Annotated in this window: 108 protein-coding genes and 1 tRNA gene (1 of these 109 running past the window's edge); 68 read left to right on the top strand and 41 right to left on the bottom strand. The window is 71.1% G+C overall.

All coding sequences use genetic code 11. From position 1 onward, the window contains the following. Both HNO83_RS13915 and HNO83_RS13910 read right to left on the bottom strand, forming a co-directional pair. Positions 1-422, bottom strand: the 5' portion of a protein-coding gene (locus HNO83_RS13915; RefSeq protein ID WP_175338106.1) for a MarR family winged helix-turn-helix transcriptional regulator. Its footprint begins 43 nt before the window's first position; 422 of the gene's 465 nt are visible here — the first part of the coding sequence; the start codon lies at positions 420-422; its stop codon lies off the left edge, out of view. After that, positions 415-855: an SRPBCC family protein gene (locus tag HNO83_RS13910; protein ID WP_175338105.1), complete on the bottom strand. Its 441-nt coding sequence runs from the start codon at positions 853-855 to the stop codon at positions 415-417. Before HNO83_RS13910 ends, HNO83_RS13915 begins: the two co-directional genes overlap by 8 nt. A 225-nt stretch (positions 856-1,080) precedes the next feature. Here HNO83_RS13910 and HNO83_RS13905 point away from each other — a divergent pair, with 225 nt between their 5' ends. Together HNO83_RS13905 and pth are read left to right on the top strand one after the other, a co-directional pair. Beyond that, a complete protein-coding gene (locus tag HNO83_RS13905; protein ID WP_175338104.1) occupies positions 1,081-1,704 on the top strand; it encodes a 50S ribosomal protein L25/general stress protein Ctc in 624 nt (207 codons plus the stop codon). Positions 1,705-1,712: 8 nt separating this feature from the next. Beyond that, entirely contained in the window at positions 1,713-2,309 is a 597-nt protein-coding gene (gene pth / locus HNO83_RS13900) for an aminoacyl-tRNA hydrolase (protein WP_175338103.1), read from the top strand. 31 nt (positions 2,310-2,340) lie between these two features. On the opposite strand, the gene HNO83_RS13895 is transcribed toward pth, so the two are convergent. Next, on the bottom strand, positions 2,341-2,775 hold the full coding sequence (locus HNO83_RS13895; protein WP_175338102.1) for a hypothetical protein: 435 nt from the start codon (positions 2,773-2,775) through the stop codon (positions 2,341-2,343). Between the two features lie 342 nt (positions 2,776-3,117). Between HNO83_RS13895 and HNO83_RS13890 the strand changes: the two genes are divergently transcribed. The 4 genes from HNO83_RS13890 to mfd all read left to right on the top strand — a co-directional run bounded on the left by HNO83_RS13890 (position 3,118) and on the right by mfd (position 16,238). Continuing rightward, on the top strand, positions 3,118-10,980 hold the full coding sequence (locus HNO83_RS13890) for a DUF7927 domain-containing protein (protein ID WP_175338101.1): 7,863 nt from the start codon (positions 3,118-3,120) through the stop codon (positions 10,978-10,980). A 32-nt stretch (positions 10,981-11,012) separates the two neighbouring features. Continuing rightward, a complete protein-coding gene (locus tag HNO83_RS13885; RefSeq protein WP_175338100.1) occupies positions 11,013-11,762 on the top strand; it encodes a hypothetical protein in 750 nt (249 codons plus the stop codon). Positions 11,763-11,864: 102 nt separating this feature from the next. Then, a complete protein-coding gene (locus HNO83_RS13880) occupies positions 11,865-12,569 on the top strand; it encodes an alpha/beta fold hydrolase (protein WP_175338099.1) in 705 nt (234 codons plus the stop codon). A gap of 48 nt (positions 12,570-12,617) precedes the next feature. Next, positions 12,618-16,238, top strand: coding sequence for a transcription-repair coupling factor (mfd, locus tag HNO83_RS13875; RefSeq protein ID WP_175338098.1), 3,621 nt, complete (start codon positions 12,618-12,620; stop codon positions 16,236-16,238). A 126-nt stretch (positions 16,239-16,364) separates the two neighbouring features. On the opposite strand, the gene nhaA is transcribed toward mfd, so the two are convergent. After that, positions 16,365-17,534: a Na+/H+ antiporter NhaA gene (gene nhaA, locus HNO83_RS13870; protein WP_175338097.1), complete on the bottom strand. Its 1,170-nt coding sequence runs from the start codon at positions 17,532-17,534 to the stop codon at positions 16,365-16,367. Between the two features lie 113 nt (positions 17,535-17,647). Between nhaA and HNO83_RS13865 the strand changes: the two genes are divergently transcribed. From HNO83_RS13865 to HNO83_RS13795, 15 genes are all read left to right on the top strand, one after another. Further along, positions 17,648-18,361 carry a nucleoside triphosphate pyrophosphohydrolase gene (locus HNO83_RS13865; RefSeq protein ID WP_175338096.1) on the top strand — a complete coding sequence of 238 codons (714 nt, stop codon included), beginning with the start codon at positions 17,648-17,650 and terminating at the stop codon, positions 18,359-18,361. Positions 18,362-18,464: 103 nt separating this feature from the next. After that, positions 18,465-19,517 (top strand): iron-siderophore ABC transporter substrate-binding protein, encoded by a 1,053-nt coding sequence (locus tag HNO83_RS13860; RefSeq protein WP_175338095.1) that lies wholly within the window; start codon positions 18,465-18,467, stop codon positions 19,515-19,517. 7 nt (positions 19,518-19,524) lie between these two features. Continuing rightward, positions 19,525-20,592: a FecCD family ABC transporter permease gene (locus HNO83_RS13855; protein ID WP_175338094.1), complete on the top strand. Its 1,068-nt coding sequence runs from the start codon at positions 19,525-19,527 to the stop codon at positions 20,590-20,592. Beyond that, positions 20,589-21,641, top strand: a complete 1,053-nt coding sequence (locus tag HNO83_RS13850) for a FecCD family ABC transporter permease (protein WP_349627212.1) — start codon at positions 20,589-20,591, stop codon at positions 21,639-21,641. The genes HNO83_RS13855 and HNO83_RS13850 overlap by 4 nt, the downstream gene beginning before the upstream one ends. A gap of 1 nt (position 21,642) precedes the next feature. After that, positions 21,643-22,452 (top strand): ABC transporter ATP-binding protein, encoded by an 810-nt coding sequence (locus tag HNO83_RS13845; RefSeq protein WP_175338093.1) that lies wholly within the window; start codon positions 21,643-21,645, stop codon positions 22,450-22,452. Between the two features lie 344 nt (positions 22,453-22,796). Continuing rightward, the gene (gene hisS / locus HNO83_RS13840; RefSeq protein WP_175338092.1) at positions 22,797-24,089 is read left to right on the top strand and encodes a histidine--tRNA ligase; all 1,293 of its coding nucleotides are present in this window, start codon (positions 22,797-22,799) and stop codon (positions 24,087-24,089) included. Continuing rightward, positions 24,086-24,703 carry a DUF1349 domain-containing protein gene (locus HNO83_RS13835; protein WP_249776732.1) on the top strand — a complete coding sequence of 206 codons (618 nt, stop codon included), beginning with the start codon at positions 24,086-24,088 and terminating at the stop codon, positions 24,701-24,703. The genes hisS and HNO83_RS13835 overlap by 4 nt, the downstream gene beginning before the upstream one ends. Positions 24,704-24,816: 113 nt before the next feature. Next, positions 24,817-26,097, top strand: coding sequence for a phosphopyruvate hydratase (gene eno / locus HNO83_RS13830; protein WP_175338091.1), 1,281 nt, complete (start codon positions 24,817-24,819; stop codon positions 26,095-26,097). 96 nt (positions 26,098-26,193) lie between these two features. Next, on the top strand, positions 26,194-26,439 hold the full coding sequence (locus HNO83_RS13825; protein ID WP_175338090.1) for a hypothetical protein: 246 nt from the start codon (positions 26,194-26,196) through the stop codon (positions 26,437-26,439). Between the two features lie 99 nt (positions 26,440-26,538). Continuing rightward, the gene (locus HNO83_RS13820) at positions 26,539-27,060 is read left to right on the top strand and encodes an FtsB family cell division protein (protein WP_175338089.1); all 522 of its coding nucleotides are present in this window, start codon (positions 26,539-26,541) and stop codon (positions 27,058-27,060) included. 5 nt (positions 27,061-27,065) lie between these two features. After that, positions 27,066-27,581: a DUF501 domain-containing protein gene (locus tag HNO83_RS13815; RefSeq protein ID WP_175338088.1), complete on the top strand. Its 516-nt coding sequence runs from the start codon at positions 27,066-27,068 to the stop codon at positions 27,579-27,581. A gap of 22 nt (positions 27,582-27,603) precedes the next feature. Then, positions 27,604-28,863 (top strand): S8 family peptidase, encoded by a 1,260-nt coding sequence (locus tag HNO83_RS13810; protein WP_175338168.1) that lies wholly within the window; start codon positions 27,604-27,606, stop codon positions 28,861-28,863. A gap of 39 nt (positions 28,864-28,902) precedes the next feature. Continuing rightward, positions 28,903-30,318, top strand: coding sequence for an NAD(P)/FAD-dependent oxidoreductase (locus tag HNO83_RS13805; protein WP_175338087.1), 1,416 nt, complete (start codon positions 28,903-28,905; stop codon positions 30,316-30,318). A gap of 230 nt (positions 30,319-30,548) precedes the next feature. Continuing rightward, a complete protein-coding gene (locus HNO83_RS13800) occupies positions 30,549-30,887 on the top strand; it encodes a DUF3467 domain-containing protein (protein WP_175338086.1) in 339 nt (112 codons plus the stop codon). Between the two features lie 137 nt (positions 30,888-31,024). Continuing rightward, positions 31,025-31,261, top strand: a complete 237-nt coding sequence (locus HNO83_RS13795; protein ID WP_175338085.1) for a PLD nuclease N-terminal domain-containing protein — start codon at positions 31,025-31,027, stop codon at positions 31,259-31,261. A gap of 16 nt (positions 31,262-31,277) precedes the next feature. Here the strand turns inward: HNO83_RS13795 and HNO83_RS13790 are convergent. Then, positions 31,278-31,351: transfer RNA gene (locus HNO83_RS13790), tRNA-Leu, on the bottom strand. A gap of 181 nt (positions 31,352-31,532) precedes the next feature. Here HNO83_RS13790 and HNO83_RS13785 point away from each other — a divergent pair. Next, the gene (locus tag HNO83_RS13785) at positions 31,533-31,901 is read left to right on the top strand and encodes a VOC family protein (protein ID WP_175338084.1); all 369 of its coding nucleotides are present in this window, start codon (positions 31,533-31,535) and stop codon (positions 31,899-31,901) included. 164 nt (positions 31,902-32,065) lie between these two features. Continuing rightward, positions 32,066-32,443: a YchJ family protein gene (locus HNO83_RS13780; protein ID WP_175338083.1), complete on the top strand. Its 378-nt coding sequence runs from the start codon at positions 32,066-32,068 to the stop codon at positions 32,441-32,443. 13 nt (positions 32,444-32,456) lie between these two features. Here the strand turns inward: HNO83_RS13780 and HNO83_RS13775 are convergent, their stop codons facing one another. Further along, positions 32,457-34,652 (bottom strand): Ig-like domain-containing protein, encoded by a 2,196-nt coding sequence (locus HNO83_RS13775; RefSeq protein ID WP_175338082.1) that lies wholly within the window; start codon positions 34,650-34,652, stop codon positions 32,457-32,459. 191 nt (positions 34,653-34,843) lie between these two features. Between HNO83_RS13775 and HNO83_RS13770 the strand changes: the two genes are divergently transcribed. Genes HNO83_RS13770 through HNO83_RS13755 form a run of 4 tightly spaced genes read left to right on the top strand, consistent with a single transcriptional unit; the run spans position 34,844 to position 39,358 of the window. Next, entirely contained in the window at positions 34,844-35,503 is a 660-nt protein-coding gene (locus HNO83_RS13770) for a TetR/AcrR family transcriptional regulator (RefSeq protein WP_175338081.1), read from the top strand. Then, entirely contained in the window at positions 35,500-36,756 is a 1,257-nt protein-coding gene (locus tag HNO83_RS13765) for an MFS transporter (protein ID WP_175338080.1), read from the top strand. The genes HNO83_RS13770 and HNO83_RS13765 overlap by 4 nt, the downstream gene beginning before the upstream one ends. Beyond that, positions 36,756-38,048 carry an amino acid deaminase/aldolase gene (locus HNO83_RS13760; protein ID WP_175338079.1) on the top strand — a complete coding sequence of 431 codons (1,293 nt, stop codon included), beginning with the start codon at positions 36,756-36,758 and terminating at the stop codon, positions 38,046-38,048. Before HNO83_RS13765 ends, HNO83_RS13760 begins: the two co-directional genes overlap by 1 nt. Next, complete coding sequence (locus tag HNO83_RS13755) at positions 38,045-39,358, top strand: D-arabinono-1,4-lactone oxidase (protein WP_175338078.1); 1,314 nt, start codon at positions 38,045-38,047, stop codon at positions 39,356-39,358. Before HNO83_RS13760 ends, HNO83_RS13755 begins: the two co-directional genes overlap by 4 nt. 93 nt (positions 39,359-39,451) lie before the next feature. Here HNO83_RS13755 and HNO83_RS13750 read toward each other — a convergent pair whose 3' ends face one another. Together HNO83_RS13750 and HNO83_RS13745 are read right to left on the bottom strand one after the other, a co-directional pair. Next, complete coding sequence (locus tag HNO83_RS13750; protein ID WP_175338077.1) at positions 39,452-40,333, bottom strand: M48 family metalloprotease; 882 nt, start codon at positions 40,331-40,333, stop codon at positions 39,452-39,454. Between the two features lie 7 nt (positions 40,334-40,340). Beyond that, positions 40,341-40,907, bottom strand: coding sequence for a LemA family protein (locus tag HNO83_RS13745; protein ID WP_115695507.1), 567 nt, complete (start codon positions 40,905-40,907; stop codon positions 40,341-40,343). Between the two features lie 162 nt (positions 40,908-41,069). Here HNO83_RS13745 and HNO83_RS13740 point away from each other — a divergent pair, with 162 nt between their 5' ends. From HNO83_RS13740 to HNO83_RS13730, 3 genes are read left to right on the top strand one after another with little or no spacing between them, the layout of a single operon-like run. Then, entirely contained in the window at positions 41,070-41,717 is a 648-nt protein-coding gene (locus HNO83_RS13740) for a TetR/AcrR family transcriptional regulator (protein ID WP_349627211.1), read from the top strand. A gap of 11 nt (positions 41,718-41,728) precedes the next feature. Then, positions 41,729-42,532: an ABC transporter ATP-binding protein gene (locus HNO83_RS13735; protein ID WP_502708437.1), complete on the top strand. Its 804-nt coding sequence runs from the start codon at positions 41,729-41,731 to the stop codon at positions 42,530-42,532. Beyond that, positions 42,529-43,263 (top strand): ABC transporter permease, encoded by a 735-nt coding sequence (locus HNO83_RS13730; RefSeq protein ID WP_175338075.1) that lies wholly within the window; start codon positions 42,529-42,531, stop codon positions 43,261-43,263. The genes HNO83_RS13735 and HNO83_RS13730 overlap by 4 nt, the downstream gene beginning before the upstream one ends. 100 nt (positions 43,264-43,363) lie before the next feature. On the opposite strand, the gene HNO83_RS13725 is transcribed toward HNO83_RS13730, so the two are convergent. Both HNO83_RS13725 and HNO83_RS13720 read right to left on the bottom strand, forming a co-directional pair. After that, positions 43,364-43,816 carry a hypothetical protein gene (locus tag HNO83_RS13725; RefSeq protein ID WP_175338074.1) on the bottom strand — a complete coding sequence of 151 codons (453 nt, stop codon included), beginning with the start codon at positions 43,814-43,816 and terminating at the stop codon, positions 43,364-43,366. Then, a complete protein-coding gene (locus HNO83_RS13720; RefSeq protein WP_175338073.1) occupies positions 43,813-45,042 on the bottom strand; it encodes a winged helix-turn-helix domain-containing protein in 1,230 nt (409 codons plus the stop codon). Before HNO83_RS13720 ends, HNO83_RS13725 begins: the two co-directional genes overlap by 4 nt. 141 nt (positions 45,043-45,183) lie before the next feature. Between HNO83_RS13720 and HNO83_RS13715 the strand changes: the two genes are divergently transcribed. From HNO83_RS13715 to ilvA, 7 genes are all read left to right on the top strand, one after another. After that, on the top strand, positions 45,184-46,320 hold the full coding sequence (locus HNO83_RS13715; RefSeq protein ID WP_175338072.1) for an ABC transporter substrate-binding protein: 1,137 nt from the start codon (positions 45,184-45,186) through the stop codon (positions 46,318-46,320). Next, entirely contained in the window at positions 46,299-47,297 is a 999-nt protein-coding gene (locus HNO83_RS13710; protein WP_175338166.1) for an ABC transporter permease, read from the top strand. Before HNO83_RS13715 ends, HNO83_RS13710 begins: the two co-directional genes overlap by 22 nt. Then, positions 47,285-48,151, top strand: coding sequence for an ABC transporter permease (locus tag HNO83_RS13705; RefSeq protein ID WP_175338071.1), 867 nt, complete (start codon positions 47,285-47,287; stop codon positions 48,149-48,151). Before HNO83_RS13710 ends, HNO83_RS13705 begins: the two co-directional genes overlap by 13 nt. 1 nt (position 48,152) lies before the next feature. Next, entirely contained in the window at positions 48,153-49,220 is a 1,068-nt protein-coding gene (locus HNO83_RS13700; RefSeq protein ID WP_175338070.1) for an ABC transporter ATP-binding protein, read from the top strand. A gap of 140 nt (positions 49,221-49,360) precedes the next feature. Then, a complete protein-coding gene (locus HNO83_RS13695) occupies positions 49,361-49,960 on the top strand; it encodes a hypothetical protein (RefSeq protein ID WP_217499037.1) in 600 nt (199 codons plus the stop codon). 63 nt (positions 49,961-50,023) lie between these two features. Then, a complete protein-coding gene (locus tag HNO83_RS13690) occupies positions 50,024-51,289 on the top strand; it encodes an AI-2E family transporter (protein ID WP_175338069.1) in 1,266 nt (421 codons plus the stop codon). 53 nt (positions 51,290-51,342) lie between these two features. After that, positions 51,343-52,602: a threonine ammonia-lyase gene (ilvA, locus tag HNO83_RS13685; protein WP_175338068.1), complete on the top strand. Its 1,260-nt coding sequence runs from the start codon at positions 51,343-51,345 to the stop codon at positions 52,600-52,602. A 113-nt stretch (positions 52,603-52,715) separates the two neighbouring features. Here the strand turns inward: ilvA and greA are convergent, their stop codons facing one another. Then, positions 52,716-53,207, bottom strand: a complete 492-nt coding sequence (greA, locus tag HNO83_RS13680) for a transcription elongation factor GreA (protein ID WP_175338067.1) — start codon at positions 53,205-53,207, stop codon at positions 52,716-52,718. A 110-nt stretch (positions 53,208-53,317) separates the two neighbouring features. Beyond that, entirely contained in the window at positions 53,318-53,719 is a 402-nt protein-coding gene (locus tag HNO83_RS13675; protein ID WP_175338066.1) for a DUF4307 domain-containing protein, read from the bottom strand. A gap of 186 nt (positions 53,720-53,905) precedes the next feature. Here HNO83_RS13675 and HNO83_RS13670 point away from each other — a divergent pair, with 186 nt between their 5' ends. Next, positions 53,906-54,190 carry a hypothetical protein gene (locus HNO83_RS13670; protein ID WP_175338065.1) on the top strand — a complete coding sequence of 95 codons (285 nt, stop codon included), beginning with the start codon at positions 53,906-53,908 and terminating at the stop codon, positions 54,188-54,190. A 9-nt stretch (positions 54,191-54,199) separates the two neighbouring features. Here HNO83_RS13670 and HNO83_RS13665 read toward each other — a convergent pair whose 3' ends face one another. Then, positions 54,200-54,838: a LysE family translocator gene (locus HNO83_RS13665; protein WP_175338064.1), complete on the bottom strand. Its 639-nt coding sequence runs from the start codon at positions 54,836-54,838 to the stop codon at positions 54,200-54,202. Between the two features lie 114 nt (positions 54,839-54,952). Here HNO83_RS13665 and HNO83_RS13660 point away from each other — a divergent pair, with 114 nt between their 5' ends. Next, the gene (locus HNO83_RS13660) at positions 54,953-55,405 is read left to right on the top strand and encodes an Lrp/AsnC family transcriptional regulator (protein WP_175338063.1); all 453 of its coding nucleotides are present in this window, start codon (positions 54,953-54,955) and stop codon (positions 55,403-55,405) included. Between the two features lie 6 nt (positions 55,406-55,411). On the opposite strand, the gene trhA is transcribed toward HNO83_RS13660, so the two are convergent. Beyond that, positions 55,412-56,257: a PAQR family membrane homeostasis protein TrhA gene (gene trhA, locus HNO83_RS13655; protein WP_175338062.1), complete on the bottom strand. Its 846-nt coding sequence runs from the start codon at positions 56,255-56,257 to the stop codon at positions 55,412-55,414. Between the two features lie 72 nt (positions 56,258-56,329). On the opposite strand from trhA, the gene HNO83_RS13650 reads away from it, so the two are divergent. The 3 genes from HNO83_RS13650 to phoH2 all read left to right on the top strand — a co-directional run bounded on the left by HNO83_RS13650 (position 56,330) and on the right by phoH2 (position 59,935). Then, positions 56,330-57,127 (top strand): isoprenyl transferase, encoded by a 798-nt coding sequence (locus HNO83_RS13650; protein WP_349627210.1) that lies wholly within the window; start codon positions 56,330-56,332, stop codon positions 57,125-57,127. 110 nt (positions 57,128-57,237) lie between these two features. Next, the gene (locus HNO83_RS13645) at positions 57,238-58,356 is read left to right on the top strand and encodes an aminotransferase class V-fold PLP-dependent enzyme (RefSeq protein ID WP_175338061.1); all 1,119 of its coding nucleotides are present in this window, start codon (positions 57,238-57,240) and stop codon (positions 58,354-58,356) included. Between the two features lie 268 nt (positions 58,357-58,624). Further along, complete coding sequence (phoH2, locus tag HNO83_RS13640; protein WP_175338163.1) at positions 58,625-59,935, top strand: RNA 5'-3' helicase PhoH2; 1,311 nt, start codon at positions 58,625-58,627, stop codon at positions 59,933-59,935. Between the two features lie 86 nt (positions 59,936-60,021). On the opposite strand, the gene HNO83_RS13635 is transcribed toward phoH2, so the two are convergent. From HNO83_RS13635 to xseA, 5 genes are read right to left on the bottom strand one after another with little or no spacing between them, the layout of a single operon-like run. Beyond that, positions 60,022-61,428, bottom strand: coding sequence for a class II fumarate hydratase (locus tag HNO83_RS13635; RefSeq protein WP_175338060.1), 1,407 nt, complete (start codon positions 61,426-61,428; stop codon positions 60,022-60,024). Between the two features lie 34 nt (positions 61,429-61,462). Beyond that, complete coding sequence (locus tag HNO83_RS13630; RefSeq protein WP_175338162.1) at positions 61,463-62,059, bottom strand: carbonic anhydrase; 597 nt, start codon at positions 62,057-62,059, stop codon at positions 61,463-61,465. Positions 62,060-62,097: 38 nt separating this feature from the next. Next, complete coding sequence (locus tag HNO83_RS13625) at positions 62,098-62,757, bottom strand: DUF4245 domain-containing protein (RefSeq protein WP_175338059.1); 660 nt, start codon at positions 62,755-62,757, stop codon at positions 62,098-62,100. Further along, the gene (locus HNO83_RS13620) at positions 62,754-63,014 is read right to left on the bottom strand and encodes an exodeoxyribonuclease VII small subunit (RefSeq protein ID WP_502708435.1); all 261 of its coding nucleotides are present in this window, start codon (positions 63,012-63,014) and stop codon (positions 62,754-62,756) included. Before HNO83_RS13620 ends, HNO83_RS13625 begins: the two co-directional genes overlap by 4 nt. A 1-nt stretch (position 63,015) precedes the next feature. Then, positions 63,016-64,278: an exodeoxyribonuclease VII large subunit gene (gene xseA / locus HNO83_RS13615; RefSeq protein WP_175338160.1), complete on the bottom strand. Its 1,263-nt coding sequence runs from the start codon at positions 64,276-64,278 to the stop codon at positions 63,016-63,018. Between the two features lie 109 nt (positions 64,279-64,387). Between xseA and HNO83_RS13610 the strand changes: the two genes are divergently transcribed. Beyond that, positions 64,388-65,419, top strand: coding sequence for a 4-hydroxy-3-methylbut-2-enyl diphosphate reductase (locus tag HNO83_RS13610; RefSeq protein ID WP_175338161.1), 1,032 nt, complete (start codon positions 64,388-64,390; stop codon positions 65,417-65,419). A gap of 4 nt (positions 65,420-65,423) precedes the next feature. Here the strand turns inward: HNO83_RS13610 and HNO83_RS13605 are convergent, their stop codons facing one another. After that, a complete protein-coding gene (locus HNO83_RS13605; protein ID WP_175338057.1) occupies positions 65,424-65,795 on the bottom strand; it encodes a winged helix-turn-helix transcriptional regulator in 372 nt (123 codons plus the stop codon). 95 nt (positions 65,796-65,890) lie between these two features. Between HNO83_RS13605 and HNO83_RS13600 the strand changes: the two genes are divergently transcribed. Beyond that, a complete protein-coding gene (locus HNO83_RS13600) occupies positions 65,891-66,760 on the top strand; it encodes an SDR family oxidoreductase (RefSeq protein WP_175338056.1) in 870 nt (289 codons plus the stop codon). 142 nt (positions 66,761-66,902) lie between these two features. Here HNO83_RS13600 and HNO83_RS13595 read toward each other — a convergent pair whose 3' ends face one another. Both HNO83_RS13595 and fbaA read right to left on the bottom strand, forming a co-directional pair. Continuing rightward, positions 66,903-67,529, bottom strand: coding sequence for a DUF6264 family protein (locus HNO83_RS13595; RefSeq protein ID WP_175338055.1), 627 nt, complete (start codon positions 67,527-67,529; stop codon positions 66,903-66,905). Positions 67,530-67,595: 66 nt separating this feature from the next. After that, positions 67,596-68,624, bottom strand: a complete 1,029-nt coding sequence (gene fbaA, locus HNO83_RS13590; protein WP_175338054.1) for a class II fructose-bisphosphate aldolase — start codon at positions 68,622-68,624, stop codon at positions 67,596-67,598. Between the two features lie 253 nt (positions 68,625-68,877). On the opposite strand from fbaA, the gene glpX reads away from it, so the two are divergent. After that, positions 68,878-69,879 (top strand): class II fructose-bisphosphatase, encoded by a 1,002-nt coding sequence (glpX, locus tag HNO83_RS13585; protein ID WP_175338053.1) that lies wholly within the window; start codon positions 68,878-68,880, stop codon positions 69,877-69,879. A gap of 63 nt (positions 69,880-69,942) precedes the next feature. Here glpX and HNO83_RS13580 read toward each other — a convergent pair whose 3' ends face one another. Beyond that, positions 69,943-71,346 (bottom strand): DNA recombination protein RmuC, encoded by a 1,404-nt coding sequence (locus tag HNO83_RS13580; RefSeq protein ID WP_175338052.1) that lies wholly within the window; start codon positions 71,344-71,346, stop codon positions 69,943-69,945. A 124-nt stretch (positions 71,347-71,470) separates the two neighbouring features. Next, the gene (locus HNO83_RS13575) at positions 71,471-72,052 is read right to left on the bottom strand and encodes an exonuclease domain-containing protein (RefSeq protein WP_349627209.1); all 582 of its coding nucleotides are present in this window, start codon (positions 72,050-72,052) and stop codon (positions 71,471-71,473) included. Between the two features lie 178 nt (positions 72,053-72,230). On the opposite strand from HNO83_RS13575, the gene HNO83_RS13570 reads away from it, so the two are divergent. The 4 genes from HNO83_RS13570 to HNO83_RS13560 all read left to right on the top strand — a co-directional run bounded on the left by HNO83_RS13570 (position 72,231) and on the right by HNO83_RS13560 (position 75,375). Next, the gene (locus HNO83_RS13570; RefSeq protein WP_175338050.1) at positions 72,231-72,977 is read left to right on the top strand and encodes a class I SAM-dependent methyltransferase; all 747 of its coding nucleotides are present in this window, start codon (positions 72,231-72,233) and stop codon (positions 72,975-72,977) included. Between the two features lie 31 nt (positions 72,978-73,008). Then, complete coding sequence (gene ychF, locus HNO83_RS13565) at positions 73,009-74,082, top strand: redox-regulated ATPase YchF (RefSeq protein WP_175338049.1); 1,074 nt, start codon at positions 73,009-73,011, stop codon at positions 74,080-74,082. Further along, positions 74,083-74,334: an immunity protein CdiI family protein gene (locus HNO83_RS20890; protein WP_502708436.1), complete on the top strand. Its 252-nt coding sequence runs from the start codon at positions 74,083-74,085 to the stop codon at positions 74,332-74,334. A gap of 132 nt (positions 74,335-74,466) precedes the next feature. Further along, on the top strand, positions 74,467-75,375 hold the full coding sequence (locus HNO83_RS13560) for an Abi family protein (RefSeq protein WP_349627207.1): 909 nt from the start codon (positions 74,467-74,469) through the stop codon (positions 75,373-75,375). A gap of 121 nt (positions 75,376-75,496) precedes the next feature. On the opposite strand, the gene HNO83_RS13555 is transcribed toward HNO83_RS13560, so the two are convergent. Beyond that, on the bottom strand, positions 75,497-75,994 hold the full coding sequence (locus HNO83_RS13555; RefSeq protein ID WP_175338048.1) for a DUF427 domain-containing protein: 498 nt from the start codon (positions 75,992-75,994) through the stop codon (positions 75,497-75,499). Positions 75,995-76,029: 35 nt separating this feature from the next. On the opposite strand from HNO83_RS13555, the gene HNO83_RS13550 reads away from it, so the two are divergent. Further along, positions 76,030-76,632 (top strand): LON peptidase substrate-binding domain-containing protein, encoded by a 603-nt coding sequence (locus HNO83_RS13550; RefSeq protein WP_249776731.1) that lies wholly within the window; start codon positions 76,030-76,032, stop codon positions 76,630-76,632. Positions 76,633-76,678: 46 nt separating this feature from the next. Here HNO83_RS13550 and HNO83_RS13545 read toward each other — a convergent pair whose 3' ends face one another. Genes HNO83_RS13545 through HNO83_RS13530 form a run of 4 tightly spaced genes read right to left on the bottom strand, consistent with a single transcriptional unit; the run spans position 76,679 to position 79,393 of the window. After that, the gene (locus tag HNO83_RS13545) at positions 76,679-77,086 is read right to left on the bottom strand and encodes a rhodanese-like domain-containing protein (RefSeq protein ID WP_349627206.1); all 408 of its coding nucleotides are present in this window, start codon (positions 77,084-77,086) and stop codon (positions 76,679-76,681) included. Then, positions 77,083-77,739 (bottom strand): bifunctional 4-hydroxy-2-oxoglutarate aldolase/2-dehydro-3-deoxy-phosphogluconate aldolase, encoded by a 657-nt coding sequence (locus tag HNO83_RS13540; RefSeq protein ID WP_175338047.1) that lies wholly within the window; start codon positions 77,737-77,739, stop codon positions 77,083-77,085. The genes HNO83_RS13545 and HNO83_RS13540 overlap by 4 nt, the downstream gene beginning before the upstream one ends. Beyond that, the gene (locus HNO83_RS13535; RefSeq protein WP_175338046.1) at positions 77,736-78,659 is read right to left on the bottom strand and encodes a sugar kinase; all 924 of its coding nucleotides are present in this window, start codon (positions 78,657-78,659) and stop codon (positions 77,736-77,738) included. The genes HNO83_RS13540 and HNO83_RS13535 overlap by 4 nt, the downstream gene beginning before the upstream one ends. After that, positions 78,656-79,393, bottom strand: a complete 738-nt coding sequence (locus tag HNO83_RS13530; RefSeq protein ID WP_175338045.1) for a helix-turn-helix transcriptional regulator — start codon at positions 79,391-79,393, stop codon at positions 78,656-78,658. The genes HNO83_RS13535 and HNO83_RS13530 overlap by 4 nt, the downstream gene beginning before the upstream one ends. Before the next feature lie 155 nt (positions 79,394-79,548). Between HNO83_RS13530 and HNO83_RS13525 the strand changes: the two genes are divergently transcribed. From HNO83_RS13525 to HNO83_RS13500, 6 genes are all read left to right on the top strand, one after another. Next, complete coding sequence (locus HNO83_RS13525) at positions 79,549-80,922, top strand: MFS transporter (protein ID WP_175338044.1); 1,374 nt, start codon at positions 79,549-79,551, stop codon at positions 80,920-80,922. Next, entirely contained in the window at positions 80,919-82,193 is a 1,275-nt protein-coding gene (locus HNO83_RS13520) for an alanine racemase (protein ID WP_175338043.1), read from the top strand. Before HNO83_RS13525 ends, HNO83_RS13520 begins: the two co-directional genes overlap by 4 nt. A 10-nt stretch (positions 82,194-82,203) precedes the next feature. Continuing rightward, positions 82,204-83,796 (top strand): N-acyl-D-amino-acid deacylase family protein, encoded by a 1,593-nt coding sequence (locus HNO83_RS13515; RefSeq protein WP_175338042.1) that lies wholly within the window; start codon positions 82,204-82,206, stop codon positions 83,794-83,796. Between the two features lie 50 nt (positions 83,797-83,846). Further along, positions 83,847-84,230 (top strand): RidA family protein, encoded by a 384-nt coding sequence (locus HNO83_RS13510; RefSeq protein WP_175338041.1) that lies wholly within the window; start codon positions 83,847-83,849, stop codon positions 84,228-84,230. Between the two features lie 186 nt (positions 84,231-84,416). Beyond that, positions 84,417-85,301, top strand: coding sequence for an AraC family transcriptional regulator (locus HNO83_RS13505; RefSeq protein WP_175338156.1), 885 nt, complete (start codon positions 84,417-84,419; stop codon positions 85,299-85,301). 117 nt (positions 85,302-85,418) lie between these two features. Then, the gene (locus tag HNO83_RS13500) at positions 85,419-86,621 is read left to right on the top strand and encodes a toxic anion resistance protein (RefSeq protein ID WP_349627205.1); all 1,203 of its coding nucleotides are present in this window, start codon (positions 85,419-85,421) and stop codon (positions 86,619-86,621) included. Between the two features lie 14 nt (positions 86,622-86,635). Here HNO83_RS13500 and HNO83_RS13495 read toward each other — a convergent pair whose 3' ends face one another. Both HNO83_RS13495 and HNO83_RS13490 read right to left on the bottom strand, forming a co-directional pair. Then, complete coding sequence (locus HNO83_RS13495; protein WP_175338040.1) at positions 86,636-87,478, bottom strand: hypothetical protein; 843 nt, start codon at positions 87,476-87,478, stop codon at positions 86,636-86,638. A 272-nt stretch (positions 87,479-87,750) separates the two neighbouring features. Next, positions 87,751-88,296 (bottom strand): DapH/DapD/GlmU-related protein, encoded by a 546-nt coding sequence (locus tag HNO83_RS13490; RefSeq protein ID WP_349627204.1) that lies wholly within the window; start codon positions 88,294-88,296, stop codon positions 87,751-87,753. Positions 88,297-88,362: 66 nt separating this feature from the next. Between HNO83_RS13490 and HNO83_RS13485 the strand changes: the two genes are divergently transcribed. Continuing rightward, positions 88,363-88,824, top strand: a complete 462-nt coding sequence (locus HNO83_RS13485) for a DUF8821 family protein (RefSeq protein WP_175338039.1) — start codon at positions 88,363-88,365, stop codon at positions 88,822-88,824. Here HNO83_RS13485 and HNO83_RS13480 read toward each other — a convergent pair. From HNO83_RS13480 to HNO83_RS13465, 4 genes are all read right to left on the bottom strand, one after another. Then, positions 88,768-89,457, bottom strand: coding sequence for an alpha/beta hydrolase family protein (locus HNO83_RS13480; RefSeq protein WP_175338038.1), 690 nt, complete (start codon positions 89,455-89,457; stop codon positions 88,768-88,770). The two genes, HNO83_RS13485 and HNO83_RS13480, sit on opposite strands and share 57 nt — an antisense overlap. Before the next feature lie 387 nt (positions 89,458-89,844). After that, entirely contained in the window at positions 89,845-90,543 is a 699-nt protein-coding gene (locus HNO83_RS13475) for an MgtC/SapB family protein (RefSeq protein ID WP_175338037.1), read from the bottom strand. 43 nt (positions 90,544-90,586) lie between these two features. Beyond that, complete coding sequence (locus HNO83_RS13470) at positions 90,587-91,987, bottom strand: MFS transporter (RefSeq protein ID WP_349627202.1); 1,401 nt, start codon at positions 91,985-91,987, stop codon at positions 90,587-90,589. Between the two features lie 27 nt (positions 91,988-92,014). Then, entirely contained in the window at positions 92,015-92,260 is a 246-nt protein-coding gene (locus tag HNO83_RS13465) for a hypothetical protein (protein WP_175338036.1), read from the bottom strand. A gap of 82 nt (positions 92,261-92,342) precedes the next feature. Here HNO83_RS13465 and HNO83_RS13460 point away from each other — a divergent pair, with 82 nt between their 5' ends. The 3 genes from HNO83_RS13460 to HNO83_RS13450 all read left to right on the top strand — a co-directional run bounded on the left by HNO83_RS13460 (position 92,343) and on the right by HNO83_RS13450 (position 93,408). Then, positions 92,343-92,735, top strand: a complete 393-nt coding sequence (locus tag HNO83_RS13460; RefSeq protein ID WP_175338035.1) for a DUF7882 family protein — start codon at positions 92,343-92,345, stop codon at positions 92,733-92,735. After that, positions 92,723-93,040, top strand: coding sequence for a DUF7882 family protein (locus HNO83_RS13455; RefSeq protein WP_175338034.1), 318 nt, complete (start codon positions 92,723-92,725; stop codon positions 93,038-93,040). The genes HNO83_RS13460 and HNO83_RS13455 overlap by 13 nt, the downstream gene beginning before the upstream one ends. A gap of 77 nt (positions 93,041-93,117) precedes the next feature. Next, positions 93,118-93,408, top strand: a complete 291-nt coding sequence (locus HNO83_RS13450) for a DUF4287 domain-containing protein (protein ID WP_175338033.1) — start codon at positions 93,118-93,120, stop codon at positions 93,406-93,408. Positions 93,409-93,495: 87 nt separating this feature from the next. On the opposite strand, the gene HNO83_RS13445 is transcribed toward HNO83_RS13450, so the two are convergent. From HNO83_RS13445 to HNO83_RS13430, 4 genes are all read right to left on the bottom strand, one after another. Then, positions 93,496-94,431: an NADP-dependent oxidoreductase gene (locus tag HNO83_RS13445; RefSeq protein ID WP_175338032.1), complete on the bottom strand. Its 936-nt coding sequence runs from the start codon at positions 94,429-94,431 to the stop codon at positions 93,496-93,498. Between the two features lie 31 nt (positions 94,432-94,462). Next, on the bottom strand, positions 94,463-95,605 hold the full coding sequence (locus HNO83_RS13440; protein WP_175338031.1) for an NYN domain-containing protein: 1,143 nt from the start codon (positions 95,603-95,605) through the stop codon (positions 94,463-94,465). A 91-nt stretch (positions 95,606-95,696) separates the two neighbouring features. Beyond that, complete coding sequence (locus HNO83_RS13435; RefSeq protein ID WP_175338030.1) at positions 95,697-97,118, bottom strand: aspartate aminotransferase family protein; 1,422 nt, start codon at positions 97,116-97,118, stop codon at positions 95,697-95,699. 19 nt (positions 97,119-97,137) lie between these two features. Next, positions 97,138-98,634 (bottom strand): CoA-acylating methylmalonate-semialdehyde dehydrogenase, encoded by a 1,497-nt coding sequence (locus HNO83_RS13430; protein ID WP_349627201.1) that lies wholly within the window; start codon positions 98,632-98,634, stop codon positions 97,138-97,140. 162 nt (positions 98,635-98,796) lie between these two features. Between HNO83_RS13430 and HNO83_RS13425 the strand changes: the two genes are divergently transcribed. Continuing rightward, complete coding sequence (locus HNO83_RS13425) at positions 98,797-100,398, top strand: PucR family transcriptional regulator (RefSeq protein ID WP_349627200.1); 1,602 nt, start codon at positions 98,797-98,799, stop codon at positions 100,396-100,398. A gap of 441 nt (positions 100,399-100,839) precedes the next feature. Here the strand turns inward: HNO83_RS13425 and HNO83_RS13420 are convergent, their stop codons facing one another. Next, positions 100,840-102,255: an NAD(P)/FAD-dependent oxidoreductase gene (locus HNO83_RS13420; protein WP_175338028.1), complete on the bottom strand. Its 1,416-nt coding sequence runs from the start codon at positions 102,253-102,255 to the stop codon at positions 100,840-100,842. Positions 102,256-102,414: 159 nt separating this feature from the next. On the opposite strand from HNO83_RS13420, the gene HNO83_RS13415 reads away from it, so the two are divergent. The 5 genes from HNO83_RS13415 to HNO83_RS13395 all read left to right on the top strand — a co-directional run bounded on the left by HNO83_RS13415 (position 102,415) and on the right by HNO83_RS13395 (position 108,984). Continuing rightward, positions 102,415-103,443 (top strand): LacI family DNA-binding transcriptional regulator, encoded by a 1,029-nt coding sequence (locus HNO83_RS13415; protein ID WP_175338027.1) that lies wholly within the window; start codon positions 102,415-102,417, stop codon positions 103,441-103,443. A gap of 383 nt (positions 103,444-103,826) precedes the next feature. Continuing rightward, positions 103,827-105,131: an ABC transporter substrate-binding protein gene (locus tag HNO83_RS13410; protein ID WP_175338026.1), complete on the top strand. Its 1,305-nt coding sequence runs from the start codon at positions 103,827-103,829 to the stop codon at positions 105,129-105,131. A 76-nt stretch (positions 105,132-105,207) separates the two neighbouring features. After that, positions 105,208-106,191 (top strand): carbohydrate ABC transporter permease, encoded by a 984-nt coding sequence (locus HNO83_RS13405; protein WP_175338025.1) that lies wholly within the window; start codon positions 105,208-105,210, stop codon positions 106,189-106,191. Then, positions 106,184-107,023: a carbohydrate ABC transporter permease gene (locus HNO83_RS13400; protein ID WP_175338024.1), complete on the top strand. Its 840-nt coding sequence runs from the start codon at positions 106,184-106,186 to the stop codon at positions 107,021-107,023. The genes HNO83_RS13405 and HNO83_RS13400 overlap by 8 nt, the downstream gene beginning before the upstream one ends. 29 nt (positions 107,024-107,052) lie before the next feature. Then, entirely contained in the window at positions 107,053-108,984 is a 1,932-nt protein-coding gene (locus tag HNO83_RS13395; protein WP_175338023.1) for a cellulase family glycosylhydrolase, read from the top strand. A 98-nt stretch (positions 108,985-109,082) separates the two neighbouring features. Here HNO83_RS13395 and HNO83_RS13390 read toward each other — a convergent pair whose 3' ends face one another. After that, positions 109,083-110,561, bottom strand: coding sequence for a helix-turn-helix transcriptional regulator (locus tag HNO83_RS13390; protein WP_175338022.1), 1,479 nt, complete (start codon positions 110,559-110,561; stop codon positions 109,083-109,085). Between the two features lie 123 nt (positions 110,562-110,684). Between HNO83_RS13390 and aceA the strand changes: the two genes are divergently transcribed. Together aceA and aceB are read left to right on the top strand one after the other, a co-directional pair. Next, positions 110,685-112,004, top strand: a complete 1,320-nt coding sequence (gene aceA, locus HNO83_RS13385) for an isocitrate lyase (protein WP_249776730.1) — start codon at positions 110,685-110,687, stop codon at positions 112,002-112,004. A 93-nt stretch (positions 112,005-112,097) separates the two neighbouring features. Further along, entirely contained in the window at positions 112,098-113,729 is a 1,632-nt protein-coding gene (aceB, locus tag HNO83_RS13380; protein WP_175338021.1) for a malate synthase A, read from the top strand. Positions 113,730-113,822 lie beyond the last annotated feature (93 nt).

The following is a 113,822-nucleotide window of genomic DNA, read 5'->3' as shown; positions in this document are numbered from 1 at the left end:
GCGAAGGCGGCGGCATCCACCCCGTCGAAGAACGCCGCGTCGGCCGCCTCGACGTCCGCGGTGGCGCGCCGGGCCGCTGCTGCGCCGTCCGGGGTGGCGCGCAGCACCCGGGCCCGGCCGTCGGTGGGATGCGGCAGCCGCTCGACCAGCCCGGCGCGCTCCAGTGTCCGGAGTACCTGCGAGGTCATCATGGGATCGGTCGCGGCGAACGCGGCGAGGTCGACCTGCGTGACGAGGCGCTCCGGCTCCTTGTCGCCCAGCCAGGTGAGGGAGGCGAGCAGCACGTACTGCACGTGCGTGAGCTCGTGCGGCGCGAGAGCGGCGCGCATCGCCGCCTGCCAGCGGTTGGTCACGCGCCAGAGCAGCAGGCCGGGGCTCTGCGATGCGGCCGGGAACCGGCTGCCGAGGCCGGCCTCAGGCACGCGCCGTCGCCGCCGCCCGCTCTTCCGCCGCCCGCAGCAGCTCGGCCATGGCGACGGGGAAGTCGCCGGCGATCTGCGGGCCGAGCTCCGGGCCGGCCGCCTCCGCTCCCGCTCCCTCGATCTCGAGCGTGTGAGTGACGCTCGTGCCGCCGTCGGGCGTCGCCGTGAGGGTGTGGCGGAACGTCAGGGCCAGCTCGCCGAAGACCGTGCGGTCGGCGCACACGTGCTCGGGCTCCAGCTCGACGATGGTGGACGTCATGGCCTCCTGACCCTGCGGCGTCACGGTGACCTCGGTGCCGACCGCGAACGGTCCGTGCAGCTCGAACGCGTCGCTCGAGGGCCCGAGCGGGATGCCGCTGTGCAGATCCCGGAGCGCCGACCAGACGGCGGCGGCGGGGGCGGTGGTGGTGGCGGTGTGCTCGGTGGTCCACATGGCTGATCCTCTCGGCAGATTTACTAAGCGCGCTTAGTGTATCCGGATCGGGTAGACTCGGCAAGAACTTCGGCGAGGGATGCTCCACAGCATCCGTGATCGACGCGGTGGAGCAGGCTACGCAGTCTTTCCTCGCGCACTTCGATGCGTTCGAGTCGAACAACACCAACACTGCGGGCCTCGCGGCTCGCCCGACAGCCGGCCTCGCGCCGGCGAGGAGACACCATGGCTACGGAAGAGTCCAACAAGGTCAGCGCCGAGAAGCGCGACAGCTTCGGCAAGGGCGCGGCCCGCAAGATCCGCGCCGTCGGCAAGATCCCGGCCGTCATCTACGGCCACGGCACCGACCCGGTCCACGTGACCCTCCCGGGCCACCAGGTCTCGCTGCTGCTGCGCAAGGCCAACGCGGTTCTGGACCTCGACATCGAGGGCGCCTCGCAGCTCACGCTGGTGAAGGACGTGCAGAAGGACCCGGTGTCGCAGATCATCGAGCACCTCGACCTGGTCGTCATCAAGCGTGGCGAGAAGGTCACCGTCGAGGTCCCGGTCCACGTCGAGGGCGAGCCGTTCTCCGGCACCATCGCCGTGCTCGACATCCCGACGCTGAAGCTCGACGTCGAGGCCACCCACATCCCGGAGCGCATCGTCATCGACGTGACGGACGCCGAGGAGGGCACCCAGTACCACGCGAAGGACTTCGCCCTTCCGGCCGGCGCCACCCTCGCCGAGGACGAGGACCTCCTCATCCTCAACATCGTCGTCCCGGCCGCCGCGCGCGCCGAGGACGAGGAGACCGAGGCTGCCGAAGAGGCCGCCGAGGCCGAGGCCGCCGAGAGCGCCGCGGAGTAACTCCCCCGATGGCCGCTCCTCTCCAGCAGGACAGGCCCTGGCTCGTGGTCGGGCTCGGAAACCCCGGGCCCGGCTACGCGGCCACCCGTCACAACGTGGGCCAGATGGTGCTCGACGAGCTCGCCTCGCGCGGCGGTCTCACCTTCAAGACCCACAAGACGAACGCGACGGTCGCCGAGGGTCGCCTGACCCCCGGCGGCCCGCGGCTCGTCCTGGCCAAGCCCAACACGTACATGAACGTGTCCGGCGGGCCGGTGTCGCAGCTGCTGCGCTTCTACTCGCTCGATCCTTCGCGCCTGATCGTGGTGCACGACGAGCTCGACATCCCCTTCGACACCATCCGCCTGAAGCACGGCGGAGGGCACGGGGGGCACAACGGCGTCCGCGACGTGATCGCGGCGACGGGCAGCGGCGACTTCACCCGCGTCCGGGTCGGAGTCGGCCGCCCGCCCGGCTCGTCCGCCGCAGCCGACCACGTGCTCAAGGCGTTCTCCGCCGCCGAGCGCAAGAACCTCCCGATCCTGGTCTCCGACGCCGCCGACGCCGTCGAGGAGATCACGTCGGCCGGCCTCACCGCCGCGCAGAACCGCTTCCACGCTCGCTGACGCGCCGCGCGATTGGTGACGAGTCAGCGGGTCAGGCGGGCGGCAGCGTGGAGACCACGCACGCCAGGTAGACGGCGAACGAGACGATCGGCGCCGCGACCGAGACGATGATCCCGACGATGCCGAGCGGTCGGCCGCGCTTGGTCGCGACCGCGACGATCCCCAGCACGAGCGCCAGGATGCCGAGCGCGGTCCCGACGAGGATCTGGGCCACCATGAGGATGCCGACCGGCGCCAGACTCGCCGCCTGACCCGCAGGCAGGTCGCTGGAGTTGTAGGAGAACCCGGCGCCGGTCCGCGTCGCGAACGGACCGATCGAGACGCCGACGACGGCCGACGCGATCACCGAGAGCACGAACAGCGGGATCGCGATGAGCATCGACGTGAGCCCGAGGGCGCGCGAGCGCGGCGCCGGGGGCTGCGCCGTCCAGCCGACGGCCCCGGGGTAGTCCGGTGCCGCGGACAATCCGGGACCCGGCGGGTATGTGGGGGCGGGGACGTAGTCGGGTGCAGGGGCGTACCCGTGCGAAGCGCTCTGCCCGGGGGCGGGAGGGTACGCGGGGGCGGAGTGCGGCGATGGAGGGACGAACCCGGACGCGGCCCGAGGCGCCAGGGACGGTTCTCCCGCGCTGCCGGCGGGCCCGACGTCCGCGGACGTCACGATCGGCTGAGGCGGAGGGGGTCCATTCGACGCGCCTGCGCTCTGGTCGGGGTCGGACATCGCACTCCTTATTGCGCCAGAACGGGCGCACCTCGCCTCGGTCAGTCGCCGGAGGACTGCGCCCGAGCGTAGTGGATGCGCGGCTCGATGAGACATCCACTGTCCGGATCCGCTCCTGGTCCCGGTACAGGCCGGCGTCGGCGTCATGGACGCGACCGCGCCGCGTCTATATGGGCAGAAGCAGTTCTTCATCGCGATGCCGCGCCGCAACCCTGTCTTTCGGTCGCCGAACAGGGCTCCCTAGTCTGTGCGCATCCGAGGCCCGTATTCCGAGGAAATTCATCATGGCACGTCATCAGGATCCCCCAGCAGAGAGCGTCGGCAGCGCTCTCGGTCGGTTGCTCGGGCGGGGGTGCGCTGCTCATGATGCGTGAACTCAAACCGCGTTCCCGGCGCGCGAGGGCCTGGAACATCGCCCTCTCCGTAGGTGCCTGCGCCGCCATCGGTGCTCTGGTCGGGGCGATGATCTTCCCCCAGTACTTCTCGGACGCCGCCACAACCGCAGCCGCGAAGTCGGCTTCTCCCGCGGCTGCGGCGTCGTCGCCGACTTTGAAGGACGACACCTTCACCACACCGCAAGGGCAGGCGACCACGATCGACGTCCTGGGCAATGACGGGGACCTGTCGAAGTACACCGGCGTGACCATCTCGGCGATCAACGGCACGGCAATCGTCGTGGGGGGATCGGTAGCGGTGACGGGCGGCACGGTCGTTCTGAACGCGAACAAGACGCTGACGTTCACCCCTAACCCGGGCTTCTCGGGGCCGGTGGATTTCTCGTACACCATCAGTGCGGACGGTGAAGTGCTGGCCGACTACACCTTCGACGACGTGACGCCCGGAGTGGGAGTAGCCCCGCCGGGGCTCACACCGGATGCGGCCACCGACGATTGGGGAGTAGAAGAGGGGACCGGGGTGGGCGGAACCCAATCGTTCTTCGGCGGCAACCTCCCGACGACCCCCTGCAGCGGGCCCGGAACTGTCGCGTGTTCCCAGATCAGCACGTGGCTTTCCCGCGCCGACACGGTCGATCTCAACGACGGACCGCTCCGCCTGTCGGCTGACTTTTTCAACCGTGCAGCGCTCGCGCGCGACACCAATGAAAGCTATCTGTGGATCGGCTCCTCCGTGGCTGGGGCTCCCTTGGGGTCGCCGCCGCCTGGATTTGGTTCGATTCTCATCGGTCGGAGCACCAACGTCACCTACATTCGCGTATTTGACGGTACGGATAGCCACGACATTGCGAGCATTCCTGCCACCACACCAGACGACCAGTGGTACAACATGGAAGCCGAGTTCCGCACAGACGGCACCAATGTCTACGCCAGCCTCTGGTCCAACGGGACGCTCGTCCTCAGCGATGTCAACGTGGGCCCCGTCTCCGCCTTCTCCTGGCTGACTGACGCCTACTTCGGCATCGGTGTTGATGACCGTGCGGACAACTTCGGCGGTACGCAGTCGTTCCCGATCAAGGAGACCGCCCGGGTCACCGGGGTGGTCACCGTACCGGCGATCACTATCACCAAGTCGTCGAACCCCGCCTCGGGTGCGGCTGTCGAGCCGGGTCAGACGGTGGAGTACACGCTGACATACACGAACTCGGGCACCGGTGCGGGCCCGGTCGACTCGACCGACGATCTGTCCGATGTCCTCGACGATGCCGCGATGGTGGGCTCGATCACGGCCACGAACGGGCTGTCAGCGGTGCTCGCCTCGAACGACATGCTCCGTGTGACGGGCGCGTTGGCGGCGGGCACGTCGGCGACGGTGACGTACTCGGTACAGGTCAAGGCGAAGGCCGATCGCGCCAACAGCGATCTGGTGAACGTGGTGATCCCGGACCCGGGTACAGGCACGTGTGCTCCGGATGAGTGCACGACGAACCACAAAGTGGGGGACCTCGTCGTGACCAAGTCGGTCGATCCGGCGTCCGGTTCGGCCGTGAAGGCGGACCAGGAGCTGAACTACACGGTAACGTTCACGAACCAGGGCAACGCACCGGTCGCGGTGAACAAGCAGGACGACCTCTCGGCGGTTCTGGAGGGTGCGTCGGTCACGAAGACGCCGACGACGGACGATCCGGCCCTGTCGGTGTCCGGACTGTCCAACGGTCGGTACACGGTGACGGGTACTCTGCAGCCGAACACATCGGTGTCGGTGACGTACACCGTCAAGGTGCGTCCGGACGGTGAGCGGGACAGCGACACGCTGGCCAACTTCGTCGTCGACACGGGCGGCACTCCGCCCCCCACGTGTGAGACCACGAATCCGGTGTGCACCGTCAACTTCGTCTCGAACATCGTGGTGTCGAAGACGTCGAATCCGCCGACGGACTCCGCGGTGGTCGTGGGCGACCAGATCGACTACACCCTGACATTCGAGAACCTCGGCCTCGGCGCCGGGAAGGTCGATTCGGAGGACGACCTCTCGGACGTGCTGGACGATGCGCGGCTGGTCTCCGGCCCCACCTCCGATACGCCGGGTGTGACGGTGTCGTTGGACTCCGACAACGTCTTGCACGTCTCCGGGTCGCTGGGTGGCGGCCTGACCGCCAAGGTGACCTACTCGGTGGTCGTGCAGCCGGAGGATCTGCGGAAGAACTCGACCCTGAAGAACGTTGTAGTGCCGAAGGAGCCGCGGTGCCTGCCGGATCAGTGTACGACCACCAACACAGTGAAGGGCTTCTCCGTCCGCAAGGAAGTGAACACGGACGCGGCGACGCCGGGCCAGGAGCTGACCTATTCGATCACGGTCACGAATACGGGTGGCGTTCCCTACACGGAGGATGAGCCCGCGTCGTTGACCGACGACATCTCGGCGGTGGTGGATGACGCCACGCTGGACGAGTCGACACTGCCGCCGGGCATGACGTACGACGCGGCCACGAGGAAACTGTCGTGGTCGGGCGCGCTTCCGGCTGGCGGGCAGCCGCTCGTGCTGCGGTACACCGCGACGGTGAACAGTCCGATGACCGGGAACGGGACGCTCACGAACGTGGTGGTTCCTACCGCCACGGTGGGCGGGCACTGTTCGACGACCGCCGCCTGCACGACGACGACGCCAGTGAGGGCGTTCATGGTCTCGAAGTCGGCGTCACCGGCGACGGTGCTGCCGGGTGGTGTGGTGAAGTACACGGTTCGGGTGACGAACATGGGCAAGGTGCCGTTCACGGCTGCGGATCCGGCATCGTTCACGGACAACCTGAAAGATGTCCTGGATGACGCGCGCGTGGTGACGGAGACGCTGCCCTCCGATGTGGTCCTGTCCGGAACCACTCTCTCCTGGTCGGGCGCAGTCCCGGTCGGCCAGTTCGTCGACGTGGAATATGAGGTCAAGGTCGACGCCCCGAACGAGGGCGATCACCTGTTGACGAATGTCGTGATCCCGCCGGCAGGGTCGTGGTGCGATCCGACGGCGACGTGCACGACGACGACACCGGTGGCGCAGTTCCATGTGAAGAAGAGCTCGACCACGCAGCAGGTCGTCGCCGGCGCGGTGGTGCCCTACGAGATCACCGTGACCAACACGGGAGCGGTGGACTTCACCGCGGCGAACCCGGCCTCGTTCACGGACGATTTGTCGCAGGTGACGGATGACGCTGCCTACAACGGCGACGCGGCCATCGATCCGGTGGGCGCGGGAACGGTGACGGTGAGCGGCGACACCCTGTCGTGGTCGGGCGCGTTGCCGGTGGGCGACTCGGTGACGATCAGCTACACGATGACCGTGAACACACCGGCGACGGGGGATCAGACCCTCACGAATGTGGTGACGACGACCACGCCGGGCGGCAACTGCGCGACGGGTGCGGTGGATCCCGATTGCGAGGTGACGATTCCGCAGCAGCGCTTCGCGGTGTCCAAACTGGTGTCCTCGACGACGGCGCACCCGGGTGACGTGCTGACGTACACGGTGCAGGTGGCGAATCTGAGCGATCGGCCCTACGTGGCGCCGGATGAGGCGTCGTTCACCGATGACCTGACCCGGGTGCTCGATGACGTGACGGACAACGCGCTGGTGCCGGGGTCCGTGACTGCGGACATCGGTGCGGCCACCTTGAGCGGGAATACCTTGTCTTGGGCGGGGGAACTGGCCGCAGCCGGAAACGCGGGGGACACGGCGCTGATCACCTACCAGGTGAAGGTGAGCGAGAAGCCGGACGGGCGGGGCGACAGCACGTTGATCAACCGGGTGGCCCCGACGGCGCCGGGTGGTGAGTGTCTGACGGCGACGTCGTGTGCGACGACCACGGATATCTCCTCGTTGGTGATCTCCAAGCAGGCGTCGCCCGGGCCGGTGGTTCCGGGTGGGGCGGTGACGTACACGGTGAAGGTGACTAACAACGGGTTGGTCCCGTTCACCGGGCAGGTGCCGGCGACCTTCGAGGACGATCTGTCGGATGTGGTGGATGACGCCGAACTGGACCTGACCTCGTTGTCGGCCCAGACCACCTACGACCCGGCGACCCGCACCCTGTCGTGGGCGGACGCGCTGCCGGCCCAGTCCAGCGTGGACGTGACGTACACGGTTACTGTGAACGACCCGGTGACCGGAAACGGGATCCTGAAGAACATCGTGACCCCGCCGCCTGCCTTCCTGTGCAGCCCTGCCCCGGCGACCTGCGAGACCACGACAAAGGTGCGCGGGTACACGGTGGAGAAGAGTGTGTCGTCGACGACGGCATACCCGGGCGATGTGCTGCGCTACACCATCGTGGTGAAGAGCGTGGGCTCCGAGGGGTACACCGTGCCGGATGCGCCGGCGACGATCGTGGATGATCTCCGGGCGCTTGTGGATGATGCCCAGATCGTCGAGGACAGCGTCACGGGCGGCGCTCAGGTCTCCGGAAACACCGTGACCTGGGAAGGCGCACTCGCGCCGAAGGGGGAGGACGGCGACACGGTCGAGATCACCTATGACGTGAAGGTGGACGCTCCGGCGCAGCCGGGCGCGGACCGGGTGCTCGGCAACGTGGTGTCGCCCGGCTCCGCGGGCGGCTCCTGCCTCTCCCCGACCTCATGTGAAACCTCGACCGAGGTCGGAGTGTTCACCGTGTCGAAGTCGGTGAACACCACCACAGCGCGTCCGGGGGACACGGTCGAATACACCGTTCGGGTGGACAACCCGAGCACGGTTCCCTACACGGCGGCCAAGCCGGCCTCGCTCACGGACGATCTGTCGGACGTGGTGGATGACGCGCGCGTCGACACGGCGTCGCTGCCCGCGGGCGTGACGGTGGATGAGAACAACATCCTGCACTGGTCGGGTGCCGTTCCCGCGCAGGACCATGTGGAGTTCACCTACCGGGTGACGGTGAACGACACCGTGACCGGAGATGGGGCGCTGCGCAACGTGGTGTCCCCGCCGCCGGGGTACCGGTGCGCCACCGTCGACGGGTGCGCGACGACCACGAAGCTTCAGGCGTACACGGTCCAGAAGAGCTCGGACGCGCAGGGTCCCGTGACGCCGGGCGCCACGGTGACCTATCGGGTGGAGCTGACCGGCACCGGGCAGGATCCGTACACCGACGCCGACCCGGCGACCTTCGAGGACGACCTGTCCGACGTGGTGGATGACGCCACTCTCGACGTGGCGAACCTCCCAACGGGCATGAGCTACGACGAGGCGACGAGGAAGCTGACCTGGTCGGGCGCCCTCGGCGTCAACCAGACGCTTCCGCTCGAGTACACCGTCACGGTCAAGGGGCCGGTGGACGGCAAGCTGCCGGGCAACGGCTCGTTGAAGAACGTCGTCGTGGCACCGGAGGGCTCGGGCGGTGACTGCATCGCGCCGAACGCGTGCTCCGTGACGGACGACGTCAAGGCGTACACGGTCAACAAGAGCGTGGACAGGGCGAGCGTCTATCCGGGTGACAAGGTGGCCTACACGGTGCAGGTCACCAACGTCGGGCAGGTCGACTACACAGGCCAAGGGCAGGACGTGGCGAAGTTCGAGGACGACCTGTCCGAGATCCTGGACGACGGGTTCGTGGTGACGCCACTGAGTCCGGACCTGGTCCTCACCGGCAACGTGTTGACGTGGTCGGGCGCGCTGCCCAAGTCCGGGCAGCCGGGCTCCACTGTGAACGTGACCTATCAGCTGCAGGTGTCGAAGCCGACAACCGGCGACCTGCGTCTAACGAACGCGGTGGTCCCGACCGGTGACGGCGGTGGCTGCGTCAACGCCACCTGTCCTCCTCCGGTGATCACCGACGTCCAGCAGTATCAGGCGGTGAAGCAGGCGGACACCGGCGAGATCCTGCCCGGCGGGATCGTCACCTACACGATCACGGTCACCAACACCGGTCGGGTCGACTACACGGCGGCAGAGCCGGTGAGGTTCACGGACGATCTGTCCGACGTGTTCTCGCACGCCAAGCTGGTTCCCGGCTCGGTGATCACCGAGCCGGGCGGAGCGGGCACCGCCGCCGTGACGGGAGACGTGCTTTCGTGGTCGGGGGCACTCCCCGCGCCGGGCGAGGTGAAGATCCAGTACCAGGTGAAGGTGGACGAGGACGCGACCCCGGCGACCCAGTTGGTGAACGCCGTGGTGACGGAATCCCCGGGAGGCAACTGCGAGCCCGGCTCCACGGATCCGGATTGCTCCGAGATCATCCCGCGCGGTTCGTACCGCGTGGACAAGGCGGTGTCCTCGACGAGCGCCTACCCGGGTGACACGCTGATGTACACGATCCAGGTCACCAACACGGGGGACGTGGCGTACACCACGGACAAGCCGGCCTCCTTCGCCGACGACCTGTCGCGTGTGCTGGACGACGCCGTGGACGGCGAGCTCGTGCCGGGCTCCATCACCGGTGGCGCGGTTCTCGACGGAATGACACTGCGCTGGTCCGGGCCGCTGGCTGCCCAAGGTGATGTCGCGGGTGGGGACATCGTCCAGGTCACCTACCAGGTGAAGGTGAAGCCGCCCACAACGGGTGCGGATGCCGGAGACGGCGCCATGGTCAACACTGTGGTTCCGAACGGCCCGGGCGGAGCGTGCCCCGCGAACTGCTCGACCAGGACCGATGTCGGGTCGTATGCGGTCGCGAAGACCTCGTCGCCGTCGGGAGTGGCGCACCCGAACGATGTGGTCGCCTACACGATTCGCGTGGCGAACACGAGCCAGGTGCCCTTCACGGAGGACAAGCCGGCCTCGTTCACGGACGACCTGACTCAGGTCATGAAGAACGCGGAGGTGCTGCCCGAGAGCCTGAAGGTGGAGGGGAGTGCGACCGGCGGGGCGAACCTGAACGGCAACATTCTGAGTTGGTCGGGCGCGTTGCCGGTGGACGGCGAGGTGTCGGTCACCTACCAGGTGAAGCTGAACCCCAAGCTCGATCCGGAGCAGCCGCTCGTGAACGTGGCGGTGCCAGGACCGGACGGGTTGTGCAACCCTCAGGTCGAGTGCGAGAGCCGGATCGATCCGCAGGCGTTCGCGGTGAAGAAGACGGTGTCGCAACAGAGCGGTGCTGCAGGTGCTGTGCTGACCTACGCGGTCACGGTGACCAACATCGGTGCGGTCGACTACACGGCCGAGGACCCGGCGTCGTTCACGGATGACCTGTCGCAGGTGCTGGCAGTCGCGAAGTACAACGGGGACGCGACCGGGGGCGCCACTTATCAGGCGCCGATCCTGTCGTGGTCGGGGCCGTTGGAGGCGGGGAAGTCGGTGACCGTGACCTACTCGGTCACGATCGTGCAGACCACCGCGGGCACGGCGAAGAACATCGTCGTGACGCCGGGAGACACCGGGGGCAACTGTCCGCCGGCGTCGGAGGACCCGGACTGCCAGGTGACGGTGCAGATCGACGCGACTCCGGCCGCAGCGGTGCTCGCCAAGACAGGAGCGCAGCTGTCGGGCATCCTGGCCGGCCTCGGCCTGGGGGCCGCGGTCCTCGGACTGGGCGTCGTGCTGTGGGTCCGCCGCCGTCGTACCGGCGAAGCGTGACGAGCGCGCGGAAGAAATCGGTGAAGGGAATCATGACAGTTTCGACACGCTTGCTCCGAGGCCTGGCCGGGGGTGCTCTCGCCGTCACGTCGGCGGGGGTGCTCCTGGGCGGCGCCGCCCCGGCCGCGTTGGCGGACGCGCCTCCGCCCGGGCTCTCGATCCAGATCAGCAACGACGGGGACCAGGTGTCGCCGGACAGCGACACCACCTACACGGTCGAGTTCCGCAACCAGGGGTCCGAGGCCGTCGGCGGTCGGGTGACGCTGACCGCGCCGGGCTACGGCACGGTCACCAAGGCGGAGCCGGAGGCCAAGCTGACCGACACGACCGCGTCGTGGGATGACATCACGGTCGAGCCGGGCGCATCCGTGAAGCGGACCGCCACCGTGCGCATCGGGACCATCCCGAAGAACCTCACCAGGGTGACCACCCTGGCCGGGTTCTACCTGAGCGACGATTCCGCTGCACCGCCCGTGGTCCTCTCCTCGGATGCCGACCGGATTCCCGGGGTGGCGGAGCCCGGCAGCAGTCCTGTGCCGAAGTCCACCGCCGGATCCTCGGCGGAATGGTGGCTGTGGGCGGGTGTCGCCGGTGCGCTCCTCGTCGTGGCAGCGATCGCGTACGCGGCACTTCTCCTGATCCGGCGCCGGCGACGTCGCGCGGCGTCCCATGCGGCCCACCGCGGGCGACCGACGGATCCGGACGGGCGAACCGGAACGGCGGCGCAGACCGTCGACGACTCTCGCGCCGACCTGGCCGCTCGGGACAGCCATCGCGTCTGACGGGCACGGCGGCTCCGCTCAAAGGCGATTCCCGGTCGCCCTCCGGCGGAGCCGCAGGCAGCTCCCTGCTAAGTCCCACTCCGCCCGCGTACCGTGACCGGCATGCAGTTGTACACGCGCGAGTGGGGCACCGGCGACCGCTACGCCGTCCTCGTCCACGGAGTGATGTCGGACTCGCGCACGTGGCGCCGGGTGGCACCGGCACTCGCAGACCGTGGGTACCACGTGATCGCCGTCGACCTCCGCGGGCACGGCCACAGCCCGCGCACCCCGGAGTACACAGCCGAGCTCATGGCGCAGGACATCGTGGACACGGTGCCCGCCCGACCCGAACTGGTGATGGGCCACTCCCTGGGCGGCCTCACGGTCAGCCTCGTCGTCGAGCGGCTCGACCCGCAGCGCGTCATCTACGTCGACCCGGCGTTCTCGTGCCCGGCGACCAACGGCTTCCAGCGGTGGCTCGCGCCCGCGTTCCTCCGGACGCTCGCCCGGCAGTCCGCGGTCCGGATCGCCAAGCGCAACCCGCGCTGGGATCCCGCCGACGTCGCCATCGAGGTGGAGACCTTCAAAGCGTTCGACCGCGCGGTGCTGCCCGTGGTCGTAACCCCCTCCGCGATGCGAGCGCCCGAGGTGATGGCCGTGCCGTCCCTCGTCATGCTCGCCGACAACTCCCAGCTGGTGAAGCCCGAGCTCGCCGAGCGGCTGCGGGAGGACGGCTACGAGGTGCGGATCGTGCCCGGCTCCGGGCACGTCATCAACCGCGACGACCACGACGGCTTCATGAAAGCCCTCGAGGGCTGGATCTGACCCCTCCCACCCCTCGACCTGTCGGCGGTCCCCCGTAGAATCGACCGAGTGATACTGCAGGGTCTGGTCAGCGCGCTCGCGCGCGATTCCTCGTTCGGCGATGCGCTCGCCTCGGCCGCGCGCGACGCCGACTTCTCGCTGACCGACGGGCTGCGGGCGCCGCTCCTGGCGGCCCTCCTCCGGCGGCGCGCCGAGCAGGGCGCCTCTCAGGCCGTCCTGCTCATCACGGCGACCGGGCGGGAGTCCGAGTCGATCCGCGGAGCCCTGCCGTGTCTGATTCCGGATGCGGAGATCGTCGAGTTCCCGGCGTGGGAGACGCTGCCGCACGAGCGGCTCAGCCCGAGCCCCGAGATCGTCGGCAAGCGGCTGAGTGCATTGCGCCGCCTGGCCGACTGGTCGGCGGGGGAGCGGCGCACACCGTTCATCCTCGTCGCCTCCGTCCGCGCGGCCCTGCAACCGCTCGCGGACAACCTCACCGACTACGGCACGGCCGAGCTCTCGATCGGCGGCCGCGGCTTCGACCTCGGCGGCCTGGCCGCCCAGCTGGTCGACCTGGCCTACGCCCGCGTCGACATGGTGACGCGGCGCGGCGAGTTCGCCGTGCGCGGCGGCATCCTCGACGTCTTCCCGCCGACGGCCGACCACCCGTACCGCGTCGACTTCTTCGGCGACGAGGTGGATCAGATCCGCGCGTTCTCGGTGGCCGACCAGCGCTCCCTGCCCGAGCCGATCCCGACGGTCAGCCTGCCGCCGAGCCGCGAGCTGCTGCTGAGCGAGTCGGTGCGGCAGCGGGCGCGCGAGATGGAGCACGAGTTCCCGAGCCTGTCGTCGATGCTCGCGAAGATCGGCGAGGGCATCCCGGTCGAGGGGATGGAGTCGCTGGCTCCCGCGCTCGTCGACCGGCTCGTGCCGCTCACCCACTACCTTCCCGACGGTGCCGCCGTGGCGGTGATGTCACCGGAGCGCGTCGCCTCTCGCGCCGTCAGCCTCGCCGAGACGAACCGCGAGTTCCTCTCGGCCGCCTGGAGCGCCGCGACCGTCGGGGCGCAGGCGCCGATCGACCTGGCCGCGGGCGACTTCCTGACCCTGCAGCAGCTGAAGGACTCGGTGAAGTTCAGCCGCCCCGGTGCGCCGGCGCCCGACCACCCGTGGTGGACGATGAGCGGCTTTCAGGCGGACGACGTCCTGCCCGAGGAGCGCGAGCTCGAGGAGCACCTGCAGGTCCGCATCCAGGCCGAGGCCGTCCCGAGCTTCCAGGGCAACGTCTCAGGCGCCGTCGATCACGTGCGCTCGCGGCTGCGCGACGGCTGGCAGGTCGCTATCGTCGCCGCCGGCACCGGCCTGGTCGAGCGCGCCGCCGACGTCCTGGGCGAGGCGGAGCTCCCCGCGAGACCGGTCGACGAGTTCCCCGCCGAGCCGGAGCCGGGCATCGCGTACCTGATCAAGGCGACGGCCGAGCACGGCTTCGAGCTCCCCGGCATCAAGTTGGCGCTGATCAGCGAGGCGGAGTTCTACGGTCGCACCATCGGCTACGACTCGCGCCAGGTCAAGAAGCTCGCCGCCCGGCGCAAGAACGTGGTCGACCCGATGCAGCTCAAGTCCGGCGACTACGTCGTCCATGAGACGCACGGCATCGGCAAGTTCGTGGAGCTCACCCAGCGCGAGGTCTCCAGCGGCGGCCGCAACGCGGTCAAGTCGAAGCGCGAGTACCTCGTGCTGGAGTACGCGCCGTCGAAGCGCGGCTACCCGGGCGACAAGCTCTACGTCCCGACCGATCAGCTCGACCTCCTCACCCGCTACGTGGGCGGAGAGGCGCCGCAGCTGTCCAAGATGGGCGGAAGCGACTGGGCCGCGGCGAAGGGGCGCGCGCGCCGGGCGGTGCGCGACATCGCCGTGGAGCTGGTCAAGCTCTACTCGGCGCGCATGGCGAGCAAGGGCCATGCCTTCGCGCCCGACACCCCGTGGCAGCGCGAACTGGAGGAGGCCTTCCCGTTCGCGGAGACCCCCGACCAGCTGCAGACCATCGACGAGGTGAAGGCCGACATGGAGCGGCCCATCCCGATGGACCGCCTGATCTCGGGCGACGTCGGCTTCGGCAAGACCGAGATCGCGGTGCGCGCCGCATTCAAGGCGGTGCAGGACGGCAAGCAGGTCGCCATGCTCGTCCCGACGACCCTGCTGGTGAAGCAGCACGCCGAGACGTTCCAGGAGCGCTTCGCCGGGTTCCCGATCCACCTGCGGCAGCTGAGCCGGTTCCAGACCGACAAGGAGGCGCGCGAGACTCTGCGCGGCATGGCCGACGGCACGGTGGACGTGGTGATCGGCACGCACCGCATCCTCGCCGACGGGGTCACCTTCAAAGACCTGGGACTGGTCATCATCGACGAGGAGCAGCGTTTCGGCGTCGAGCACAAGGACGCGCTGAAGAAGCTCAAGACCAACGTCGACATCCTCGCGATGAGTGCGACGCCCATCCCGCGCACGCTCGAGATGGCGGTCACCGGCATCCGCGAGATGTCGACGCTCGCCACTCCGCCGGAGGACCGGCACCCGATCCTCACCTTCGTCGGCCCCTACTCGGACAAGCAGGTCGCCGCCGCGATCCGCCGCGAGCTGCTGCGCGAGGGCCAGGTGTTCTTCGTGCACAACCGTGTCGGCTCGATCACGAGCATGGCCGCCAAGCTCGCCGAGCTGGTGCCGGAGGCGCGCATCGGCGTCGCGCACGGCAAGATGAACGAGCACGCGCTGGAGCAAGTCGTCGTCGACTTCTGGGAGCGGCGGTTCGACGTGCTCGTCTCGACGACGATCATCGAGACCGGCCTCGACATCGCGAACGCGAACACGATCATCATCGACCGCGCCGACAAGTACGGCCTGAGCCAGCTCCACCAGTTGCGCGGCCGCGTCGGCCGCGGCCGCGAGCGGGCGTACGCGTACTTCCTGTGGGACGAGAACAAGCCGCTCAGCGAGACGGCGCACGACCGGCTCTCCACGATCGCCGCCAACAACGACCTGGGCAGCGGGATGCAGGTGGCGCTGAAAGACCTGGAGATCCGCGGCGCGGGCAACCTGCTCGGCGGCGAGCAGTCGGGCCACATCGCCGGCGTCGGCTTCGACCTGTACCTGCGCATGATCGGCGAGGCCGTGTCCACTTTCCGCGGCGAGGTCGCGGAGGGTCAGACGGAACTGCGGCTGGAGCTGCCGGTGGATGCGCACATCCCGGAGGAGTACGTCGACAGCGAGCGGCTGCGGCTCGAGGCCTACCAGAAGCTGTCGACGGCGAGCTCGCCGACGGCGAAGGACGGCCAGATCGACCTGGTGCTGGAGGAGCTGACCGACCGGTACGGCACGCCGCCCCAGGCCGTGACGAATCTCGTGGCCGTGTCGCGCCTACGTCGCGCCGCGCAGAAGGCCGGGCTCGGCGAGGTCGTCGCCATGGGCTCCAACCTGCGGCTCGCGCCGGCGATCCTGCCCGACTCGCTGCAGGTGCGCCTGCAGCGCATGTACCCCGGGTCGAAGTATCACGCCGCGCCGAAGGTCGCCACCGTGCCGCTGCCCCGCGTCAACGGAGAGGCCGTCGACGACGCCGCGCTGATCGGCTGGGTCGCCGACCTGCTGGGCGCGCTGTTCCCCGAGAAGGAGCCGGCCGCCGCCGAACGTGCCAGCTGACATCCCTGGGGCGCAGCACGCCGTCCTCCCGCGCCAGCTGACATCTATGGGGCGCAACACGCCGTTATGCGCGCGACGCAACGGCGTGTTGCGCCCCATGGATGCGGACGCCGCCGCCGCGGCCGATCAGGCGGCCGGGACCTTGCCCTCCGCGGCGACCGGGTGCAGCCGTCGGTTGCGCCGGGCCAGCAGGGAGACGAGGACGCCGGAGACGACGATGGCCACCGCCGATCCGAGCAGCACGGCCAGCGTCCCCTCGGCCCGCACCTCCTCCGAGCCCGCGAACGCCAGCTCGTTCATCAGCAGCGACACCGTGAACCCGATCCCGCCGAGCGCGGCGATCGTGATGAGCCCCGGCACCGAGATGCGCCCGCGTTCCGGACCGCGCTTGGTGAACGACCCCAGCCAGCCGCCCAGGGTGATGCCGACGAGCTTCCCGACCGGGAGCGCGACGAGGATCGCCCAGAACGCGGGCGACAACTCCGACGGAGCCACCTGCGGGATGGGCACGAGCGCGGCGGAGAACGCGAACAGCGGCAGGATCAGCCCGTTCGACCACGGCTCGAGCACGTGCGTGACGCGGCGGGCGGGCCGACGGGCCATGACGAGGCCGAGCGCGACACCCGCGATCGTGGCGTGCACGCCGGAGTCGTAGACGAGCCACCAGGTGAGCACGGCGAGCAGCACCATCACCACGCCGAGCGGCCAGCGCAGGCGCCCGCGCAGCATCCGGCTGAGCACGCCGAACAGGGTGACCGTGACGGCGGCGAGCAGCAGCTCCAGGAGGTTCGGGTCCTGCGTGAAGAACACGGCGATGATCACGATGGCGATCAGGTCATCGAGCACCGCCAGCGCGAGCAGGAATACGCGGAGCCGGTTCGGCAGTCCGCGTCCGAACACCGCGAGCACGCCGAGCGCGAAGGCGATGTCGGTCGCGGTCGGGATGGGCCAGCCCTGCTCGAGCCCGCTCCCCGCGCTGATCGCGAGGTAGAGTCCGGCGGGCACGATGACCCCGGCGACCGCTGCGATGGCCGGATGGATGGCCTTCTGGACGCTGTTCAGCTCGCCCGCGACAAGCTCGTGCTTCAGCTCCACCGCGACGATGAAGAAGAAGATCGCGAGCAGGCCGTCGCTGATCCAGTGCCCGACGCTCAGGTCGATGACGCCGCCGCCGAGGTGCGCGTGCTGGAGGTCGAGCAGCGCGGGCCCGAGAGCCGTGTTGGCGAGGAGGAGGCCGAGCGCGGCGGCGCCCAGCAGAAGGCCGGCGGCGGTGCGCTCGGAACGGATGATGCTCATGCGGTCACCTATCGTGCGGGGTCGGGAGAACGACGCCGACCAGACTTCCCGGCACACCGCGTCCAACTCTACCGGGTGGCAGGATGGTTGCAGGGTAGAGCGAGGAGGTCGGCATGGGAGAGACGGTCGGTCAGGCGGTGGTCCCGGAGGCCGCGACGAAGCTCGACGAGCTGGTCGCCGTGATGGCCCTGCTGCGGGCGCCGGGCGGGTGCCCGTGGGACGCCGATCAGACGCACGAGTCGCTCGTGCAGTACCTGATCGAGGAGACCTACGAGCTGATCGACGCCATCGAGACCGGCGACCGCGACGAGCTCCTGGAGGAGCTCGGCGACGTGCTCTACCAGGTGCTGTTCCACGCCGACATCGCCGCGCACACTCCGGGCGAGGACTTCGACATCCAGGATGTCGCGGCGCACATGACCGCGAAGATGGTGGGCCGGCATCCGCATGTCTTCGGCGACCGCGCCGCCGCCGACGCCCGCCGTGCCGAGACGGCGGACGACGTGGTCGGCTTCTGGGACGAGTTGAAGAAGCAGGAGAAGCCGGGCCGTACGAGCGTGCTGGACGGCATCCCGCAGGGCATGCCCTCACTCGCCCTCGCGGACAAGCTGCTCGGGCGGGCGGAGAAGGTCGGACTGCTCGACCTGCAGGAGCAGGGCGGGGTGCAGGTGGGCAGCGAGGACGAGCTCGGGCCGCTGCTGCTCGCGATCGTGGCCTCCGCCAAGGCCCAGGGGCTGGATGCGGAGCGGGCGCTGCGGTCGACCCTTCGCGACCTGCAGGACGAGATCCGGGACCAGGAGGCGGGGGAGCGCGACCGGGCGGAGTGACGCCGCTGGTCCAGCGGGAGAGATTAGGTTAGGCTTGCCTAAGACGGAGCGCGCGGCTCGATCCGCGCTCCGGAACCCTGACCCCACCTTCCCGAGGAGAACCATGCTCCCTGCCCGACGCCCCGCCCGACGCCGGTCGCGCATCGCCCTGATCGCCTCCGCGGTCGTCGCCACCGCCGCCCTCGCCCTCAGCGGCTGCTCCGCCGGCGCAGCAGGCTCCGGCGGCACCGCGAGCGACGGCTCCGGTGCCTTCCCCGTGACGGTCACGAGCGCACTCGGCTCGACGACGATCGACGAGAAGCCGAAGCGCATCGCGACGTGGGGCTGGGGCGCGCAGGATATCGTGCTGGCGCTCGGCATCGTCCCGGTCGCCATGCCGAAGTTCACCTACGGCGGCGACTCGAAGGGGCTGCTGCCCTGGGACAAGGACCGCATCCAGGAGCTCAAGGGCACGACGCCGGAGCTCCTGGACGCCAGCGGCGACGTGCCGTTCGAGCAGTTCGTCGCGGCGAAGCCCGACGTCATCCTCGCGCCCTACTCGGGCCTGACGAAGGACGAGTTCGCGAAGCTCAGCAAGATCGCCCCGGTCGTCGCCTACCCCGAGAAGCCGTGGTCGACCAGCTGGCGCGACCAGACCGCCATCGTCGGCAAGGCGCTCGGGATGACGAAGGAGGCCGACGCGCTCGTCACCAAGACCGAGGACGAGATCACCTCGCTCGCGGGCAAGTACCCGGTCCTCAAGGACAAGACGTTCTTCTACGCCGCGGCCAACGAGCCGGGCAAGCTGAACGTCTACCGCGCCGACGACCCGCGCGTGCAGCTGCTGAACGACCTGGGGCTGAAGAACTCCCCGAGCATCGACGGCCTCGACGGGTCGAAGGGCGACGGCAGCTTCTTCTACCAGTTGAGCTACGAGAACCTGTCCAAGATCGACACCGACCTGCTGGTCATGTACTTCGAGAACCAGGCGGCGGTGGACGCGTTCACCTCCGACCCGCTCGTCGCGGCGATGCCGACGATCAAGGAGGGCCGGTTCGCCCCGCTCGTCGGCCAGTCCTTCGTCGCCGCCACCAGCGCGCCGAGCGTGCTGAGCATCCCGTGGATGCTCGACCGCTTCGTGCCGCAGCTGGCCGAGGCCGCCGACAAGGTCCAGTAGCGCGAGGATGCCCGCGAGCACCGTCACACCGCACGCCGGACGGGCGGGGAGCGTCACAGCGCCCCCGCTCGCCCGGCGACGCCGGCGTCTGTTCCTCGGGTTCCTGGGCGCGGCCGCCGTCCTCGTCGCCGTCTCCGTCCTGAGCCTGATGGTCGGGGCGCGCACCATCGCCCCGGCCGACGTGCTGCACGCCCTGCTGCACTACTCGCGGTCGGATGCGGACGCCCTGGTCGTCGTCGACAGCCGGCTCCCGCGCACCCTGCTCGGGATCGCGGTCGGCCTCGGGCTCGGGCTGGCGGGCACGGTCATGCAGGGGCTGTCGCGCAATCCGCTGGCCGACCCCGGCATCCTCGGCGTCAACTTCGGCGCGTCGCTCGCGGTCGTCGTCGCGATCGCGTTCCTCGGCGTGACGGCGCCGACGGGCTACCTCTGGTTCGCGTTCGCGGGCGCGGCCCTCGCGTCGGCGCTGGTCTACGCGGTCTCGTCGCTCGGCCGGGAGGGCGCGACCCCGGTCAAGCTGGCGATCGCGGGAGCCGCGGTGTCGGCCGCGCTCGGCTCGCTCATCACCGCCGTGCAGCTCACCAGCCAGGTGTCGCTCGATGCGATGCGGTTCTGGCAGGTCGGCTCCCTCGCCGGGCGCGGGTTCGGCATCCTCGTGCAGGTGCTGCCGACGCTGGCCCTCGGGGCCGTCCTCGCACTCGCGCTCGGCCGCCTGCTCAACGGCCTCGCTCTCGGGGACGACGTCGCGCGCGGCCTCGGCCAGCGCGTCGGGCTGACCCGGGTGCTCTGCGGCGTCGCCATCGTGCTGCTGTGCGGATCGGCGACCGCGGCCGTCGGCCCGATCGCCTTCCTGGGCCTGATCGTGCCGCACATCGGCCGCCGCGTCGTCGGCGCCGACTACCGCTGGATCCTGGCGTACTCGGCCATCGTCGCGCCCGCGCTGCTGCTGGCGTGCGACATCGTCGGCCGTGTCGTCGCGCCGCCCGGGGAGCTGCAGGTCGGCGTCGTGCTGGCATTCGTCGGCGCACCCGTGTTCATCGCCCTCGTGCGACGGCGGAGGACGGTGGGCCTGTGACCGCGAGCTCCCCGCAGCAGACGGCGGTCGCCGCCGTGCTGCGCGACCGCCGCCACGGCCGTCGCCGCGCCCTCCGCGTGTCGCTCGTGCTCTCCGTGCTCCTGATCGCGGTCGGCGCCGTCTCTCTGACGCTCGGCGCGGCCGGGGTCGCCCCGGCGGACGTGCTCGCCGCGCTCGTCGGGCGAGCCGACCGGCTGACGTCGTTCGTCATCCTGGAGCTGCGGCTCCCGCGTCTCGTGGCCGGCGCGCTGGTGGGGGCGTGCCTCGGGATGTCGGGGGCGCTCATCCAGTCGATGGCCCGCAACCCGCTGGCGAGCCCCGACATCATCGGCATCACGGCGGCGGCGAGCGCGACCGGCTCGATCGCGCTGGTGTGGTTCGGCCTGACCGGGCTCGCGCTCTCCGGGGTCGTGCTGACCGGCACCCTGGCGGCGGCCGCGCTGATCTACCTCCTCGCCTGGCGCCGGGGGGTGAGCGGCTACCGGTTCGTGCTGATCGGGATCGGGATCGCCGCGTTCTGCGGCGGCATCGTCTCGTACGTGCTGACGCGCGCCGACATCACCGACGTCCAGCAGGCGCTGGTCTGGCTGACCGGGAGCCTGAACAGCGTCGACCCCGCGGCCCTCGCGGTGCTCGCCGTCGGCACCGTCGTGCTGCTGCCGAGCGCGCTCGCGGTCGGACGGCCGCTCGGGACGCTGTCCCTCGGCGACGACCTCGCCGCAGGTCTCGGCGTGCGGCCGGAGCGGACGCGGCTGCTCGTCGTCGCGGTCGCCGTGGCGCTCGCCGCCATCGCGGTGGCGCTCGCCGGTCCCGTCTCGTTCGTCGCGTTCCTGGCGGCCCCGATCGCCCGCGGGCTGCTCGGCCGGGGATCGCTCGCGCTGGTGCCCTCGGCCCTGCTCGGCGCGCTCATCCTCGTCGTCTCAGACATCGCGGCGCAGTTCGCGATCCCGGGCGTCTCGCTGCCCGTCGGCGTCGTCACCGGCATCGTCGGCGCGCCCTACCTGCTCTGGCTGCTCGCCAGGACCAACCGCATCGGTCGTGGAGGCTGACATGACACCCGAACCAGCGCCCGCGGAGCTCACCGCCCGCGGCCTCTCGCTCGCCTATGAGGGCAGGACGGTGGTCGACGGTCTCGACCTCGAGATCCCGGCCGGAGCGGTCACGGCCATCGTCGGGCCGAACGCCTGCGGCAAGTCGACCCTGTTGCGGGGGCTCTCCCGGCTGATGGCACCGGCCGCCGGGTCCGTGCTGCTCGACGGGGCCGACATCCACTCGCTGCCCACCAAGCAGGTGGCGCAACGGCTCGGCCTGCTGCCGCAGACGCCGACGGCGCCCGACGGCATCACCGTCGCCGACCTGGTCTCGCGCGGCCGCTACCCGCACCAGGGCTGGTTCCGGCGCTGGACGGCGGACGACGACGAGGCGGTCGCCGAGGCGATGACCGCGACCGGGATCGGCGACCTGGCCGAGCGGCCGGTCGACGAGCTCTCCGGGGGTCAGCGGCAGCGGGTGTGGATCGCGATGGCGCTCGCCCAGCGCACCGAGATCCTGCTGCTCGACGAGCCGACGACCTTCCTCGACCTCAGCCACCAGCTCGACGTGCTCGACCTCCTGCTCGATCTGAACGCGGCTCGCGGCACGACCGTGGTGATGGTGCTGCACGACCTGAACCTGGCGGCCCGGTACGCGGGCCACCTGGTCGCGATGCGCGCCGGAGCGGTGGCCGCGGCGGGGGAGCCCTCCGCGGTCGTGACGGCGGAGCTGGTGCGCGAGGTCTTCGGGGTGGAGTCGGTGGTCGCGGCGGATCCGGTGACGGGCACGCCGCTGGTGGTGCCGATGGGGAGGCATCACACCGCGTAGGTGGCCGGCAGCGCGTCCGCGTGGGTTCAGTTCGCCATTCGGGTGAGACGGCGCCTCGCGGCGACGCTCTCCTGGTTCCCGGCGGACGCGTTGTCGGCCCGTGTCTGGCAGCGAGCAAGCGCCGTGGTCGGACGGATGCGACTCATGCCAGGTCCTCCTGCGGGACACCACCGGGCCGCGCTGGCCGGCGCGGCTATGAGGGTGGCAACCCGGCCAGGATACGCGCAGGGGCCGGCCGGGCACCATACCCCGGGGACGTGCCCACAGACCGGGCATCGAACGACTTCTCCACAGCTTCCGAGGGCGCGAGGCGGCGGCGACGCGCCTCATGGAAGAATCGACGCATGGCCTCACCGATCACCCCGCCCCGTGGCATGCGCGACTTCCTTCCCGCCGAGAAGGCCCGTCGCGAGCATGCCCTCGGGGTGATCCGACGCAGCTTCGCGGCGCACGGTTTCGACGAGATCGAGACGCCCGTGGTGGAAGACGTGGAGCGCCTGCACTCCGGACTCGGCGGCGACAACGAGAAGCTGTCGTTCAGCATCCTGAAGCGCGGTCTCGACGCCGACGACCTTTCCGGCGCGATGGAGTCCGGCGACCTGCTGACCCTCTCCGACCTCGGGCTGCGGTTCGACCTCACCGTGCCGCTCGCGCGTTTCTACGCCTCGCACCGGGGTGAGCTGCCTCCGGTGTTCCGCAGCATCCAGATCGCGCCGGTGTGGCGGGCGGAGCGGCCGCAGAAGGGGCGGTACCGCCAGTTCGTGCAGTGCGACATCGACATCATCGGCGAGCCGTCGCAGCTCGCCGAGGTGGAGCTCATCACGGCGACAGCGGCAGCCCTGGAGGCGCTCGGGCTGACCGACTGCACGATCCGCATCAACGACCGCCGCATCCTCAACGGGCTGCTCGAGTACTGCGGCTTCGCCGAGGCGCGCTGGCCGCAGGTGCTCATCTCGATCGACAAGCTCGACAAGATCGGCACGGAGGGCGTCGTGGCCGAACTGGCAGAGGGCGGCGCCGACGCGGCGGCCGTGCTGGGCGGCATCCTCGCCGAGCTCGAGCCGCACCTGGCCCAGGGCGGCGTCGAGCTCACAGTCGAGGCGATCACGGGCATCCTGCCGGAGGGCATGGACACCGACGCGGTCGCCGACCTGGAGGCGCTCGCCCACGCGCTCGACACCCTCCCGCCCGGCGTCAGCCTGCGGTTCGACCCGACCCTCGTGCGCGGAATGGGCTACTACACCGGCACCATCTTCGAGATCTCGCACCCCGGCTCCGGCAGCTCGGTCGGCGGGGGCGGCCGCTACGACGGCATGATCGGACGCTTCCTCGGCACCGACGTGCCCGCGGCCGGCTTCTCGATCGGCTTCGAGCGCGTGGTCGACCTCATCGAGCTGCCGGACGATGCGGGGGAGGAGTCGGTGGTGCTGGTGTACGACCCGTCCGTCCCCCTCGACCGCCTCGTGGCCATCAAGTCGGAGCTGATCGCCTCGGGTTCGCGCGTGCGGCTCGACCGCCGCGCCAAGAACCTGAAGGCGGTGCTCGACCGCGCGGCCGCCGCCGGGTTCCGCTCGTTCGCGTTCGTCAACGCCGACACGGCCGACGCCTCCGCCCTCGAGCTGAAGCCGCTGGCATGAGCTCGGAGGGCGGGGCGGCCGACAGCCCGCTCGCCATGCGACGCATCGACTGGGCCGACGGACGCTGGACCACGTCTCCGGCCGCCGTGGCGACCGACGGTGACGCCCTCCTCGTGACCGCGGTCGAGTCGAGCGACGCCTGGCGCACGACCGCGTACGGCTTCGTCCACGACACGGAGCACGCCCTCGTCGCCCCGTTCCCGGTCGACGCCGCGATGGAGGTCACGTTCACCGGCGACTTCGTGTCGGAGTTCGACCAGGCGGGCGCCTTCGTCCGCGTCTCCGACGAGGAGTGGATCAAGGCAGGCGTCGAGTTCGCCGACGGCGCCCTCCAGCTCGGCGCCGTGGTCACCCACCGCTTCTCCGACTGGTCGGTCGCCCCCGTTCCGGAATGGGCGGGCGCCAGCATCACCGTCCGTCTGAGCCGGGCGGGCGATGCGGTCACGGTCCGCGCCCGCTCCGGTGACGACCCCTTCCGCCTCGTCCGCGTCGCCCATCTCGACCCCGAGGCGCGGGCGGAGGCCGGCCCCTTCGTCTGCGCCCCGACCCGCGCCGGGCTCACGGTCCGCTTCGCCTCGTGGACCATCGGCCGCGCCGACGCGGCGCTCCATTGACCGCACCGCTGACCGCGCCATTCGCCGCAAGCATCCGGCCACGGCGGTCCGGCCGAGCGGGTCCTCACTAGACTGGCCTCGGAATCCCACGAAAACCACGCAAGGAGACAGTTGTGGCTGCAATCGAAGCTGTAGGCGCTCGCGAGATCTTGGACTCGCGCGGTAACCCGACCGTCGAGGTCGAGGTCCTGCTGGAGGACGGCACGGTCAGCCGTGCCGCGGTCCCGTCCGGCGCCTCCACCGGCGCATTCGAGGCCTACGAGCTGCGCGACGGCGACAAGGAGCGCTACCTCGGCAAGGGCGTGCTGAAGGCCGTCGACGCCGTGCTCGACGAGCTCGGCCCGGCCATCGAGGGCTTCGAGGCCTCCGACCAGCGCCTCGTCGACGAGGCCCTGATCGAGCTCGACGGCACCGACAACAAGAAGCGCGTCGGCGCGAACGCCATCCTCGGCGTGAGCCTCGCCGTGGCCAAGGCGGCGGCCGACTCGGCCGACCTGCCGCTGTTCCGCTACGTCGGCGGCCCCAACGCGCACATCCTGCCCGTCCCGATGATGAACATCATCAACGGCGGCGCGCACGCCGACACCGGCGTCGACATCCAGGAGTTCATGGTCCTGCCGCTCGGCGCCGAGACCTACTCCGAGGGCCTCCGCTGGGGAGTCGAGACCTACCACTCGCTCAAGGCGCTGCTGAAGTCCAAGGGCCTCAACACCGGCCTCGGCGACGAGGGCGGCTTCGCTCCCGAGCTCGAGAACAACCGCGCGGCCCTCGACCTCATCTCCGAGGCCATCGAGAAGGCCGGCTTCACCGTCGGGCGCGACATCGCGCTCGGCCTCGACGTCGCCTCCACCGAGTTCTTCGAGAACGGCGTCTACCGCTTCGAGGGCCAGGAGCGCACCGCCGCCGAGATGAGCGCCTACTACCTGGAGCTCGCCGCGAACTACCCGCTGGTCTCCATCGAGGACCCGCTGGCCGAGGACGACTGGGAGGGCTGGGCGCACCTGACCGCCGAGCTCGGCAGCACGCTGCAGCTCGTCGGCGACGACCTGTTCGTCACCAACCCGAAGCGCCTCGCCGACGGCATCGCCAAGCACGCCGCGAACAGCATCCTGGTCAAGGTCAACCAGATCGGCACCCTGACCGAGACGCTCGACGCCGTGTCGCTCGCGCAGCGCAGCGGCATGACGGCCGTGCTCTCGCACCGCTCGGGCGAGACCGAGGACACCACCATCGCGGACCTCGCCGTCGCCACCAACGCCGGCCAGATCAAGACCGGCGCCCCGGCACGCTCGGAGCGCGTCGCCAAGTACAACCAGCTGCTCCGCATCGAGGAGGAGCTGGGCGACGCCGCGGTCTACGCCGGCCGCAGCGCCTTCCCGCGCTTCACCGCGTAACCCCCGCCGCCGAGTGGTGACGAGATGTCACCACTCGGCCGGGATAACCGCGAAGAGTCACCGTTCGGCGGATGGCCGGGCCGGTAGGGTGCAGGGATGCGGACGGAGTCGGAGGTCGTGCCGCTGGTGCTGTTCGTGGTGCTGGCGGCGCTGTTCGGCCTGCTCGGGCTGTTCCTGCTGCTCCGCCCGGGCAGCGCCGCCGCGTTCTTCGCCGACGCGGAGGCGCGACGGCGCTTCCGGCCACGTGACGCCCGCGCGCTCGGGGCCGTGTTCGCCATCGGCGGGGCGGCCCTCGCCGCGCTCGGCGTCGTGCGGCTGGTGGCGCTCCTGACCGCCGGCTGAGCGCATCCCGACACCCCGCCGTGCCTCCGGCCCGCACACCGTCATCGCCTACGATGAGAGGGGGCCGACCGGCCCAGGAACCACCGACCGGGGAGGGCCATGCCGAAGCCGCGCACGCGCCGCGTCCCGGTGCGCATGCCCCGCCCGAGCGGCTCGGGCCGCTGGCTCCGGCAGCTGCACTTCTCGGCGTTCTCGCTCGTGATGATGGGCGTGCTGGTGCTCGCCGTCGTCATCCTCGCCCCGACGATCCAGGCGTTCCTCGTGCAGCGGCAGCAGATATCCGACCAGCAGCACGCCGTCGACCGGCTGGCCGCTCAGGTCGACACCCTCAAGGATCAGCGCGCGCGTTGGAACGACCCGAGCTACCTCCGCGCCCAGGCCCGCGACCGGCTCTACTACGTGATGCCCGGCGAAGTCAGCTACCTGGTGATCGACGACCGCCCGCCGGCCGCGGTCAAGGACGAGGGCCCGGTCACCTCCAAGCTGCAGAAGACCCAGACCGATTGGGTGGGCTCGCTGTTCGGCTCCTTCATGGGCGCCGGGCTGACCGAGGCGACGCCCCAGCAGCTGAGCGGCACGCCCGCGCCCACCCCGACCACGACCTCCACCCCGAAGAAGTAGCCCGCATGACCAGACCCCCGTTCGACCCCGTGACCGACGAGGACATCGCGGTCGTCTCCGAGCAGCTCGGACGCCCCGCGCGCGACGTCGTCGGCATCGCCGCGCGCTGCGTGTGCGGCCGGCCGACCGTCGTCTCCACCGCCCCGCGGCTGAGCGATGGGACGCCGTTCCCGACGTTCTACTACCTGACGCATCCCGCCGCCACCGCCGCCATGTCCGCCCTCGAGGCGACCCAGGTGATGGCGGAGTACAACGAGCTGCTCGGCGAGGACGACGAGGTCGCCGCACAGTACCGCGCGGCGCACGAGCAGTACCTCGCCGACCGCGAGTCGATCGCCGTCGTCGACGAGCTCCACGGCATCTCCGCCGGCGGCATGCCGTCGCGCGTGAAGTGCCTGCACGCCCTCGCCGCCCACGCTCTCGCCGCCGGACCCGGCGTCAATCCGATCGGCGACCTGGCCCTCGCCCGCGGCGACTGGTCGCCCGCGGTGTGCGAGTGCCGCATCGACGTCGCCGGGTAGGAGCGCGACAGTGGGGGAGCGGATGCGGCGGCTGGTCGCGGCGGCGGGTGCCGTCGTGCTCGGGCTCGGCGTCGCGCTCGTCCCGGCCACGGCGGCGCGCGCCGACCAGGTGCGCGACATGGAGTACTGGCTGAAGGACTACGGCTTCACGCGGGCCTGGGACACCACACGCGGCGCCGGCGTCAAGGTCGCCGTCATCGACACGGGCGTCGACGGCTCCGTGCCCGACCTGGCGGGGGCCGTGGTCGGCGGCACGGACGTCAGCGGTGTCGGTGCGGCGTCCGGCCAGAAGCCGCTCGGCGACGCGGAGAGCGCCAACCACGGCACCTGGGTGGCGTCGCTGCTCGCCGGCCGCGGCACGAGCGCCGGAAACGGGGTGCTGGGCGCGGCGCCGGAGGCGAGCGTCCTGGCGGTGTCCGCGGCGCTGGGCAAGGCGATGGGCCCGGTCTCCAGCGACGACCAGATCGCGGAGGCGGTGCGCTGGGCGGTGGACAACGGCGCCTCCGTGATCAACATGTCGCTCACCCGGAACACGCTCGACTGGCCGCCCAGCTGGGACGAAGCGTTCCAGTACGCGTTCGCCCACGACGTCGTGGTCGTCGCGGCGGCCGGCAACCGCGGCAGCGGCACGAGCGAGGTCGGCGCACCGGCCACCATCCCGGGCGTGCTCACGGTGGCCGGCGTCGACCGGCAGGGCACCGCCAGCTTCGACGCCTCCGCGCAGGGCATCACCATCGGCGTCTCGGCTCCGAGCGAGCAGCTGGTGGGAGCGAACCCCGGCGGCGGGTACGTCCAGTGGGCGGGCACCAGCGGGGCTGCCCCGCTGGTGTCGGGAGCCGTCGCCCTGGTGCGCGCCGCGCATCCCGAACTCAAGGCTCCGGATGTGATCGAGCGCATCGTCCGCACGGCACGCCCCGCGGGCGGCGCCGTCCCGAGCCCGATCTACGGGTTCGGACTGCTCGACGCCGCCGCCGCAGTCACCGCCGACGTGCCGCACGTGACCGCGAATCCGATGGGCGACCTGGGGGAGTGGATCCGCGTCCACCGCCGCGCGGAGGCTCCGACTGCCGCGCCGGGCGGCGGAAACGCGCAGGCGGAACCGGTCCCGGCGAAACTCGCCCCCGAGCGCGCGCTACCATGGAACCGGTTCTTTTGGCCGCAATGGAGCGTCCTTACCGCTTTCTGGCTTCCGTTCGTCCTGATCGCCGGCTTCCTCGCCCTCGCCGCCCTCGGCGGCGTCGGCGCGTGGTCGCATTTCAGGCGAACGCGGAGCAAGGAGTAATGTAAGCCCAAACTTATCGGTTAGAGGAGACGCATCACTGTGCCCAAAATCCTGATCGTCGGCGGCGGATACGCCGGCTTCTACACCGCGTGGAAGCTCGAGAAGCAGCTCCGTCCGGGCGAGGCCGAGGTCACCATGGTCGACCCCCTGCCGTACATGACGTACCAGCCGTTCCTCCCGGAGGTCGCGGCCGGCTCCATCGAGCCGCGTCACGCGGTGGTCGCGCACCGTCGTCACCTCAAGACCACCAACATCATCACCGGGAAGGTCACGTATGTGGACCACGCCCGCAAGGTGGCCACCATCCAGCCGCCGGTCGGCGAGGCGTACGAGTTCGAGTACGACATCGTCGTGGTCACCGCCGGCGCCGTGTCGCGCACGTTCCCGATCCCGGGCGTCGCCGATCAGGCCGTCGGCCTCAAGAACATCGAGGAGGCCGTGTACATCCGCGACACCCTCCTCACCAACTTCGACAAGGCCGCGGGCCTCCCCCCGGGGCCGGAGCGCGACCGCCTGCTGACCGTCGTGGTCGTCGGCGGCGGCTTCGCCGGCATCGAGATCTTCGCGGAGCTCCGCTCGTTCGCGAGTGCTCTGCTGAAGCGCTACCCGGAGATCGCCTTCGAGGACACCCACTTCCACCTGATCGAGGCCATGGGCCGGATCATGCCGGAGGTGTCGCTCCCGACCAGCCACTGGGTGATCAAGAACCTGGCGGAGCGCGGCGCGCAGATCCACCTCGACACCCAGCTGCAGAGCGCCGTCGACGGCGTCATCCAGCTCTCCACCGGTGAGACGTTCGAGACCGACCTGATCGTCTGGACCGCCGGCGTCATGGCGAACCCGACCGTGGTGCGTCACACCGACCTCCCGATCGAGGAGCGCGGCCGCCTCCGCGTGCGCGCCGACCTCCGGGTCGGCACCGAGGACGAGATCATCGAGGGCGCCTGGGGCGCCGGCGACGTCTCCGCAGTCCCGGACCTCACGGGTGCGGGCGTCGGCGGCTACTGCGTCCCCAACGCACAGCACGCCGTGCGCCAGGGCAAGCTGATGGCGAAGAACATCGTCGCCTCGCTGCGCGGCGAGCTGCCGCGCCAGTACTACCACAAGAGCCTCGGCGCGGTCGCGGGCCTCGGCGTCGGCATCGGCGTGCTGCAGTCCGGCAAGCTCGCCGTGAAGGGCTTCCTCGGCTGGGTCGCGCACCGCGGCTACCACGGTCTGGCCATGCCGACCTGGGAGCGCAAGTGGCGCGTGCTGTGGGGCTGGTGGAACAACGTGTGGCTCGGTCGCGACATCGTGTCGCTCGCGGCGCTCCAGCACCCGCGTGCCGGGTTCGAGGAGTTCGCCGCCCGTCCGAAGCCGGCCGTCGAGGCCGCTCCGGAGGAGCCCGCGAAGAAGCCGACCACTCGCAAGAAGGCCGACCCGGCGAAGCAGCCGGCGGAGGTCACCGCGAAGTAACGTCCGCATGCGAGGGCCCGGTCCTGTTGGGACCGGGCTTTCGTGCGTCCTGGGCCGGTGTAGAGCAGCGCTCGAACGTTCGAATCTCCGTCCGGTCTGCCTCCTGCCGGAGATTCGATCGACACACGGCTGAGACTCCGACGGAAGCTATGCGGGACGGCTCCGGACGGTGTCCCGCGGGTGTTCGGGACGGCGTACTACGATGACCGGACCCGACAGGAAGGACCATCGTGACGGACGAACCGGTCGAGCAGACCTACTCCATCGACCTCCCGCCGGAGGTGGCGCCGGGCAGGTACGCGGACTTCGCGAGCATCTGGCACACGCCGAACATCTTCGTGATCGACTTCGTCGCCATGTCGCAGCCGCCGAGCGTGAACGTCGGCGATGCAGGCCAGCCGCAGATGCTCCTCAACGGTCAGGTGGTGAGCAGGATCCGCATCCCGCCGCAGCAGGTGTTCGAACTGGCGAAGGCGCTCACCCAGCAGCTGGAGCAGTGGGAGCAGGAGACCGGCCAGCGCCCGCCCTCGGCCCCCTTCTTCGACGGCCCGGCCGGCCCGACCGGCTGACGCCGCCAACCGCCCGCGAAGCGGCGACCGCGGTCCTACGGAACGACTGTGCCCGTTCGAGCGGCCGCAGACGTTCCGTAGGACCGCAGTCGCCGCGCGGCGCGGACCGGGTGCCGCCCTGCGGGTAGGCTCGACGCATGTTCTCAGGTCTCGCCGGATGGCACGTCCTCATCCTGATGGTCTGGCTGGTGCCGCTGGTGCTCTGGATCGTCGCTCTCGTGCAGATAGCGCAGAGCAAGTCCGAGGCCGGCCCCACGATCGGCTGGATCGCCGTCGTGACGCTCGTGCCCTTGGTCGGCCCGATCCTGTGGTTCGCCCTCGGCCGCCGAAGAATCAGGGGCGCGGGAACGGACCGCCTCCACGGCGACGCCTGACCGACGACCTTCGAAGTACCCCCAGTGGGACTCGAACCCACACTCGGGCGAGTTTAAGTCGCCTGCCTCTACCGATTGGGCTATGGGGGCGAGTCGCGCGGCGCCTCAGCGGTTGCGGTACGGCGCCTTGATCAGCTGGACGATGGCGGCCGTGGCGATGCCGCCACCGACGATGACCACGAGCCAGATGAATCCGATGAGCAGACCTTCCATGCGCACAACACTACAGCCTCCCCTTGCCCCGGAGCGCTGAGGGGCGGAGGGTGGGGCGATGATCAGGATCGGATCGATCGTCTGGGGTGTGCGCGACATCCCGCGTGCACTGGAGTTCTGGACCGAGGCACTCGGCTACCGCCCGCAGCGGGAGCCGGATGTGGACTGGACCCTGCTCGAGCCCGCGAGCGGCCACGGGCCGCAGCTCGCCCTCAAACTGGTGGGCAGCGAGGCCAACCCGAGCCCCCGTCACCACCTCGACCTGTACGCCTCCGACCGGGAGGCCGAGGTGGCGCGTCTCGTCGGGCTCGGCGCGGCGCCGGTCGACTGGGAGTACGAGGAGGGCGCCGATTACGTGGTCCTCGCCGACCCGGACGGCAACCGCTTCTGCGTCGTGGACGCGGGGGAGGAGGCGGCCCCGGCCTGACCGGCGGCGTGTCTGCGAGGACGTACATCTCATCCCAAGTCGTTCCCCAACCTGACCCCCGACACTGGTCGCGGCACCCTTTCTGGTGAGGTGTCCCCCGATCCGGCCGGTGCCCGGGATCCCCCGACGCGGGTGCCGGCCGGATCTTCACGTAGGCTCGGCGGGTGACCTCCCGGTGCCCGTGCCTCAGCGGCGAGACGTATGACGCCTGCTGCGGGCCGCTGCACCGCGGCGAGCCGGCCCCCACCGCGGAGCGCCTGATGCGCTCGCGCTTCTCGGCGTTCGCCCTCGGCGACGCAGGCTACCTGCTGCGCAGCTGGCACCCGTCCACCCGGCCGTCCGCGCTGGAGCTCGACCCCGGCCTGACCTGGTACCGGCTCGACATCGAGCACGCCGAGCGCGGCGGACCCTTCGACCGGGACGGCGTCGTCGCGTTCACGGCGTACTACAAGGGGTCGGAGCGGGGCAGCGTGCACGAGGTGTCCCGGTTCGTGCGCGAGGGACGCGACTGGTTCTATCTCGACGCCCTGACGGCGCCCTGACCGCGTCCGCGCTCTAGCGCAGACTGCGGTCGATCGCGGGGGCGACGTAGCGCTCCCACAGCCAGAACGCCACGCTCGCGGCGGCGAAGCCGGCGGCGACACCGACGATGACGACGACGCCGACCCCGCGCTCGACGAGAGATGCCACGGGCAGCAGCAGCGCGAACAGCACGGTGTAGACGACGAGGCTCAGCCCGCCCCAGAGCCACCGCGACCACTGGGCGACGGCGCGCCCGGCCAGACCCCCCACCGGCAGCAGCAGGACCGCGGCGGAGCCGATGCCGACCAGGGTCAGCGCGTTGACGAGCTCCACCAGGAGGGCGCTGAACCATCCGGTCGGGGCGGGCAGGACGCCGACGGCGAGCCAGGCGAGCACGCCGAGCGCCGCAACCGCCGAGATCTGCACGGCGGCGACCCGGCCGCGGCGGACGCGCCCGGCGTGCGGGCCGACCGTCACCGCGAGAACCATGGCGAACAGCAGCGCAGGGGTGAGGCCCAGCAGGCGTGAGCCGACCGCCGCCACGGCGACGACCGCGAGCAGGCCCGGCCGGACGGTCAGGTGCGGGCTCGGGAGCCGCAGGTGCGTGGCGAGCGCGCGGCCGGCGAGCACCCACACGGTGTTGACGGCGGCGACGGCGATCGCGACCGCGAGCAGCACGCGCAGGTACGCACCGGCGTCGGGCAGCGGAGTGGAGAAGGTGACCAGCACCGCGGTGGCGGCCAGGGTGACGGGCGCCAGCCACCGCGGCTGACCGGCGGGAGTGCGACCGCCGGAGCCGGACGCCGCCCCGGCCGCGGTCGGGACGGGACCGGTACGGGCGCCTCCGCGATCGCGGCCGAACAGCGCCGAGGCATCGGCGACGTCCGCCCGCGGCCGGTTGCGGCCGAACAGGGAGGAGCGCGGTCGCGCCTCCCGCTGTGCGCGGCCGCGCGCCAGCGCCGCCGTCAGGAGCCGGGCCGGAAGGACCAGCAGGAGCAGCGCGGCGACGGCGAGGCCGGCGGCGCGCATCCATCCGGGGAGGGAGGCCGCGGTGACGACCGGTGCGGAGGTCGTGGTGAACGGCGTCGCGACCCAGCCGCGGGTGTCGGGGTGCAGTGGACCGCTGGGCGGTGCCGCACCGGGTGCGGCGGGGGCCGGGACGGTGGGCGTGGGCGTCGGGCTCGGCGTCTGGGTCGGACTCGGCGTCGCGGCCGCGATCCCGTCGACCGGGACGGTGTTGCTGCCGGCGCTGACGTTCCCCGCGGCGTCGCGCTGCAGCGCGGAGAGCCGGAATGCGCCTTCCGGGAGCGTGCCCTGGCACGCCCACGCGCCGTCGGTGACGTCGGCCGTGCAGACGACGGTGGTGCCCTGGTCGTTCGTCGCGTACAGGGTGACGTGCGCGCCGTTCTCTCCGCCGCCGCCGAAGGCCGCCGGCCGGCCGGCGGTGACCCGGGTCGCGGGCTTCGGCGTCGTGATGCTGGGCGCGCCCGGAGCGGTGCGGTCGACATCGATCGCGACACGCGCGCTCGTCCCGGAGCGCTGGGAGGAGAACGGGGCCACCTGGGTGGCGGTGACCGTGTGGCGGCCGTCCGGGAGGTCGCCGGTGAGCACGCAGCCCCAGCTCCCGTTCCCGTCGGCGGGGAAGGTGCAGCTGGCTCCGGTGTCCGCGGTCACGGTGACCGTGGCGTTCGGGAAGGCGGTTCCGCGCACGCCTCCGCCCGTCGCCACGACGCCGTCTCCCGCGATGACGGGCGGATGCAGCACTTTCACGCGGCCGCTGTCGGCGCTGCCGGTGGAGGCGGATTCGGCGCGCACGGCCACTCCCTCGCCGTCGGGCAGGGACGCGAGCGCGCACGTCCAGCGCTCGGAGCCGTCCACCGTCGCCTGGCAGGTCTCCGGCGCGCCGGGCGACGACCCGGCCGAGGCCGTGATCCTGTCGCCGGGCGTGCCGGAGCCCGAGACGGTGAGGGGGAAGGAGGTGACCAGCCCGGCCGGGAGGGTGTCCAGCGTGACGGGGGTGGGCGTCGGAGTGGCGGTCGGCGTGTCCGACGGGGTCGAGGTGTCGTTCGGTGCGGCGGAGGAGGGTGCTGCGGATACTGCGGGTGCTTCGGCGATCCGGCCGGCGTGCTGGCCGGGCGGCGCGGTCGCGGAGGCGGGCGGGGCGTCCCCGATGAGGCCGACGGCGCTGAGCAGCAGGGAGGCGACGGCGACGGCGATCGCGAACGACACCAGTCCGATCGACCCCCGTGGCCGGACTGGTGGTGACACGTCGCTCAGATATCCCCGCATTCCACCCCATTCCAGGGGTCAGGGCTACCGCGTGTCAAACGAATCGCCGGTATTTACGGCATACTGTGATCTGGGTCAACTGTCCCACTTTCGCCGCGCGACGAGGCGCGGCCGGAGAACCAGGAGTCCGGATGACACGCATCCCGGTCGCAGACCGCCGCACCGCGCTGGTGCAGGCGGCCCTCCGCGTGGTCGCCCGGGACGGGGTCGCCGCCGCCACCACACGCCGCATCGTCTCCGAGGCCGGGATGCCGCTGGCGAGCTTCCACTACGTCTTCGACTCGCGGGACGAGCTGATGGCCGAGCTGATCGAGGCCGCCGTGGAGGGGGAGCAGAGGGATCTGGCGCCCGCCCTCGCCGGCGACGTGGGCGACATCGGGATGCGGGACGCCATCCGCGCCGGCCTCCAGCACTACTTCGACGGGGTGCGGGCCGACCCCGGGCGCGAGAAGGCGATGATGGAGCTCACCCAGTGGGCGCTGCGCGACCCCGGCTTCGAGCCGCTCGCCCGCCGCCAGTACGCGCGCTATCACGAGGTGGCCGCGCAGGCCGCTCGCGACGCGGCCCGGCTCACCGGCAGCGAGTGGCTGCGTCCGGTCGACGAGGTGGCGCGCATCCTGGTCTCGTTCACCGACGGGCTCACCCTCGGCTGGCTCGTCACCCGCGACGACGCGGCCGCGGCCGCCAGCATGGACGTCGCAGCCGACGCGCTGGCCGCCCTCGCCGCGCCAGAACCGCCCACCCCCACCGTCCGCTCCTCCGCCCACACCCCCGAGGCAGGTGCCCGATGACGTCCACGTCCACGCCGGCGGTCTTCGCCGAACCCGTCCGCCGGGTCCCCGGGCGGTGGATCGCCGCCTTCGCCGTCGCCTGGCTGGGGGTGTGGATGGCGCAGCTCGCCCCCATCCAGAAGCTCCTGCCCGACCAGGTGCAGGCCGAGCTGCACACCACGTACTGGGTCGACAACGTGATCGCGTTCGGCGTCATCTCGGGCATCTCCGGAGTCTGCGCGATCGTCGCCTACCCGCTGACCGGCGCCCTCTCCGACCGCACGACCAGCCGCTTCGGCCGGCGCCGTCCGTGGATCGCCGCCGGCACGGTCGTCTTCGCCGTCTCGCTCGTGCTCCTCGGGCTGCAGACCAGCGTGGTCGGGATGGGCGTGTTCTGGTCGCTCGCGCTCACCGGCTTCTGCATCCTCACCGCCGCCCTCACCGCGACGATCAGCGACCAGGTGCCGGTCGACCAGCGCGGCTACGTCAGCGGCTGGATCAGCGCCCCGCAGGCGATCGGGATCATCCTCGGCGTCGCGCTCGTCACGTACGTCTTCGTCGGCGCGCTGCTCGGCTACACCGCGATAGCCGTGCTGCTCGTGGTGCTCGTGCTGCCGTTCCTGTTCCTGCCCGACGCCGTGCTGCCGCGCGAGCTGCGGGAGCGGATGACGTGGCGCGGCGTCGTCGAGGGGCTCTGGATCAGCCCCCGCCGCCACCCCGACTTCGGCTGGACGCTGCTCAGCCGCGTGCTCGTCAACTTCGGGAACGCGTTCGGCACGTCGCTGCTGCTGTACTTCCTGGAGTTCGGGCTGCGCGACCCGAACGCCGACGACGACCTGCTCATCCTCATCCTCGTCTACATGGTGTTCGTCATCTTGGCGTCCCTGGTGCTCGGGAGGCTGTCCGACCGGCTCGGCCGCCGCAAGGCGTTCGTCTTCGCCTCCTCCGCGGTACAGGGCGTCGCCGCGCTGCTGCTGGCGTTCGTGCCGCAGCTGTCCGTCGCGGTCGTCGCGGCGGCGCTGCTCGGCCTCGGCTACGGCTGCTTCCTCTCGGTGGACCAGGCGCTCGCCACCCAGGTGCTGCCCGACCCGGAGAACCGCGGGAAGGACCTCGGCATCATGAACATCGCCCTGGCGGTGCCGCAGGCGGTCGCTCCGCTGTTCGGCGCGATGATCGTCGCCGCGCTCGGCGGGTTCGCCGGCCTGTTCGTCCTCTCCGCCCTGTTCGCGTTCGCGGGTGCTCTCGCGGTCGCCCGAGTGAAAGCGGTGCGCTAGTGACCGATCTCGACCTGTCCACGCCTCCCGCCGCCGCTGAGCGCACCTGGCGGACGCCCGACGTGTTCTGGCCGTCGCTGTCCGCCGCGACGGCGCGGCTCGACCCGCCGCTCGGCGTGCTGCACCTGCCGGCGCTGCGGCACAACGCGGCCGACATGCTGCGGCGGGCGGCCGGGCCGTCCGGGGCACCGGGGAAGCCGATCCGGGTGGCGTCGAAGTCGGTGCGCGTCCGGTCGGTGCTGGATGCGGTGCTCGCGCTGCCGGGGTATGCCGGGGTGCTGGCCTACACGCTTCCCGAGGCGCTGTGGCTCGCCGAGGGGGACGCCGAGCACCCGCCGATCGAGGACGTGGTGGTCGGCTACCCGACGGCCGACCGCTCCGCCATCGCACGGCTCGCGCGCTCGCCGGAGCTCGCCGCCCGCGTGACCCTGATGGTGGACTCGCTCGCGCACCTCGACCTGATCGACGCGGTCGTGCCGCCGGGGGAGCGGGAGACGGTCCGGGTGTGTCTGGAGCTCGACTCGTCGTGGCTCGCGCCCGTGCTCGGCCACGTCGGGGTGTACCGGTCGCCCATCCACTCGGTCGCCGCAGCGCGCGAGCTCGCCCAGGCGATCGCGAAGCGTCCCGGTTTCGCCCTGGTGGGCATGATGGGCTACGAGGCTCAGATCGCCGGGCAGGGCGACAACCCGCCCGGGAAGCCCGCATGGGGCGCGACACTGCGCTGGATGCAGAAGAACTCCCGCGACGAGCTGCTCTCCCGGCGCGGCGAGGCGGTCGCGGCGGTCCGTCGCGTGGCCGACCTGGAGTTCGTCAACGGCGGCGGCACCGGCTCGCTCGAGTTCACGGCGTCCGACCCGTCGGTGACCGAGATCGCCGCGGGCAGCGGGCTCTTCGGCGGGCACCTGTTCGACACCTACCGGGCGTTCCATCCCGCGCCGGCGGCCTCCTTCGCCCTCTCGGTGGTGCGGCGGCCCAACCCCGAGACCGCGACGCTGCTCGGCGGCGGCTGGATCGCGTCCGGTCCTCCCGGGCCCGACCGCATGCCGTCCCTCGAATGGCCGACCGGCCTCTCGATGGTCGCGCGCGAGATGGCGGGCGAGGTGCAGACGCCGGTCACCGGGGCCGCGGCGAGCGTCCTGCGGATCGGGGACCGGGTCTGGCTGCGGCACACCAAGTCGGGGGAGCTGAGCGAGCACCTCGACGGCTTCCACCTGGTGGACGCGGTGGACGGCCGTGCCCGCGTCGTCGGTGAGGTCGCCACCTACCGCGGCGACGGGAGGGTGTTCCTGTGACGGCGGCCGGGGGACTGTGGCGCAACTGGGGCCGCACCGAGGCCGTGCGGCCGCAGCGCGTCGAGCGTCCCGCGTCCGCGGAGGCGGTGCAGCGCGCGGTGCAGGCGGCCGCGTCGAAGGGGATGCGGATCAAGGCGGTCGGCGCCGGGCACAGCTTCACCGGCATCGCGGTCGCCCCCGGCATCCAGCTCGACCTCGAGGACGTGTCCGGCCTCCTCGACGTCGACCTGGAGCGCGGACGCGTCACCCTCGCCGCCGGCACGCACCTCCACCAGCTTCCGCGACTGCTCCGCCCGCACGGGCTGGCGCTGGAGAACATGGGCGACATCGACCGGCAGACGATCGCGGGAGCGACCTCCACCGGCACGCACGGCACCGGCGGCTCGTTCGGCGGCCTCGCCACGCAGATCGTCGGCCTCACCCTGGTCACAGGGACCGGCGAGCAGCTGCACATCGACGAGACCGAGAACGCCGAGCTGCTGCCCGCGGCCCGGCTCGGCCTCGGGGCGCTCGGCGTGATCGTGGACGTCACGCTCCAGTGTGTGCCGGCCTACCTGCTGCAGGCGGTCGAACGGCCGGAGCCGCTCCAGGACGCGCTCGACGGGTACCTGGAGCGCTCGGCCCGCGAGGACCACTTCGAGTTCTACTGGTTCCCGCACACGGAGACCGCGCTGACGAAGACCAATACCCGCCTGCCGCTGACCGCCGGGCGCAAGCCGCTGTCGCGGACCGGGCGCTGGGTCGACGACGAACTGCTCGCCAACGGCGTCTACCGCGGAGTCTGTGCTCTCGGCACGGTCGCGCCCGCCGTCATCCCGCCGTTCAGCCGGCTCGCGCAGCGGATGACCGGCAACCGGGACTTCACCGACGTCTCCCCGGCGGTGTTCGTCACCAATCGGACGGTGCGCTTCACGGAGCAGGAGTATGCCCTGCCGCGCGAGGCGGTGCCGGCGGCGCTCGCCGAGGTGAAAGCGCTGATCGAGCGGCGCGGCTGGCGCATCTCGTTCCCGATCGAGGTGCGGAGCGCGGCGGCCGACGACATCTGGCTGTCGACGGCGTACGGCCGGGAGAGCGGCTACATCGCGGTGCACCGGTACTACCGGGAGGACCAGCGCGAGTACTTCTCGGCCGTCGAGGAGATCATGGTCGCGCACGAGGGGCGCCCGCACTGGGGCAAGCTGCACACCCGGGACGCGGAGCACCTGCGCGCCCTGTACCCCCGCTTCGACGAGTTCCTGGCCGTCCGCGACCGCCTGGACCCCGAGCGCCGCTTCGAGAACGCCTATCTCCGCCGCGTCCTCGGCCCCTGACTCCCGGGTGTCCTCCGCTGAGGTGCTCGTCGTTGCGCCGCCGTACGGCGTGTCGGCCGCAACGACGAGCACCTCAGCGGAGCAGGGCAGGGGCTAGAAGGAGCCGCCCATCTCGTGCAGGCGCTCGACGCGCTGCGGGATCGGCGGGTGCGTCGAGAACAGGCGCGCCATCAGGCCGGGCTTCAGTGGGTCGTTGATCCACAGGTGCGCCATGGAGGAGTTCTGCTTGCGCATGGGACGGCCGTAGGCCTCCAGCTTCTGCAGTGCGCTGGCCAGGGCATCCGGGTGGCGGGTGGTCATCGCGCCGGTCGCGTCGGCGAGGTACTCGCGCTGGCGCGACACGGCCAGCTGCACCAGGGTCGCCACCAGCGGCGCGACGATCGCCGCGATCAGGCCGAACACCAGCACGACCGGGTTGCCGCCGTTGTTGTTGTTCCGGTTGCCGCCGAAGAACGCCATCCGCAGGAAGATGTCGGCGATGAAGCCGATGGCCACGGTGAGCCCGAAGACGATCATCCCGAGCCGGATGTCGTAGTTGCGCACGTGCCCGAGCTCGTGCGCCATGACGCCCTCGAGCTCCGCATCCGTCATGATGTCGAGCAGCCCGGTCGTCGCCGCGACCGACGCGTGCTGCGGATCGCGGCCGGTGGCGAACGCGTTCGGCGCGGGGTCGTTCACGATGTAGACCGCGGGCATGGGCGTCCCGGTGGTGATCGAGAGGTTCTCCACGATGTTCCACAGCCGGGGGTTGTCGGCCTTCTGGATGGGGACGGCCCCGGACATGCTCAGCGCCTGGCTGCTCGCCAGGTAGTACTGGAACAGGGCGTAGAGCACCGCCCCGATCATCACGACGACGAGGATCGTGTAGCTGTTGTAGATGTACGCCGCCAGCCATCCGAGCGCACCGATGAGCACGACAAACAGCAGGATGATGAAGACGGTGTTGCGCTTGTTCCTGGCGATCGCCCGATACATCGAAGCCCTAGAACTGGACGCGCGGGGGCTCGGCGATCGCGGCGAGGTTGTCGACCTCGAAGAACTCGCGCTCGGTGAAGCCCAGCCGGCGGGCGAACAGGTTGTTCGGGAACACCTTGATCTTGGTGTTGAACTCCCGGACCCCGCCGTTGTAGAACCGGCGGCTCGCCTGGATCTTGTCTTCGGTGTCGACCAGATCGGCCTGCAACCGGAGGAAGTTCTGACTCGCCTGCAGCTGCGGGTATGCCTCCGCCACCGCGAAGATGCTCTTCAGCGCGGTCTGCATGTGCCCCTCGGCCACGGACGCCTCGCCCGGCGTCTGCGCCGACAGCGTCTCGGCACGCGCCTTGGTCACGGACTCGAAGACGCCCTTCTCGTGCGCCGCGTAGCCCTTCACCGTCTCGATGAGGTTCGGGATGAGGTCGGCACGGCGCTTCAGCTGGACCGTGATGTCGCTCCACGCCTCGTCGACCCGCACCTTCAGCGTGACCAGGGAGTTGTAGGTGGCCCACAGGTAGATCCCGATGATCGCCACGATCACGACGACGATGATGACCGGAATGAGCCATTCCATGGTGGTAGAACTCCTTGAGTGACGGGCGGCGGGCGGCTGTGTGCGCCGTCCACATCCTAGCTTTCGCGGACCCGCCGCTCACCGCGTTCCCATCACACTCGAAGCAACCGCCTCGCTCCCGGACAGCTGGGTCGGCGGTCGGCCCGGGTGCACAATGGCGTGGTGAGCGAGGTCGCAGAGCGCCGGGGTCCTGGCCGTCCGCGCAAGGAGCGCGGCGGTGCGTCGACGCGGTCGGCGATCCTGCGCGCGGCCGCCGACGAGTTCGCCGAGCGCGGCTACGAGGCGGCCTCCCTGCGGGCGATCGCCCGGCGGGCGGGCGTCGACTCCGCCCTCGTCCACCACTACTTCGACGGCAAGGCCGACCTGTTCGCGGCGACGCTCGAGGCGCCGCTCCGACCCGACCGGGTGCTGGAGGTCGTGCTCGCCGGCCCGAGGGACGCGGTGGGGGAGTCGCTCGTGCGCTACCTGCTGGAACGGCTCGACGATGAGAAGTCCGCGCGGCGGATGGTCGTCATCCTCCGCACCGTGCTCGGCGGCGGCCCCGGCACCCGGATGGTGCGCGAGTTCCTCACCCGTGAGGTGCTGTCGAAGCTCGCGGCGCTGAGCGGTCGGGCCGACGCCGACCTCCGCGCCGAGCTCGCCGCCGCCCAGCTGGTCGGGCTGATGGTCACCCGCTACGCTCTCCGCGTCGAGCCGATCGCCGGGGCGCCCGTCGACGACCTCGCCCGCCGGGTCGGGCCGGTGGTGCAGTGGCACCTGTTCGGCGAGCCCGGTTCGCGTCTTGACGGAGTGGCGTCGCCCGGCGAATAATTCAGCGCATGATGAATTCGCCCGACGCGGCGGAGCCCGCGGTCGTCATCGAACGCCTGCGGGTGCGCCGCGGCCGGACCGACGTGCTGCACGGGCTCGACCTCCACATCCCGCGCGGCCAGGTCGTCGGGCTGCTCGGACCGAGTGGATGCGGCAAGACGACGCTCATGCGCTCGATCGTCGGCGTGCAGCGCGTGAAGGCGGGAACCGTCTCGGTGCTCGGCCAGCCGGCCGGCTCCGCGCCGTTGCGGCACCGCGTCGGCTACGTCACGCAGGCGGCCAGCGTGTACGACGACCTCACCGTCCGGCAGAACCTGGACTACTTCCGCCGAGTGCTCGGCGCCGGCCGCGCCGACGTCGACCGGGCGATCGAGGCCACCGACCTCGGCGACCACGCCGGGCGGCTGGTCTCGGCGCTGTCCGGCGGCCAGGTGAGCCGCGTCTCCCTCGCCGCTGCGCTGCTCGGCTCGCCCGACCTGCTGGTGCTCGACGAGCCGACCGTCGGCCTCGACCCGCTGCTGCGCGTCGAGCTGTGGGGCCTGTTCCACCGGCTCGCCGGCTCAGGGACCAGCCTCCTGATCTCAAGCCATGTGATGGATGAGGCCACGCGCTGCGACCGCCTCATCCTGATGCGGGAGGGGTCGGTGCTCGCGGATACGACCCCGGCCGACCTGCTCGCCCAGACCGGCGCGGCGGACGCGGAGGGCGCCTTCGTGGCGCTGCTGCGCCGCCACCACGCGCGGCACGCGCTGCCCGACGCGGACGGTCCCTCGGGTACATCCGGCCCCGCCGGCATCGGGGAGGATGCGCGATGAACCCGACCCGCACACTCGCGACCGCGGGCCGCGTGCTCACCCAGATCCGCCACGATCCGCGGACCATCGTGCTGCTCCTCGTGGTCCCGAGCCTGCTGATCGGCCTGGTCGCCTGGATCTTCACCGACACGCCCGTCTTCCAGACGATCGGGCCGGCGATCCTCGCGCTGTTCCCGTTCATCGTGATGTTCCTGGTCACCTCGATCACGACCCTGCGGGAACGACGCACCGGGACGCTGGAGCGCCTGCTCTCGATGCCGCTCGGACGCAGCGACTTCATCCTCGGCTACACGCTCGCGTTCGGGCTGCTGGCCGTCGTGCAGGCGCTGCTCGCGTGCGCCTACGCGCTCTGGGTGTGCGGGCTCGACGTGAAGGGCGACCCCTGGCTGCTGGTGGCGGTCGCCGTCACCGATGCCGTGCTCGGCTCGACATTGGGCCTGTTCGCGAGCGCGTTCGCCCGCACCGAGTTTCAGGTCGTGCAGTTCATGCCGCTGCTCGTCTTCCCGCAGATCCTGCTGGGCGGCATCTTCCTCCCGCGCGACCAGCTGCCGGCGGGCCTCCAGGAGTTCAGCGACTGGCTGCCGCTGTCGCACGCGGTGGACGCGCTCAACGCTGTCGCGACGAACTCGCACGACGCCGCCTACGTCGGCGGCCAGCTGCTCATCATCGGCGCCTTCGCGGTCGCCGCGGTCGTGCTCGGCGCCCTCACCCTGCAGCGCCGCACCGCGTAGCCCTGCGCCGCGGCCGCGACTGCGGCCTCCCGGAACGTCTGCGGGTGCGCGCGCAGCCGCAGACGTAACGCACGCCCGCAGTCGCAGCCGACCGCCCGGCTCAGACCGCGGCGGTCGCGTCCTCGTCGGGCTCGGGCAGCTCCGCGGTGCCGGTGTAGCGGTAGCGGACGCGCGTGCCGGTGGGCGGCTCGTCCAGGAGGCGCCACTCGGTGCCGACGTTGTCGCCGTCGCCGACGGTCGAGACCTCGCGGATGACCTCCTTCGGCTGCCCGTCGACGAACGACTGGATGACCTCGGCGTACACCTCGGAGTCCGGGTTCAGCAGCACGGCGATGTAGTGGTCGGATGCTCGCACTTCGCGGGCGGGCACCCAGAGGCGACCGTCGAACTGCACCAGCGTTCCGCCATCGGAGGCGCCGTGCGGTTTGACCCCGGTGACGATGCCGTCCAGCCAGGTATCGCCGTCGCGGTACGCGTACAGCTCGCGCATCGGCGACTCGTAGTCGGCCTCGTCGGCCCCGTCCTCGTCCAAGTACTCCAGCGGTGACGTCATGCCCCGAACCCTACCCCCGCCCGCAGCGCATCGGCGAGGAGGGGAGCGAGGTCGCCGCGGGCGCCGTCGGCGACCCGCACGCCCTCCAGCCCCTGCCAGGCGGCCGTCTCGTGGAGGAGCGGAACGAGCCGGTCGAGCGTCGCGGCCGGCGCGCCCGGCTCGGTCCACGCAGACTGCACGCGCAGCACGCCGGCCTGGCGATCGCTCTTCAGATCGATGCGGCCGACCAGGGCGTCGTCGAGGAGGATCGGCAGCGAGTAGTAGCCGTACACACGCTGCGGCGCCGGCGTGTAGATCTCGATGCGGTAGTGGAACCCGAACATTCGCAGCGCGCGGTCGCGGAACCAGACCACGGGGTCGAACGGCGAGAGCAGGGCGGCCGCCTCGACGCTGCGCGGCTTGCGGGCGTCGCGGTGCAGCCACGCCTTGACCGGACGGCCCGCGCTCTCCCAGCCGGGGACGGTGACGGGGATGAGCTCGCCCGCGTCCTCCAGCTCCTGCAGCGCGACCGCGACCCGCGGCCCCTTGATCCGGTAGTAGTCTGCCAAGTCGCGGGCCGTGCCGATGCCGTAGGCGACCGCGGCGCGGCGCAGCAGCTCGCGGATGGCGTCGGCGTCGTCGACCGTGCGCGACAGGACGCTCGCGGGCAGCACGTCCTCGGCCAGGGCGTAGCGGCGCTGGAACCGCGTGCGCCCGGCGATCGCGACCTCGCCGAACAGGAACATCCGCTCCAGGGCCCGCTTCACCTCCGACCAGCCCCACCACGGGCCCGTGCGATGGTTCGCGTCGTGCTCGATCTCGCCCGCGACCAGCGGGCCACGCGTCGCGAGCTCCGAGCGCAGCCACTCGACCGTGCTGTCGTTGACCTCGAACCAGCTACCCGGGCCGCCGTAGCGCTCGCGGTAGGCGCGCATCCGCCAGGCGAACAGCGGCCAGTCCTCCTTGCGCATGAACGCTGCTTCGTGCGGCCAGTACTCGGTGTGCGGGCCGCGGCCGTCGAAGGTCAGCCGGTCGAGCAGAGCGCGGTCGTACGAGCCGAGCCGGGCGAATGCGGGCAGGTAGTGGCTGCGCTCGAACACGTTCACCGAGTCGATCTGGAGCAGCCCCAGTCGGTCGATCAGCCCGTTGAGCTGGCGCGTGCCGACGACCGCGGGCCGTGGCCTCCCGAACCCCTGGGCGGCGAGCGCGATGCGTCGGGCGAGAGCGGGGGAGACCTGTTCGACCACGGCTCGACCCTACCGACAACCCCGGACATCGGACGTTCACCGAGCCGTCACCCGCACGCGACCGGCCGGACGCCTGACCTTTCTAGCGTGACGCGAGTCCGGGCGCTCCGCCCGGGCGACACCTTGCACTGGAGGAAACCCGTGATCAACAAGCGCGCACGTGTCGCCGGCCTCGCCGCCGCGGCCGCCGTCGTCGCACTCTCGCTCGCCGCCTGCTCGGGCGGGGCGAACGCCAGCACCGAGGACCCCTCGAAGATCAAGACCGCCACCGACGTCGCGTCCGCCGGGGGCATGGACGCGCTGGTCGCGGCCGCGAAGAAGGAGGGCAGCCTCAACATCATCGCGACGCCGGGCGACTGGGCGAACTACCAGGAGATCTTCGACGGCTTCACCAAGAAGTACGGGATCACCATCAACCCGAGCCAGGACAGCGCCTCCAGCCAGGAGGAGATCGACGCCGCCAAGAAGCTCAAGGGCCAGGACACCGCTCCGGACACGTTCGACATCGGCTCCTCGGTCGCGCTCGCGAACACCGAGTACTTCGCGCCGTACAAGCCGACCGGGTGGGACGACATCCCCGAGAATCAGAAGGAGAAGGACGGCCTCTGGAAGGTCGGCTACTACGGCGTCATGGCGGTCGGCTACGACGCCAACAAGATCAAGACCCCGCCGAAGAGCTTCGACGACCTGCTTAGCCCTACGTTCAAGGGCGCCGTCGCGCTCAACGGCAACCCGACCCAGGCGGCCGCCGCGGCCGGCGCGGTCGCGTACGCGACCCTGCAGAACGGCGGGACGCTGGACGACCTGAGCAAGGGCGTCGAGTGGTTCGGCAAGCTCAAGAAGGCGGGCAACTGGAACGCCGCCGACGGCAAGCCGAACACCATCGCCTCCGGTGAGACCCCGGTGCTGCTCGACTGGTCGTTCAACCAGAAGGGCTACGCCACCTCCGACACCATCAAGGGCGGCGGCGTCAACTGGAAGTACGTCGTGCTCCCGGGCACCGCGTACGTCGGCTACTACAACCAGGCCGTCAACAAGGACGCCCCGCACCCCGCGGCCGCCCGCCTGTGGGAGGAGTACCTCTACAGCGACGCGGCTCAGAACGCGTGGCTGAAGGGCGGCGCCTACCCGGCCCGCGTCGACGCGATGGAGAAGGCCGGCACGCTGGACAAGGCCGACTTCCCGGGCAAGCTGGACAAGGTGGCCGTCATGACGGACAAGCAGGCCACCGACGCGGGCACCCTGCTCAACTCCACCTGGGCGAACGCGGTCGGCTGATGACCGACACCGTCGCAGGCGCTGCGACGCCCGCGGCCGGACGCACTGCCGCCGGGAGCTCCGTGACGGAGCCCCGGCGGCAGCCGTCGTCGGCCCGGCCCGCCGGCGCGCGGGCCGGGCGCCGGCGCCGGGGCGGCGTCGCGGCCGTGCTGGGGCTGACCCCCTTCGCCTTCTACGTGGTGGTGTTCCTCGCCGTCCCGACCGTCGTCGCCGTCGGCAGCGGGTTCGTGGACGACGCGGGCCGCTTCACCTGGTCGAATCTCACCGGACTCGCCGAGCCCGCCATCGCCGGGTCGTTCTTCGGCGCCTTCTGGCTCTCCGCCGTCACCGCGATCGTGGGGGCGATCGCCGGCGCCGCGCTCTGCTTCGCCATGCTCCGCTCCCGCCCGGGAGGCGTGACGCGCTCGCTCGTGGACTCGGCCAGCAGCGTCCTCGCCCAGTTCGGCGGCGTGATGCTCGCGTTCGCGTTCATCGCCACGATCGGCGCGCAGGGCCTGGTCACCGTGCTGCTGCGCAACCTCGCGCACATCAACATCTACGAGAACGGCGTCTGGCTGTACACCGTGCCGGGCCTCATCCTGCCGTACCTGTACTTCCAGATCCCGCTCATGGTGATCACTTTCCTGCCCGCGCTGGAGGGCCTGCGCCCCCAGTGGCTGGAGGCGACCGCGACCCTCGGCGGCAGCCGCTGGACGTACTGGACGCGCGTGGGCGGCCCCATCCTGCTCCCGTCCTTCCTCGGCAGCCTGCTGCTGCTGTTCGCGAACGCGTTCTCGTCGTACGCGACCGCCGCGGCCCTCGTCGGCCAGGCGAACAACATCGTGTCACTGCAGATCCGGCAGGCGCTGATCAGCGAGACCGTGCTCGGCCGGGCGAACCTGGCGGGCGCGATGGCGCTCGGGATGCTCGTGGTCATGGTCGTCGTCATGCTCGCCTACTCGGCGCTGGTGCGCCGGACCGCGCGGTGGCAGCGATGACCCGGGCGGTGGATGCGAGGCCGGCGCGCTCGGCGCGACGCCGGCGCGCCCCCGAGCTGCGGCTCGGTCCGGGCCGCACCGTCCGGACCGTGATCTGGGTGGTGCTCGGGCTGTTCTTCCTCATCCCACTGTTCTCGATGGTGGAGTTCACCCTCCGCGGGCCGAAGCCCGGCGTCTACACCCTCGACCGCTGGGTCGCCGTGTTCTCCGGCGAGACGACGCGCTACGACCGCGTCTACCAGGGCCTCGGCAACTCGCTCGTGCTGGCGGCCGTGACCGTCGCGATCGTGCTGCTCGTGCTGCTGCCGACGATCGTGCTGGTCGAGCTCCGCTTCCCGAAGCTGCGCCGCCTGCTCGAGGCGGTCTGCCTGCTGCCCATCATGATCCCCGCGATCGTGATGGTCGTCGGGCTCGCGCCGACCTACGCCGTCGTCACCGACGTGTTCGGCTCCGGCGCCTGGACGCTCGCCTTCGCCTACGGCATCACCGTGCTGCCGTACGCGTACCGCGCGATCCAGAGCAACGTCGCCGGAGTCGACATGGTCACCCTCAGCGAGGCCGCACGCTCCCTCGGAGCCGGCTGGTGGATCGTGTTCTGGCGCGTGCTCGTGCCGAACCTGCGCCGCGGCATCCTGGCCGCCTCCGCGCTGTCGGTCGCCGTCGTCCTGGGCGAGTTCACCATCGCCTCGCTGCTCTCCCGCGTCAACCTGCAGACCTCACTGCTGCTGGTGTCGCAGTCCGACCCCTTCGTCGCGGTCATCTTCGCGCTCCTTGCGCTGGTGTTCGCGTTCGTCCTCCTCGTCGCCGTCGACCGCCTCGTGAGCGTGCGGCGCCGGCGCACCGCGAAAGGCTGACATGACCGCCCTCGAAACGCCCCTCCTCGGCGCGCGCACCGGATCCACGGTGGAGCTGCGCGACCTCGTCCGCGACTTCGGCGGCGGGGCCGGCCTCTCCGGCTTCGACCTGGCGGCCGCGCCCGGCGAGCTGATCGCCCTGCTCGGCCCGAGTGGATGCGGCAAGACGACCGCGCTGCGCTCGCTGGCGGGCCTCGAGCGGGTCGACAGCGGCAGCATCCTCATCGACGGACGCGAGGTCACCGACGAGCCGACCAACCGCCGCGACCTCGGGATGGTGTTCCAGTCGTACTCGCTGTTCCCGCACCTGACGTCGGGCCAGAACGTGGAGTTCGGTCTCCGGATGCGGCGCGTCGCCCCGGCCGAGCGCCGCCGCCGGGCGGAGGCCGCCCTGGAGCTGGTCGGCCTCGACCACCACGCGGGCCGCTACGCCCACCAGCTGTCCGGCGGCCAGCAGCAGCGCGTCGCGCTCGCCCGCGCGCTCGTCACCGAGCCGCGGGTGCTGCTGCTCGACGAACCGCTGTCGGCGCTCGACGCGAAGGTCAGGGTGCAGCTCCGCGACGAGATCCGCCGCATCCAGACCGAGCTCGGCATCACCACCTTCTTCGTCACCCACGACCAGGAGGAGGCGCTCGCCGTGGCCGACCGGGTCGCCGTCATGCGGTCGGGCCGGATCGAGCAGATCGGCAGCCCGGAAGAGCTGTACCACCGGCCGGCGACGACGTTCGTGGCCGAGTTCGTGGGCCTGACGAACCGCGTCGAGGGCAAGGTCTCGGGCGGACGACTCCACGTGCTCGGCCAGGAGGTGCCGCTGGCGTCGGAGGCCGTCGACGGACCGGTCACCGCCTACCTGCGGCCGGAGGACGTGCTGCTCACGGCGGACGGCCTCCCCGCCGTCGTGCTCACCACCAGCTTCCTCGGCGCACTCCGCCGGACGCGCGTGCGCCTCGCGGACGGCACCGAGCTCTCCCTGCAGCACGGCGCCCGCGAGCGGCCGGAGCCGGGCGAGCGGGTGTCCGTCGCCCTGACGGGCTCCCCGGTCACGGTCGCCCCGCGCACCGACGCCTGACGTCGACGCCTAGCGTCGGAGATTCGGCCGCGACGCGTTCGAATCTCCGACGTCAGGCGGCGCAGACGGAGAATCGAACGTTCGATCGCTGTCGAAAACCGGGCAGTCCCGTGGCGCGGGCTCCGGAGTAGAGTCCGCGCATGTCCAGCGAGTCTCCACTCTCGGGGGAGCGCGCGGGGGACGACCAGGAAGCCGCTGTGCCGATCGATCCCGCGACGTTCGAGCGAACCCAGTCCCTCACGGACATCGCGCACCGCATCACCGTGCGCGATGTCATCACCTTCCCGTGGTTCCGCCCCATCGACACCATCAGCCCCACCCACACTGTGGGGAAGGGACGGACCAACCTCACCCTGATCGCCCCCGACATCATGCAGACGGACACGACCGGCACGCCCTACGCGTCGTTCAGCTTCCGTCCGACGCCGTCGGGCGGGCCCGGGGTCTCGGTGCACTTCACCCCCGGCGACTACGGCGCCACGACGGTGAGCGACTACCTGATCACGTTCGTGGTCACGGCCAACGGCGCCGTCAACCTGAACGTGGGCGGCTTCGCCGGCGGCTCCACGCCGACGGGACTCGGCCCGCGCACGGTCAACGGCAATGTCGCGATCGTGGTCGGCCTGAAGAGCGTGCCGCCGACGCAGGTGACCTACGCGTCCATCCAGCAGACGGGAGGCGCGGGGTGGCAGTGGTTCCGCACGGCCATCGAGTACCCGCCGCTGATCATCCAACTGTGAAGCCCCTGCCTGCTGCGTGAGCCGTTCCCGGCCCGGCCCCCGCCGCGGCCTACACTGGCGGGCATGTCAGACATCGACCGCCCCGCCCAGCCGCACGTTCCCACGCCCGGCGAGGCGGCCGAGACGAACCGTGCGCCCGCGCGCTCCTGGTTCCAGCGCCGCCGCCGCGAGCTCGGTGAGCCCGTCGAGCCGGCCGACGAGGCCGTGCCGCGCGGGATGCGGATCGCCGGAGCCTGGTCCTGGCGTCTGCTGGTCGTGGGCGCCGTCATCGCGGTGCTCATCTTCCTCATCATCCAGCTCAAACTGATCGTGATCCCGGTCCTGATCGCCGTGCTGCTCTCCGGACTGCTGGTGCCGTTCAAGGATCTCCTCATCCGGCACCGCTGGCCGAAGTGGCTCGCGATCGTCACCGTGCTGATCGTGCTGGTCGTGGTCGTGGCCGGGCTGTTCTACCTCGCGATCTGGCAGGTGACGCGGCAGAGCGGGCAGCTGCGGGACCAGACGGTCACCGCATTCAACGGCCTGCAGCAGTGGCTGACCACCGGTCCGCTCGGACTCACGCACGACCAGATCAGCGGCGCGTTCGCGTCGCTCGGGAAGTCGATCCAGCAGGACGGCCAGGTCTTCCTCTCGGGCGCGCTCTCGGTCGGCTCGACGCTGGGCCACGTGCTCGCCGGTGCGCTGCTCACCCTGTTCAGCACCATCTTCATCCTCATCGACGGTAAGGGCATCTGGGCGTGGATCGTCCGGATCTTCCCCAAGCGGGCCCGACCCGCGGTCGACGGCGCCGGCAAGGCGGGCTGGGTCACCCTCCGCAACTTCGCCAAGGTGCAGGTGCTCGTCGCCTCCATCGACGCGCTCGGCATCGGCCTCGGTGCGTTCTTCCTCGGGCTGCCGCTCGTCCTCCCGATCGCGGTGCTGGTGTTCCTGGGGTCGTTCATCCCCGTCGTCGGCGCGGTCGTCACCGGCGCGCTCGCCGTGTTCATCGCGCTCGTGTTCAAGGGATGGGTGTTCGCGCTCATCATGCTCGGCATCGTGCTGCTGGTGCAGCAGATCGAGGGACACATCCTGCAGCCGCTCATCATGGGTTCCGCCGTCAAGGTGCACCCGTTGGCGGTCGTGCTCGCCGTCGCGGCGGGATCGCTGCTCGCCGGCATCCCGGGCGCCCTGTTCGCGGTGCCGTTCGTCGCGGTGCTCAACGTGATGGTGCACTACGTCTCCAGCGGCGTCTGGCGGACCGACCCCGGCGCGGTGTGGAAGGACGCCCCCGACCGCGCCATCTGGGAGACGGTGCCACGGCCGGTGCGGAAGCCTCCGACGCGGCCGTGACCGCGGGAAACCCTATGCGGGCATGAGAATACGTCCGCCGGTAGGCTGACGAGGTGGCAACCGCGACCGATCACACGCGCACCCCGTTCGCCGGCCCCGGGCTCGGCGAGTTCGAGGCGGCACGGGCCACGGTCGCGCGTGTCGCCCAGCCGACGCCGATGGAGAGCTCGCGATATCTGAGCGACCTGCTCGGCGCGCCCGTCCTGCTCAAGTGCGAGAACCTGCAGCGCACCGGGTCGTACAAGATCCGCGGCGCCTACAACCGGCTGTCGAAGCTGAGCGCGGAGGAGCGCGAGCGGGGGGTCGTCGCCGCCTCGGCCGGCAACCACGCGCAGGGCGTCGCGTTCGCGGCGCGCGAGCTCGGCATCCACGCCACGATCTTCATGCCGGTCGGGGTCGCGATCCCGAAGTTCCAGGCGACGCGCGCCTACGGAGCCGACGTCGTGCTGAGCGGCAGCATCGTGGACGAGACGCTCCAGGCGGCGGCGGACTTCGCTGCCGAGACCGGCGCGGTGCTCATCCCGCCGTTCGATCACCCGGACGTGATCGCGGGCCAGGGCACCCTGGGGCTGGAGATCCTCGACGCGGTCCCCGACGTCGCGACGGTCGTCGTGCCGATCGGCGGCGGCGGACTGATCTCCGGAGTGGCGAGCGCCATCAAGCAGCGCGCAGCGATCGAGGGGCGAACGGTCCGCGTGATCGGTGTGCAGGCCGCGAACGCCGCCGCGTACCCGCCCTCGCTCGCGGCGGGCGAGCCCACAGACATCGCCCTCCTCGCGACGATCGCCGACGGCATCGCCGTGCGGCGGCCGGGCGCGCTCAACTTCGAGATCATCCGCGAGGCGGTGGACGCCGTGGTCACGGTGTCGGAGGACGACATCGCCCGCGCGATGGTGATGCTCCTGGAGCGGGCCAAGCTCGTCGTGGAGCCGGCCGGCGCGGCCGGCGTCGCCGCCATCCTGACCGGCCAGGTGCCGGCCGACGGCACGACGGTGGCGATCCTCTCCGGCGGCAACATCGACCCGCTGCTCATGCAGCGCGTGATCAGCCAGGGCCTCGCGGCGTCCGACCGCTACCTGAAGCTGCGGATCATGCTCCCCGACCGGCCGGGCCAGCTCGCCCGCATCGCCGAGATCCTCGCGGGCGTGAACGCGAACGTCGTCGAGGTGCTGCACACGCGCCACGGCCGCGGGATGCAGCTCAGCCAGGTCGAGCTCGACGTGAGCGTCGAGACGCGCGGCACCGAGCACCGCGGCCACGTCATCGACGCCCTCCGAGCCGCCGGCTACGACCCCGTCGTCGACGACGAGTAGCCTTCACGCACACCGCACACGCCAAGAGCTCCGGACTTTTTCGAGCGAATCGTGTGGATTCGGTCGAAAAAGTCCGGAGCTCTTGGCTGCGGGGCAGCGGGGGCCCGGGGAGGTTACTGGCCGGAGTAGGTCTCGACCTTGGTGACCTCGACCGGGATCTGGCGGCCGTTGGGGGCCGTGTACTCGGTCTTCTCGCCGACCTTGAGGCCGAGGATCGCGGAACCGAGCGGGCTCTGCTCGCTGTAGACCGGGAGGTCGGTGCCGGTCGCGATCTCGCGGTTGCCGATCAGGAAGACGCTCTCGTCGCCCGCGATCGTCGCGGTGATGACGGTGCCCGGCTCGACGACGCCGTGGCTCTCCGGAGCGGCGCCGACGGTCGCGCTGCGCAGCAGGTTCGTCAGCTGCACGATGCGGGCCTCGATCTTGCCCTGCTCCTCCTTCGCGGCGTGGTAGCCGCCGTTCTCCTTGAGGTCGCCCTCCTCGCGGGCCGCCTCGATGCGCTTCGCGATCTCGTTACGGCCGTTGACGCTGAGCTCCTCGAGTTCGGCCGAGAGACGGTCGTACGCGTCCTGGGTCAGAAACGTGACCTGAGACTCCTGAGACATGATGAACTCCTTCGCGCCTGTGCGGTATGGACCGCGTCGGCTGATGGGCCGGTCTGACTACCGGGTGTAAAGTCGACGCCCCGGCGATGCCGGGGCGTATCCGCACAATACTAGGTCAGCCAGCAGGTGTTGATCAAACCCGTGTTGGGCTTCATGATCGTGCGGATGCTCTCGTTGTGAGTGGTCACGCGGGTGTCGGACCCGGGGTACTCGACGACGCGCCAGCCGACGATCGCGAAGTCCTCGTTCAGCGCCTGCAGGGCGCACGTCACGGGCGTCCCGGGCGGAGCGTTGATCGTGAACGAGATGTCGACGTGGTGGTCGTCGGGGATCGTGTACGCGGTGTCGGTGGTCTCGAGGTCGGCGCCGTTGTTGTCCCAGCCGGCCCAGAAGACCCAGGCGGTGACGACGGCGACCAGTCCGATGAGCCCGCCGATCAGCAGCCACCGGTCGCGTCGCTTGCGCTGCGGGGTGCGGCCGTACCGGGTGTCGAGGCTCGGGGTCGCCGTCATGCGTGCACCGCCATGCCGTCCAGCACAACCCTCCCGGTCTCAGGGGCCTCCCGCCGGGCGACGGTAGGCTGAGACCAGCCTAGGAGACGAAGCTGTGAATGCCTTCGCCCGCCTCCTGCTCGTCGACGTGAAAGTGGAGACCCTGATGCCCGAGACCGACCTCTTCGCCGTGCCGGAGGTGGGTGCGTGATCCACGACGCCCTGCTGCGCGCGTCCGTCCGGCTCGCGGCGACGCCGACCCCCACGCCGTCCGGCAGCCCGAGCGACGACTCGGTCACCCCGGGCCTGCTGGGGTTCATCGTCACCTTCCTGCTCGCGGTCGCCGTCGTCCTGCTGGTGCTCGACATGGTGCGCCGCATCCGCCGGGTCCGCTACCGCGCCGAGATCGCCGAGAAGCTGGACGCCGAGGAGGCCGAAGCCGCTGCCGCCGACTCCCGCGGCGACGACGACGCGGGTTCCGCGGGACGCTGAACTCCCGCCTCAGAGCAGCTCCACGGCCCGCTCGATCAGCAGTGACAGGCCGATGAGCGTCATCGCGACCGCCGACACGCGCGCCATCACGATCGTGCCACGCGGACGCGCCGCGAGCAGCCGCCGGGCGAGCACTGCGACGCTGAGATAGACGACGGCGCAGGTGGCGACGAACAGCCCGCCGAGCACCAGCATCTGCGCGGCCGGCGCCCAGGCGCCGTGCGCGGTCGTGAACTGGGGGACCAGCGCGACCAGCACCAGCAGCCCTTTGGGATTGAAGCCGCTCACCCCCGCACCGCGGAGGAACGACCCGACGGGGGACGGGACGACGGCCGGGGTCTGCGCCGCCGCCTGTGCGGCGAGCGGGCGGGCCGAGCGCACCAGTCCGCCGATCCCGAGCCACAGCAGGTACAGCGCGCCGCCGACCGTCATGGCGTCGAGCAGCACGGGGTTGGCGGCGACCAGCGCGCCGAGGCCGACCGCGACCGCGGCGACCACCACCGCGTAGCCGAACAGGATGCCGCCGATCGAGGGCGCGAGCGTGCGGCCACCGAGTCCCGCGGCGATCGCGTACGCCCAGTCGGCGCCGGGCGTGCACACGAGCAGCGCCGCGACGCCCCAGAAGCCGAGGATCATCGAGAGCTCCATGCCGCGCCTCCTTCTGCCGCCCTTCGCGGTTCTACCGGAAAGGTATGGCGGATCGTCCCGAAAGTGCTTGCCACTTTCGGGCACATCGGCCCCGGTTGTGGAAGAATCCACCACATGGATGCGATCGATCGCCAAATCCTTGCCGCACTGCAGGAGGATGGCCGGCTCAGCCTCACCGACCTCGCCGCGCGCGTCGGCCTGACGCTGTCGCCGTGCCACCGCCGGGTGCGCGAACTGGAGAGCGCCGGCGTCATCGAGCAGTACAGGGCCGTCGTGTCGCCCGCAGCGGTCGGCCTCGATTTCGAGGCGATCGTGTTCGTCACCATCGCCCGCACCGACCCGAAGACCGTCGGAGCGTTCGAGGAGGGCGTGCTCGCCATCCCGAACATCGTGCAGGCTGAACGGCTCTTCGGCGACCCGGACTACATGCTCCGGGTGCTCACGGCCGACCTGACCGCGTATCAGGAGCTGTTCGACGGGCCGCTCGGCGCCCTCCCGGGCGTCCGCAAGCTCTCCTCCACCCTCGTCATGAAGCAGGTGACGGGCCGGAGGGCGCTCCCCACCTGACCGGCGTCAGCCGGCGTTGTAGGCGGGGTGGAGCGCGATCAGCAGGGTCGCGGTCCAGTGGCAGAGGAACGCGAGCACCGTGAGCGTGTGGAAGATCTCGTGGAAGCCGAAGACGCCGGGGATCGGGTTCGGCCGCTTCATCCCGTAGATGACCGCGCCGATCGTGTACAGGATGCCGCCGACAAGCACCAGCACCATCATCGCGACGTTCGCGTCCACCAGGTCGACGATGTACATGAGGGCCGCCCAGCCGAGGGCGACGTAGATCGGGACGTACAGCCAGCGCGGCGCCGTGATCCAGAACACCCGGAACCCGATGCCGAGCAGCGCGCCGGCCCACACCAGCGAGAGCAGCAGGATGCCCTTCGACGGCGGGAGCGCCAGCACCGCCAGCGGAGTGTAGGTGCCCGCGATGAGCAGGAAGATGTTCGCGTGGTCGATGCGCTTCAGGATCACCTTCGTGCGCGGCCGCCAGTTGAAGCGGTGGTAGAGCGCCGAGTTGCCGAACAGCAGCATCGAGGTGAGCATGAACACCGCGGACGCCCACTTCGCCGGGGCGCCGTGCGCTAGGGAGATCAGGACGATGCCGGCCGCGATCGTGACCGGGAAGGTGCCCGCGTGGATCCAGCCGCGCCAGGTCGGCTTGATATCGGCCGGGTTGGCGAGCGAAGCGTCGAGCAGCGGGATGTTGGGCAGGTCGCGGCCGCCGTCGCGCGTCGCGCGCTCGTCGGCCTGCACCGCGGCATCCGCTGCGTCGAGGTCGGCGGCCGGCTCCTCGAGGAGCTCGGCGACGTCCTCGCCGGAGCGGCGCGCGCCGGCGGTGCCGGTGTTCGGGCTCTTCCTGGGCGTCATAGATCAAGAGTAGGGGAGCGGCGGTGTCCGGATGCTGTGAGTCGTCGGCGGCGGGCGCGCTAACGTAGCAGCGTGAGCGGACGCGGATCGCCGGGGAGCCGGCTGCAGGCCAGCGGGCTGCTCTACGGGCTTTACCAGAAGCGGCTCCGGCGCGACCTGAACCGGGAAGCGCTGCCCAAGCACGTCGCGATGATCATCGACGGCAACCGGCGCTGGGCGCGCCAGGCGGGCCTCACCACGGTCGCGCACGGGCACCGCGCGGGGGCGGCCAAGATGCTCGAGTTCCTCAAGTGGTGCGACGAGCTCGGCATCCAGGTGGTCACCCTCTACCTGCTCTCGTCGGACAATCTGACCAACCGCGAGAGCGCGGAGCTGGGCGACCTGATCGAGATCATCGCGCAGCTGGCCGACGACGTCTCCCACTACGACGACTGGCGCGTGAAGCACGTCGGGACGTCCGCCGGCCTCCCGCCACGGCTCGTGGAGGCGCTCGCCGCGGCGGAGGAGCGCACAGCGGGCAAGACCGGCATACACATCAACCTCGCGGTCGGCTACGGCGGCCGCAAGGAGATCACCGACGCCATGCGCAGCATCGTCGCCGCCCACCACGCCGAGGGCGGGAGCCTGGAGACGCTCGCCGACCTGCTCACCCCCGACCTGATCGGCGAGCACCTGTACACCGGCGGCCAGCCCGATCCCGACCTCGTCATCCGCACCTCCGGCGAGCAGCGCCTCAGCGACTTCATGCTGTGGCAGAGCGCGCACAGCGAGTTCTACTTCGTGGAGGCGCTCGGGCCCGACCTGCGCGAGGTCGACTTCCTGCGCGCCGTGCGCGACTACTCCCGCCGCCAGCGCCGCTACGGCGGCTGACCCGTCTCCGCCCCCTCCCGCCCGCCGTCGAGTCCGCGAAGACTGCACGCTCCGACGGCGTGTCACGTGCAGTTTTTGTGGACTCGGGGGTGGGCGGCCAGGATGGGGTGGTGACGACGATCGAGGAGTTCGCGGCCGGGTTCGGCGAGGAGCCGGGGTACCTGGACTACGGACGGGTCGGGCCGCTCTCGGCAGCGGCCCGCGCCGAGACGCTCGGGCAGTACGAGATCCTCTCGAAGGCGCGGTTCGGCACCATCGAGCGGATGCGGGCCGAGGACGAGCGCGTGCGCGAGGCCGTCGGCGCGCTGACCGGGTTCGCGGCCGACCAGGTGGTGTTCCAGCCGAACGCGTCCAGCGGCCTGCTGCACGCCGCCTTCGGGCTGACCGGCGGCGAGGTGCTGCTCTCGCTCGCCGAGTTCCCCTCGCTCACCTACGCCGCCGAGCGCGCCGCGCACGCCCTCCGTGTCATCACGCCGACCTGGCTCGAGACCGACCACGGCCGGGTGACGCCCGCGCGCATCCGGGAGCAGCTGACCGAGAGCACCGCCGCCGTCATGGTCAGCCTGGTGGACTCGCGCACCGGCTACCTCGCCGACATCGACGGCATCCGGCAGGTGATCGGCGACCGGCTGCTGGTCGTCGACGCGATCCAGGGCTTCGGCGTGGTCGATGCGCCGTGGGAGGTCGCCGATGTCGTCGTCTCCGGCGGCCAGAAGTGGATGCGCGCAGGCTGGGGCACCGGATTCCTCGCGCTGAGCGAGCGCGCGATCGACCACCTGACGCCCGTGTTCAGCGGGTGGACCGGCTCCGGCCCGGACCAGCCGTGGGACGAGGTGCGCGACCCCGTCCACGGCGCCGCCGCGTTCTCGATCTCGAACCCGGACCTGGTCGCCGAGGCGCGCTTCGCCGCTGCGCTGGAGGAGGTCGCCGCGGTGGGCGTGGAGACGGTGGCCGCGGCCGTCGCCGACAACGCCGAACGCGTGATCCAGCTGGCCGACGAGTTCGCCGTGCCGGTGAGCTCCTCCCGCAGCCCGAACGAACGCGCCGGTATCGTCGTGCTGGAGCCGCTGCCCGAGCAGCTGACCGCGCTCGGCGCTTCCCTGTTCAACCACGGCGTGAGCGCGAGTGTTCGCGCGACATCGGTGCGGATCAGCGTCCATGCGGGCACCACGGAGGAGACCTTCGACATGCTCCGGGCCGCGTTCACGTCGTACGCGTCCGTCGCCTGACGCCCCTTTCGCTGCTCCCCGAAGTGGGGGCGGATTGTTCACCTGACCGAAACACGACACACCGGCCTCCGATGCGCCCGTGTCGGTGGCCGGGCGTAGGTTCGACGCATCGGGCACCGCGCCCGATCGAGACGGCCACAAAAGTTCGTCTCGGAACGCAAGCGGCCGTCTCGCCAGTGAGATCCGCCGGCCCCGAGGGGGCGGCGGGGTGGGAGTGGTCGTGGCGGAATCAACAACCCGACAGGCAGCAACGCGGTCGACCGGCTCGGTGGACGACAGGGCGAAGACGAGCGAGCGCACCTACGTGCTCGACACGTCCGTCCTCCTCTCCGACCCGAAGGCCATCTTCCGCTTCGCGGAACATGCTGTCGTCATCCCGGTCGTGGTCGTGGGCGAGCTGGAAGGCAAGCGCAACGATCCCGAGATCGGCTACTTCGCGCGGCAGGCGCTGCGCACCCTCGACGACCTGCGGGTCCAGCACGAACGGCTCGACTTCCCCATCCCCGTCGGCGACGGCGGCTCGCTGCGCGTCGAGCTCAACCACTCCAACATGTCGGTCCTGCCCAGCGGCATCCAGTTGGGCGACAACGACTCGCGTATCCTCGCCGTGGCGCTGAACCTGTCGAACGACGGGCTCGACGTCACCGTCGTCTCCAAAGACCTACCGCTGCGTGTGAAGGCCGCCTCGATCGGCCTCGCCGCGGAGGAGTACCGGCACGAGCAGGTCGTCGACTCCGGCTGGACCGGCCTCGACTCCATCGACCTCGGCAGCGACGAGATGGCGGCGCTGTACGAAGACGAGTGGATGCGCACCGAGCTGGCCGCCGGCCTCCCGGTGAACACGGGGCTCGTCATCCACTCCGACCGCGGCTCGGCGCTGGGCCGCGTGGTGGCGGACGGCGAGGTGAAGCTCGTGCGCGGCGACCGGGACGTGTTCGGCCTGCACGGCCGTTCCGCGGAGCAGCGGCTCGCGATCGACCTGCTGCTCGACCCGGAGATCGGCATCCTCTCGCTCGGCGGGCGCGCCGGCACCGGCAAGTCGGCGCTCGCGCTGTGCGCCGGGCTCGAGGCGGTGCTCGAGCGCAGGCAGCACAAGAAGATCATGGTGTTCCGCCCGCTGTACGCGGTCGGCGGCCAGGAGCTCGGCTACCTGCCGGGCGACCAGGGCGAGAAGATGAACCCCTGGGGTCAGGCCGTGTTCGACACCCTCGGCGCGCTGGTGTCGCAGAACGTGCTCGACGAGGTGCTCGACCGCGGCATCCTGGAGGTGCTGCCGCTCACGCACATCCGCGGCCGCTCCCTCCACGACGCGTTCGTGATCGTCGACGAGGCGCAGTCGCTGGAGCGCAACGTGCTGCTCACCGTGCTCAGCCGCATCGGCCAGAACTCGCGCGTGGTGCTCACGCACGATGTGGCCCAGCGCGACAACCTCCGGGTCGGTCGCCACGACGGCGTCGCCAGCGTGATCGAGACGCTGAAGGGCCACCCGCTCTTCGCCCACGTCACCCTGACCCGCTCCGAGCGCTCGGCCATCGCCGCCCTCGTCACCGAGATGCTGGAGGCCAACGAGCTCGCCTGACCCATCCCCAAGCCAACAGCTCCTGAGTTGTTCGAGCGACACGCCGCTGGAAACTCGAACAACTCAGGAGCTGACGGCCAGGCGGGTCAGCCCGGGTGCGTCATCGAGAGGACGTCGAGAGCGGTGTCCAGCTGCTCCAGGGTGACCTCGCCTCGCTCGACGAAGCCGAGGTCGATGACGGCCTCGCGCACGGTCATGCCCTTCGCGACGGCGTGCTTGGCGACCTTCGCGGCGGCCTCGTAGCCGATGACGCGGTTCAGCGGGGTGACGATAGACGGGCTCGACTCGGCGAACGCGCGCGCCCGGTCGAGGTTCGCCTCGAGCCCGCGGATCGTCTTGTCGGCGAGCACGCGGCTCGCCTGGGTGAGCAGGCGGATCGACTCCAGCAGCGCGGTGCCCATCACCGGGATCGCCACGTTCAGCTCGAACAGGCCCGACGCACCGCTCCAGGCGATCGTGGCGTCGTTCCCGACCACGCGGGACGCGACCATGAGCACGGCCTCCGGGATGACCGGGTTGACCTTGCCCGGCATGATCGACGAGCCCGGCTGCAGGTCCGGGATGTGGAGCTCGCCGAGACCCGTGTTCGGACCCGAGCCCATCCAGCGCAGGTCGTTGGAGATCTTCGTCAGCGACACCGCGATGGTGCGCAGGGCGCCGGAGGCCTCCACGAGCGCGTCGCGGTTCGCCTGCGCCTCGAAGTGGTTGCGCGCCTCGGTGATCGGAAGCTCGGTCTCCTGCGTCAGCAGCTCGATGACCAGCTGCGGGAAGCCGAGCGGCGTGTTGATGCCGGTGCCGACGGCGGTGCCGCCGAGCGGGACCTCGGCGACCCTGGGGAGGGCGGCGCGGATGCGCTCGATGCCGTAGCGGATCTGGGCCGCGTACCCGCCGAACTCCTGGCCGAGGGTGACCGGGGTGGCGTCCATCAGGTGCGTGCGGCCGCTCTTGACGGCCTGCGCCCACAGCTCCGCCTTCTCCTCGAGCGCGACCGCGAGGTGGTCGAGCGCCGGGATGAGGTCGTCGGTGAGCGCGCCGGTGACCGCGATGTGCACCGAGGTCGGGAAGACGTCGTTCGACGACTGCGACGCGTTGACGTGGTCGTTCGGGTGCACCGGACGGCCGAGGCGCTCGGACGCGAGCGTCGCCAGCACCTCGTTCATGTTCATGTTCGACGACGTGCCGGAGCCGGTCTGGTACACGTCGATCGGGAACTCGGCGTCGTGCGCGCCGGCCGCGACCTCGTCGGCCGCCGAGGCGATCGCGTCGGCGACGTCCTGGTCGAGCACGCCGAGGCGGGCGTTCGCCAGAGCGGCCGACTTCTTGATGCGCGCGAGAGCGGCGATCTGGGCCGGCTCGAGCACGGAGCCGGAGATGGGGAAGTTCTCCACCGCGCGCTGGGTCTGCGCGCTGTAGAGGGCGTCCTTCGGGACGCGCACCTCGCCCATCGTGTCGTGCTCGATGCGGTACTCGGTGCCCGCCTGGGTGTCCACCACGGTGTGTGTTCCTTTCTGTGAGCGGAGTTCGGTGTCAGTCGCGCATGCCGACGACGACGTCGGGGACGACCCGGCCCTCCGCGAGCCGGTAGTTGGCGCCGACGATCGCGAGAGTGTTCTCGGCGACCGCGGAGGCGATGATCTCGGACTGCGCGAGCAGCTCGGAGACCGTGTCGCGCAGGTGCTCGCGGCCCACCTCGGAGGCGTCGACGCCCGCAGGGTCGACCGCGCCGTCGCCCGCCACGCGGTGCACGGCCGGGACGATCGGGGCGATGAGCTGGGCGATGTGCGGGGGCAACGGGTCGGCATCCGCCGCCTGCGAGGCGATGGCCGAGGCGACCGCGCCGCAGCTGTCGTGCCCGAGCACGAGGATGAGCGGGACGTGCAGCACGGCGACCGCGTACTCCAGCGACCCGATCACCGAGTCGGAGACGACCTGGCCCGCGTTGCGGACGACGAACGCGTCGCCCAGCCCCATGTCGAAGATGATCTCGGCGGCGAGGCGCGAGTCGGCGCAGCCGAAGACGGCGGCGACGGGCTCCTGGCCGTTCGCGACGCTCTCGCGTCGCTCCACATCCTGGTGGGGGTGCTGCGGCTCGCCGGCGATGAACCGGGCGTTGCCGTCGAGCATGGCGTTCCAGACCTTGCCGGGGCGCGTGGTTGGCACTGCTACTGACCTCCTGGGAGTGAGCGGATCTGGCCGGCCAGAGAGGACGCGACCGTTCGGAATTCGGCGTCCTCTGCGGTGCCGAAGACGATGACCGTGCTGTCACCGGACGAGGTGACCAGCGCGTACTCCACGTTTCCGTCGGCGGAACTGGAGGTGCGGTTGTCGTAGACGTCCCAGGTCACACCGTCGATCACGCGTGTGCCCTTGATCCGCGACTTGTTCACCTGGTCGGACACCCAGCTGTCGTTCGCGCCGAAGCCCTGGGTGATGCCGATGAACTGCTGCTTCGGGGTGATGAGACCGACGTACCAGGAGTCGACCTTGTCGGAGGTCTTGGTGCGCAGCTCGGCGTTGTTCGACGTCCAGTCGGCCGGGAGCTTCGGCACCAGCAGGGCGTCGGGTTCGCTGCCCTGCGCCTGCTGGGCGATCGAGGCGTAGTCGACCGCGGGCTTCGTGGCCGACGGGTTGCCGCGCGGCACGACGAGCACGATCACGGCGACGATCGCGAGGGTCGCCAGCAGCGAGTAGACCAGGTTGTTGGTCGTCTGCCGGTTGCGGTGGTTCGCGGAGTTCTGCGCCTTGCGGGCGGCGGTCTCCTCCGGCGTCTCGGGGCGGCCGAGCTCCGCGACGACCGCGGGCGGCTTGTTGCGGGGGCTCATTCGCCGTCGATCGCCCCCGGGGCGCCGGCACCGGCGCGGGCCGCGTCGAGGCGCGCCTTGGCGCCGATCAGCCACTCCTCGCAGTGCCGGGCCAGAGCCTCGCCGCGTTCCCAGAGTGCGATCGACTCCTCCAGCGTGGCCGAGCCCTGCTCGAGCTCCTGCACCACGCGGATCAGCTCGTCGCGCGCCTCCTCGTAGGTGAGCGTGCTGAGCGGATCCCCGGCCGGGGTCGTCGCGGAAGTGGGCATGACGTCCATTCTATTTGGCCCGCTGGGCGTCCGCTGGGGCCTGTGGATGACCGGCCGGCGACGGCAGGGCGGCGCCCGCGGTCGCCGCGAGCGACCCGCCGGAGACGGTCAGCCGGAGCTCCGCGCCCTCCGGCGCCTCGGCCGGGTCGGTCACCACGTGGCCGGCGGCCGTCTGCACGATCGCGTACCCGCGGTCGAGCGTGCCCTGCGGCGAGAGCGCGCGCAACTGGCCGCGCAGCTCCGCCACCCGGGTGGTCTCGCGCTCGACGCAGCGGCCGACCAGCTCGGTGCCGCGGGCGACGTAGCGCGTCAGCTCCTCGGCGCGCGCATCCACGATCCAGGAGGGGGAGGCGAGCACCGGTCGGGTGCGCAGGTGGCCGATCCGGTCGATCTCGTGCGCGATGAGGTGCGTCACGCGGGTGCCGAGCCGGGCGCGCGCCTGGTGGACGCGGGCCAGCTCCTCCGCGACGTCGGGGACGACGCGCTTCGCGGCGTCGGTCGGCGTCGACGCGCGCAGATCGGCGACCTCGTCGAGCAGCGGGCGGTCGGCCTCGTGGCCGATCGCGCTCACGATCGGGGTCAGGGCCGCCGCGGCCGCCCGCACCAGCCGCTCGTCGCTGAACCCGAGCAGGTTCTGGAAGTCGCCGCCGCCGCGCGCGACGATGATGACCTCGACCTCGGGGTCGGCATCCAGCGTCCGGATCGCGGAGACGACCTCCGTCACCGTCCGCTCGCCCTGGACCGCCGCGTGCACGACCCGGAAGCGCACCTGCGGCCAGCGCAGCTGCGCGTTGCGCAGCACGTCCTTCTCGGCGTCGGAGTCCTTGCCTGTCACCAGCCCGATCGTGTGCGGCAGGAACGGCAGCCGCTTCTTGCGCTCCGCCGCGAACAGCCCCTCGGACGAGAGCTGCTGCCGCAGGCGCTCCAGCCGCTCCAGCAGGTCGCCGAGGCCGACGTGCTTCATGTCGTAGACCTGCATCGTCAGCGTGCCGCCCTTGACCCAGAAGTTGGGCTTGATGGCGGCGACGACGCGGTCGCCCTGCTTCAGGTCGGCCGGGATGCGCGCCTTCACGGAGGACCAGATCGTGAAGCTGATCGTGGCGTCCTCGTTCAGGTCCTTCAGCTTGCCGTAGACGTTTCCGCCGGACACGCCCCACTGCGTGATCTCGCCCTCGACCCACGCGGTGCCGAGGCGATCGATCCAGCCCTTGATCTTGCTGCTCAGCAGCGCGACCGGCCAGGGGGCGTCCGCCGTCGGGGGAGCGGCCTGCATCGTGACCGACGCGGGCGGTGCCGAGGTCTGGCTCACTGGCCCCTCCCATTCCGTGCTCAGCGTGCTCACGTAGGATCGAAGGGTGAGCGACGCAACCATCAGCCTCCCGATGCCGCGCATTCCCGGCGCCAGGCGACGGCTTCAGGATAACCCGGTCGTCGGACACAAGCGGGTGCTGCTGGCCGCTCCGCGCGGTTACTGCGCCGGTGTCGACCGCGCCGTGGTCGCCGTGGAGAAGGCGCTCGACCTGTACGGCGCGCCCGTCTACGTGCGCAAGCAGATCGTCCACAACGTGCACGTCGTGTCCGAGCTGGAGCAGCAGGGCGCCGTCTTCGTCGACGAGGTCGACGAGGTGCCGCCGGGCGCGCACGTCGTGTTCTCGGCGCACGGCGTCTCGCCGGCCGTCGTCAATGCGGCGTCCGAGCGCGGGCTGCTCGCGATCGACGCCACGTGCCCGCTGGTCACCAAGGTGCACCGCGAGGCCGTGCGGTTCGCGCGCGACGACCGCGAGATCCTGCTCATCGGCCATGCCGGCCACGAAGAGGTCGAGGGGACCGCGGGCGAGGCGCCCGACCACGTGACCCTGGTCAACGGCCCGGACGACGTCGACTCGATCGTCGTGAAGGACCCGGACCGGGTGGTGTGGCTTTCGCAGACCACCCTCTCGGTCGACGAGACGATGGAGACGGTTCGCCGCCTGCGCGAGCGCTTCCCCAACCTCCAGGACCCGCCGAGCGACGACATCTGCTACGCCACGCAGAACCGCCAGGTCGCGATCAAGAAGGTCGCCGAGCAGGCGGAGCTGGTGATCGTGGTCGGCTCGGCCAACTCCTCCAACTCGGTCCGCCTGGTGGAGGTCGCGCTCGAGTACGGCGCGAAGGCCGCCTACCGGGTCGACTACGCCAGCGAGATCAAGCAGGAGTGGCTCGACGGCGTCTCCTCTGTCGGCGTCACCAGCGGCGCCTCGGTGCCGGAGGTGCTCGTGCAGGAGGTGCTCGACGACCTGGCGGGCGCGGGCTACCGCGACGTGCAGGAGGTCAAGACGGCGGAGGAGGACCTCATGTTCTCGCTGCCGAAGGAGCTCCGCAAGGACATCACGGGCAAGCAGGACGCGCGGGCGCTCGGCGGCCGCGGGCGCTGACCGGCTACGCGCCGGTGACGATGTCGTCGGCGTTGTCCGAGATCCACGACATCAGCGGCAGCAGGTGCTCGGTCACCGCGCGGCCGCGCTCGGTCAGGCTGTAGTCGACGCGCGGCGGCACGGTCGGCTGTGCGGTGCGCAGCACGAAGCCGTCCTTCTCCAGCGTGCGCAGCGTCTGGGCGAGCATCTTCTCGCTGATCCCCTGCACCGTGCGACGCAGTTCGCCCCAGCGCAGGTCGCTCTGCGAGAGCGCCACCAGTACGAGCACGCCCCAGGTGCTCGTCACGTGGTTGAGCACGATCCGGCTCGGGCACTCGGAGGGCAGCACGCCATCCGTGAAGCCGAACCCGTTGAGGGAGGCAAAACCGGTGTCCACGTCAGTAACTTACCGAAAAGTGGGTACCTTCGTCCGGGAAGTTTTGGATCGGGCGGCCGGTTGCCGCTGAGGTAACCGATCGAAAGGACCCCCCCATGACCATCGTCGTCACCGGAGCAACCGGCCACCTCGGCCGCCTCGTCGTCGAGTCGCTCCTCGAGCGCGGCGTCCCCGCCGCCGACATCCGCGCCCTCGGCCGCCGCGCCGACCGCCTCGCGCCCCTCGCCGAGCGCGGCGTCGACACCGCCGTCATCGACTTCGACCGCCCCGAGACGCTCGACGAGGCCTTCCGCGGCGCGGACGCGCTGCTCCTGGTGTCCGGCTCGGAGGTGGGCAACCGCATCCCGCAGCACCGCAACGCCATCGACGCGGCCGTGCGCGCCGGGGTGGGTCGCATCGTCTACACGAGCGCCCCGAAGGCCACCGAGAGCGCGCTGATCCTCGCGCCGGAGCACGCGGAGACGGAGCGGCTGCTCGCCGCATCCGGCCTCCCGGCGACCATCCTGCGCAACAACTGGTACACCGAGAACTACGTCGGCACGCTCGACCAGGCGGCGGCGACCGGCGAGATCCTCGGCAGCGCAGGGGAGGGGCGGGTCGCGAGCGCGACGCGCGCCGACTACGCCGAGGCCACCGCGGTCGTGCTGACGACCCCGGGCCACGAGGGCGCCGTCTACGAGCTGAGCGGCGACGCGGCCTGGACGTTCGACGAGCTCGCGGCGGTCGCCTCCGAGCTGCTCGGGCGCGAGGTCGTCTACCGCCCGGTGTCGCCGGAGGAGCACGCGGCGGCGCTCACCGCCGCCGGGCTCGACGAGGGCACGGTCGGCTTCGTCGTGGCGCTCGACGGCAACATCCGCGACGGGCTGCTCGGGGAGGCGTCGCCGACGCTCGCCGAGCTGATCGGCCGTCCGACCACGTCGCTCGCGGAGGGTCTCGCGCAGGCGCGGGAGGCGTCCGCGGCCTGACAGCCGGGCGCGTCGGCGCCGGTGGGGTCCGCCCTGCCGGCGCCGCGCCGTCGGCGCCGGCATCCGCGACTGCGGCCTCCCGTAACGTCTGCAGGTGCGCGCTGCCCCGCGGTCGTTCCGCCGTGCAGCAGTCGCTCGTGGGTCAGGGGGTCGGGCTGGGGGAGGTCGGCGGCGTTGTCCCGCTGTAGAAGCCGAGCAGCACGGGATCGGTCGCCAGCACGGCGCCGGCGAAGATGAGCAGCGCCACCATCGCCACGATGCCCGCGACCAGCGGCACCCAGAAGGCCAGGCGGCGCTTCACCAGCAGCCAGGCGGCGATGCCGGCCGAGACGGCCCAGATGGCGGCCATCGTGATCGAGCCTGCGAGCACCAGCGAGCCGACGACCGGCGCGGGCGTGTACTGACCGAGTCCGTTGGTGCTGTGCAGCAGCTGCATCGACGCCGGGATGGCCTGCAGCGTCGCGATCGAGTACGACATCCCGAAGAAGCCGAAGACGGTGAGCAGGATGGTGAGCGTCAGGTTCCAGGTCGGTGCCGGGCGATCGGGCCGGGCGTTCTGGCTGTAGTACGGGCCCTCGGACGGAGTGCGCGCGCCGTACGGGGCCGCCGTCGACGGCTGCTCCTGCGCCTCGGTGTCGTCCTCGGCGACCCGCCGCGACGTGTCCAGCCGGTCGGCATCCTCCGGCGGGTGCCACACCCAGCCGGGCGGCGCGAGCTCGCCGTACCGGGGCCGCGGCCGGTCGTCCGGCTGCTGTTCCTGCTCGGCCATGCCGGCGGCTCCTCGCTGATCTGGATGGTGGTGCGGGCGGCGGGGGTCGCCCGCCGCCAGTGCGGCCTACTTGCCGGAGTGTCCGGCCGAGCCGAGCTGCTGCGTGGCCTCGACGACGCGCTGGGCCATGGCGGACTCCGCCACCTTGCCCCACGCGCGCGGGTCGTACAGCTTCTTGTTGCCGACGTCGCCGTCCACCTTGAGCACGCCGTCGTAGTTCTGGAACATGTAGCCGGCGATGGAGCGGGTGAACGCATACTGGGTGTCGGTGTCGATGTTCATCTTCACGACGCCGTTGCGCACCGCCTCGGCGATCTCCTCGTCGGTGGAGCCGGAACCGCCGTGGAAGACCAGGTCGAGCGGCTTCGGGCCGGTGCCGTACTTGGCGGCCAGGCCGTCCTGGATCTCCTTCAGCAGCTCCGGGCGCAGCTTCACGTTGCCCGGCTTGTAGACGCCGTGCACGTTGCCGAACGTGAGCGCTGCCATGTAGCGGCCGTTCTCGCCGAGGCCGAGGGCGTCGACGGCCTTCTCGGCGTCGGCGAGGGTCGTGTAGAGGGCCTCGTTGGAGCCCTCGTGACGGACGCCGTCCTCCTCGCCGCCGACGACGCCGATCTCGACCTCGAGGATGGCGTTGATGGCCTTGGTGCGCTTGAGCATCTCCTGCGCGATCTCGAGGTTCTCGTCCAGCGGGACCGCCGAGCCGTCCCACATGTGGGACTGGAAGATCGGGTTGCGCCCGGCCTTCACCTCCTCCTCGGAGGCGGCGATGAGCGGCAGGACGAAGTCGTCGAGCGCGTTCTTCGGGCAGTGGTCGGTGTGCAGCGCGACGGTGATGGGGTAGTTCTTGGCGACCTCGGTGGCGAACTTCGCGAAGGCCAGCGCACCGGTGGCCCGCGCCTTCACGCTCTGGCCGGCGAAGTAGTCGGCGCCGCCGGTCGTGACCTGGATGATGCCGTCGCTGCCCGCCTCGGTGAGACCCTGCAGGACCGCGTTGATCGTCTGCGACGACGACACATTGAACGCGGGGTAGGCGAAGCCGCTCGCCTTCGCTCTGTCGAGCATCTCTGCGTACTGGTCCGGCGTGGCGATGGGCATTGCAGCTCCTTGGGGATCGGTGTGTCGAACGCCCTCATCATACCGGCGCGTCCGGGGCGGGTCCGTGGGCGGTCCGGGTGACGATGCGCGCTCAGGCAGGTGAACGTCCGTGCAGAACCCATGACGCCGCGTGGGGCCGCGGATACACTGGCAGCGTCCGGCCGTAGACGCCGCCCGGCCGGTGCGCCGGCGGGACGGGCACGCCGAGCCGGGATCGACGACGACGTTCCGAATCCGTCCGGGAGGACCCATCATGACCAGCACCGACACCGCATCCCATTTCACGCACCCGGACCGGAACCTCGCGATGGAGCTGGTGCGGGCGACCGAGGCGGCGGCCATCCGTGCGACCCCGTGGATCGGACGCGGCGACAAGAACGCGGCCGACGGCGCGGCGGTGGATGCGATGCGCAAGTTCCTCGGCACGGTCAACTTCGACGGCCTGATCGTGATCGGCGAGGGCGAGAAGGACAACGCGCCCATGCTGTTCAACGGCGAGCACGTCGGCAACGGGCGCGGTCCGGCGGTCGACATCGCGGTCGACCCGATCGACGGCACCTCGCTCACCGCCGCGGGCCGTCAGAACGCGCTTTCGGTGATCGCGGTGTCGGACCGCGGCACGATGCTGGATGCGTCCTCCGTCTTCTACATGTCGAAGATCGTCACAGGGGCAGAGGGCCGCGGGGTCGTGGACCTGTCGCAGCCGATCGGGGACAACATCCGCGAGCTCGCGAAGGCGAAGAAGAAGCCGGTCGGCGAGATCCGGGTCGCCGTGCTCGACCGTCCCCGGCACGAGGGCCTGATCGAGGAGATCCGCGCCGCCGGCGCCGGGACGCGGCTGCTGCTCGACGGCGACGTGGCGGGTGGGATCAACGCCGCCCGGTACGAGTCGCGCATCGACATGTGCGTCGGCATCGGCGGCAGCCCGGAGGGCATCACGACGGCCTGCGCCATCAAGGCGCTCGGCGGCTTCATGCAGGGGCGGCTGGCGCCGAAGGACGACGCCGAGCGCGCCGCCGGTGTCGCCGCGGGCCTCGACATGGACAGGGTCTACGGCGCCGACGACCTGGTGCAGGGCGACAACACGTTCTTCGTCGCCACCGGTGTGACCGACGGCGGTCTGGTCGAGGGCGTGCGCCGCAAGGGCCCGATCATCCGGACCGAGTCGATCGTGCTGCGCTCCAAGTCGGGCACGGCCCGCCGCGTGATCGCCGACCACCTGGCCGAGAAGTGGCTGGAGCCCGACCAGCTCTGAGGCCGCTCGCGATTCGTGACGAACGGTCGCGATTCGTGACGAACGATCGCGATTCGTGGCCTGCTAGGCGACGCCGGGCTCCTCGTGCCCGCTGTCGGCGGCGCGGCCGCGCTCCTTCTCTTCGAGCGCGAACGTGTCGATGCCGTGCAGGTCGCGCGGCTCCAGCTCGCTGACGAGCTCGAAGGCGGTGAGTTCGCGCGGCGCCTCCTCGATGCCCTCCATGACGCCGATCACCTTCGACTCGTCGAGGGCGTTCAGCTTGCGTGCGGCGGGGAAGACCTGGCGCTCGAAGGATCCGACGAAGCCGTTGTAGTCCTTGACCGTGCGCTCCAGCGACCGGCCCAGCTTCTCGATGTGGCCCGCGGTCGTCGACAGCCGGCTGTAGAGCGTGCGGCTCAGGTCGAACAGCTGCTTCGCCTCCTGCGTCAGCACATCCTGTTGCCAGCTGAACGCGACCGTCTTGAGAACCGACCACAGGGTCACGGGCGAGGCCAGAGCGACGCGCTTGCCGAACGCGAACTCCATGATCGACGGGTCGGCCTCGAGAGCGGACGACACAAGCGACTCGCTGGGGATGAACGCGATGACCAGCTCGGGGGAGGACTCCAGCCCCGTCCAATACGCCTTATTGCCCAGCGTCGTGATGTGGTCGCGCACGGCCTTGACGTGCTGCTTGAGCAGCGCCTCGCGCTGAGCGCCCTCCGGACCGGTGGCGGTCGCCGGGATCTGGCTGGCCTCCAGGTAGGCGTTGAACGGCACCTTCGCGTCGAGCGCGATGCTCTTGCCGCCCGGCAGCCGGATGATCATGTCGGGCCGGCCCGCTCCGGACTCCGAGTGGATGCTCGACTGCACGTCGAAGTCCACGCGCTCCAGCAGTCCCGCGGCCTCCACGACGCTGCGCAGCTGGGTCTCGCCCCAGACGCCGCGGGTGCTGTTCGAGCGGAGCGCGGACGCCAGCGCCTCCGCGGTGCTGCGCAGCCGCTCCTCCGACTCGGCCGCGGAGCGCAGCTGCTGGGCGAGCTGCCCGTGCTGCTGATTGCGCTGCGTCTCCAGCTCGACGACCTTGCGCTGCATGTCGGTCAGGCTCTCGCGCACCGGAGCGAGGGCCTGCAGCACCTTGCTCTCCGCGCGCTCCCGCTCGGCCCGCGCCTCCATCTCGGCGCGGTGCCGCTCGACCGTCTCGCGGTACTGCTGCTGCGCGGACACGAGCTGCTCCTGCAGCGCGTCGACGCGGCTCTGCGCCCCGGCGAGGTCGGCCCGGATCTCCGCCTGCACCGCCGCCTCGGCCGCCCGCACCTCGGCGAGCTCCGCCTGGTGCTGCGCCGCGAGGACGGCCGGGTCGACCGTCGGCACGGCGGGCTCGGCCGCGGTGCGCGAGCGCACCAGCTTCGCCACCGCGAAGCCGCCGCCGACGGCACCGGCCACGAGCCCGATCAGGAGGCCGAAGAGGAGGGCGAGGATGTCCATGCCCTCAGTGTGTCAGCCCCCTCCGACACTGCGTCCCTCCGCGCCCCGCGCGTCCCATCGAGAGGTGAGAAGATGCGCGAATCCACGCCGAGTTGCGACAAGATGTCGCCACTCGATCGACGGGTCAGGCGGCGACGGGGATGCCGATGCGGCCGAGACGGGCGCCGGTCAGGCCGGCGAGGTCCTCGATGGTCGCGGCCTCGTGGTGGCGCGCCGCGTGGATGACGATGGCCGCGCACGCCTCCGCGTCGGCCAGGGCGTCGTGGTGCTGGAAGCCGTCGAACCCGGCCGCCATCGCGGCGACCGGCAGCCGGTACGAGTCGAGCGTGTAGGTGCTCCGGGCGACCTTGAGGCTGCACAGGTAGCTGTACTCCGGGCACGCCACGAACGTCGCCGCGCAGGCCGCGCGGATCACGCCCATGTCGAATCCCGCGTTGTGCGCCACCAGGTGGTCGTCCTCCGCGAACTCCACCAGATCGGCGAGCTGGTCCACCCAGCCCGCCGCGTCCGCCACCTGCTCCGGGCGGATGCCGTGGATGCGCACGTTCCACTCCTGGAACTGGTCGTGCCCGAGCGGCGGGCGGATGAACCATCCCGCCCGATCGACCACCTTGCCGTCCCGGACCTTCACCAGGCCGACCGAGCAGGCCGACGCGGGGGAGGAGTTGGCGGTCTCGAAGTCGATGGCGGTGAAGTTCAGGCTCACGTCGTCATGCTCACACGCCCCACCGACGCCGCCCCGCATCCCGCCCGCGCGCCGCGCGCTTCCGTGGTCCCGCCGAGGTGCTCGCCGTTGTCGCCGACACGCCGATCACGAGGACATCTACGAGTACCTCAAGCGGGTATCGGGGCGCGTCGGGGTGCCGCCGCGTAGCATCGGCGGCATGCGACCCCGACAGCAGCGCGACCTCCATGCGGCCTCCTTCGACCGGGCGGCCGACGTCTACGACGCGTCCCGTCCGTCCTATCCGGCGGACGCGGTCGGCTGGCTCCTCGACGGCGTGGACGGCGCGGTGCTCGACCTGGGAGCGGGCACCGGCAAACTGACCGCCGCACTCGTCGAGCGCGGCCGGGAGGTGACCGCCGTCGATCCCTCGCCCGAGATGCTCCGCGTACTGCGCGAGCGGCTGCCCGAGGTGGATGCGGTCGAGGGCACCGCGGAACGCATCCCGACGCACGACGACACCTTCGGCCTGGTGGTCGTGGCCCAGGCGTGGCACTGGGTGGATGCCGACCTGGCGGTCCCCGAGGTCGCGCGCGTGCTCCGCCCGGGCGGCCGGCTCGGGCTGATCTGGAACGAGCGGGACGAGAGCGTTGGCTGGGTACGGGAGCTCGGCCAGCTGATGGATGCGGGCACCGCTGCCTTCGACGACGAGAGCGAGCCCGTCGTCCCCGCGCCGTTCGGTCCGCTGGAGAGGCACCAGACGCGCTGGGTGCAGACGCTGACCCACGACGGGCTGCTCGACCTCGCCCGGTCGCGCAGCTACTTCATCACGAAGGACCCCGACGGGCAGGCGGCCGTCATCCAATCGCTCCGGCGTCTGCTGCGCGAGCATCCCGACCTGGCCGGGCGCGACACAATCGAGCTGCCGTACGTCACGCGCTCGTACCGCACGGCTCTCGGGGCGTGATCCCACCGGCCCCCAAGTAGGATGGACGACCGTGGCTCTCACTATCGGAATCGTCGGGCTGCCCAATGTGGGCAAGTCCACCCTGTTCAACGCGCTGACCAAGAACGACGCTCTGGCGGCGAACTACCCGTTCGCGACCATCGAGCCGAACGTCGGCGTGGTGAACCTGCCCGACCCGCGCCTCGACCGCCTGGCCGAGCTGTTCCACAGTGAGCGGATCGTCCCCGCCCCGGTGTCGTTCGTCGACATCGCCGGCATCGTGAAGGGCGCGAGCGAGGGCGAGGGCCTCGGCAACAAGTTCCTCGCCAACATCCGCGAGGCCGACGCGATCGCCCAGGTGGTCCGCGGCTTCAGCGACGCGGACGTCGTGCACGTCGCGGGCAAGACCGACCCCGCCGGCGACATGGAGACCATCAACACCGAGCTCATCCTCGCCGACCTGCAGACGCTCGAGAAGGCGGAGCAGCGCTACGAGAAGGAGGTGAAGGGCCGGAAGCTCGAGCCGGTGGTCCTGGAGACCGCCCGCGCCGCGATCGCCTACCTCAACGACGGCAAGCCGCTGTCGACCTCCACGATCGACCTCGAGCCGGTCAAGGAGCTGGGCCTGCTCACCGCGAAGCCCTTCATCTACGTCTTCAACGTCGACGAGGACGTGCTCACCGACGAGTCCCGCCGCGCCGAGCTGGCGGCTCTCGTCGCCCCCGCGCAGGCCGTCTTCCTCGACGCCAAGCTGGAGTCGGAGCTGATCGACCTCGACCCGGCAGACGCCGCGGAGCTCCTCGCCTCCACCGGCCAGGAGGAGTCCGGCCTCGACCAGCTGGCCCGCATCGGCTTCGACACCCTCGGCCTGCAGACCTACCTGACCGCCGGCCCGAAGGAGGCGCGCGCCTGGACCATCCCGAAGGGCGCGAAGGCGCCCCAGGCGGCGGGCGTCATCCACACCGACTTCGAGAAGGGCTTCATCAAGGCCGAGGTCATCTCCTTCGACGACCTCATGGACGCCGGAAGCATCGCCGAAGCCCGCTCCCGCGGCAAGGCCCGCATGGAGGGCAAGGACTACGTCATGCAGGACGGCGACGTGGTGGAGTTCCGCTTCAACGTCTGACTGATCAGGGATGTCGGATACACGACGACGCCAGACATATGTGGCATGTCCGAGGAGTTGACTCGAGACCTGGCCGAGTGGAACGCACTATGGGACGCGAACCTCGACCCGTCAGATGGTTGGCAGGGCCAAGCTGCGCGCGAGAAGTGGCGCAAAGATGGTGTCGAAATCGCGGCACGCCTACGTGCGGAAGTCGCCGACTTCGCTGACGTTAGTTACGAGCCCTGGCCGCTTGGCAGTCGCAACGAATAGCGGCGAGGCTCACTGACTCGGGCCCTTCTTGCGTCCTCTCGCGGCTATCGCGTAAAATAGATCTCACTAAGACCGGTTCCGCCTACTTCGGTAGGTCCAGGGCCGGTCCTCATTTTTGTGGGGGCTGTATTCGTGGGCGAGGACGTAAAGGCATACAAAACGTATGCAGAACAGGTTGATATTCTCGCTGGCCGCGGCATGGATGTGGGCGACGAAGAGGATGCGATCGCAACCCTCCGAAGGGTGAACTACTACCGCTTGAGCGGCTATTGGTATCCGTTCCGAAAACTCGTCAACTCGACCCGCAGCGATCAGTTCTACGACGGCACCCGCTTCAGTGACGTGGTCGCGCTATACGACTTCGATGCGCGGCTACGTTCGGTGACGTTCGCCGCCCTGATGCCAGTCGAGCTCGCTATCCGCGCTCTTGTGGGACACGAGCTGGGCCGTATCGATCCATGCGCGCACCAGGAGGTGTCGAAGCTCGGTCCGACTGCGCGTCAGGGAAACCACTATTCGAAATGGCTTGAGCGCTACGACGACGAACTGGCTAAGTCTCGCGAGGAGTTCGTGGAACATCATGAGCAGAAGTACGGCGGCCGTCTCCCTGTGTGGGCGGCGACAGAGATCCTCGACTGGGGAAGCTTGACCTACCTATTCGGATTTGCTCCTCGACGCGCTCAGGATGCTATTGCGGATGTATTCGGGCTGACGGCGCCACAGCTGACCAGTTGGCTCAAGGCGCTGAACCTGGTGCGGAATACGTGCGCACACCACGGAAGGCTGTTCAACCGCGTTCACACCATTTCACCGAAGTTGCCAAAGCTGGGGCGTCATCCTGATCTCGACGCTGTATCGACGGACTGGAGTCGGACGTTCGGTCAGCTGACGCTCATCCAGTTCCTCTCCGACCGCCTGGAGACCGGGCCCAACAAATTACTGCCCGCCGTCCTGCGAAGCTTCCCGGCGGTTCAGTTCGTTCCGAAGTCACATGTGGGGATGCCCGATGGCTGGCAGTCGAGCAGCGCGCTCTGGGCATAGTGCCCGCGCGGAGCTACCTCCAGACCAACGTCCCCGCCGTAACGTGGTGGAGTTCCGCTCCAACGTGTAGGTGCATGTGCTGTGGCCGAGTTCGGCTTCAGTGTCTGCGCATCCCCGCCGTTCACCACCCGAAGGACCCGGGCACCCCTTTGAAGGGCCCGACGACCGTTCTCGTGATCCATCCACCGTAGAAGCCTCCGGGCTGGGGCGTGACGACCTCGCCGTCGAGCGTGCACTCGTCCATCTGCTGCGCGTAGACGGCGACGCGGTCGTGCAGCGACTCGTACCCGGGCGACGGATGCGGGTAGTTCCACGCGGACGCGGGGCGCACCTCGCCTCCTCCGCGCACGTCGAGATATCGTGCGGTGCCCTTGAACTCGCAGAACGACGAACCGTCGGCGTCGGCCAGCGCGCCGGGCGCGAAGTCCGCGATCGGGAGGTAGTAGACCGGTGGATGGCTGGTCTCGAGCACCCGGACGGCATCGCGGGTCTCCACGATGAGCTGCCCGCCCAGACGGATCGTGACCGGCGAGGCGACGCGCTCGACCCGCGGCGGCCGCGGATAGTCCCAGACGGACTCCTGTCCTGGTCCTGGGGTCTCGGGGTGTGGTCGGGGCACCTGTTCACCCTACGTCCACGGTGCTTCACTGGAGTATGGCCGCCTCACCGATGTTCCCGCTCGGATCCGTGCTGTTCCCGGGGGTGGCCATCCCGCTGCGGGTGTTCGAACCGCGGTATCTCACGATGGTCGGGCGATTGCTGGATGAGGACGAACCGGGATTCGAGTTCGGCGTCGTCCTCATCGAGCGCGGTTCCGAGGCCGGGGGTGGCGACCAGCGCGCCTCAGTCGGGACGATGGCGCGTCTGGTCAGTGCCGCGGCGGGAGCCGACGACCTGCTCATCGTCGGCGTCGGGACGCACAGGTTCAGGGTCGAGCGCTGGGTCGAAGAGAACCCGTATCCCCGGGCCGAGCTCACCATGCTGCCGGAGCTGGAGTGGTCCGAGGCGCTCGCACCCCTCCGGGTCGAGGCCGAGGCGATCGTCCGCCGGGTGATCGCCCGCGTCGCGGAGCCGGATGCGGATGCGGGCATCGAGCTGTCGGACGATCCCGTCGCCGCCGTGTGGCAACTGGCGGCGATCGCACCCCTGGGCGAGTACGACAGGTACACGCTGTTGAGGTCGACGACGATAGGGGGTCTCCTGCGGCAGTTGATAGATCTGACCCTCGAGGCCGAGGAGCTCTGGTCCGCCGGGTGAGGCATCCCGCGCCGGGTTCCCCTCGCTGCCGCTCGCGCGTCGCGCGTCAGCCTTCCGCCGTCACCAGCGGGTCCGGCACGCTCCGCGTGACCACCCCGTCCACCTCGACCGCGAAGCCGTTGCGCACCCAGTACTCGTAGCCGCCGATCAGCTCCCGGACGTCGAGTCCCGCCGCGAGCAGCGTGCGGGCGGTGCCGGTGGCGCCGTTGCATCCCGGTCCCCAGCCGTAGACGATCAGGGTGCGGTCGCGGGGCAGCTCGTCGAGGCGGTCGGCGATCGCCGTCGTCGGCAGGTGCAGTGCTCCCGCGATGTGCCCGTGGTCCCAGGATGCGAGCTTGCGGGTGTCGACCAGGATCGCGCGTCCGGAATCGACCGCCGCGGCGGCCGCGACCACGTCGATCTCGTAGGCGAGCCGCGCGTCGACGTGGGCCAGCCGCGCGGCGATGTCGGTCACGACGCCGTCGCGGGGTCGAGGAGAGCGGCGAGCCGGGGGAGCTGGGCGGGGTCTTCGAGGGCGGAGCCGACCGCGACCACCCGGGCGCCGGCCTGAAGGTACTCACCCGCGTTGGCGGCGCTCATGCCGCCGGTCGTCACGAACTGCGCCCGCGGGAACGGGCCGCGCATGGCGCCCAGCCAGCCGGTGCCGAGCACGGAGGCGGGGAAGGCCTTCAGCCAGGTGAGCCCGGCCTTCATCGCCAGCTGCACCTCGCTCGCGGTGGCGACACCGGGCATGCTCAGCAGGCCGGCGTCGTGCGACGCGCGGACCACGTCCAGGTCGAGGCCGGGGCTCACGGTGAACGCCGCGCCGGCCTCCCGGGCCTGCGCGACATGCTCCATCGAGACCACGGTTCCGGCGCCGACGACCTTGCCGCGCTCCTTCGCGGCGGCCGCGACCACGCGCAGCGCCTCGACGTCCTCCGCCGACTGGATCGGCAGCTCGACGACGTCGATGCCGAGGTCCCACGCGGTGGTCGAGACGGCGAGGCTGCGCTCGACGCCCATCCCGCGCAGGATGGCCATGAGCGGCGAGCCGCCGAAAAGCTCCTCGAAACCTGAATTGTCCACGGGCGTCCCTTCGTCGGTTGCGGTCGTCGGTGTCGCGGTCATGCCAGAGCCTCGGTCGGGGCGATGCCCACGACGTCCTCGGTGGACTGCAGCACGAGGTGCGCGCGCCGGTGACCGCCCTGCAGGCGTTCCTCGGCGGGGGCACCGGCGAGCCGGGCGGCGAGCCAGCCCGCGGCGAAGGCGTCGCCGGCACCGACGGCCTCGACGACCTCGGTGGGGATCGCCGGCACGAAGACCGTGTCGTCCCCGGAGAACTCGGTCGCGCCCACGTCGCCGTCCTTGACGATCAGATGGGCGGGCTCCGGGATGAGGCTCCGCACGTCCTCGGCTGTTCCGGACCCCCACAGGGTGTGCGCCTCGTCGAGCCCGACGAACACGATGTCGGACCGGTTCGCCAGCCGGAGCAGCACCGGCGCTGCGTCCGCGGCCGCCCACAGCGGGGCCCGGTGGTTCACGTCGAAGCTCAGCTCTCCGCGGCCCGCTTCGCGCACACGGTCGATGACCGCATCCACCAGGTCGGCGCAGCCTTGCGAGAGCGCCGGGGTGATGCCGGAGAGGTGGACGATCGCGGCGTGCTCCAGGGGCAGGTGCGCGACACCGTCCGCGGTCATCCGCGAGGCCGCCGATCCCGCCCGGTAGTAGAGGACGCCGTGGCCCGGATCCTTGAAGTACACGCCGGTGGGGGCGTCGGGATCGAAGACGACCCAGCGCGTGTCCACCCCGAGCTCCGTCAGCGTGCGGTGGACGCGACGGCCCAACACATCGTCTCCGAGTGCGCCGATCCACGCCGAATGATGCCCGAGCGCGGCCACGTGCGCGGCGACGTTCGACTCGGCCCCGCCGATGGTCAGACGCACCTGATCGGCATCGTGCAGCCGGGTCGCGTCCGGCGGGGCGAGGAGGACCATCGTCTCGCCGAGCGCGATAAGAGCGGGCACGGTGCCGTCGGTGTCGGAGCTCATCGTCGTGCTCTCGCCTCTTCCAGGTAGTTGTATGCGGTCACCCGCGAGATCCCGAGCCGCTTCGCGATCGCCTCGATCGACTTGCGCATCTGCGTCGCGCCCCGCTGGTCCAGCCGCTCCAGGACGCCGATCTTGTCATCCCGCGACATGGTCTCGACGGGACGGCCGGCCTCGTGGATGGCCTCGCTGATCATCGAATCCATGACGGAGACGAGGTCGGCTCCGATGTGCTCCCGCGGGGCGTCGGGCGACGGCTGCTCCGCGGGCAGCAGCGCGGCGAGCATGTTGCGGGCCTGCTGCAGAGGGCTCAGGTCGACGTTGACGCACAGCGACGCGATGATGTCGCCCTCGGCGTTGTGGAAGTAGACGGACGAGCAGCGCAGCTCGCGCCCGTCGCTCGTGTAGCCGGTGTAGCCGTACGCGTCGTGGTCCGCCCGGCGATCCTTCAGCACGTCCAGCCCGAGCGAGGTCGACGGGCCGCCGACCGAGCGGCCGGTGACGTGGCCGTTCTCGATCGCCATGATCGTGTGGCCGAGGTCGACATCGGCGCCGTCGAGGTTGTGCAGCACGACCTCGGTGGTGGGGCCGGCGGCGGCGGCGAGGGCTCGCATCACCGGGCGGTAGAGCGCCAGGACCTCCTCGGCGGTCTCGTACGTCTGACGCGCGGCCGCGCCGCCGAGCGCAGCGGTCGCCGCGGTCGCGGCGGCCGCCGGGTCTGCCGTCTCTGTTGCCATCCTGGTCTCCATCATCCGCTTCTGAACAAATAATACAATGGTTGGACAGATTGTCCATCCGCCTGCTAGCTTGACGACACCCACGGCGAGAGACGAGGGCCGCACATCGGAGTCGCCGCCCCCTCGCCCCCACTACGCACCAGCAAGGAGAGTCGATGACGACCGCGACCGCACCGTCCGTAACACCGGGTCTGTCCCGCAAGCAGCGCAAGACTATCGCCGGCGGTGCCATCGGCACGCTGATCGAGTACTACGACTACTACCTGTACGGCCTCGCCGCGGCGGCGGTGTTCCCCGCGGTCTTCTTCTCGGCGAACGACCCCGTGGTCGCCCAGTTGGCGTCGTTCGCGACCTTCGCCGTCGGGTTCTTCCTGCGGCCGGTCGGTGGCATCGTCTGGGGGATGATCGGCGACCGCGTCGGCCGGAAGACCGTGCTGATGAGCACGGTCATCGGCATGGGCCTCGCCACCGCAGCCATCGGTTTGATCCCGTCCGACCAGGCCATCGGGATCGCGGCACCTCTCCTGCTGCTGCTGTTCCGGCTGCTGCAGGGCTTCTTCGTCGGCGGCGAGATGGGCGGCGCGGCGACGATGGTCGTCGAGGCCGCACCCACGGGGAAGCGCGGGCTCTACGGCGCGTTCCTGATCTCCGGCGCGGGCATTGCCAACGTCGTCACCGGCGGCCTGATGGCGGGGCTCGGGCTCACTCCCGAGTCCTGGTTCCTGCAGTGGGGCTGGCGCCTGCCGTTCCTGTTCTCGCTCGTGCTCGCCATCGTCGCCGTCGTGCTCCGCCGGCACCTGGAGGAGTCCGAGGAGTTCCTGGACACGCAGGCGCTGCAGATCGCGGCGGCCGGCAAGAAGGCGAACCCGCTCGTCGAGGCCTTCCGCCACCCGAAGAACGCGATCATGGGCATCCTCATCGGCCTGCCGCAGTCGATCGCCGGCTACGTGGTGCTCACCTACGGTCTCGCCTTCATGGTGTCGGACAAGAACCTCCCGGCGTGGATGGGCTTCGCCGGCACGATGATCGTCGGCCTGCTGCAGGTCGTGGTCGCGCCGCTGTGGGGAGCGATCTCGGACCGCATCGGACGCCGCACCGTCTACATCATCGGCTGCATCGGGTTCGCGGCGATGGTCTATCCCGCGTTCATGCTGTTCAGCACCGGCAACCTGTGGCTGATCTGGCTGGGCCAGATCATCGGCTTCGTGCTGTTCGGCGTCGCCATGCAGGCGACCCTCTCGACCCTGCTCGTGGAGATGTTCGACCCGGAGGCGCGGACCACCGGCGTCAACATCGGCTACCAGGTGTCGAACACCCTCGGCGGCGGGCTCGCTCCGCTCATCTGCACCGCCCTGGTCGCGGCCGCGGGCGGCTCGTTCTGGCCGGTCGTCGTCTACGCCGCCGTGATCTCCATCGTGGGTGTGATCGCTACGCTGGTGGCGTCGGTCCGGCCCGACGTCGAGGGCGCCGGCCGGCTGCACGAGCTCGCGGCCACGAAGCAGAGCCGCTCGGAGGGGGAGCCGGGATGATCCGCGAGGACGACGCGCCGCCGACGGCACAGGACACCCTGAGCGCGAGGGACAAGGGCTTGCCCGACCGTGCCGTGGGCTTGTCGACGCGTGAGTTCGTGGCGACCGGCCCGCGCCTGGACGAGTTCTGGACGCCGCTGATCGCCCTGGATGACGCCGCGATGACCGCGAACATCGCGACCATGGCGTCCTGGTGCGCGGAGCGCGGCTTCGACCTCATGCCGCACGGCAAGACGACGATGGCCCCCGCGCTCTGGAAGCGGCAGACGGACGCGGGCGCCCTCGGGATCACCCTCGCGACGATGGGGCAGGTGCGCACCGGCCGAGACCTCGGCCTCTCGTCGATCATGCTCGCCAATGCGGCCGTCGACCCGCGGTCGCTCGCGTGGCTGGCGGGCCAGCTGGCCGACCCGGGCTTCCGGTTCGTCAGCTGGGCCGACTCCGTCGCCACGGTCGAGGCCATGGAGCGCGGTCTGCGCCAGGCGGGTGCGCCGCGTCCCGTCGATGTCTGCGTCGAGCTGGGTGCCGCCGGGGGCCGCACCGGCGTCCGGTCACCGGAGGAGGCGGTGGCCGTCGCCGAACGCATCGCCGCCTCTCCGGTCCTGCGGCTGGCGGGGGTGTCGGGATACGAGGGCAGCCTCGGCCACGACCGCTCGCCAGCCGCGCTCGCCGCGGTGACCGCCTACCTGCGCGCGCAGCTCGAGCTGCACACCGCGCTCGCGCCGCTGTACGACGACGGCGAGCTGTACGTGACCGCCGGAGGCAGCGCCTACTTCGACCTCGTCGCCGACGTGTGGGAGGACGCGGCCCGCGACCAGCGCACGCACTTCACCCTGCGCTCCGGCGCGTACATCGTGCACGACGACGGGTTCTACCGGGGGATCTCCCCGTTCGACGAGGGCGCCACCGCACCGGGATCGCCGCGGTTCGTCAACGCCATGCACGGCTACGCGCGCGTGGTGTCGACCCCGGAGCCCGGCCTCGCGCTGGTCGACGGAGGCAAGCGCGACTTCCCGTACGACGAGGGGCTGCCCATCCCGCGAGCCTGGCGGCTCGACGCGTCCGAGCCCTGGCGGCCGCTGGAGGGGCACGTCTCGGCGATGAACGACCAGCACTCGTACCTGCGCACCGGGCAGCCCCTCCCGATCGGAGCGGTCGTGCGGCTGGGCCTCTCGCACCCGTGCACCGCGTTCGACAAGTGGCGCATCCTGCCGGAGGTCGAGTCCGCCGAGTCCGACCTGGTGGTGGACCTCGTCCGCACCTGGTTCTGAGGAGGACGGGATGACACGCACCGTGCTGCGCGGCGGATCGGTGGTCTCTGCCGACGGCCCCGTGCGCGTCGACGTCGCCGTCGACGGCGGTGAGATCGTTCAGGTCGGGCAGGTCGACCGCGACGCCGCCGACACCGTCGTGGATGTCTCCGGCCGGTTCGTGCTCCCCGGGTTCGTCGACGTCCACTCCCACGCCGACGGTCTGCTCGGCGACTCCGAGGTCGCGCTCGCGCTCCTGCGGCAGGGCGTCACGTCGGTGATCGCCGGCCAGGACGGCGTCTCCTACGCGCCGGGCGACGGCGCCTACGCGACCGAGTACTTCGCGGCGATCAACGGCCCGCATCCGTCGTACCGCGGCGGCGGCGTCGGCGCGTACCTCGCCGCCGCCGACGGCACATCGGCGCTGAACACGGGCTATCTCGTCCCGGCGGGGACCGTGCGCTTCGAGGTGTGCGGGCGGAGCGACCGGCCCGCCGCCGACGACGAGCGTCGTCGCATGGCCGGCCTCGTCGCCGAGGGGATGGAGGCCGGAGCACTCGGCCTGTCGAGCGGTCTCGACTACGTGCCGGGCCTGTTCCAGGGCGCCGCCGAGCTCGCCGCCCTGTGCGCGCCGGTCGCACGTGCCGGCGGCGTCTACGTCACCCACATGCGCGGCGGGTACGAGGCGAACACCGCGGCCGGGATCGACGAGGTGGCGGAGATCGCGCAGCGCGCATCGCGGGAGGCGGGTGCTGACCTCAGGGTGCACGTCTCGCACTTCCACGCCGACGCCGACATCGTGCTCGGCCAACTCGACGCCCTCGCGCAGGCCGGGGCCGACGCGACGTTCGACGCTTATCCGTACATCCGCGGCTGCACGCTGCTCGGGATGCCGCTGCTGCCTCCCGAGGTCTCCACGCTTCCGCGGGACGAGGCGGTCGCGGTGATCGCCGACCCGTCCCGGCGCCCGGCGCTGCGCGAGACGGGCGAAAGGCGGGCGACCGGGAGCGCCAGCCTCGGCCCCGACTGGCCGGACATGATCACCGTCGCGCACCTCGCCGCCCCCGAGCTGGCCTGGGCCCACGGCCTCACCCTGCGCGAAGCCGCCCAGCGGGCGGGCACCTCTCCGATCGACTTCGCCCTCGACGCCCTGGCGGCCTCCCGGCTCGAGTGCAGCGCCGTCATGGCGGTGCGGAACGCGCGCCCCGTCACCGAGCTGGCCCGCATCTTCGCCCACCCCGCGCACACCGGCGGCTCCGACGGCATCTTCATCGGCGCCCACCCGCACCCGCGCGCGGCCGGGTCGTTCGCCCGGTACTTGCGCGAGTACGTGCGGGAGTTGGGGACCTGGAGCTGGACCGACGCCGTCCACCACCTCTCGGCACTGCCGGCGCGCCGGTTCGGGCTGGGCCGGCGCGGCGCCGTCGTGGCCGGTGCGGTCGCCGACCTGGCGATCGTCGACCCGGAGACCGTGGCCGACCGCGCCACCTACGAGAGCCCTCGCCGCCTGGCGACCGGCATCGACGACGTCTTGGTCGCCGGTGTCCAGGTCCTCTCCGGAGGCGAGCTGACCGGAGCCCTCCCCGGCCGCGGACTGCGCCGCGCCGCCGGGCGAGCCGCCTGAGACCTCCCCGCAGGGGGATCACCCTGTTGTCAACAGAAAGGAACAGCACCATGCCGAAGACCGGTTTCTACGCGGAGGGGGCACCCGCGCCCGCCGGCCCCTACAGCCACGGGGTCGTCGCGAACGGCTTCCTCTACACGGCCGGGTTCGGGCCGCAGGACGCCGAGAACGGGAACGCGATCGCCGACAACGTGGCGGACCAGACCCGCCAGGTCCTGCGCAACATCCAGAAGGTGCTCGCGGTGCACGGCCTGACGACGGACGACGTCGTCAAGTCGACCGTTCACCTCCAGGACCTCAGCGACTTCGCCGAGTTCAACGCGGCCTACGAGGAGTTCTTCTCGGCGCCCTACCCGGTGCGCACCACGGTCGGCTCGCAGCTGGCGAACATCCTCGTCGAGATCGACGTCGTCGCGGCCCTCCCGCAGGGCTGACGCCCCGGCGCCTGAACGGGCCCGTGCTCGAGACCCGAAGGTCTCGGGCGCGGGCCCGTCCGCGTCCCCCGGCGGCCGACCTACTGGATCGGGACGGCGCCACAGCCGCTCGCCTCCGCCCGCCAGGAGCCGACAGAATCGGTCCGGGATGGTCGGGTGCGACTCATGGCGACGGCACGAGAGTGGATGGCGAAGGGAGACACCGTGATCGAGATCCTCAACCGGCTCGTCGACGAGATCGAGCGCCGGCTCGACGATGAGATCGACATCGACGCGCTTGCCGCCGCCCTGGGAACGACGGGCTATCACGCCCGGCGGATGTTCTCGTCGCTGGCCGGAATGCCGATCTCCGAATACGTGCGCCGGCGGCGGATGACCGTCGCGGCGGCCGACGTGATCGGCGGCGACGACCTCCTGGCGACCGCGGTGCGCTACGGATACGGGTCGGTCGAGGCATTCGGCCGGGCGTTCCGTTCGGTGCACGGCGTGAGTCACGGCGACGTCCGCCGGGACGGCGGCCCCCTTCGCAGCCAACCCACCCTCAGGTTCCGCCTGACCGTCGAAGGGAGCTCCGCAATGGACGCCCGAATCATCGAACGACCGACCTTCCGCCTCATCGGTCATGCCGCGCGCGCGCCGCTGATCCATACGGGGGTCAATCCGCGCATCCAGGAGCACATCGCCGCGCTGCCGGGGGAGGAGCATGCCCGCCTCGCCGCCCTCAGCAACACGGAGCCTGGTGGGCTCCTGCAGGTGAGCGCCGACGTCGACCCCGAGTACCGGGAGGGCAGTGAGCTCACCTACCTGCACGGTGTGGCGGTCGACGTGGACGCGGCAGTACCCGCCGACCTCGACATGATCGAGGTGGAGGCCGGCACCTGGGTCGTGTTCCGCACCTCCGGGTCATATCCCGCCGCGCTCCAGGAGGCCTACGCCGCCTCCGCGTCGGAATGGTTCCCGTCGAACCCATGGCGGCTGCGCCCGGGGCCCCCGATCGTGGCGATCCTCGAGCGCGCCGACGATTTCAGCACGGCGACCAGCGAGCTCTGGTTCCCCATCGAGCGCCAGTGAAGGAGCGCCGCCGGTGCAGGCGCCGTGCACGGCGCATTGGTAATTCTGCCTCGGCCCGGACGCCGTCGGCGTTCTACCCTGGACGCGGGGCGCTGACGCTCCGGGGAGGGGACGCGCGTGTCCGAACTCGAGGAGAACCAGCCGTCCGCGCCGCCCGAGGACGGGGGCGTCGTGCTCACGCCGCCCGAGGCCGTCCCGGAGCTCCGGGAGGAGCAGGCGGTCGGGATGGTCGCGGTGCCGCCCGAGAAGCGCACCGAACTGCAGGAACGGGCGCAGGCCTTCGTGGACGAGCTGGCCGCGATCGAGCCCGGCAGCCCGGAGTTCACCCGCAAGGTCGCCGACATCACGCGCCTGGGCGAGCGGGAGATCCGCTCGTCGGCCGAGACGGCTAACCGCATGCTGGAGCGGCCGTCGTCCTCCCTCGCCGCCGCGCGCGGCCGTGGGGCCGCGTCGGAGCCCCAGGCGCAGGTCGCGCGTGCGCTGCAGGACCTCCGCACGACGGTCACCGACCTCGACCCGGCCCGAGCGGACCTGACGCCGCCGAAGCGCGCGCTGATCCGCCTCCCGGGCGGCCGCCGGCTGACGCGGTACTTCGAGCGGTACCAGTCGGCGCAGAAGCAGCTCGACGCCATCATCGCGGCGCTGATCTCGGGCCAGGATGCGCTGATGAAGGACAACGCCTCCATCGAGCACGAGCGGGAGGCGATCTGGGCGACGATGGGCATGCTCGCCGAGTACAACGCGCTCGCGTCCGCGCTCGACGGCGCCACCGCCGACCGGATCGCGGAGCTGCGAGAGAGCGACCCGGCACGGGCCGACGCGATGACCGCGGACGCCCTGTTCCCGATCCGCCAGCGCCGCCAGGACCTGACCACGCAGATCGCCGTGTCGGTACAGGGCTACCTGGCGCTGGATGTGCTGCGCAAGAACAACGCGGAGCTCATCACAGCGGTCGAGCGGGCGCGGACGACGACGATCTCCGCTCTCCGCACCGCCGTGGTCGTCGCCGACGGGCTGGAGAACCAGAAGCTGGTCCTCGACCAGATCAGCGCCCTCAACGACACCACCGACACGGTGATCGGTCACACGAGCGAGCTTCTGAAGCAGCAGACCGGCATGGTCCACGAGCAGGCGACGTCGTCCGGCGTGAGGGTCGAGACCCTGCAGCGCGCCTTCGACGACGTCTTCTCGACGATGGACGCCATCGACGCGTACCGTGCGACGGCCGTGGAGAGGATGGCCGCCACCGTGGAGGCGCTCGAGCAGCAGGTGGCCCGGTCGCGGAGCTACCTGGACCGGTCGCGGTCGAGCACGACCTGAGCGCTGGCCGGACGTCACGGCAGGTCGAGCTCCAGCCGGGACCCGGCGAAGCGGTCGGCCAGGAAGCGCCCGTTGATTAGCAGAGCCGACGCGTCCTGCTCGATCGCCGCATCCCGCATCGTGCGCGCCGCGGACTCGAGCGCCTGCAGCTGCGCGATCAGCGCCCGAGCCGGCGTCAGCCCGCCGGCGAGGACGTGCTCGGCAGCCCACTCGGCGGGCAGCGCCAGGTAGGCGCGCAGGGTATCGGGGAGGTAGACGGTCGCCGCGACCCGCACGATCACCTCCGGCTCGCCCGTCCCCGCTACCCGTTGAAGCGTCTCGGCCAGCAGTGCGCCGATCCGCCCGACGGCGGCCACCGCCTCGTCCGGCACGCGCCGGCCGACGCGCGCGGCGAGGGTCAGCAGATCCTGTGCGAGGTGGGCATCGTCGACGTGGATCTCGGAGCCGGGCGGCAGGATCCCCAGCGTCTGCAGCGCCCGCGCCGAATCCGCGGAGTCCTCGGCCGCATGCACGGCCAGGGCGGCGACGAGCTGCGCGAACGCCGTCAGCCACTGGCCGAGGGGGATGATGCGGCTCGACAGCGGCACGGTCCCGTAGCGCTGCTCGACCTCCGGCACCCAGCGCGGGCCGGGCTCCCAGCTCAGGGTCAGTGCCTCGGCCTGCCCGGTGAGCCGCAGCCGGGTGATGGCGCCGGGGCGGTGGGCCAGCCGGTCCGCCAGCGATCGGGTGCGCTCGACGGAGAGCGCGCCGGAGGCGACGTCGGGCGGGAGCGAACGGGTGACGCTGTCGACGAGCTCGCGCAGGAGCGACTCCGGGTCGCGGGCCCATTCCGCCCCCGCCAGCCTGTCGAGCTCCATGCTCATGCTCCTGTACCGCGCCGGTTCCGGCAGGGCATCGACCGGATGCCCACGCGCTCATCCAAGCACTCGCGGCCGCCTTGCAGAACAGCGGGAGCGCGGTTCTCGGCCTGCGCTCAGATGGAGGGCCCGGTCGCCGGCGTCAAGAATGGGTACGTTGGGTGAATGGCCGTGAACACGTCGTTGCGTCTGGAAGGCAACATCGCCGAGGAGTTGTCGTTGGCCGCGGTGCGCTGCCTCGCCGGCTTCGACCTCGATCTGCCGTTGGCGGTCTAGTCCGACCAGGTGCGGCGCACAGCGGCCTTCGTGCTGGTGACGAGACTGCGGGCCGGGACGTCGTCGGCCACGACGGCGCCGGCGGCGATGACCGCATCCCGGCCGATGGTGACGCCGGGGAGGATGGTCGCGCCCGCGCCGATCCACACGTTCTCTTCGACGACGATGGGGCCTCCGGTCAGCCACAGCTTGCGGTCGGCGGTGTCGACGGGGTGGCCGACGGTGATGAAGGTCGCCTTCGGGGCCACCATGACCCGCTCCGCCAGGTGGATGCCGGCGTAGTCGAGGAAGGTGCAGTTCTGGTTGATGAACACCCGCTCCGCGAGGTGCAGGTTGCGGCCGTGGTCGGTGAAGAACGGGGGATAGATGGTGGTCCGCGCAGAGAGAGGACGGCCGAGGATCTCCGCGAACAGCTCCGCCTTGCCCGCCTCGTCGTCGAACGGCAGCACGTTCAGCCGCGAGGTGAGCGCCGTCACCTCCAGCACCCGCTCCGACATGGCCTGGAATTCGGGACTGTGGATGCGCATGAGGAAGTCCGACACGCACCGATCCTCGCACGGACCATCGTCACGCTACGGTGGTCCGAGCAGCTGAACCAGGGAGGACCCATGCCGTACGCCGTCGACTTCGAGAACGTCTCCACGGTCGGGCTGGAATCGTCGCCCGTCGCTGAGGCGCTCGCCGGGCTCCGCGCCAACGAGGCGCGCTACTTCCGGAACAAGTACGACCACGTCTTCACCGTCGGGACGGCGGAGGAGGAGGCCGACGCGGTCGAGCGGGTCACCAGCATCCTGGAGGACGAGCGCGGGATCCGCATCGCCTCGCCTGCGCTCGAGGCGACGCGCTTCGAGGTCGACGGCGTCGACTGGACCTACGTGTTCTACGAGTCCGGGCTCTCGGTCAACGTGCTCTACTCGGTCGCGGACGGCGGCAAGCGCGCGGTCGGCTTCAAGCTCTCCGACGGGATGGAGGTGCCGGAGGAACTCTCGGCCTTCAAGTTCGCGCGGCAGAAGTCACGGCTGGCCGGCACCATCCGCGGCTCCTTCTTCGTGATCAAGGGCACGTACTGAGACGAACCCGGCGACCGTCGCGGCGATGAGGTCGCGCACGTCGGCGGCCGTCACTCCGGAGCTCTTCGCCACCCTCATGCCGTGATCGGCCTCCGGCACCGGCACGACCCGGACACCGTCGTGCGAGGACGCCTCGACGGCCACGGTCTCCGCGCTGCCGAAGGGGTCGCGGGTGCCCTGCAGGACCAGGACGGGCACCTCGGGCTCCAGCAGTTCTTGCAGCCGGGACTTCTCCGGGCTCCCGGGCGGATGCAGCGGGAACGCGAGGCACACCACGCCGGCGGCGCCGACCTCGGATGCCGTGCGGCAGGCGACCCGGGCGCCCGCGCTGCGACCTCCGACGAAGAGCGGCAGGCCGGCCGCGAGCTCGAGAATGCGCGGCGCCGTCTCACGCCAGGCGATGTCGAGGGTCGCCGGCCGAGCGGCCACCCTCTTGCCGGCGACGCGCCACGGCTGCTCGTAACGCACCACGGTGACACCGAGCGGAGGGAGACGATCGGCGAGCACGGCCAGGTCGACCGCCTCGATCCCTCCACCCGCGCCGTGGCCGAGCCAGAGGACCGCCGTCGGATGCGCGGCGGCCGCGATCGTGAGCCGGCCGGGCCCGACGGAGGTGGGGACATCGAGGATCATGGCATCGACGCTACCCGGCCGCCGGGTACGACGGGCGGCGCGGGCGAGAGCGGTGGAGAAGTCGTCGAGCGTCGGGGGTGTGGACGGAAATACGAACGTCCAGTCCGAGCCGGATCTTGTTTCCTGCCGCGCGCGGGCGGACCATGGAAGAAGGCGGATGGGGCGCCGCGGGTCGGATGGGGAAGATCACGATGGTCGCAAAAACACGGGTGTGCGCGGCGTGCGGGGCGCCGATCTCGGCCGAGCGCCGACTGGTTCCGACGTCGTCGGGGTCATGGACGGTGGCGGTGGTGTCCGTCGGCTGCCGGAATCCGCTGTGCCCGCTGGCGGCATCGCGCGGCGAGGCCCCGCGCGGCCCTGGCGCACTCGTCGCCTGATCGTCGCCGCTCACCACGCGCCCGGCTCGGACGCGTCCAGCGCACGCACGCTCTCCACTCCGGGAACGGCGGCCAGGTCGTCCACCAGCTTGCCCGTCTGCAGCACGCCTCCCCGCACCCGCACGTGCAACTCGACGCGCTCCGCCGATCCGGCGGCTCCCAGCTCCTCCACCCGGGCCTTCACCCCCGCCTGCGTGCACAACTCCAGCACACGGGCCACGGCGTCGCCGCTCCGGGCGGCGAGCACGACGAGAACCGTCCCCGCGGTGCGGCGAAGGATGCGCTCGGCGGTGGGCAGGGTCCCGACGGCCAGCAGGTGCAGGGCGGTCCCGGCGGCGGCGAGCACCGGGAGGCCGGCCCCGCACGCCATCCCGACCGCCGCGGTCACCCAGATGGAGGCCGCCGTCGTCAGCCCGACGACGCTGCCGCGGTGGACGAAGATCACCCCGGCGCCGACGAAGCCGATGCCCGTCACCACCTGGGCGGCGATGCGGGACGGGTCCGCCGCCGCATGCCCGAAGGCGGTGAAGCCGAAAGCCGAGACGAGGGTGAACAGCGCGGAGCCGAGGCCCACGAGGATGTGGGTGCGGAGTCCCGCGCTCTTGAGCCTCCGCTCCCGCTCGACCCCGATGACGGCCGACAGCACGAAGGCGAGCAGGAGCAGCAGGAGCTGGGTGACCAGCTCCGTCCCGCCGAGCCACAACGTCATGGCCGGATTCTAGGTTCGCGGGGTGCCCCTGCACACCGCAGCTCTACGCGGGAGCGCCCTCCGCCGCACCGCGGCTGCGCGGCCGGACGAACACCAGCAGCGCCAGATGCACCACGGCGAGCACGGTCGCGACCCCCACCGCCGCCAGCCAGTTCCCGGAGGTCGTCCCGCCGCTGAACAGCAGTCCGAGCACGGTCGTCGCCACGATGGCCCCGACGTAGCGCGAAGTCTGGAAGATCCCGGCAGCGACGCCCGCGTCCTCGGGGCGGGCCGACGAGTAGAGCGCCTGATTCATCCCGATGCTGACGACGCAGTACGGGATGCCGAGCGCCGCCGTCAGGAGCAGCACCACCCACGGCGCAGTGGTGAACGCGGCGACCGCGAGGAGGCCGGCCCCGACCACGAGGGCGATCGCCCCGGTCACGAGCGTCGGGCGCAGCCCGATCGACTCGATCGCGCGCGCCGCCAGCGGCGTGATCACGATCGTCACCGCCGCGAGGGGGAACATCAGCAGTCCGGCCACGCCGGCGGAGTAGCCGCCGTGCGTCTGCAGGAACTGAGGCAGGCCGAAGAAGGCGGAGTAGTAGACGACGTTGAAGATCGCGAACGACAGGTACACCAGCATCAGCCGGCGGTTGGCGGCGAGCAGGCGCAGGTCGAGGAACGGGTGCGCGGTGCGCAGCTCCCGCCAGACGAACAGGGCGCCCGCGGCGACGCAGACGGGGAGGAGCCACCACAGCGGCTGCGGCTCGAGGTCGAGCAGGAAGATCAGGAGCGACGTCAGCGTGGCGACGAAGAGCAGGATGCCCGGGATGTCGGACTCGGCGAGCGTCTGCCGCAGCGGAGTGCGCGCACGCTCGGCGTCCTTGGGGGCGAAGAGCCACGCGCCGGCGAACGCGAGCGCGGCGAGCGGCACGTTCACCCAGAAGATCGACTGCCACCCGAGGAAGGTGATGAGCGCCCCGCCGAGGACCGGTCCGATTGCGGCGCCCGACGTGTTGGCGATCTGGATGCGGCCGAGCAGCCGCGGCGTCCCGACGTTCGAGCTCGCCGCCAGGGGACGCAGCATCGCGATCGCGGACGGGAAGGCGGTCGCCGTGCCGATCGCGAGCGCGACGCGGCCGGTGCACACCGCCGCGAACGAGCCCGCGAACGGCGTGAGCGCGCAGGCGAGTGCGACGACGACCATCCCGAACAGGAACAGGCGGCGCGGGCCGAAGCGGTCGCCGAGCCGACCCATCAACGGCTGCCCCGCGGCCGAGGCCAGGTAGAAGGAGGTGATGACCCAGGTGACCGCCGTCACATCCACGCCGAAGTCGTGCTGCAGCGGCACGAGCGCGACCGCGATCATCGACGAGTTGAGCGGGTTCAGCAGCGTGCCGAGGCTGAGCGCCGCGACGGCTGACCCCGTGCGCGGGCGGGCGGTGTCGGCGGAGGCGGTCACTCCATCCAGGCTACTCGGCTCGCGGGGTCAGTCGTCGAGGTCCTCCGTGGTGACGGGGATGGTGGAGCGGTAGGGGTAGGCCGGCATCGACGAGTACTCCTCCTCGTCGGCCAGCTCGTACACGTCGTAGGCGAGGGCGCCGGCGAACGTGGTGGCGACGCGGATCTCCCCGGGCGGGCATCCGCCGATGAGCGGGACGACCACGACGCTGTCGAGGGTCCGGCCGTCCTCGTAGAGGAGGGCCGCTTTGATGGTTCGCGTGAGAGCGTCCATGACCGGACTGTACGCGGTTCTCCCGCGCGTCCCTTGACGGCGCACGGCCTGTCGGAGAAAGTGATGACGAGAGGAGGCTCGCGTGGGAACGCTGATCTACGACGGAGCCGACGGGTTCGCCTTCGACGACCGCGTGCTGGTGCACCTCCAGGCGGTCATCCAGCAGAAGCTGCGCCGGCGGGAGGGCTTCCTGCTGGTCTGGACGGATCGCACCGCCGGGCCGATCGGCGTCCTCCGCTCGATCTGGCTCGACCCGGCCATCTCCGTCCAGTTCGTGTTCACGGGCTCCACACTCCCCGAGCTGAATCGCGACTGGCTGACCCTGCTGAGCGAACGGGCCAACAGCAACTCGGGGCTCATCCTGGAGGACGACCTCCGGGCGGAGATCCGCGAGGAGATGCCCGAGGGCAGCTACCGGGCGAGCAAGACCAGGCCGGGCGCGCGGCACGGGGGGCTCCTGACGTGGGGAAGCTGATCTACGGCCACTCTGCGCAAGAATACGAGTTCGACGACCGGACGCTGTCGCACGTCAAGATCGCGATCGTGACGAAACTGCGCCGGCACGAGAGCTTCCTGCTGAACTGGCAGGTCCCGAGCGAGCACGGCGGCGGCAGGGTGAGTCTCTGGATCAGCCGCGAGATCCCGATGGCGTTCCTCTTCTCGGGCAGCCGGCCGCCGAAGCTCAACGAGCGCTGGATGGACGCCCTGCTCCAGTCGAGCCAGCGCACCGGAGGCATGGTCATCATCCCCGAAGCGGAGGCGGAGACGCGCCCGTCGTAGGACTGAGTCCGGCGACAGCGGACCGCTAGGCTCATCCCGCCCGGCAGGTCGCCGGCAGGACACGCACAGGGGAGTGGATGTCGTTCCAGGCATACCTCGACACGATCGAGGACAAGACCGGCCGCACGCCGCGGCAGCTGGTGGACGAGGCCGCGGCGAAAGGATTCGGGCCCGGCACGAAGGCCGGCGAGATCCTCGCCTGGCTCGCCGACGAGTACGGGCTGGGGAGAGGCCACGGGATGGCGCTGGTGCACGTCATCACCAAGGGGCCGACGATCTCCAGCAAGCATGTCGGGACGGACGGCGTGCATCGCGACGAGTCGGAGACGCTCTGGCTGGACGGCAAGGCGACCAAGCCGTCCCCCTGACCGACTCCTCGGGCGGTGAGGTGCTCGCAGATGCGTGCGACACGCCGCGTGGTGCAGCATCTGCGAGCACCTCAGCGGGTGGTGGCGCTAGGGGAGCAGGGCGAGCTTGCCGCCCGGGTGGCCCTGCTTGAGGAAGGCGAGGGCCTCGGGGGCCTCCGCCAGCGGGTAGGTGCGGGCGACGGGCACCTGCAGGCGTCCCTCGGCGGCCAGATCGAGCAGCCGGCCGCGAACGGAGTCGCGGTACGCCTGGCTTTCGGGCTGGGCTCCGAACACGGCGTGGAAGCCCTCCTGCTGGGCTCGCCCGGCGGCCACGATGGTGACGATGCGCTGCCGGTCGGGCACGAGCTGGAGCGAGACGTCGACCGCCTCGTCGGTGCCGACGGTGTCGAGCGCCGCGGCCACAGGACCTTGGGCGGCCTCGGCGACGCGCTCGGCGAGGCCGGGACCGTAGGCGACCGGGACGCCGCCGAACCGCCGCACCCGGGCGAAGCTCGACTCGCTCGCGGTGCCGACGACCCGGGCCCCGAGCTCGGCGGCCTGCTGCAGGATGCTGACGCCGACCGCGCCGGACGCCCCGTGCACGAGGATGGTCTCGCCCGGCCGGACACCGGTCACGTGAAGCATCTGCGCCGCGGTGGTGCCGACCAGGAGGAGGTTCGCGGCCTCCTCGTCGGACAGCCGGGCCGGCTTGGCGAAGACGTCCTTCGCAGGGACCGTGACCTCGGTCGCGTAGCCCCCGTTGATGCGGAACGCCACGACGGCGTCGCCGACCGCACCCCCGCCCGAGGCGATCTCGGTGTCCGGCCCGATCGCGGAGATCACGCCGGACACCTCGTACCCGATCGGGACCGGCAGCTCGAGACCGTCACGCGGAGCCGAGACGTGCTTGTAGTCGGCCGGGTTCACACCCGCCGCGCGCACCGCGATGGTGACCTCGCCCGCCCGCGGCTCCGGCGTCTGCACCTCTGCGAACTCCCAGGTCTCCGGCGCGCCCCAGGTCGTCGCCCTCCACTGTCGTGCCATGCCCGCAGTCAACCCCTCGCCGGCCGCTGGCTCAAGACGCCGAGACAGCGTCGCTCGCCCGGCCGCTGTGCCGGACGCGCCGAGAGCGGGTGGGAGCCAGCCGCAGCATCTGCGCCGTGGAGCTGTCGTCGAGGTCGACCAGGTCGCTGCGCGACTTGATGAAGTCGCTGAACGAGCGGTAGCCGAGGGCCTTCTCGCTGAACGACGGGTCCATCCGCTTCATCTGGCCCTTCACCGTCGAGCTGTGCAGCCATTCCGAGTCGTCCTTCTCGTGGCCGAGCTGCATCGCCCGGGCGAGCAGCCGGGTCGCGACGAGCTGGCGGTCCTCCGACGGCTCCTCGGCCGAGTCCTCCGCCTCCGCCTCCGCGGTCGCGGCGGCGCGCCTCCGGCCGCCCCTGCGTGCAGGCTGCTCGGGCTCCTCAGCGACCGGAGGGGTCGCGTCCCCGGCACCCTCGGCCGACGCTTCGGCGGCCGGCTCCGCGGTGGTGGACGCTTCTGCCGCGGCCTTGGCCCCCCGGCGGCGCCCCCGCGCAGGCGCGGCAGGCGCCTCCTCCGCTTCGACGCCGACCCCGGCGACCTCCACCTCGTCGGCCTCAGCGGCCTCGTCGCGGGCGACACCGGGCAGGTCGTCGTAGCTCACGAACTCGTCGCACGCCGCGGCGAGCGACTTGGCGGTCGACCCGGCCACGCCGATCCCGATGACGTACCGGCCGAGCCGCTTGACCCGCTGCGCGAGCGGGACGTAGTCGGAGTCTCCGGCCACGATCACGACGTGCGTGAGCTCGGGCAGCCGGAACAGGTCTTCGACCGCATCGACGGCGAGCCGGATGTCGGCGCCGTTCTTGGCGTAGGCGGCGGCGGGAAACAGCTGCACCAGGTCGACCGCGCGGCCCACCAGCTGCCCGCGGTACTCGGCGTTCACGGCGGACGACCAGTCGGCGTAGGCCCGCGTCAGCACCAGCGTGCCGAACGACGAGGAGAAGTCGATGACCGCACCCAGGTCGACCCGTGCCTCCTCCAGCTTCTCCGAGAAGGCGGCCTTCGGCTGGGTGGAGCTCGACTTCGGCCGGTCGCGCATGTACGAGCCGCGGCCGTGCACCTGGTCGTAGCGCGAGATCACGATGTTGTCGAAGTCGATGTAGACGGCGACGCGGCCATCTCCGGGTTCAGTCATGCTGCAACGATATCCCGCGCCCGCCGCGGCAGGGCCGGGCGGGCGCGGGCTGTGGAGAAGCCGCTCCCTGGGGAGAGGCGCACCACGGTCGTCAGGCGCGGGCGTAGCGGTCGGCCACGTCGAGGGCCGCGTCGATCGCGGCGAGGCCGCGGCGCAGCTCGTCCTCCTCGATGACCAGGGGAGGGGCGACGTGGACGCGGTTGAAGTGCGTGAACGGCCAGACGCCGGCCGCCTTGCAGGCCGCGGCGACCTCCGCCATCGGCGCAGCGTCCGCCCCGGCCGCGTTGAACGGCACCAGAGGCTCACGGGTCTCGCGGTCGCGCACGAGCTCCAGCGCCCAGAACAGGCCCCGGCCGCGCACCTCGCCGAGCGACGGATGCCGGTCGAGCCACGACCGCAGCTCCGGCTCGACCACGCGCGAGCCCAGGTCGCGCACCCGGTCGAGGATGCCGTCACGCTCGAACACCTCGAACGTCGCGACGCCGGCCGCGCACGCCAGCGGGTGCCCGGAGTAGGTCAGGCCGCCCTGGAACGGCACCTCGTCGAAGAACGACGCGATGGCGTCCGAGATCACCACGCCGCCCAGCGGCACGTAGCCCGAGTTGACGCCCTTCGCGAAGGTGATCAGGTCGGGCACGACGTCGAACGCGTCGACGGCGAACCACTCGCCGACCCGCCCGAAGCCGACCATGACCTCGTCGGCGATGTACACGATCCCGTACCGGTCGCACAGCTCGCGCACCCCGGCCAGATACCCGGGCGGCGGCACCAGCACACCGTTGGTGCCGACCACCGTCTCGGCGATGATCGCGGCGATCGTGCCGGCGCCCTCGAGCACGATGACGTTCTCCAGGTGCTCCAGCGCCCGCGCGGTCTCCTCCTCCGGAGAGGCGGAGTGGAACGCGCTGCGGTACGGGTACGGCCCGAAGAAGTGCGCGACGGAGGGATCGGTCGGCTCGTTCGCCCAGCGCCGCGGGTCGCCGGTGAGCGCGATCGCCGTAGCCGTGCCGCCGTGGTACGAGCGGTACATCGACAGCACCTTGCGGCGGCCGGTGACCCGGCGCGCCAGGCGAACCGCGTACTCGTTCGCGTCCGCCCCGCCGTTGGTGAAGAACACCTTGTTCAGGCTCCCCGGCGCCACCTCGGCGATGCGGCGGGCGAGCTCCCCGCGCACGTCGTTGGCCATCGACGGCTGCACGGTGGCGAGCCGCCCGGCCTGCTGCTGGATGGCCGCGACGAGGTCGGGATGCTGGTGACCCAGGTTGAGATTGACCAGCTGCGAGCTGAAGTCGAGGTAGGCGTTGCCGTCGTAGTCCCAGAACGTGGAGCCCTCGCCCGCCGCGACGGGCAGCGGGTCGATCTTCGCCTGCGCGCTCCAGGAGTGGAACACGTGGCCGCGGTCGTCCGCGCGCACCTGCGCCTCGGCCGCTGCGTCGCCGAACGCGTGCTCGGCGCCGTGCCGGTCGACGTATCCCGTGCGGGTCTGCGCCGCCGAGTGGATGGTGTCGGTCATGTCGTGGTCCTCGTCGGTCTCAGGAGTTGCCGGGGAAGGCGAGCTCGATGCGGGAGTGCACGGGGTCGGGCCAGCGCGTGGTGACCACCTTGCTGCGCGTGTAGAAGTGGAACGACTCCGGCCCGTAGATGTGCGAGTCGCCGAACAGCGAGTTCTTCCAGCCGCCGAACGAGTACGCGCCGACCGGGACGGGGATGGGCACGTTGATGCCGACCATCCCGACCTCCACCTCGAACTCGAAGCGGCGGGCCGCTCCGCCGTCGCGCGTGAACAGGGCGACGCCGTTGCCGTACAGGTTCGCGTTGATCAGCTCGACCGCGTCCTCGAACGTGTCGACGCGCACCACGGAGAGCACCGGGCCGAAGATCTCGTCGTCGTACGCCTTCATGCCGGGCTTCACGTGGTCCAGCAGGCTGACGCCGACGAAGAAGCCGTCTCCCTGGAACTCGCGCCGGGTGCCGTCGGCGACGACGGTCGCGCCCTCGGCGGTGGCTCCCGTGACGTAGGAGGCGACCTTGTCGCGGTGCTCCCGCGTGATGAGCGGACCCATCTCGCTTGCCGCGTCCGTGCCCGGTCCGATGCGCAGCGCGTCGAGGCGCGAGTGGATGGCGGGCACCAGCCGGTCGGCCACGTCGCCCACGGCCACGACCACGCTCACGGCCATGCAGCGCTCGCCGGCGGAGCCGTACGCGGCAGAGACCGCGGCGTCGGCGGCGGCGTCGATGTCGGCGTCCTCCAGCACCACCATGTGGTTCTTCGCACCGCCCAGGGCCTGCACGCGCTTGCCGTTGGCGGAGGCGCGCTGGTAGATCGAGCGCGCGATCGGGGTCGAGCCGACGAAGCTGACCGCGGAGACGTCAGGGGAGTCGAGGATGGCGTCCACCGCCTCCTTGTCGCCGTGCACGACGTTCAGCACGCCGTCGGGGAGCCCGGCCTCGCGGAACAGCTTCGCCAGGTAGACGGACGCGCTCGGGTCCTTCTCGCTCGGCTTGAGGACGACGGTGTTGCCGCACGCGATCGCGCTCGCGACCATCCACAGCGGCACCATGACGGGGAAGTTGAACGGGGTGATGCACCCGACGACGCCGACCGGCTGCTTGACGCTGTGCACGTCGACGCCGGTGGAGACCTGTTCGCTGTACTCGCCCTTGAGCTTGTCGATCAGGCCGCTCGCGAACTCCACGTTCTCCAGGCCCCGGCCGATCTCGCCCGCGGCGTCGGAGAGCACCTTGCCGTGCTCGCTCGTCACGATCGCGGCGAGCTCGTCCTTGCGCTCGGTGAGCAGGTGGCGGAGGCGGAACAGCACGTCCGCGCGCTTCGTCAGGCTGGTGGCGCGCCAAGCGGGGAAGGCGGCCCGCGCGGCGGCGATGGCCCGCTGGGTCTCGGCGGTATCGGCGAGCGCGACCTCGTGCTGCCGCTCACCCGTGGCGGGGTTGAAGACAGGGCCGGTGCGCACGGCGCCGGTCGGCTCGGCGGGCGACTCCTCGCCGGCGATGAAGTGTCGGATCAGGGCCACGGGGGTCCTCCTCGAGGGTTCGGCCGGACGTTCTGCCCGGCCGGGGCGGTAGGCTTTCCTCCCAATGATCACAGAGCGGGGGCCGGAGGAGCGATGCCAGATCGTCGGGACCACGGAACGGGTCGGACAGTTCGTCCGGATGCGGGCGAGGCATCGTCGGCCGTGCTGCCCACCGTCCGCGAAGTGCTGCGGATGGAGCCGGTCGCCCGCGCGCTGCCGGAGGTGCTGACCGGCCGCGAGCGGCTCGACGCGCCGGTACGCTGGGTGCACGTCGCCGAGACCGCGGAGGCGGCGCGGCTGGGCTCGGGCGGGGAGCTGCTGCTCGCCACAGGCGTCGGCTGGCCGGCCGACGACGCGTCGCTGCGGCGGCTCGGGCGCGTGCTGATCGAGGCCGACGTCGCCGGGCTCGTGCTCGAGCTGGGGCCGCCGATGCCGGTGCCTCCGCCCGCGCTGGTGGACGAGTTCCGCACCGCGGGGCGGCCGTTCGCGGTGCTGCACAGGGAGGCGCGGTTCGTGGCGATCACGGAAGCCGTGCACTCGCGGATCATCGCGGAGCAGATGGGGGCGCTGCGGGCGAGGGACGACATCCATGCGCTCTTCACCGATCTCAGCCTGCGCGGCAGCCCCGCCGACTTCATCGTCGAGCAGGCCGCACGCGTGCTCGGCTGCCCGGTCGTCCTGGAGGACACCAACCACCGCGTGATCGCGGCCGGCGGGATCGACGCGGCCTCCCGCACCGGCGGGGGAGCGGAGCTCGCCGACTGGGAGCAGCGGTCGCGCGCCGAGCACCGCTCCCGCACGGGCGGCTGGACGATCGTCCCGGTGGAGGCGCGCGGGATGCGGTGGGGGCACCTGATCGCGCTGCCGGGGGAGCCGCACCCGGCCGGCCGCTCGAACGTGCTCGAGCAGGCGGCCGTGGCGCTGGCGCTCAGCCGCCTGACCGACCGGGACGACGACGAGTGGACGCGGCGCAGCCACGACGCGCTGCTCGCGTCGCTGCTCGGCCGCCGGTTCGCCGGGGAGGGCGGCGTGACCGCTCGGTTCGAGGCGGCCGGGTTCCCGCTCAGCGGACGGACGGTCGCGGGCGCTGCGGTGCGGCTGCGGTCGGGCACGCTGCCCGCGTCCGCCGCGACGCGGGCGGTGGAGGCCGCGCGGGCGGCGGGGGTGGATGCGGTCGCCGGGCGGCATCCCGAGCAGGCGGGGACGCTCGTCGTGGCGGTGTCGCCGCGGCCGGGCCGGGCGCTCGGCGACGCGGTGTTCGCCGCGATCGCGGAGGCCGCTGCGTCGTCGCGGACGGACGACCCGGCGGCGGTCGTGGCGGTCGGGTCGGACGCGCGGGGCATCGCGGGGCTCCTCTCCTCGCTGGAGGAGGCGGTGGCGCTGGCGACCGCCTCCGCGGGGGGACGGCCGGAGGGGCAGCGGCTCGGCCGCACGGTCGTCGTGCAGCGCGTGTCGCACCGGCCGCTGCTGCGGCTGGTGAACGCGCTCGGCGGCGATCCCCGGATGCTGGAGCACACGGAGCAGATGCTGCGGCCGCTGATCGAGCACGACCTCGCCACCGGCGGCGACCTGGTCGAGGTGCTGCGGGCGTACCTCAGCCACCCCGGCAACCGCACCCGCGCCGCCGCGGCGAGCCACCTGTCCCGGTCGGTGTTCTACCAGCGCATCGCCCTCATCGAGGAGCTGCTCGGGATGGACCTCGACGACGGCGAGACCGTCGCCGCCCTGCATGCGGCCGTGCTGGCGCGGGGCCCGGCGCGCTGACGCGCCCGGCGCATCCGTGGGACGCAACACGCCGCAACCCGTCGCGCGCAACGGCGTGTTGCGTCAACCAGACGCGGCGGTCGCTTGGGCGTCGTTCGGCGCGCGCCCGACGCAACGCTCCATCCGTGGGTCGCAACACGCCGCAACCCGTCGCGCGCAACGGCGTGTTGCGGCCCATGGATGCGTCTGGTTGACGGGACGCGCCGTCGCCGCTCTCCGCCGCACGGCGTGTCGCGTCAACCAGGCGCGGCGGTCGCCCGGGCGTCGTTCGGCGCGCGCCGGGCGCAACGCTCCATCCGTGGGTCGCAACACGCCGCAACCCGTTGCCCGCAACGGCGTGTTGCGGCCCATGGATGCGTCTGGTTGACAGGACGCGCCGTCGCCGCGCTCCGCCGCGCGGCGTGTCGCGTCAACCAGGCGGGAGCGGGGAGCGGAGCACCGTCAGGAGTCGAAGCCGAGGCCGACGGCGTCGAGGGTGCGGAGGAAGGCGTTGCGCCGGCCGCCGCGGTGGTCCGCCTGGTCGAGCGACCAGCGGGTGAGGTTGATGCCGACGGCGGCGGCCGGCTCGGGCGGGAACGGCAGCGGGCGGGTGCGCACCATCTCCAGCTCGGTGCGCTCCGTGGTGCGGCCGGCCAGCAGGTCCAGCATCACCTGCGCGCCGAAGTGCGTCGCCGCGACGCCGAGCCCGGTGTAGCCGGCGGCGTAGGCGACCTTGCCGTCGCGGGCTGAGCCGAAGAACGCGCAGAACCGGCTGCAGGTGTCGATCGCGCCGGCCCAGCGGTGTGTGAAGGTGAGCCCCTCCAGCTGCGGGAACGTGGTGAAGAAGTGGCTCGCCAGCCTCCGGAACGTCTCCGGCCGGTCCTCGTACGCCTCCCGCACGCGGCCGCCGTAGTGGTAGATCGCGTCATAGCCGCCGAACAGGATGCGGTCGTCGGCGGTGAGCCGGTAGTAGTGGAACTGGTTCGCCGAGTCGCCGATGCCCTGCCGGCCCTCCCAGCCGATCGACGCCCGCTGCGCCGCGGAGAGCGGCTCGCTCATCAGCACGTAGTCGTACACGGGGACGGTCGCGAGCCGGTTGCGGCGCAGCAGGCTCGGGAAGACGTTGGTGGCGAGGGCCGTCCGCCGGGAGCGGAGGGTGCCGGTCGGGGTCTCGAGCACCGTGCCGTCGCCGATGCTCTCCACCGGGCTGTGCTCGAAGATCTCGACGCCGGCGTCCACGCAGGCGCGGGCGAGCGCCCGGGCGAGCTTGGCGGGGTGGACGAGGGCCGAATCCCGCGTACGCAGCAGTCCCGCCTCGTAGGTGGGCGAGTGGACGAGGGAGCGGACCGCGTCCCGGTCGAGCAGCGTCGCCTCCGGACCCTCGGCTTCGCGCAGCCACTCCACCTGGTGCGGCTCGGTGGCGACATCCAGCGCGCCGTTGCGTTCGAACTCGGCGTCGAGCCCGAGCTCGGCGACGATGCTCTCGATCTCGTCGAGGTTGCGCATCCCGAGCCGCTGGAGCTTGTCGAACTCGCCGGGCCAGCGGCTGCGGCCGTTCTCGTCGCCGTGGGTCAGGCTCGCCTCGCAGAAGCCGCCGTTGCGACCGGACGCGGCCCAGCCGACCCGGCGCCCCTCCAGCACCACGACGCGCGCCGACGGGTCCTCGCGCTTGGCGAGCAGGGCCGTCCAGAGACCGGTGTAGCCGGCGCCGACGACGGCGACGTCACAGCCCAGGTCGCCGTGCAGCTGCGGGTAGCGGTCGCTCGGGGCGTCCTCGGTCCAGAACACCGCCTGGCGGCTGGAGGCGAGGGCGTGACGCACCACCGCGTCGGCCGGGCGTTCGCGTTCGAAGACGGTGCTGGTCCGGGAGGGGCTCACGCCGCCATTCTGCCCGACCGGGTGGTGGCCGTTCGTCGGGAAAGGGGTGCGCGTCCAGGCAATCCGTCCGGTCGGATGAGCACGTTCGCAGCGAAATGCCGGGATGCGCGGCGGAGCCGAGCCAGTAGTGTAAGCCGCGCACCACGAAGGGAGGCGGCCGTGAGCAACGCAGGGCGCGTGACGATCGCGGGGCTCGCCGAGCAGCTCGGCCTGTCCAAGGCGTCCGTGTCGTACGCGCTGAACGGCCTGCCCGGGGTCAGTGACGAGACCCGGGAGCGCGTGCTCGCGCTCGCCGAGCAGCTCGGCTGGCACCCCAGCTCGTCCGCGCGTGCGCTCTCGCGTGCGCGCTCCGACACGATCGGGATCGTGCTGCGCCGCGACCCCAGCCTGCTCGGCGCCGAGCCCTACTACATGAGCCTCCTCGCCGGCGTCGAGAGCGAGCTGTCGGAGACCGGGCAGTCGCTGCTGCTGCGCATGGTCGGCGCGGACGCCGGGCAGGAGGTGGCCGCCTACCGCCGGTGGAGCGCCGAGGCACGGGTGGACGGGGTCATGCTGTTCGACATCACGTTCGACGACCCCAGGCCCGCGCTGCTCGAGCAACTCGGCCTCGCCTACGTGCTGCACGGCAATCGCGAGACGCTCGCGCCGGGCAAGGTGCTGCTGTACGACGCCCGGGCCGACGCGGAGGTGCTCGTGCGGCACCTCGCCTCCCTCGGCCACAGGAGGGCGCTGCACATCGCAGGTCCCGCCGAGTTCGAGCACGAGGCGGACCGGCGGGACGCCGTGGGCGCGACCGCGCGCGAGCTCGGCCTCGACTTCGTGTTCGCGGCGTCCGACTACTCGATGGGGTCGGGGGAGCGGATCGCCGGCGAGACGATCGCGGCCGACCCGGCCATCACCGCCGTGCTCACCTCCAACGACCTGCTCGCGCTCGGCGCGCAGACGGCCCTCAACCGCGCCGGCCGGGACGACGTGGCGATCGTCAGCTGGGACGACTCCCTGCTCTGCCGGCTCGGGACGAGGCCCATCACCGCGCTCGACCGGTCACCCGAGGAGCAGGGCCGCCGCTCGACCCGGATGCTGCTCGACCAGCTCGCAGGCACTCCCACGCCCGACCACCGCGCCCGCGAGAGCCGCCTCATCGCGCGCGCGACCAGCATCCCCGCGCCGGCCCACACCGCGCGCTGACGCGCGCGGGCCCCGCCGGGGCGCGACTCGTGACGAATCGCGACCATTCGTGACGAATCGCGACCATTCGTCACGAGTCGCGAATCGCTACCGTTCGTGACCCATCGCGCCGATTGGTGACGAGTCGCGACTAGTTGCGATCATTCGTGACGAGTCGCGACCATACGTCACGAATCGCGGCGATTCGTGACGAGTCGCGGGCGGGGGTGTGAGCGCAGCGCGACCGGGGTTCACGCGGGGCACGAGACCGCCCGGTATACCCTCGGACGAGGTGAAGTCAAGGATTGACACCTGAACCGGTTAAGTTAGGCTTCCCCTGCGCCCGGCCGCTCGCCCTTCGAACCCGACCGGGAGCGCCCCCATCAAGAGACGAAGGAGTCACAATGAGGAAACGCGCCATCGCCGTCGCGGCACTGGCCGCTGCGGTCTCGCTCGTGGTCGCGGGCTGCAGCAGCTCGGGGTCCGGAGGGTCGTCCAGCGGGTCGACGCTCACCTACTGGGCCAGCAACCAGGGGACCAGCCTCGACAACGACAAGCAGGTCCTCACCCCGGTCCTGGACAAGTTCACCAAGGAGACCGGCGTCAAGGTCAAGCTCGAGGTCATCGGGTGGAACGACCTGCAGACGCGCATCCAGACCGCCGTCACCTCCGGCCAGGGACCGGACGTCCTCAACATCGGCAACACCTGGGCCGCGTCGCTGCAGGCGACCGGCGCGTTCCTGCCGTTCGACGACGCCAACATGAAGGCCATCGGCGGCAGCGACAAGTTCGTGAAGGCCGCGCTCGCCACCGGCGGTGCCGAGGGCAAGCCGGTCACCAGCGTCCCGCTGTACGGGCTCGCCTACGGCCTCTACTACAACAAGAAGATGTTCACCGACGCCGGCGTGCAGCCGCCGACGACGTGGGAGGAGCTCGTCGCCGCAGCGAAGAAGCTGACCAACGGCACCACCTACGGGTTCGCCCTCGCGGCCGGCAGCTACACCGAGAACGTGCACTTCGCGTTCATCAACTCGGCGCAGAACGGCGGGGAGTGGTTCGACAAGAAGGGCAACCCCACCTTCGACAGCCAGGCCAACGTCGACGGCATCAAGCGCTACCTCGACCTGATGCAGACCGACAAGGTCGTCAACCCGTCGAACGCGCAGTACGACAACGGCGTGCAGGCGGTCAACGACTTCGCCACCGGCAAGGTCGCGATGATCCTCAGCCAGAACAACGCCGACGCCTCCATCGTCGCGAACGGCATGACGAACGATCAGTACGGCGTCGTCCCCTTCCCGGCCCCCGAAGGCGGCAAGGACATCGCCACCTTCATCGCCGGCATCAACCTGTCGATCTTCAAGAACACGAAGAACAAGGATGCGGCCCTCAAGTTCGTGAAGTACATGACGAGCAACGACGTCCAGACCACCCTCGGCAAGCCGTACGCGAGCCTGCCGGTGCTGAACGACGCCAAGCCGGTGTTCACGGACAACGCCGAGGAGGCCGCGACCTTCCAGAAGATCTACAACGACATGTCCAAGCCGCTCCCGCTGGTGCCGGCCGAGGACCAGTTCGAGAACACGGTCGGAAAGGCGATGAACGACATGTTCGCCAAGATCGCCACCGGCAGCACGGTCTCCGACGCCGACATCAAGTCGGCGCTGAAGAACGCGCAGGACCAGGTCAAGCAGTCCCTGGGCGGCTGATCCGCCGAAGCATCGCACGCCGGGCGGGGCGCAGCCGCGTCCCGCCCGGCGTTCAGCCACACCCGTAAGGAGACCCATGTCGACGACGACAGACGTCCGCGGCCCCGCCGTCACCGTGCCGCCCGCCGCTGCCCCTCCGAAGCCGAAACGGCGCCGCCCCAAGGGGTGGTGGCTGCCGTTCGTGCTGCTCGCTCCGGCCATCGTGTTCGAGCTGCTCATCCACGTGGTCCCGATGCTCACCGGTATCTGGATCAGCTTCACCCAGCTGACCAAGTTCTACATCGCCAACTGGGGCGAGGCGCCCTTCGTCGGGCTCAAGAACTACGCGGTCGCGCTCGACTTCAACGGCTCGGTCGGCCAGGGGCTGCTCAAGTCGTTCTTCGTGACGGTCGGGTTCACCATCCTGGTCGTCGGCCTCTCCTGGGTGCTCGGGATGGCCGCGGCCGTCGCGCTGCAGGAGCGGTTCCGGGGCCGCGCGTTCTTCCGGACGCTGTTCCTGGTGCCGTACGCGCTGCCGCTGTACGCCGGCATCATCACCTGGAAGTTCATGTTCCAGAAGGACACCGGCGCGATCAACCACTTCCTGTTCGACAACCTCGGCCTGCCGGGCGACAAGCCGTTCTGGCTGATCGGCGGCAACGCGTTCTGGTCGATCGTCATCGTCGCGATCTGGCGGCTCTGGCCGTTCGCCTTCCTGATGCTGATGGCCGGCCTCCAGTCGATCCCGTCGGACGTCTACGAGGCCTCGGCGGTGGATGGGGCCAGGCCCTTCCGGCAGTGGCGCTCGATCACCCTGCCGATGCTGCGGCCGGTGAACCTCGTGCTGCTGCTCGTGATGTTCCTGTGGACCTTCAACGACTTCAACACCCCGTACGTGCTGTTCGGGAGCACAGCCCAACCCGCGGCGGGCGACCTGATCTCCTTCCACATCTACAACGCGTCGTTCCTGACCTGGAACTTCGGCTCCGGCGCCGCCATGAGCGTGCTGCTGCTGCTGTTCCTGCTGATCGTGACCGGCATCTACCTGCTCGTCGTCAACCGGAGGAGCCGCAATGCGTGAGACCCGCTCATCCCATGTCTTCCGCTGGGTCACCATCGCGGTGCTGACGGTGTTCACCGTCGTCCCGCTGTATGTGATGATCACGTCGTCGGTGAAGCCGCTGTCGGAGGTGCAGTCGGCGTTCACCTGGTGGCCGCAGACGATCACCTTCCAGCCGTTCATCGACATGTGGTCGACCGTGCCGCTGGCGTCGTACTTCGTGAACAGCCTCATCGTGTCGAGCGCGGCGACCCTGATCTCGCTGGTGATCGCGGTGTTCGCCGCCTACGCGGTGTCGCGGTACCGGTTCAAGGGACGCGGCGTGTTCACGACCACCGTGCTGTCGACCCAGATGTTCCCCGGCGTGCTGTTCCTGCTGCCGCTGTTCCTCATCTTCGTCAACATCAACCAGGCGACCGGCATCCAGCTGGTCGGCACGCGCTGGGGCCTCATCATCACGTACTTCACGTTCGTGCTGCCGTTCTCGATCTGGATGCTCGCCGGCTACTTCGACAACATCCCGCGCGAGCTCGACGAGGCGGCGAAGGTGGACGGCTCGGGCGCGATGGGCGCGCTCTGGCACGTCGTCATACCGGCCGCCCGGCCGGGGCTCATCGCGGTCGCGATCTACTCGTTCATGACCAGCTGGGGCGAGGTGCTGTTCGCGTCGGTGATGACGACCGACGAGAACAGGACGCTCGCGGTCGGGTTGCAGCTGTACTCCACCCAGACCAACGTCTACTGGAACCAGATCATGGCGGCGTCGCTGGTGGTGTCCATCCCGATCGTGGTGGCGTTCCTGCTGCTGCAGCGCAACTTCGTCGCCGGGCTCACCGCCGGCGCGGTCAAGTGAGCCGCGGCCCCTCCCCGAAGAAAGGCATCATGGATCGACCTTCCCCGGTCTTGCAGGTCGGCGACGCCCCGGTGGTGTGGCTCGGCGCCAACTTCTGGTCGCGCACCGGCGGCCCGCTGATGTGGACCCGCTACGACCCGGCGGTCGTGCGCGAGGAGCTGCGCGTGCTCGCCGACCACGGCCTGAACATGACGCGCTCGTTCTTCTACTGGCCCGACTTCCATCCCACGCCCGACTCGCTCGACGAGCAGTGCGTGGCGAACTTCGCCGACTTCCTCGACGCGCACACCGAGGTGGGCATGACGACGGTGCCGACGTTCCTGGTGGGGCACATGTCGGGGGAGAACTGGGACCCGGTGTGGCGGGAGGGTCGCGACCTGTACCGCGACGTCTGGTTCGTCGGCCGGCAGGCCTGGTACGTGCGGGAGCTGACCGCGCGGTTCGCGTCGCATCCCGCCGTCGCCGGCTGGCTGCTGACCAACGAGGTGCCGATCTACGGCGGGGAGGCGCCGCGTCCCATCGTCGACGCGTGGGCGTCGCTGCTGGTGGATGCGGTGCGCGCGGGCGGCGGCACCCAGCCGGTCGCGGTCGGCGACGGCGCCTGGGGGATCGAGACGACCGGTCACGACAACGGCTTCTCGGTGCGCGACCTGGCCGAGTTCACCGACTTCATCGGGCCGCACGTGTACCGGATGGAGACCGATCAGATCCGGCAGCACCTGAAGGCGGCGTTCATCGCGGAGCTGTCGGCGACCCAGGGGCTCCCCGTGATCATGGAGGAGTTCGGGCTGACCAGCGACTTCGTGTCGGACGAGGGTGCGGCCTCCTACTACCGGCAGCTGCTGTACTCGACGCTGCTGGCGGGCGCGACCGGCTGGATCGCCTGGAACAACACCGACTACGACGACCTCGCCGACCAGCGGCCGTACTCGCACCATCCGTTCGAGATGCACTTCGGCATCACCGACCGGCACGGGAATCCGAAGCCGCCGCTGCGCGAGCTCGCGCGGTTCGCTGCGGACCTCGCCGCGATCGACCTGCCGCAGGTGCGCCGGTCGCCGGTGGATGCCGCGCTCGTCGTGCCGTCGCACCTCGCCGAGGACTACCCGTTCACCAACGAGGCCGAGCGCGCGCACATCGTGGCGACCGGGGAGCAGGCGTACGTGGCGGCGCACGAGGCGCACATCCCGGTCGCCGTGGTGCGCGAGAAGGCCGACGGCGGGCTGCCGGCCGGGTACGGGCTGTACCTGCTGCCCTCGGTGAAGCAACTGTGCGCGAGCTCGTGGGAGCAGCTGGTGTCGCTCGCGCGCGACGGCGCGACCGTGTACGCGTCGTACTCGCACGGGACGAGCGGCGTGCAGCGCGGGCCCTGGTGGGCGCACACCGAGGAGCTGTTCGGGGTGCGGATGGACTCCGCGTACGGGCTCGCGGAGCCGGTGACGGATGAGAGCGTGGTGCTGCGGTTCACCTCCGACTTCGGTCCGCTCGCGGCCGGGACGGAGCTGCGCTTCGCGGCCGCCGGCAACGAGAACGGGCGCACGTACCTCCCGGTGCGGGCGACATCGGGACAGGTGGTCGCGGTCGACGCGCATGGTCGCCCGGCGATCGTGGTGCAGGAGCACGGTGCGGGACGCGCGGTGCTGTCGACGTATCCGCTCGAGTTCTTCGCCTCGGCGCAGGCGCGGGTGAACCCCGAGCAGACGTGGCGGCTGTACGACGCGCTCGCCGCGGTGGCGGACGTGGAGCGGGACGTGCTCCTCGACGACCCGCGCCTCTTCACCGACACGCTGGTGCACGCCGACGGCCGCCGCTTCGTCGTGTTCCTCTCGCAGCACGAGACCCCCGTCACCGTCACCCCGTCCGTCCCGGGCGGCACGCTCACCACCCTCGACGGCGCCCCGGCTCCCGAACTCGATCTCGCCCCCTACGGCGCCGCCCTCCGCCTCCTCACCCTCGACTGACAGGCGCTCTCCGTCCCCAGCCATCAGCTCCTGAGTTCTTCGAGCGACACGCCGCTGCGGACTCGAAGAACTCAGGAGCTGACGGCTTGGGGATGGGGTCAGGAGGCGGCGGGGGCGTGGCGGTCGAGGAAGGCGTAGACCTCGGTGGGGTCGACGCCGGGGAAGGTACCGGTCGGGAGGGCGGCGAGCAGGGAGGTGGGCGTGCGGGCGGCGGGCCACGCCATCCCGGTCCAGCGGTCCGCCAGAGCGGCGGGCGGCCGCCGGCAGCACGACTCGTCGGGGCAGCGCGAGACCGCGCGGTGCGGCGTCTCGCGGCCGCGGAACCACTTCACGTGCGCGAACGGGACGCCGACGCTGACCGAGTAGTCGCCCTCCTTCGCCTTCTCCACGCGTGACGTGCACCAGAACGTGCCGCTCGGGGTGTCGGTGTACTGGTAGTAGGGGCTGAACCGGTCGGCCACGTCGAACACCGTGCGCGCGGTCCAGCTGCGGCATACCGGCGTGCCTTCGACCGCACCGAGCGCATCCGACGGGAACACCACCGCGTCGTTCTCGTACGCCTTGATGATCGTGCCCGACTCGTGCACCTTCATGAAGTGCACGGGGATGCCGAGCCGCGCCGTCGCGAGGTTGGTGAACCGGTGCGCGGCGGTCTCGTACGACACCGCGAACGCGTCGCGGAGGTCCTCCATCGAGATGCGGCGGAAGTTCTTCGCCTCGGTGAGGAACGCCACCGCATCCTTCTCGGGGAGCAGCAGCGCCGCGGTGAGGTAGTTGGTCTCCACGCGCTGCCGCAGAAAATCGGCGTAGTTTCTCGGCTCGTCGTGGCCGAGCACATGCGAGGCGAAGGCCTGCAGAATGGGCGAGCGCGAGTCCCGGGAGGCCGACTGCTCGGTGGGCAGATAGATGCGCCCGTTCCGCCGGTCGGTCACCGAACGGGTGGAGTGGGGGAGGTCGCCGACGTAGTGCAGCGAGTAGCCGAGGTGGTCGGCCATGTCGGTCACCGTCTGGTGCGACACCGGCCCTCCGGTGTGCCCGACGGCCGAGAGCAGGTCGGCCGCGATGGTCTCGAGCTCGGCGAAGTGGTTGTCGCGCGCCCGCATGGTCGCGCGCAGCTCCGCGTTGGCGCGGCGGGCTTCCTCAGGGGTGGCGGCGCGTTCGCGGTGCAAGCGCTCGACCTCCTGGTGCAGCGCCAGGATCGCCTGCAATGTCGCGTCGGGAACGGTCCGCCCGACCCGCACGGGGTCGATCCCGAGGGAGGCGAACACGGGCCCGCGCTGCGCCCGCTCGACCGCGATCTCGAGGGCTGCGCGTTCGTCCGGCGGCTCCGGCGCGAGCAGGTCGTCGACCGTGACCTCCAGCGCCGCCGCGATCTGCCGCAGCTGCGCGAGCCGCGGCTCGCGGTTGCCGTTCTCGATCGTGGACACCTGCGACGGCGCCCGGTCGAGGGCCGCGGCCAGCGCTTCCAGCGTCATCCCGCGCCGCTGCCGGAACGCGCGGATGCGGCGGCCGAGGGTGAGAGCGTCGGCCGCGAGGGTCTCGTCGTGCACGTCGTCGATGACGGTCATGCCAGCCATGGTGACACCACCGGGAACTTCTGGCAAACAGAAGAACGGCCGGATTTCCGTCCGCCGATCCGGTCGCGGGGTGGTGCGCAGGGCGAAGGATCGTGTCATCCGATCAGACCTATGATCCGACCGATGGAGGTCACCATGAGCACCGACAACCGTCCAGGCGACACGACGCAGACCCCCGCCGAGCTCCAGCTGGAGTGGGACGCGGACCCGCGCTGGACCGGCATCCGACGCGACTACACGGCCGACGACGTCGTGGCCCTGCGCGGACCGGTCCGCGAGGAGCAGACCCTCGCCCGCCGCGGCGCGGAGCGGCTGTGGCAGCTGCTGCAGCGCGAGAGCACCCCGGAGGACCCGCGCTGGGTCGCCGCCCTCGGCGCACTGACCGGCAACCAGGCCGTGCAGCAGGTGCGCGCGGGTCTCGAGGCCATCTACCTCTCCGGCTGGCAGGTCGCCGCCGACGCCAACCTGGCCGGCCAGACCTACCCCGACCAGAGCCTGTACCCGGCGAACTCCGTCCCGGCCGTCGTCCGCCGCATCAACAACGCGCTGTTGCGCGCCGGCCAGATCGAGGGCACCGACGGGCCGGTCGCCGAGTGGATGGCGCCGATCGTCGCCGACGCCGAGGCCGGCTTCGGCGGCCCGCTGAACGCCTACGAGCTCATGCACTCCATGGTCCAGGCCGGGGCCGCGGGCGTGCACTGGGAGGACCAGCTGGCCAGCGAGAAGAAGTGCGGGCACATGGGCGGCAAGGTGCTCATCCCGACCGGGCAGCACATCCGCACCCTGAACGCCGCCCGGCTCGCGGCCGACGTGGCGGGCGTGCCCACCATCGTGATCGCGCGCACCGACGCGCTCGCCGCCACCCTGCTCACGAGCGACCATGATGAGCGCGACCGGCCGTTCCTGACCGGCACGCGCACGGCGGAGGGGTTCCACGAGGTGCGGAACGGGATCGACCCGGTCATCGCCCGCGGCCTCGCCTACGCGCCCTACGCGGACCTGCTCTGGGTGGAGTCCGCCGAGCCCGACCTGGAGCTCGCCCGCCGCTTCGCCGAGGCGGTGCACGCCGAGTTCCCCGGCAAGAAGCTCGCCTACAACTGCTCGCCGTCGTTCAACTGGCGCCGCCACCTCGACGACGAGACCATCGCCCGGTTCCAGCGCGAGTTGGCGGCGATGGGCTACGCCTTCCAGTTCATCACCCTGGCCGGCTTCCACGCCCTAGGCCACTCCATGTTCACGCTCGCCCGGGACTACTCCACCCGGCACATGAGCGCCTACGTCGACCTGCAGGAGGCGGAATTCGCCTCCGAGGCCGACGGGTACACGGCGACCCGCCACCAGCGGGAGGTCGGCACCGGCTACTTCGACCGCGTCGCGAGCGCGCTCAACCCCGACAGCGCAACGCTCGCCCTGGCCGGATCCACCGAAGCACACCAGTTCTGATCCCCAGCCATCGACTCCGGAGTTCTTCGAGCGACACGCCGCGGCGGACTCGAAGAACTCAGGAGCTGAGGGCTCGTACGTAAGGAAGAGACCATGATCCAGATCACCGGGCCGCGGATCGACCGCGGCGACGACATCCTGACCCCGGAGGCCATCGCCTTCGTCGACCACCTGCACCAGGCGTTCGCCGGCCGACGGCAGGAGCTCCTGGCCGAGCGCCGGCGCCACCGCGAGGAGGCCGGGAACGGCCGCGACCCCCGCTTCCTCAGCAGCACCGCCGCCATCCGCGAGGACGACACCTGGCGCGTGGCGGGCGCCGGCCCCGGCCTCGAGGACCGTCGGGTGGAGATCACCGGCCCGACCGACCCCAAGATGGCGATCAACGCGCTCAACTCGGGCGCCCGGGTCTGGCTCGCCGACCTGGAGGATGCGACCAGCCCCACCTGGGCGAACATCGTCGGCGGTCAAGGCACCCTGTTCGACGCCGTGCGCGGCCGGCTCGCCTTCACCAGCGCGGAGGGCAAGGACTACCGGGTCACCACGCCGCTGGAGCACACCCCGACGATCGTGATGCGCCCGCGCGGCTGGCACCTGGTGGAGAAGCACCTCGCCTTCACCGACCGGGCCGGCCGCTCCACGCCGGCCAGCGCCTCGCTCACCGACTTCGGGCTGTACTTCTGGCACAACGCCCAGGCCGTGGTGGATGCGGGCCGCGGCCCGTACTTCTACCTCCCGAAGCTGGAGTCGCACCTGGAGGCACGGCTGTGGAACGACATCTTCGTCTTCGCGCAGCAGCGCATCGGGATGCCGGTCGGCACCATCCGGGCGACCGTGCTCATCGAGACGATCCCCGCGGCGTTCGAGATGGACGAGATCCTGTACGAGCTGCGCGACCACTGCGCGGGCCTGAACGCCGGACGCTGGGATTACATCTTCTCGATGATCAAGACGTTCCAGGGCCGCGGCCGCCGGTTCGCGTTCGGAGACCGCGACCGCATCACGATGACCGTGCCGTTCATGCGGGCCTACACGGAGCTGCTGGTCGCCACCTGCCACCGCCGCGGCGCGCACGCGATCGGCGGGATGAGCGCCTTCATCCCGAACCGGAAGGACGCCGAGGCGACCGAGCGGGCGCTGCAGAAGGTCGCCGACGACAAGCGGCGGGAGGCCGGCGACGGCTTCGACGGCACCTGGGTGGCGCATCCCGACCTCATCCCGACAGCGCTGGCCGAGTTCGACGCGGTGCTGGGGGAGCGCCCGAACCAGGTGGAGCGGCAGCGGGACGACGTCCACGTCACGGCGGACGACCTGCTGGATGTGGCCGGCGCCGACGCGACCGTCACCGACGGCGGGGTGCGCGCCAACGTCTCGGTTGCGCTCCGCTACCTGGAGGCGTGGTTGCGCGGCACGGGCGCCGTCGCGATCGACGGGCTGATGGAGGACGCGGCGACCGCCGAGATCTCTCGGTCGCTGCTGCGCCAGTGGATCGACAACCGCATCGTCACCGCGGAGGGCGCCCCGGTCGACGCGGCGCTGGTGTCGCACGTCCTCGACGAGGAGCAGGCCCGGCTGGAGACGGACGGCTCCCGCTTCGCGGACGCCGCCGACCTGCTGCGCGAGGTGGTGCTGGGGGAGGACGTCCCGACGTTCCTCACGATCCCGGCGTACGCGCGGTACCTGGTCGACACCGCTCCGTCGGAGGAGGACCTGGCGCTCGCCGGCTGACCCCTCCCCGATTCGTGCCGAATGTGCGCCTCGAGCGCCTCAAAGTCAAATGGTGGATGCATCAGGCGGCGGTGAGGAGTTGAGCGAGGGCTT

The sequence above is a fragment of the Leifsonia sp. C5G2 genome, from assembly GCF_013359685.1.
GTDB lineage: Bacteria > Actinomycetota > Actinomycetes > Actinomycetales > Microbacteriaceae > Leifsonia.
Note: the sequence above shows the minus strand (reverse complement) of the source record. Positions and strands in the feature narration are given on the sequence as shown.

Excerpts from the sequence above, each read along its gene's own strand:
- HNO83_RS13910 (WP_175338105.1), bottom strand. The coding sequence starts at position 855 with ATGTGGACCACCGAGCACACCGCCACCACCACCGCCCCCGCCGCCGCC.
- HNO83_RS13905 (WP_175338104.1), top strand. The coding sequence starts at position 1,081 with ATGGCTACGGAAGAGTCCAACAAGGTCAGCGCCGAGAAGCGCGACAGC.
- pth (WP_175338103.1), top strand. The coding sequence starts at position 1,713 with ATGGCCGCTCCTCTCCAGCAGGACAGGCCCTGGCTCGTGGTCGGGCTC.
- HNO83_RS13890 (WP_175338101.1), top strand. The coding sequence starts at position 3,118 with ATGAGACATCCACTGTCCGGATCCGCTCCTGGTCCCGGTACAGGCCGG.
- HNO83_RS13885 (WP_175338100.1), top strand. The coding sequence starts at position 11,013 with ATGACAGTTTCGACACGCTTGCTCCGAGGCCTGGCCGGGGGTGCTCTC.
- HNO83_RS13880 (WP_175338099.1), top strand. The coding sequence starts at position 11,865 with ATGCAGTTGTACACGCGCGAGTGGGGCACCGGCGACCGCTACGCCGTC.
- nhaA (WP_175338097.1), bottom strand. The coding sequence starts at position 17,534 with ATGAGCATCATCCGTTCCGAGCGCACCGCCGCCGGCCTTCTGCTGGGC.
- HNO83_RS13865 (WP_175338096.1), top strand. The coding sequence starts at position 17,648 with ATGGGAGAGACGGTCGGTCAGGCGGTGGTCCCGGAGGCCGCGACGAAG.
- HNO83_RS13860 (WP_175338095.1), top strand. The coding sequence starts at position 18,465 with ATGCTCCCTGCCCGACGCCCCGCCCGACGCCGGTCGCGCATCGCCCTG.
- HNO83_RS13855 (WP_175338094.1), top strand. The coding sequence starts at position 19,525 with ATGCCCGCGAGCACCGTCACACCGCACGCCGGACGGGCGGGGAGCGTC.
- HNO83_RS13845 (WP_175338093.1), top strand. The coding sequence starts at position 21,643 with ATGACACCCGAACCAGCGCCCGCGGAGCTCACCGCCCGCGGCCTCTCG.
- hisS (WP_175338092.1), top strand. The coding sequence starts at position 22,797 with ATGGCCTCACCGATCACCCCGCCCCGTGGCATGCGCGACTTCCTTCCC.
- HNO83_RS13835 (WP_249776732.1), top strand. The coding sequence starts at position 24,086 with ATGAGCTCGGAGGGCGGGGCGGCCGACAGCCCGCTCGCCATGCGACGC.
- HNO83_RS13825 (WP_175338090.1), top strand. The coding sequence starts at position 26,194 with ATGCGGACGGAGTCGGAGGTCGTGCCGCTGGTGCTGTTCGTGGTGCTG.
- HNO83_RS13820 (WP_175338089.1), top strand. The coding sequence starts at position 26,539 with ATGCCGAAGCCGCGCACGCGCCGCGTCCCGGTGCGCATGCCCCGCCCG.
- HNO83_RS13815 (WP_175338088.1), top strand. The coding sequence starts at position 27,066 with ATGACCAGACCCCCGTTCGACCCCGTGACCGACGAGGACATCGCGGTC.
- HNO83_RS13810 (WP_175338168.1), top strand. The coding sequence starts at position 27,604 with ATGCGGCGGCTGGTCGCGGCGGCGGGTGCCGTCGTGCTCGGGCTCGGC.
- HNO83_RS13795 (WP_175338085.1), top strand. The coding sequence starts at position 31,025 with ATGTTCTCAGGTCTCGCCGGATGGCACGTCCTCATCCTGATGGTCTGG.
- HNO83_RS13785 (WP_175338084.1), top strand. The coding sequence starts at position 31,533 with ATGATCAGGATCGGATCGATCGTCTGGGGTGTGCGCGACATCCCGCGT.
- HNO83_RS13770 (WP_175338081.1), top strand. The coding sequence starts at position 34,844 with ATGACACGCATCCCGGTCGCAGACCGCCGCACCGCGCTGGTGCAGGCG.
- HNO83_RS13765 (WP_175338080.1), top strand. The coding sequence starts at position 35,500 with ATGACGTCCACGTCCACGCCGGCGGTCTTCGCCGAACCCGTCCGCCGG.
- HNO83_RS13750 (WP_175338077.1), bottom strand. The coding sequence starts at position 40,333 with ATGTATCGGGCGATCGCCAGGAACAAGCGCAACACCGTCTTCATCATC.
- HNO83_RS13745 (WP_115695507.1), bottom strand. The coding sequence starts at position 40,907 with ATGGAATGGCTCATTCCGGTCATCATCGTCGTCGTGATCGTGGCGATC.
- HNO83_RS13735 (WP_502708437.1), top strand. The coding sequence starts at position 41,729 with ATGAATTCGCCCGACGCGGCGGAGCCCGCGGTCGTCATCGAACGCCTG.
- HNO83_RS13730 (WP_175338075.1), top strand. The coding sequence starts at position 42,529 with ATGAACCCGACCCGCACACTCGCGACCGCGGGCCGCGTGCTCACCCAG.
- HNO83_RS13725 (WP_175338074.1), bottom strand. The coding sequence starts at position 43,816 with ATGACGTCACCGCTGGAGTACTTGGACGAGGACGGGGCCGACGAGGCC.
- HNO83_RS13700 (WP_175338070.1), top strand. The coding sequence starts at position 48,153 with ATGACCGCCCTCGAAACGCCCCTCCTCGGCGCGCGCACCGGATCCACG.
- HNO83_RS13695 (WP_217499037.1), top strand. The coding sequence starts at position 49,361 with ATGTCCAGCGAGTCTCCACTCTCGGGGGAGCGCGCGGGGGACGACCAG.
- HNO83_RS13690 (WP_175338069.1), top strand. The coding sequence starts at position 50,024 with ATGTCAGACATCGACCGCCCCGCCCAGCCGCACGTTCCCACGCCCGGC.
- greA (WP_175338067.1), bottom strand. The coding sequence starts at position 53,207 with ATGTCTCAGGAGTCTCAGGTCACGTTTCTGACCCAGGACGCGTACGAC.
- HNO83_RS13675 (WP_175338066.1), bottom strand. The coding sequence starts at position 53,719 with ATGACGGCGACCCCGAGCCTCGACACCCGGTACGGCCGCACCCCGCAG.
- HNO83_RS13665 (WP_175338064.1), bottom strand. The coding sequence starts at position 54,838 with ATGGAGCTCTCGATGATCCTCGGCTTCTGGGGCGTCGCGGCGCTGCTC.
- HNO83_RS13660 (WP_175338063.1), top strand. The coding sequence starts at position 54,953 with ATGGATGCGATCGATCGCCAAATCCTTGCCGCACTGCAGGAGGATGGC.
- trhA (WP_175338062.1), bottom strand. The coding sequence starts at position 56,257 with ATGACGCCCAGGAAGAGCCCGAACACCGGCACCGCCGGCGCGCGCCGC.
- HNO83_RS13630 (WP_175338162.1), bottom strand. The coding sequence starts at position 62,059 with ATGCTCGACGGCAACGCCCGGTTCATCGCCGGCGAGCCGCAGCACCCC.
- HNO83_RS13625 (WP_175338059.1), bottom strand. The coding sequence starts at position 62,757 with ATGAGCCCCCGCAACAAGCCGCCCGCGGTCGTCGCGGAGCTCGGCCGC.
- HNO83_RS13620 (WP_502708435.1), bottom strand. The coding sequence starts at position 63,014 with ATGGACGTCATGCCCACTTCCGCGACGACCCCGGCCGGGGATCCGCTC.
- xseA (WP_175338160.1), bottom strand. The coding sequence starts at position 64,278 with ATGCAGGCCGCTCCCCCGACGGCGGACGCCCCCTGGCCGGTCGCGCTG.
- HNO83_RS13610 (WP_175338161.1), top strand. The coding sequence starts at position 64,388 with ATGCCGCGCATTCCCGGCGCCAGGCGACGGCTTCAGGATAACCCGGTC.
- HNO83_RS13600 (WP_175338056.1), top strand. The coding sequence starts at position 65,891 with ATGACCATCGTCGTCACCGGAGCAACCGGCCACCTCGGCCGCCTCGTC.
- HNO83_RS13595 (WP_175338055.1), bottom strand. The coding sequence starts at position 67,529 with ATGGCCGAGCAGGAACAGCAGCCGGACGACCGGCCGCGGCCCCGGTAC.
- fbaA (WP_175338054.1), bottom strand. The coding sequence starts at position 68,624 with ATGCCCATCGCCACGCCGGACCAGTACGCAGAGATGCTCGACAGAGCG.
- glpX (WP_175338053.1), top strand. The coding sequence starts at position 68,878 with ATGACCAGCACCGACACCGCATCCCATTTCACGCACCCGGACCGGAAC.
- HNO83_RS13580 (WP_175338052.1), bottom strand. The coding sequence starts at position 71,346 with ATGGACATCCTCGCCCTCCTCTTCGGCCTCCTGATCGGGCTCGTGGCC.
- HNO83_RS13570 (WP_175338050.1), top strand. The coding sequence starts at position 72,231 with ATGCGACCCCGACAGCAGCGCGACCTCCATGCGGCCTCCTTCGACCGG.
- HNO83_RS13550 (WP_249776731.1), top strand. The coding sequence starts at position 76,030 with ATGGCCGCCTCACCGATGTTCCCGCTCGGATCCGTGCTGTTCCCGGGG.
- HNO83_RS13540 (WP_175338047.1), bottom strand. The coding sequence starts at position 77,739 with ATGACCGCGACACCGACGACCGCAACCGACGAAGGGACGCCCGTGGAC.
- HNO83_RS13535 (WP_175338046.1), bottom strand. The coding sequence starts at position 78,659 with ATGAGCTCCGACACCGACGGCACCGTGCCCGCTCTTATCGCGCTCGGC.
- HNO83_RS13530 (WP_175338045.1), bottom strand. The coding sequence starts at position 79,393 with ATGGCAACAGAGACGGCAGACCCGGCGGCCGCCGCGACCGCGGCGACC.
- HNO83_RS13525 (WP_175338044.1), top strand. The coding sequence starts at position 79,549 with ATGACGACCGCGACCGCACCGTCCGTAACACCGGGTCTGTCCCGCAAG.
- HNO83_RS13520 (WP_175338043.1), top strand. The coding sequence starts at position 80,919 with ATGATCCGCGAGGACGACGCGCCGCCGACGGCACAGGACACCCTGAGC.
- HNO83_RS13515 (WP_175338042.1), top strand. The coding sequence starts at position 82,204 with ATGACACGCACCGTGCTGCGCGGCGGATCGGTGGTCTCTGCCGACGGC.
- HNO83_RS13510 (WP_175338041.1), top strand. The coding sequence starts at position 83,847 with ATGCCGAAGACCGGTTTCTACGCGGAGGGGGCACCCGCGCCCGCCGGC.
- HNO83_RS13505 (WP_175338156.1), top strand. The coding sequence starts at position 84,417 with ATGGCGAAGGGAGACACCGTGATCGAGATCCTCAACCGGCTCGTCGAC.
- HNO83_RS13495 (WP_175338040.1), bottom strand. The coding sequence starts at position 87,478 with ATGGAGCTCGACAGGCTGGCGGGGGCGGAATGGGCCCGCGACCCGGAG.
- HNO83_RS13485 (WP_175338039.1), top strand. The coding sequence starts at position 88,363 with ATGCCGTACGCCGTCGACTTCGAGAACGTCTCCACGGTCGGGCTGGAA.
- HNO83_RS13480 (WP_175338038.1), bottom strand. The coding sequence starts at position 89,457 with ATGATCCTCGATGTCCCCACCTCCGTCGGGCCCGGCCGGCTCACGATC.
- HNO83_RS13475 (WP_175338037.1), bottom strand. The coding sequence starts at position 90,543 with ATGACGTTGTGGCTCGGCGGGACGGAGCTGGTCACCCAGCTCCTGCTG.
- HNO83_RS13465 (WP_175338036.1), bottom strand. The coding sequence starts at position 92,260 with ATGGACGCTCTCACGCGAACCATCAAAGCGGCCCTCCTCTACGAGGAC.
- HNO83_RS13450 (WP_175338033.1), top strand. The coding sequence starts at position 93,118 with ATGTCGTTCCAGGCATACCTCGACACGATCGAGGACAAGACCGGCCGC.
- HNO83_RS13445 (WP_175338032.1), bottom strand. The coding sequence starts at position 94,431 with ATGGCACGACAGTGGAGGGCGACGACCTGGGGCGCGCCGGAGACCTGG.
- HNO83_RS13440 (WP_175338031.1), bottom strand. The coding sequence starts at position 95,605 with ATGACTGAACCCGGAGATGGCCGCGTCGCCGTCTACATCGACTTCGAC.
- HNO83_RS13435 (WP_175338030.1), bottom strand. The coding sequence starts at position 97,118 with ATGACCGACACCATCCACTCGGCGGCGCAGACCCGCACGGGATACGTC.
- HNO83_RS13410 (WP_175338026.1), top strand. The coding sequence starts at position 103,827 with ATGAGGAAACGCGCCATCGCCGTCGCGGCACTGGCCGCTGCGGTCTCG.
- HNO83_RS13405 (WP_175338025.1), top strand. The coding sequence starts at position 105,208 with ATGTCGACGACGACAGACGTCCGCGGCCCCGCCGTCACCGTGCCGCCC.
- HNO83_RS13400 (WP_175338024.1), top strand. The coding sequence starts at position 106,184 with ATGCGTGAGACCCGCTCATCCCATGTCTTCCGCTGGGTCACCATCGCG.
- HNO83_RS13395 (WP_175338023.1), top strand. The coding sequence starts at position 107,053 with ATGGATCGACCTTCCCCGGTCTTGCAGGTCGGCGACGCCCCGGTGGTG.
- HNO83_RS13390 (WP_175338022.1), bottom strand. The coding sequence starts at position 110,561 with ATGGCTGGCATGACCGTCATCGACGACGTGCACGACGAGACCCTCGCG.
- aceA (WP_249776730.1), top strand. The coding sequence starts at position 110,685 with ATGGAGGTCACCATGAGCACCGACAACCGTCCAGGCGACACGACGCAG.
- aceB (WP_175338021.1), top strand. The coding sequence starts at position 112,098 with ATGATCCAGATCACCGGGCCGCGGATCGACCGCGGCGACGACATCCTG.